Origin of the sequence: Shewanella sp. DC2-4 (genome assembly GCF_013248875.1) — a bacterium.
In the GTDB taxonomy this organism is placed as follows: domain Bacteria; phylum Pseudomonadota; class Gammaproteobacteria; order Enterobacterales; family Shewanellaceae; genus Shewanella; species Shewanella oncorhynchi.
In genome coordinates this window covers 2883381-2998723 of record NZ_JABRVR010000002.1, presented here as the reverse complement: position 1 = coordinate 2998723, position 115343 = coordinate 2883381, and the positions used below count along the sequence as shown (strand labels likewise).

At 45.5% G+C, this 115343-nt stretch carries 88 protein-coding genes, 1 other RNA gene and 1 other annotated feature (2 of these 90 cut by a window edge); of the genes, 54 read left to right on the top strand and 35 right to left on the bottom strand.

What is annotated here, in order from left to right; genetic code table 11:
- From hcp to HQQ92_RS13790, 4 genes are all read left to right on the top strand, one after another.
- Window positions 1-381, top strand: partial view of a hydroxylamine reductase gene (hcp, locus tag HQQ92_RS13805; protein WP_113940658.1) — the 3' portion only. It extends 1284 nt beyond the left edge of the window; 381 of the gene's 1665 nt are visible here — the last part of the coding sequence; the start codon falls outside the window, past its left edge; its stop codon occupies window positions 379-381.
- 74 nt (window positions 382-455) lie between these two features.
- On the top strand, window positions 456-1631 hold the full coding sequence (locus tag HQQ92_RS13800; RefSeq protein ID WP_173246109.1) for a hybrid-cluster NAD(P)-dependent oxidoreductase: 1176 nt from the start codon (window positions 456-458) through the stop codon (window positions 1629-1631).
- A gap of 156 nt (window positions 1632-1787) precedes the next feature.
- Window positions 1788-2123: a hypothetical protein gene (locus tag HQQ92_RS13795; protein WP_028760805.1), complete on the top strand. Its 336-nt coding sequence runs from the start codon at window positions 1788-1790 to the stop codon at window positions 2121-2123.
- A 43-nt stretch (window positions 2124-2166) separates the two neighbouring features.
- On the top strand, window positions 2167-3462 hold the full coding sequence (locus HQQ92_RS13790) for a sodium:proton antiporter (protein WP_173246106.1): 1296 nt from the start codon (window positions 2167-2169) through the stop codon (window positions 3460-3462).
- Window positions 3463-3636: 174 nt separating this feature from the next.
- Here the strand turns inward: HQQ92_RS13790 and HQQ92_RS13785 are convergent, their stop codons facing one another.
- The gene (locus HQQ92_RS13785; RefSeq protein WP_173246103.1) at window positions 3637-5631 is read right to left on the bottom strand and encodes a chorismate mutase; all 1995 of its coding nucleotides are present in this window, start codon (window positions 5629-5631) and stop codon (window positions 3637-3639) included.
- 41 nt (window positions 5632-5672) lie between these two features.
- Window positions 5673-5789: a sequence feature (Phe leader region), on the bottom strand.
- Between the two features lie 1637 nt (window positions 5790-7426).
- Window positions 7427-7783, bottom strand: coding sequence for a ribosome hibernation-promoting factor, HPF/YfiA family (gene hpf / locus HQQ92_RS13780; protein ID WP_173246100.1), 357 nt, complete (start codon window positions 7781-7783; stop codon window positions 7427-7429).
- A gap of 299 nt (window positions 7784-8082) precedes the next feature.
- On the opposite strand from hpf (HQQ92_RS13780), the gene HQQ92_RS13775 reads away from it, so the two are divergent.
- On the top strand, window positions 8083-8775 hold the full coding sequence (locus tag HQQ92_RS13775) for a cytochrome b/b6 domain-containing protein (protein ID WP_113940655.1): 693 nt from the start codon (window positions 8083-8085) through the stop codon (window positions 8773-8775).
- 73 nt (window positions 8776-8848) lie between these two features.
- On the opposite strand, the gene HQQ92_RS13770 is transcribed toward HQQ92_RS13775, so the two are convergent.
- Complete coding sequence (locus HQQ92_RS13770; protein ID WP_028760800.1) at window positions 8849-9298, bottom strand: cytochrome c; 450 nt, start codon at window positions 9296-9298, stop codon at window positions 8849-8851.
- A 190-nt stretch (window positions 9299-9488) separates the two neighbouring features.
- On the opposite strand from HQQ92_RS13770, the gene trpR reads away from it, so the two are divergent.
- Window positions 9489-9764 (top strand): trp operon repressor, encoded by a 276-nt coding sequence (trpR, locus tag HQQ92_RS13765; protein WP_028760799.1) that lies wholly within the window; start codon window positions 9489-9491, stop codon window positions 9762-9764.
- Between the two features lie 64 nt (window positions 9765-9828).
- Here trpR and HQQ92_RS13760 read toward each other — a convergent pair whose 3' ends face one another.
- Together HQQ92_RS13760 and slyD are read right to left on the bottom strand one after the other, a co-directional pair.
- A complete protein-coding gene (locus HQQ92_RS13760; protein WP_173246097.1) occupies window positions 9829-10200 on the bottom strand; it encodes a hypothetical protein in 372 nt (123 codons plus the stop codon).
- Between the two features lie 237 nt (window positions 10201-10437).
- Window positions 10438-11094, bottom strand: a complete 657-nt coding sequence (gene slyD / locus HQQ92_RS13755; protein WP_028760797.1) for a peptidylprolyl isomerase — start codon at window positions 11092-11094, stop codon at window positions 10438-10440.
- 641 nt (window positions 11095-11735) lie between these two features.
- On the opposite strand from slyD, the gene thrA reads away from it, so the two are divergent.
- The 6 genes from thrA (at window position 11736) to HQQ92_RS13725 (ending at window position 21861) form a co-directional block, all read left to right on the top strand.
- Window positions 11736-14204 (top strand): bifunctional aspartate kinase/homoserine dehydrogenase I, encoded by a 2469-nt coding sequence (gene thrA / locus HQQ92_RS13750; protein WP_173246093.1) that lies wholly within the window; start codon window positions 11736-11738, stop codon window positions 14202-14204.
- The gene (gene thrB, locus HQQ92_RS13745) at window positions 14201-15160 is read left to right on the top strand and encodes a homoserine kinase (RefSeq protein ID WP_173246090.1); all 960 of its coding nucleotides are present in this window, start codon (window positions 14201-14203) and stop codon (window positions 15158-15160) included. The genes thrA and thrB overlap by 4 nt, the downstream gene beginning before the upstream one ends.
- Window positions 15161-15230: 70 nt before the next feature.
- On the top strand, window positions 15231-16514 hold the full coding sequence (gene thrC, locus HQQ92_RS13740; RefSeq protein ID WP_173246087.1) for a threonine synthase: 1284 nt from the start codon (window positions 15231-15233) through the stop codon (window positions 16512-16514).
- Window positions 16515-16798: 284 nt separating this feature from the next.
- On the top strand, window positions 16799-17092 hold the full coding sequence (locus HQQ92_RS13735; protein ID WP_028760793.1) for a hypothetical protein: 294 nt from the start codon (window positions 16799-16801) through the stop codon (window positions 17090-17092).
- 280 nt (window positions 17093-17372) lie between these two features.
- Window positions 17373-18230 carry an ABC transporter substrate-binding protein gene (locus HQQ92_RS13730; RefSeq protein WP_173246084.1) on the top strand — a complete coding sequence of 286 codons (858 nt, stop codon included), beginning with the start codon at window positions 17373-17375 and terminating at the stop codon, window positions 18228-18230.
- Window positions 18231-18576: 346 nt separating this feature from the next.
- Window positions 18577-21861 (top strand): S41 family peptidase, encoded by a 3285-nt coding sequence (locus tag HQQ92_RS13725; protein WP_173246081.1) that lies wholly within the window; start codon window positions 18577-18579, stop codon window positions 21859-21861.
- 106 nt (window positions 21862-21967) lie between these two features.
- Here the strand turns inward: HQQ92_RS13725 and HQQ92_RS13720 are convergent, their stop codons facing one another.
- The 5 genes from HQQ92_RS13720 to HQQ92_RS13700 all read right to left on the bottom strand — a co-directional run bounded on the left by HQQ92_RS13720 (window position 21968) and on the right by HQQ92_RS13700 (window position 25551).
- The gene (locus HQQ92_RS13720; RefSeq protein ID WP_028760790.1) at window positions 21968-22408 is read right to left on the bottom strand and encodes a hypothetical protein; all 441 of its coding nucleotides are present in this window, start codon (window positions 22406-22408) and stop codon (window positions 21968-21970) included.
- 224 nt (window positions 22409-22632) lie between these two features.
- Window positions 22633-23070: an OsmC family protein gene (locus HQQ92_RS13715; RefSeq protein WP_028760789.1), complete on the bottom strand. Its 438-nt coding sequence runs from the start codon at window positions 23068-23070 to the stop codon at window positions 22633-22635.
- An 87-nt stretch (window positions 23071-23157) separates the two neighbouring features.
- Window positions 23158-23508: a DUF3325 domain-containing protein gene (locus tag HQQ92_RS13710; protein WP_113940646.1), complete on the bottom strand. Its 351-nt coding sequence runs from the start codon at window positions 23506-23508 to the stop codon at window positions 23158-23160.
- Entirely contained in the window at window positions 23505-25175 is a 1671-nt protein-coding gene (locus HQQ92_RS13705) for a PepSY domain-containing protein (RefSeq protein ID WP_173246078.1), read from the bottom strand. Before HQQ92_RS13705 ends, HQQ92_RS13710 begins: the two co-directional genes overlap by 4 nt.
- A gap of 1 nt (window position 25176) precedes the next feature.
- Complete coding sequence (locus tag HQQ92_RS13700) at window positions 25177-25551, bottom strand: DUF3649 domain-containing protein (protein ID WP_131523016.1); 375 nt, start codon at window positions 25549-25551, stop codon at window positions 25177-25179.
- 428 nt (window positions 25552-25979) lie between these two features.
- Here HQQ92_RS13700 and HQQ92_RS13695 point away from each other — a divergent pair, with 428 nt between their 5' ends.
- Together HQQ92_RS13695 and hpf (HQQ92_RS13690) are read left to right on the top strand one after the other, a co-directional pair.
- On the top strand, window positions 25980-27548 hold the full coding sequence (locus HQQ92_RS13695; RefSeq protein ID WP_173246075.1) for a PAS domain-containing methyl-accepting chemotaxis protein: 1569 nt from the start codon (window positions 25980-25982) through the stop codon (window positions 27546-27548).
- Between the two features lie 248 nt (window positions 27549-27796).
- Entirely contained in the window at window positions 27797-28153 is a 357-nt protein-coding gene (gene hpf, locus HQQ92_RS13690) for a ribosome hibernation-promoting factor, HPF/YfiA family (RefSeq protein WP_028760784.1), read from the top strand.
- Between the two features lie 93 nt (window positions 28154-28246).
- Here hpf (HQQ92_RS13690) and HQQ92_RS13685 read toward each other — a convergent pair whose 3' ends face one another.
- Together HQQ92_RS13685 and HQQ92_RS13680 are read right to left on the bottom strand one after the other, a co-directional pair.
- Window positions 28247-28897: a response regulator transcription factor gene (locus HQQ92_RS13685; protein WP_173246072.1), complete on the bottom strand. Its 651-nt coding sequence runs from the start codon at window positions 28895-28897 to the stop codon at window positions 28247-28249.
- A 30-nt stretch (window positions 28898-28927) separates the two neighbouring features.
- A complete protein-coding gene (locus HQQ92_RS13680; RefSeq protein WP_173246067.1) occupies window positions 28928-30091 on the bottom strand; it encodes a histidine kinase in 1164 nt (387 codons plus the stop codon).
- A 183-nt stretch (window positions 30092-30274) separates the two neighbouring features.
- Between HQQ92_RS13680 and HQQ92_RS13675 the strand changes: the two genes are divergently transcribed.
- Window positions 30275-30769, top strand: a complete 495-nt coding sequence (locus HQQ92_RS13675) for a DUF2141 domain-containing protein (protein WP_028760781.1) — start codon at window positions 30275-30277, stop codon at window positions 30767-30769.
- 15 nt (window positions 30770-30784) lie between these two features.
- Window positions 30785-32497 carry a carotenoid oxygenase family protein gene (locus HQQ92_RS13670; protein ID WP_173246064.1) on the top strand — a complete coding sequence of 571 codons (1713 nt, stop codon included), beginning with the start codon at window positions 30785-30787 and terminating at the stop codon, window positions 32495-32497.
- A gap of 65 nt (window positions 32498-32562) precedes the next feature.
- On the opposite strand, the gene HQQ92_RS13665 is transcribed toward HQQ92_RS13670, so the two are convergent.
- On the bottom strand, window positions 32563-33285 hold the full coding sequence (locus tag HQQ92_RS13665) for a YebC/PmpR family DNA-binding transcriptional regulator (RefSeq protein ID WP_105249827.1): 723 nt from the start codon (window positions 33283-33285) through the stop codon (window positions 32563-32565).
- 435 nt (window positions 33286-33720) lie between these two features.
- Between HQQ92_RS13665 and HQQ92_RS13660 the strand changes: the two genes are divergently transcribed.
- Window positions 33721-35289, top strand: coding sequence for a methyl-accepting chemotaxis protein (locus tag HQQ92_RS13660; RefSeq protein WP_173246061.1), 1569 nt, complete (start codon window positions 33721-33723; stop codon window positions 35287-35289).
- A gap of 332 nt (window positions 35290-35621) precedes the next feature.
- Window positions 35622-35846 carry a TIGR02922 family protein gene (locus HQQ92_RS13655; RefSeq protein ID WP_028760777.1) on the top strand — a complete coding sequence of 75 codons (225 nt, stop codon included), beginning with the start codon at window positions 35622-35624 and terminating at the stop codon, window positions 35844-35846.
- 176 nt (window positions 35847-36022) lie between these two features.
- Here the strand turns inward: HQQ92_RS13655 and HQQ92_RS13650 are convergent, their stop codons facing one another.
- Window positions 36023-36604, bottom strand: a complete 582-nt coding sequence (locus HQQ92_RS13650; RefSeq protein ID WP_173246058.1) for a TetR/AcrR family transcriptional regulator — start codon at window positions 36602-36604, stop codon at window positions 36023-36025.
- A 133-nt stretch (window positions 36605-36737) separates the two neighbouring features.
- Between HQQ92_RS13650 and HQQ92_RS13645 the strand changes: the two genes are divergently transcribed.
- Window positions 36738-37805 carry an alkene reductase gene (locus HQQ92_RS13645; protein WP_173246056.1) on the top strand — a complete coding sequence of 356 codons (1068 nt, stop codon included), beginning with the start codon at window positions 36738-36740 and terminating at the stop codon, window positions 37803-37805.
- A gap of 72 nt (window positions 37806-37877) precedes the next feature.
- Here the strand turns inward: HQQ92_RS13645 and HQQ92_RS13640 are convergent, their stop codons facing one another.
- Complete coding sequence (locus HQQ92_RS13640; RefSeq protein ID WP_173246053.1) at window positions 37878-40295, bottom strand: Lon protease family protein; 2418 nt, start codon at window positions 40293-40295, stop codon at window positions 37878-37880.
- Between the two features lie 519 nt (window positions 40296-40814).
- Here HQQ92_RS13640 and HQQ92_RS13635 point away from each other — a divergent pair.
- Together HQQ92_RS13635 and HQQ92_RS13630 are read left to right on the top strand one after the other, a co-directional pair.
- Window positions 40815-43535 (top strand): bifunctional diguanylate cyclase/phosphodiesterase, encoded by a 2721-nt coding sequence (locus HQQ92_RS13635; protein ID WP_254306330.1) that lies wholly within the window; start codon window positions 40815-40817, stop codon window positions 43533-43535.
- Between the two features lie 99 nt (window positions 43536-43634).
- Window positions 43635-44873: a DEAD/DEAH box helicase gene (locus tag HQQ92_RS13630; protein ID WP_173246050.1), complete on the top strand. Its 1239-nt coding sequence runs from the start codon at window positions 43635-43637 to the stop codon at window positions 44871-44873.
- A 182-nt stretch (window positions 44874-45055) separates the two neighbouring features.
- Here the strand turns inward: HQQ92_RS13630 and ssrA are convergent.
- Window positions 45056-45411, bottom strand: a transfer-messenger RNA (tmRNA) gene (ssrA, locus tag HQQ92_RS13625).
- A gap of 71 nt (window positions 45412-45482) precedes the next feature.
- Window positions 45483-45974: an SsrA-binding protein SmpB gene (smpB, locus tag HQQ92_RS13620; protein ID WP_006080832.1), complete on the bottom strand. Its 492-nt coding sequence runs from the start codon at window positions 45972-45974 to the stop codon at window positions 45483-45485.
- Window positions 45975-46252: 278 nt separating this feature from the next.
- Here smpB and HQQ92_RS13615 point away from each other — a divergent pair, with 278 nt between their 5' ends.
- Window positions 46253-46690, top strand: a complete 438-nt coding sequence (locus HQQ92_RS13615) for a type II toxin-antitoxin system RatA family toxin (RefSeq protein ID WP_028760728.1) — start codon at window positions 46253-46255, stop codon at window positions 46688-46690.
- Window positions 46680-47012 (top strand): RnfH family protein, encoded by a 333-nt coding sequence (locus tag HQQ92_RS13610; protein ID WP_106651167.1) that lies wholly within the window; start codon window positions 46680-46682, stop codon window positions 47010-47012. The genes HQQ92_RS13615 and HQQ92_RS13610 overlap by 11 nt, the downstream gene beginning before the upstream one ends.
- A gap of 89 nt (window positions 47013-47101) precedes the next feature.
- Here HQQ92_RS13610 and HQQ92_RS13605 read toward each other — a convergent pair whose 3' ends face one another.
- Window positions 47102-47593: an outer membrane protein assembly factor BamE gene (locus HQQ92_RS13605; RefSeq protein ID WP_028760727.1), complete on the bottom strand. Its 492-nt coding sequence runs from the start codon at window positions 47591-47593 to the stop codon at window positions 47102-47104.
- A gap of 429 nt (window positions 47594-48022) precedes the next feature.
- On the opposite strand from HQQ92_RS13605, the gene HQQ92_RS13600 reads away from it, so the two are divergent.
- The 4 genes from HQQ92_RS13600 to HQQ92_RS13585 all read left to right on the top strand — a co-directional run bounded on the left by HQQ92_RS13600 (window position 48023) and on the right by HQQ92_RS13585 (window position 52983).
- On the top strand, window positions 48023-48814 hold the full coding sequence (locus HQQ92_RS13600) for an SAM-dependent methyltransferase (protein ID WP_173246046.1): 792 nt from the start codon (window positions 48023-48025) through the stop codon (window positions 48812-48814).
- A 58-nt stretch (window positions 48815-48872) separates the two neighbouring features.
- Window positions 48873-49085, top strand: a complete 213-nt coding sequence (locus tag HQQ92_RS13595; RefSeq protein WP_173246043.1) for a hypothetical protein — start codon at window positions 48873-48875, stop codon at window positions 49083-49085.
- 63 nt (window positions 49086-49148) lie between these two features.
- Window positions 49149-50882 carry a GGDEF domain-containing protein gene (locus HQQ92_RS13590; protein ID WP_173248670.1) on the top strand — a complete coding sequence of 578 codons (1734 nt, stop codon included), beginning with the start codon at window positions 49149-49151 and terminating at the stop codon, window positions 50880-50882.
- A gap of 331 nt (window positions 50883-51213) precedes the next feature.
- Window positions 51214-52983 (top strand): monovalent cation:proton antiporter-2 (CPA2) family protein, encoded by a 1770-nt coding sequence (locus tag HQQ92_RS13585; protein ID WP_173246041.1) that lies wholly within the window; start codon window positions 51214-51216, stop codon window positions 52981-52983.
- Between the two features lie 92 nt (window positions 52984-53075).
- Here HQQ92_RS13585 and HQQ92_RS13580 read toward each other — a convergent pair whose 3' ends face one another.
- Window positions 53076-55520: a TonB-dependent siderophore receptor gene (locus tag HQQ92_RS13580; RefSeq protein ID WP_173246039.1), complete on the bottom strand. Its 2445-nt coding sequence runs from the start codon at window positions 55518-55520 to the stop codon at window positions 53076-53078.
- Between the two features lie 860 nt (window positions 55521-56380).
- Here HQQ92_RS13580 and aceB point away from each other — a divergent pair.
- The 3 genes from aceB (at window position 56381) to HQQ92_RS13565 (ending at window position 60401) form a co-directional block, all read left to right on the top strand.
- Window positions 56381-58030: a malate synthase A gene (aceB, locus tag HQQ92_RS13575; protein WP_173246037.1), complete on the top strand. Its 1650-nt coding sequence runs from the start codon at window positions 56381-56383 to the stop codon at window positions 58028-58030.
- A 140-nt stretch (window positions 58031-58170) separates the two neighbouring features.
- The gene (gene aceA / locus HQQ92_RS13570; protein ID WP_028760720.1) at window positions 58171-59496 is read left to right on the top strand and encodes an isocitrate lyase; all 1326 of its coding nucleotides are present in this window, start codon (window positions 58171-58173) and stop codon (window positions 59494-59496) included.
- 536 nt (window positions 59497-60032) lie between these two features.
- Entirely contained in the window at window positions 60033-60401 is a 369-nt protein-coding gene (locus tag HQQ92_RS13565) for an acyl-CoA thioesterase (protein WP_006080843.1), read from the top strand.
- An 80-nt stretch (window positions 60402-60481) separates the two neighbouring features.
- On the opposite strand, the gene HQQ92_RS13560 is transcribed toward HQQ92_RS13565, so the two are convergent.
- From HQQ92_RS13560 to yiaY, 3 genes are all read right to left on the bottom strand, one after another.
- Entirely contained in the window at window positions 60482-60688 is a 207-nt protein-coding gene (locus tag HQQ92_RS13560; protein ID WP_028760719.1) for a hypothetical protein, read from the bottom strand.
- Window positions 60689-60976: 288 nt separating this feature from the next.
- Entirely contained in the window at window positions 60977-61342 is a 366-nt protein-coding gene (locus HQQ92_RS13555; RefSeq protein WP_028760718.1) for a hypothetical protein, read from the bottom strand.
- An 850-nt stretch (window positions 61343-62192) separates the two neighbouring features.
- Window positions 62193-63341, bottom strand: a complete 1149-nt coding sequence (gene yiaY, locus HQQ92_RS13550; RefSeq protein ID WP_028760717.1) for an L-threonine dehydrogenase — start codon at window positions 63339-63341, stop codon at window positions 62193-62195.
- A 599-nt stretch (window positions 63342-63940) separates the two neighbouring features.
- Here yiaY and betI point away from each other — a divergent pair.
- The 6 genes from betI (at window position 63941) to HQQ92_RS13520 (ending at window position 70562) form a co-directional block, all read left to right on the top strand.
- Window positions 63941-64546 (top strand): transcriptional regulator BetI, encoded by a 606-nt coding sequence (gene betI / locus HQQ92_RS13545; protein WP_173246034.1) that lies wholly within the window; start codon window positions 63941-63943, stop codon window positions 64544-64546.
- Window positions 64537-66000: a betaine-aldehyde dehydrogenase gene (gene betB, locus HQQ92_RS13540; protein WP_173246031.1), complete on the top strand. Its 1464-nt coding sequence runs from the start codon at window positions 64537-64539 to the stop codon at window positions 65998-66000. The genes betI and betB overlap by 10 nt, the downstream gene beginning before the upstream one ends.
- Window positions 66001-66009: 9 nt before the next feature.
- The gene (betA, locus tag HQQ92_RS13535; protein ID WP_028760715.1) at window positions 66010-67695 is read left to right on the top strand and encodes a choline dehydrogenase; all 1686 of its coding nucleotides are present in this window, start codon (window positions 66010-66012) and stop codon (window positions 67693-67695) included.
- 351 nt (window positions 67696-68046) lie between these two features.
- Window positions 68047-69264, top strand: a complete 1218-nt coding sequence (locus HQQ92_RS13530; RefSeq protein WP_173246028.1) for a BCCT family transporter — start codon at window positions 68047-68049, stop codon at window positions 69262-69264.
- Between the two features lie 14 nt (window positions 69265-69278).
- Window positions 69279-69983 carry a TorF family putative porin gene (locus HQQ92_RS13525; protein ID WP_173246025.1) on the top strand — a complete coding sequence of 235 codons (705 nt, stop codon included), beginning with the start codon at window positions 69279-69281 and terminating at the stop codon, window positions 69981-69983.
- A gap of 102 nt (window positions 69984-70085) precedes the next feature.
- Window positions 70086-70562 (top strand): MarR family winged helix-turn-helix transcriptional regulator, encoded by a 477-nt coding sequence (locus tag HQQ92_RS13520; protein WP_006080852.1) that lies wholly within the window; start codon window positions 70086-70088, stop codon window positions 70560-70562.
- Window positions 70563-70649: 87 nt separating this feature from the next.
- Here the strand turns inward: HQQ92_RS13520 and HQQ92_RS13515 are convergent, their stop codons facing one another.
- Window positions 70650-71279 carry a peptidylprolyl isomerase gene (locus HQQ92_RS13515; RefSeq protein WP_173246022.1) on the bottom strand — a complete coding sequence of 210 codons (630 nt, stop codon included), beginning with the start codon at window positions 71277-71279 and terminating at the stop codon, window positions 70650-70652.
- A gap of 566 nt (window positions 71280-71845) precedes the next feature.
- On the opposite strand from HQQ92_RS13515, the gene malQ reads away from it, so the two are divergent.
- The 10 genes from malQ (at window position 71846) to HQQ92_RS13470 (ending at window position 90708) form a co-directional block, all read left to right on the top strand.
- Window positions 71846-74272 (top strand): 4-alpha-glucanotransferase, encoded by a 2427-nt coding sequence (gene malQ, locus HQQ92_RS13510; protein ID WP_173246019.1) that lies wholly within the window; start codon window positions 71846-71848, stop codon window positions 74270-74272.
- Between the two features lie 128 nt (window positions 74273-74400).
- Window positions 74401-76635, top strand: coding sequence for a 1,4-alpha-glucan branching protein GlgB (gene glgB / locus HQQ92_RS13505; protein ID WP_173246015.1), 2235 nt, complete (start codon window positions 74401-74403; stop codon window positions 76633-76635).
- Window position 76636: 1 nt separating this feature from the next.
- Entirely contained in the window at window positions 76637-78853 is a 2217-nt protein-coding gene (glgX, locus tag HQQ92_RS13500) for a glycogen debranching protein GlgX (protein WP_173246012.1), read from the top strand.
- Window positions 78846-81380 carry a glycogen/starch/alpha-glucan phosphorylase gene (locus tag HQQ92_RS13495; RefSeq protein ID WP_173246009.1) on the top strand — a complete coding sequence of 845 codons (2535 nt, stop codon included), beginning with the start codon at window positions 78846-78848 and terminating at the stop codon, window positions 81378-81380. The genes glgX and HQQ92_RS13495 overlap by 8 nt, the downstream gene beginning before the upstream one ends.
- A gap of 68 nt (window positions 81381-81448) precedes the next feature.
- Window positions 81449-81580 carry a hypothetical protein gene (locus HQQ92_RS23875; RefSeq protein ID WP_263145093.1) on the top strand — a complete coding sequence of 44 codons (132 nt, stop codon included), beginning with the start codon at window positions 81449-81451 and terminating at the stop codon, window positions 81578-81580.
- Entirely contained in the window at window positions 81573-82835 is a 1263-nt protein-coding gene (glgC, locus tag HQQ92_RS13490; RefSeq protein ID WP_006085131.1) for a glucose-1-phosphate adenylyltransferase, read from the top strand. The genes HQQ92_RS23875 and glgC overlap by 8 nt, the downstream gene beginning before the upstream one ends.
- 182 nt (window positions 82836-83017) lie before the next feature.
- Window positions 83018-84637 (top strand): glycogen synthase, encoded by a 1620-nt coding sequence (locus HQQ92_RS13485; RefSeq protein WP_173246007.1) that lies wholly within the window; start codon window positions 83018-83020, stop codon window positions 84635-84637.
- A gap of 128 nt (window positions 84638-84765) precedes the next feature.
- Window positions 84766-87813, top strand: coding sequence for an EAL domain-containing protein (locus HQQ92_RS13480; RefSeq protein ID WP_105249783.1), 3048 nt, complete (start codon window positions 84766-84768; stop codon window positions 87811-87813).
- 129 nt (window positions 87814-87942) lie between these two features.
- Window positions 87943-89361, top strand: coding sequence for a DEAD/DEAH box helicase (locus tag HQQ92_RS13475; RefSeq protein WP_131522993.1), 1419 nt, complete (start codon window positions 87943-87945; stop codon window positions 89359-89361).
- A 240-nt stretch (window positions 89362-89601) separates the two neighbouring features.
- Complete coding sequence (locus tag HQQ92_RS13470) at window positions 89602-90708, top strand: GTP-binding protein (protein WP_173246005.1); 1107 nt, start codon at window positions 89602-89604, stop codon at window positions 90706-90708.
- A 78-nt stretch (window positions 90709-90786) separates the two neighbouring features.
- On the opposite strand, the gene HQQ92_RS13465 is transcribed toward HQQ92_RS13470, so the two are convergent.
- Complete coding sequence (locus HQQ92_RS13465) at window positions 90787-91548, bottom strand: ABC transporter substrate-binding protein (RefSeq protein ID WP_168823321.1); 762 nt, start codon at window positions 91546-91548, stop codon at window positions 90787-90789.
- Window positions 91549-91933: 385 nt separating this feature from the next.
- On the opposite strand from HQQ92_RS13465, the gene HQQ92_RS13460 reads away from it, so the two are divergent.
- Window positions 91934-92458: a DUF3087 domain-containing protein gene (locus HQQ92_RS13460; RefSeq protein ID WP_173248668.1), complete on the top strand. Its 525-nt coding sequence runs from the start codon at window positions 91934-91936 to the stop codon at window positions 92456-92458.
- Window positions 92459-92558: 100 nt separating this feature from the next.
- Here HQQ92_RS13460 and HQQ92_RS13455 read toward each other — a convergent pair whose 3' ends face one another.
- The gene (locus HQQ92_RS13455) at window positions 92559-94100 is read right to left on the bottom strand and encodes an MFS transporter (protein WP_028760700.1); all 1542 of its coding nucleotides are present in this window, start codon (window positions 94098-94100) and stop codon (window positions 92559-92561) included.
- Window positions 94101-94501: 401 nt separating this feature from the next.
- On the opposite strand from HQQ92_RS13455, the gene HQQ92_RS13450 reads away from it, so the two are divergent.
- The 4 genes from HQQ92_RS13450 (at window position 94502) to HQQ92_RS13435 (ending at window position 98809) form a co-directional block, all read left to right on the top strand.
- Window positions 94502-95857, top strand: coding sequence for an MATE family efflux transporter (locus HQQ92_RS13450; protein WP_105249778.1), 1356 nt, complete (start codon window positions 94502-94504; stop codon window positions 95855-95857).
- A gap of 388 nt (window positions 95858-96245) precedes the next feature.
- On the top strand, window positions 96246-97757 hold the full coding sequence (locus tag HQQ92_RS13445; protein WP_113941018.1) for a hypothetical protein: 1512 nt from the start codon (window positions 96246-96248) through the stop codon (window positions 97755-97757).
- Between the two features lie 121 nt (window positions 97758-97878).
- Window positions 97879-98346 (top strand): DUF6386 family protein, encoded by a 468-nt coding sequence (locus HQQ92_RS13440; protein ID WP_242068337.1) that lies wholly within the window; start codon window positions 97879-97881, stop codon window positions 98344-98346.
- A 109-nt stretch (window positions 98347-98455) separates the two neighbouring features.
- Window positions 98456-98809 (top strand): hypothetical protein, encoded by a 354-nt coding sequence (locus HQQ92_RS13435; RefSeq protein ID WP_242068336.1) that lies wholly within the window; start codon window positions 98456-98458, stop codon window positions 98807-98809.
- An 11-nt stretch (window positions 98810-98820) separates the two neighbouring features.
- Here the strand turns inward: HQQ92_RS13435 and HQQ92_RS13430 are convergent, their stop codons facing one another.
- The 7 genes from HQQ92_RS13430 to nadK form a co-directional block, all read right to left on the bottom strand.
- Complete coding sequence (locus HQQ92_RS13430; RefSeq protein WP_173245999.1) at window positions 98821-99999, bottom strand: AAA family ATPase; 1179 nt, start codon at window positions 99997-99999, stop codon at window positions 98821-98823.
- A 634-nt stretch (window positions 100000-100633) separates the two neighbouring features.
- The gene (locus tag HQQ92_RS13425) at window positions 100634-101203 is read right to left on the bottom strand and encodes an LUD domain-containing protein (protein WP_028760696.1); all 570 of its coding nucleotides are present in this window, start codon (window positions 101201-101203) and stop codon (window positions 100634-100636) included.
- A gap of 1 nt (window position 101204) precedes the next feature.
- A complete protein-coding gene (locus HQQ92_RS13420; protein WP_173245996.1) occupies window positions 101205-102599 on the bottom strand; it encodes a lactate utilization protein B in 1395 nt (464 codons plus the stop codon).
- A 10-nt stretch (window positions 102600-102609) separates the two neighbouring features.
- Window positions 102610-103353, bottom strand: a complete 744-nt coding sequence (locus HQQ92_RS13415; RefSeq protein WP_173245993.1) for a (Fe-S)-binding protein — start codon at window positions 103351-103353, stop codon at window positions 102610-102612.
- Between the two features lie 310 nt (window positions 103354-103663).
- Window positions 103664-106468: an FAD-binding and (Fe-S)-binding domain-containing protein gene (locus HQQ92_RS13410; protein ID WP_113941023.1), complete on the bottom strand. Its 2805-nt coding sequence runs from the start codon at window positions 106466-106468 to the stop codon at window positions 103664-103666.
- A gap of 77 nt (window positions 106469-106545) precedes the next feature.
- On the bottom strand, window positions 106546-108189 hold the full coding sequence (locus HQQ92_RS13405) for an L-lactate permease (RefSeq protein ID WP_049821741.1): 1644 nt from the start codon (window positions 108187-108189) through the stop codon (window positions 106546-106548).
- Window positions 108190-109205: 1016 nt separating this feature from the next.
- On the bottom strand, window positions 109206-110084 hold the full coding sequence (gene nadK / locus HQQ92_RS13400) for an NAD(+) kinase (RefSeq protein ID WP_081729057.1): 879 nt from the start codon (window positions 110082-110084) through the stop codon (window positions 109206-109208).
- A gap of 100 nt (window positions 110085-110184) precedes the next feature.
- On the opposite strand from nadK, the gene grpE reads away from it, so the two are divergent.
- The gene (grpE, locus tag HQQ92_RS13395) at window positions 110185-110805 is read left to right on the top strand and encodes a nucleotide exchange factor GrpE (protein WP_113941025.1); all 621 of its coding nucleotides are present in this window, start codon (window positions 110185-110187) and stop codon (window positions 110803-110805) included.
- A gap of 128 nt (window positions 110806-110933) precedes the next feature.
- On the opposite strand, the gene dxs is transcribed toward grpE, so the two are convergent.
- From dxs to xseB, 3 genes are read right to left on the bottom strand one after another with little or no spacing between them, the layout of a single operon-like run.
- Entirely contained in the window at window positions 110934-112802 is a 1869-nt protein-coding gene (dxs, locus tag HQQ92_RS13390; RefSeq protein ID WP_173245991.1) for a 1-deoxy-D-xylulose-5-phosphate synthase, read from the bottom strand.
- A gap of 21 nt (window positions 112803-112823) precedes the next feature.
- The gene (gene ispA / locus HQQ92_RS13385; protein WP_028760690.1) at window positions 112824-113705 is read right to left on the bottom strand and encodes a (2E,6E)-farnesyl diphosphate synthase; all 882 of its coding nucleotides are present in this window, start codon (window positions 113703-113705) and stop codon (window positions 112824-112826) included.
- 2 nt (window positions 113706-113707) lie between these two features.
- Window positions 113708-113947 (bottom strand): exodeoxyribonuclease VII small subunit, encoded by a 240-nt coding sequence (gene xseB / locus HQQ92_RS13380; protein ID WP_006080884.1) that lies wholly within the window; start codon window positions 113945-113947, stop codon window positions 113708-113710.
- A gap of 313 nt (window positions 113948-114260) precedes the next feature.
- Here xseB and pomA point away from each other — a divergent pair, with 313 nt between their 5' ends.
- Both pomA and HQQ92_RS13370 read left to right on the top strand, forming a co-directional pair.
- Window positions 114261-115028 (top strand): flagellar motor protein PomA, encoded by a 768-nt coding sequence (pomA, locus tag HQQ92_RS13375; RefSeq protein ID WP_028760689.1) that lies wholly within the window; start codon window positions 114261-114263, stop codon window positions 115026-115028.
- Between the two features lie 3 nt (window positions 115029-115031).
- Window positions 115032-115343 carry the 5' end (the start) of a flagellar motor protein MotB gene (locus tag HQQ92_RS13370; protein ID WP_028760688.1) on the top strand. It continues 621 nt past the right edge of the window, so 312 of the gene's 933 nt are visible here — the first part of the coding sequence; the start codon lies at window positions 115032-115034; its stop codon lies off the right edge, out of view.

The window sequence follows — 115343 nt, the reverse complement described above, 5'->3', positions numbered from 1 at the left end:
TCAATAATCCTGACGCTAGGCTGTGGTAAGTACAAATTCAATAAGCTCGAATTTGGTGACATTAACGGTATTCCACGTTTGCTCGATGTGGGCCAATGTAACGATGCCTATTCAGCGATTCAGTTGGCGATTGCATTAGCTGAAGTGTTTGAATGTGATATCAATGAATTACCTCTGAGCTTAGTGCTTTCTTGGTTTGAGCAAAAAGCCATTGTAGTACTGCTGACGCTGTTGTCACTTGGCGTTAAAAATATTCGAACAGGCCCGACGCCACCTGCGTTCCTGACGGCCAATTTAGCCAAAATTTTAGAAGATAAGTTTGGCTTGCGTAATACCACGACAGTCGAAGCCGATTTAAAAAATATGTTAAACGTGGCTTAAATCAACCAAGAATTGTTGCTGAACTGCGGTTTTGGCTTGTTTACTGAGGCCGCAGTGTTTTGTGGGTAAATGCTATGAACATGAGTGTGATAGCGGGAGCGCGGGCATTATCGGTTTCGCCCCATAAACCCGGAAGTGTTAATCAATTAGTGTGCGTCGAACGCTGGAATGAAACCTCGGATGTCGTGAGTTTTCGTTTTCAAGCGGGCGAGCCGATGAAGTTTGACTATAAACCCGGTCAGTTTATGACCTTTGTGCTTGAGATTAATGGCGAGCAAGTGTGCCGCAGTTATACCTTGTCATCATCGCCATCTAGGCCCTATTCCTTGATGGTGACGATTAAGCGTGTTGCGGGTGGACTCGTATCTAATTATCTTATCGACAATCTATTACTCGGCCAGAGTGTGCGAGTGCTACCGCCCGCGGGGCAATTTAATCTGTTTGATATTGCTCGGCTAAGCCATAAACAGCCAGAGACTGAAAAGTTAGATGCTAATCTGTTAGCTATAACGGCGCAGAAATACCTTTTTTTGAGTGCTGGTTGCGGTATTACCCCCATGTACTCTATGTTGCGTTATCTGACTGATACGCAAATTGATGCCGATATTGCCTTTGTGCACAGTGCGCGATCAGAGAATGATATTATTTTTAAGTCATCATTGGCGACTATGGCCAACCGTTTTAATGCATTTAAGCTCAGATACGTACTTGAGACTGTCACTGAAACACTGGGGTGTTCACCAAAGATAGCATTCGATTTCGGGCGGTTAAGTGCACAGATGCTACAAACCTTAGTACCTGATTTTGCAGAGCGTACTATCTACCTTTGTGGGCCAGAACCTTATATGCAAGCGGTAAAAACCTTATTAGTCGAACTCAATTTTGATATGAGTCGGTTATACCATGAGAGTTTTGCCACGGCCGAGAAAGTTGCTCGCAGTCAGCTTATGCAAGCAAACTCGTCAGATGGAACGAGTGAAAACACACCAGAAGTGGCTTTCGCCTTGTCTATTGGCGATCGAAGCACGACGCTAAATCAAGGGCAAAGTCTGCTGGAGGGAATTGAGGCCGAAGGTTTGCCGATTATTGCGGCCTGTCGTTCGGGCGTTTGCGGCGCGTGTAAGTGTCAAGTCTTGGAGGGAGAAACGGTATCGACAAGCATGATGACACTGACTGCTGCAGAAATTGAGGCCGGTTTTGTACTCGCTTGCTCCACAACATTAGCATCCGACGTGATACTTAAACTTTAACGTGCTGCTAATTAGCGTCATTTACTTGTGACTTATTTTTAAATGGATGGAAATATTTCTAATCCTTAGTTGCGCTTATCTCAGTGAGAACGTAAGGTTAATGACAAGGGCGTATGATGTTTGCGCCCAGTCTATTAGTCTGGCTGGAGTCTCTCAATGACAATGACAACCACTTATGCCGCAAAAATTGAAGACCGTACTCTGGGACATTTGTTGTACGCCTTGATGTCGGGTTTTCCCTTATTATTACTTCCTGTGCTGCTAAGTTTGTTCATTAATCTTTCCCAACGCCAATTCCATGGTAATCCATTATTGGCGTCGCATTTGCGTTGGCAACGGCATTCTAATCTCGCCTTTCTTGGCTTGCTAGTGCTCGGCTATTGCGTTCCACTGACTTGGCTCAGTCTTTCGATTTATCTCTTTGGGATCATTTGGTTTTGCCACAGGATCATTAAAGGGTGGTTAAGTCTATTGGATGGTTTAGAAATCTAAACTTGTGCTAGAGTCTCTAAATTGATGATTTTTAGAGGCTCTTATGTCCAGCTACCAAATTCTGTGTGTCCTCTGCGCGTTGGCGCTAGTGACTTCGGTTATCTCCTCTCGCGTCCATAAACTGCAGGAAACTGTGGCAATTACTGCTATTGCCCTAGGAATGAGTTTGTTGTTGCTCCTTGGGGGGAAGGCTTTAGGTGGGGACGTTTATGTTTATTTTGTCTCTGGCTTAGAGAAACTCGATTTTCAAGCTTTACTGCTCAATGGCATGCTTGGTTTTTTACTCTTTGCCGGCGCATTACAAATCCGCTTAAAAATACTGAGGCATCAAAAGTGGGAGATCCTAATCCTTGCTTTTATAAGCACCTTATTGTCGACATTTATTATAGGTGGGCTGTTATTTTGGTTCGCGCCTATGCTGGGTCTCCCGCTACAATTCAGCCACTGCTTACTGTTCGGCGCCTTGATTTCGCCCACCGATCCTATCGCTGTTTTGGCTATTTTAAAGAAAATGGGTGCGCCGGAAGATATTGCGATTCAAGTAGAAGGTGAATCTTTATTTAACGATGGCATAGGGTTAGTGATTTTTGTGGCAATATCGCAATTGGCTTTCTCCACCGAGCCACTGACGTTTATCCATATCTCTGAGTTATTTATTCGTGAGGCGGTAGGTGGGGTTATTTACGGTAGCGTGCTTGGTTTTCTGCTGCATCATTTTTTCCGCTACTGCGAGGAAGAAACGCAATTAATGCTGGTTACCCTGCTGATCCCAACCGCGGGATATGTCATGGCGGATGTGCTTGGTGTTTCTGGTCCTTTAGCTATGGTGAGTGCGGGGATCATCATAGGAAATTTCAGTGTGCCTAAGTTTTTTGCTCGCAACGAGCGAGTGAAACTATTTACTTTTTGGTCGCTGATTGAATCCTTCTTTAATGCCTTACTCTTCCTATTGCTTGGTTTATTACTTTTGTTAGTCACTTTCAAAGCGCCATTATGGTGGTTTATGTTTGTGGCTATACCAATAGTCTTGTTGGCGCGTGCAATGAGTGTGTTATTACCTTATTTAGGCTTTCGATTGTTTAAGTCATACAACCCCTATGCAGAGACGATTTTGATTTGGGGTGGCTTAAGGGGAGGATTAGCCCTCGCTATGGCGATGAGTTTGCCAGAGGGTATCGTCATAGATGCTATTGGTGGTGTGGAGCTGCGGGAGTTGTTGTTAGTGATGACCTATGCCGTCGTCGTATTTTCGATTCTAGTGCAGGGCTCTACTATGACAGGGCTTATCCGTAGGAGTAATGCCGTTACTGAACCATCGAGTGCTGTTGGCTCTTCTTAAAATGCATAAAGGCTCACTGCGCTGCAATACTAAACAATATTAAGCCTGCTAGTCATCACACTGGCTAGCAAGCTTGTCTGAGTCAATTAGGGATAAAAGATGTCTTATTTATCCCTTAACACACTTCGAACTAACCACATTTCACTTTAAATTAAATCAATCAAGATCAAAGCTTTAGTTCGCCCGATATAATTCCCGTACCACAGCGCTTATTAAGTTAAGCGACTCATGGTCATCATGGCTAGCTAGTGGACAATTGAGTATCAATCCATCCACTTTAAGCTGTTTAATACCTTGTGTTTGAACCAATAGGGCATCATCTGATACGGCATAACTTGGGTTGATCAAAATCGGCAAATGGCTCGTGGCTTTAATCTGGATCAGACTCGCTAAATCGAGTGAAGGTAGATTGGCGTTATTTAAGGTTCTAATGCCTGAGTCACACAGAACCAGTTGCTGATTGCCTTGGCTTAAAATGACTTCTGTTGCCGTGAGTAATTCTTCAAAACTTGCCATATCGTTACGCTCAAGTATTAAAGGTACCGGTAGGGTTCCTACTTGAGTCAGTAAAGTTTGGTTAAACATCTGCTTGCCTGCGAGGAATAACATATCGGCGTGCTGGACTGCTAATGGCATATCAGCTTCTTGCGCTATGGCAATAATGCACACTAGGCCATATTGATGCAGGATTTGGCGTAGTTTAGCGAGAGTAACTTCTGCCATAGTCAGTTGATTAACAGAGCTGAGCAAAACGGCTTGGAATCCCGCTTCTTTAAGCTGCTTCACTTGTTGCTCGAAAGCCGATAATGCTAAATGTGAAATGTCATTATTCAGTGTGATTTGGGCTATGGCACAGACATGCCCTGCACCGATTGTCATTGCGCCGCAGTTGATTTCACTGGCTTGCTCTTTATAGGCTTTGCTATATCGAACTGGACTGGCATTAGCACCATTTTCGCTGATGACTTGATCCTTAGAGGTGCTGGGCTCAATCAGTAGCTGGCTGTTGCTCAGCTGTGTGGGCTTGACTGTTTCACAAGGATAACAGCCTAATACTTTGATAAAACGGGTGATCCGCTCTAGTTGCTTTAAACCTGCCAGCATAGATTCACTGGAGATATTTGCGTCGATATCTAAATAGAACATTTCTTCCCAAGGTGTTCCTGGAATCGGGCGTGACTCTAATTTGCTCATGTTTAACTGATGCGCTTTTAGAACCAGTAAGGCTTCCACTAAAGCACCGGCTTTTTGGCCTGTTGCCATGATCAATGTAGTCTTAGCGGGTAACTGCTCTGGTACGGCAACGGCTTTGCGAGCAACAACGATAAAGCGACTTTGGTTGATCTTCTGATTAGCTAAACCTGCTTCTATGGACTCAAGTTGATAGAGTGCACCACCTTCGGCGCTGCCAATCGCTGCTGCACTGTTATCTGGACTTTGGTTTACCTTTTCCATTGCTTCTGCGCTGCTTGAGCAGTATTCCAGTCTCAAGTCTTTGTGTTGAGTTAAATATCTGCTGCATTGGCTAATAGGCTGAGGGTGGGCATAGACAGTTTTGATCTCAGCTAATTTACTGCCAGCTTTTCCTAGTAGGCAATGGCTGACTTCAATCGTCGTTTCGCCAACAATCGACAGACTGGTGTGCTGTAGCACGTCGTAGACTTCGTTGATTGAACCTGAAGATGTGTTCTCAATCGGCAGGAAACCATAATCAGCATGTCCAGACTCAACGGCTTGCACTATTTCATCGAAACTTTGGCAACCTAAGTCCAGCATTTCAACTTGGCGACGTTGGCAATAGCGTGTAGCTGCGAGATAAGAGTATGAACCTCTAGCACCGAGGTAAGCGATACAATACTGTTGTTTTTGTGTCTCTGGATTGGCGCGGCCGTGAAGGTAAGCTTGTTGATTTAATACTGAATCTTCAATGATGCTCTGGTAAAGGGAGATAACATAGTGGGCATCTAATCCTTTCTCTCTGCCTTCTTTCACGAGTCGAGCGAGCAGTTCTTTTTCCCTTTGAGTATCTCTGATGGGTCTGACATCTACTTCTTTGCTACGGGCTACTTCTAAACTTAAGCGACGGCGCTCAGCGAGTAATGCCAGCAGTTCATTATCCAGATGGGTGATCTGCTCTCGGGTTTGATTTAAAGGCTGTGGTGTATGCATTCTGACCTCAATTGCCGCCATGTATTTTATCAATCGTTTAAGACAAAAAAGCCTCCCAGTTGGGAGGCTTTGGATTTTTACTTTCGTTTTTACACAGTAAATCCGCCTCCTAGAGTGGGGGTGTAAAAAAGAAAGTAAAAAAAGCTGCTGTTATCATTTTCATGGTCTTAAAACTAAAGGGCTAGGGCTTAGCTGTCAATCAAAACTTTCTTAAAGGTAATCTAAAAAAAGCGCACCCGAGGGTGCGCTGGTTTGGTTCAAGTATATATATGGTCAAGCGAGTTTATCCTCCCTATGGTCAGTGTGGGACAAGGTAACACATTCGTTTATCTTACATTTACGTGTAACAGTAAAACGTTGACAACTCACTCGATAACGACTTGCATTTACAATGAACATTAACAAGTACTTTATGCGGCATAGCGTATAACCTTGAAACTATGCAGTTTGCAGTACCAGCGAACTTACGTTGACATGTCTTGCACTTATATTTTAACAATTAACACTTGCATGGAGCTATAACATTAAAAACTAACACTAACAAAACGAACATTTAAAAATAAACGATTTACGGCTCATTGGTTGTACTAGGTACATTTTGCTGTAAGAACAGCTTAGCCTTGTCACGCGTTTAGGTCTTGCTACTTACATTATTACCATTATTACTTTTTACTTTAAAACCTAACATGTTAATACATGGAGAGTATAAAAAGCTTTCATTTACTGTTATTACAATTTTCGTCAAGTCTAGATTTCCTCCTTTTTAGTTGATAAGTAAACATTATTTAAGGTGTCTATAAATATCAAAACTCAACTAATGGTAAACGTTAACACATTACATAAATAAACATTTATACGATTTACAGTTTTTACTATAAAGATAACACTAAGTAAACTAATGACTTTTAATTAAACCAACGTATTGTACTTACATTAAACACTTACATTAAATCACACGCTAAAAACGCTAACTAACATATCAGTGTAAATATGACTCTCTTCATATAACTAATCTATATCTAACTAAACGTGACAGTTGTTACCTCATTTATCTCAGTGTTTAGCACGCATTGGTGCTGACCCGTTTTACAATAAACGCTTTTATTCATGTAGCTTTTGTAAATGTGATTTTTGTTTATGTTTACCTGAGCCTCCATTGTGGATATAAAAAGTTTGATAGTTAAAGGTTTTGCTAATGTACTCGTTGTACTGTACTCGGCTCCTTATGTTAACTCTGGTATTCAGCAATGCCGCCTGTTTCTGGTGGGCATCCTGATATTGGGTCAAAATTGAGTACTGCTTTTAGTGAATGCCAACATACTTGATTGTTTCTAAAATCAAATTGTTCGCTCTTGTGTTGCCTCCTTTCCAAACTTGCTATTGAAAGTGGAACCTAGTTGAAAATAAAAATTGAACTTTTAAACGTAGAAATTATAAGTAAAATTAATCATTAACAGTAAACCTTAGTACTTAAAACCTTAGTGCTTAAAACTATAAGGCTTAGATTGGTCGTGCTCCTTAGTTATATCCAGTAACGTTACTTAGAACTTAAGATCTGTTAATCAATATTTGTAAATCAAAATTTAAAGTAAATCAACATTTGAAACGATTTAAATCCGCACCACTTCGATTCTTGCTGTCACTTTGTAAAGTGTAGTAGGTATTTAGTCAAAAGAACTGTTTTTTTCATCATTAAAATGATTGCACTAAGCTTTTGTAAAAACTGTGATCTGATTAAATATTTCTACTTTATTGCTCTCAAAGTGATGCGTTTCTCGCACTCACTAGATTTAAATTATGCCGCATCTTCCTCCTCGTACTCGTCGTCAATTTCAGCAACATTATTAGTCGGTGTTAGTGATGTGGAGCGTTGAGCTTCAGGTTTGTGTGTTATGCGATTGAGCTGCTTCTCTAATTTTTGGCCCATAGCGTTAATCGCAGTATATAAATTTTCATGTTTTGCTTGAGCGAAGAGTTCTCCATTTGGGATGCCAACCGATGCTTCAATTTTGAAACCAGGTTTCTCCTCCGTAATGATTACATGGGGATTTATCATTTGCACATCATGCCTTGAAAGTTTTTCAAAACGGCTTTCAATGCGTTCGCGAATAGGAGATGTGACTTCAAGTTGCTTGCTAGTAATCTTTAGCATATTTCGAACCTTCTGTTGTTTCCTTGGATTTCAGATTACCAAGGTTCGCACTATAAAACGAGATGTAGATCACGTTTTTGTGCCCATTAGATACTGTTCGTTGGATATTTGATCACTTAGACAAATATCAATAATTCTTGGCCCAAAAGCCTTGTATTGCCAGCTAAATGGGGTCATATTCGATGGGATAACTCCGCAGTCTTTGCCCTTATTTACTTATATTTACTTTAAGTTTCATCCCGAATCCCGATAAAATACCTCTACTTATTCCATTCGGTCACTTTGAGTTTGCCCATTTTATGAATACTGAACACGTTAAAATTAAGGTCTGGGATTTACCCACGCGAATTTTCCATTGGGGCATGGTGTGTCTGTTGGCACTTTTATGGTGGAGTGCCGATGCGGGCGAAATGCAGTGGCATCAAATTTTTGCTTATAGTTTGCTGATCCTTATTGGATTTAGGATCCTCTGGGGGCTGATTGGTAGCGATACGGCAAGGTTTAGTCACTTTGTTCATCACCCCAAAGTTGTACTCGATTACTTGAGATCGATTCGAACTAAAGGGATGTCTGTGGTACTTGGACACAATCCTATCGGTGGCTATATGGTCATCGCGTTGATTGGGATCATTAGCCTTCAATTAGTTACAGGCCTTTTTGCGACCGATGATATTTTTACCGAAGGTCCGCTATATAGCTATGTCAGTTCAGATACCAGTGGGTTTTTGACTTGGTTACACAAAACGAACTTTAACCTTATTCTCTTGCTGAGTGCCATTCATGTACTGGCTGTGATTATTCATGCCATGAAAGGGGATAAGTTAGTTGGTGCTATGATCAGTGGCTACAAGAAAGTCTCGAAGGTTGCTTTTTCATCAAGTGCGAAGAGCGAGCTTCGATTCAAGTCTGAGTGGCTTGCTTTAGTGCTGTTCACAGTATGCGCTGCTGTGGTCTTTGGCTATTTAATGTGGCCAATAGTGCAAGTTCTGTAGATTTATACTTAGTTTTGGAACAACAAAAAGCCTGCTATTTAGCAGGCTTTTTGATGGGAAAAACAACGTCAAACTAATCTTTCTTATAAATGTCGTGACAACTTTTACAGCTTTTTCCAGTGTCCATAAAGGCTTGTTTGATTTCAGCTTGATTACCTTTTTGAGCTACAGTAGCCAGAATGGCAGCATTCTCTTGGAAGGTTTTCATTTTTGCATCAAAATCAGCTCTGTCTTGCCAAACTTTGGCTAGGGCTTCGGTATCACCTTTGTCTGAGCCATCAATAAAACCTTCGAAAGGAATTTTGGATAATGCAGCAACATTCGTTGCGCGCATTGCGAAGGTTTCTGCTTCGAAAGGTTTTTTGCCTTTCATCATGGCAGCCATATCGCCGAAGTTATAAGCAATAAGACCAAATGCAGATTGGCGGTATTCAATTGCATCTTTAGAGTCTTCGAAATTGTGTGCTTGAGCAGTTGAAGCCAATAAGGTACTGGCAACGAGAGTAAGTAGTAATTTTTTCATCGTATTCTCACAAATTAGCGTCGAAGTGTGACATTGCACTCCTATTGTACACAAATTAACTTGATGTACTAGAAGCAATTTTGTCAGTTTTTGTCTGGATAAGACGGCTAAACGTAACAATTTATTTGTAAGTAGGCTAAATCTGTTAGACTGCTAATGTAATGCTTGAACAGTACTTATGAGGGTGATTATGCGAGCTAACTGGGATCTAGTATTAGAAAAAATTTTGAGCCACAGCAATTATGAAGATCTTTCTGTGTTGTTTCATTTACTGTTAACCGAAGAAGAACGTAGTGCCGTTGCCGGACGTTTGAAGGTCTTTCAATTGCTGCTAGACGGGGAAATGAGTCAAAGGCATATCGCTGCGGAATATGAAGTCAGTATTGCAACGATTACACGTTGTTCTAATTATTTGAAGAATATGTCTTCTGAGCATAGGGCGAAAGTTCAAAAACTAATTGGTTAGTGTTCACGTGGATACAACTCTTATGAATATCATCTGCTCCTATTGTGGTGAATAGAACTAAGTCTTAAGGCGTGATGGGAAGCTTATGACGACGATAGAGGGAACGACGAACCAGAATGTATAAGCCGTAGCTGAGTAAACAGATAGCCAGAATTGGGTAAAGATCCTTGGGAAGGAATTTAAAGATAGCCAGCGCCGCTAAGAGATAGATAAAAGGTATAAAGTCATAAATTATCTCGGGAAGATAACCCGATTTACGTCGTTTGGCCGAGTCTGTTCGACGGTTTTGAGAACGCATAACGTAGATCCTCGCACCTAATACAAATACCACAGTTGCCGCTATCAAGGCATAGTTGATGTCGAGTGCAATAAAACTCGAACTACCGAGCGCCATGTAGCCAAAAGGCAAAATTTCGTAAAGTGGTTTGGTTAACATAAGCACTCCGTCGCTTAACTTAGGTTGATATCAATATCTAATTGAAAATATTCATATAAAATTTGAATACTTCAATTTACCAGTCAGTTATTTATCTATTACGAATATTATAAACGCTTGTGTATAAAAAATGCACGACCTTAAATTAAGGGCGTGCATCTTAAAAGGTTAAACAATGGCTGTTTAATCACTTACGGATAAACAACTTCTCGTTTAACTTCTGGTATCAGGCTTTGTTTAGCCGCGGCAACCACAGCCGCCATTACCATCACAACCTGTTTTAGGTGTATCACAGGCTTCGTGCTCTTCATGGTGGTGTCCATGATCGTGGTCTGAACCACCACAACATCCGCCCGCTTCTTGTTTACCTGAACCGCCACAGCATCCACCACCGTGGTCGTGATCATGTCCATGGCTTCCACAACCACCTTGGGCATGAATGTGGCCATGAGCGATTTCTTCGGCTGAGGCTTCACGAACGTCAACGATTTCGACGCTGAAATTGAGCGATTGGCCCGCTAAAGGATGGTTGCCATCGACGATAACCACATCGTCTTTCACTTCCATGACTTGAACTGGGCGCTGACCCATTTCAGTTTCAGCGATGAAGCGCATACCTGGGACGATATCTTCGATATCACCAAAGGCTTCTAATGGCACGGCTTGACGTAGGCCATCGTGATAAGGCCCATAGGCTTCTTCGGCACTAATAGTGACATCGAGTTTTTCGCCTTTGCTTTTACCGTCTAATGCGGCTTCTAAACCTGGGATCAGGTTTTCAGTGCCGTGTAGATATAGCATAGGTTCAGAGTCGAAAGAGTCTTCTAATAGTCTGCCTTCTTGATCTGATAAACGGTAATGAATGGTTACCGCGCTGTGTTGAGTGATCTTCATATCGCCTCCAATTCGTAATGTGCGCGCATAATAACGTGCTTTTTTAGTGCTGGCGATAATTTGAAGTGGCTTATGTTAGATATCGCACAGGTTTTTTTTAGGCAAATTTGTCGGTGCTTTACGGTAGAAAGGATGAGTAATGTGATTTTTGCTCGTTAGCCTGTCAATTTAGCCTGAGTGATGAGGTAGAACAAATAACGCATTATTTTAACGTGCACTATAAATAATTAGATTGAAAACAAGTGATTATCTAATGGTTTTCGTGCCGCATTACGTTGACGTCAACAGTTATCTATTGCGTAAATCGCATTTTTACCCCTAGAAAACTTCATATTAACGAATCTTGATGCAGTATTTTATCGAGCGTTAATATTTGCCTATAAATAATCCATTTTAGGGGTTGACAAGCGCGGGTAAAAAAAGCAATTCTGTTTATCAAGAAATTAACATGGATTAGCCCAAACACATGCATAGCCTAGGTTTCGTAGTAACTACCATTATTACAACCACCACTACAACAACAGTGGGGGCGGGCTGATACACCCTAAAGAATTTTAACGATGAGCCCGCTTCCCACAAAGAAGCGGGCTTTTTTGTTTCTAGCTCTTATTTCTAAGTCGGGCGCGGTACAGGAGAACAAGATGAAAGTAATGAAATTTGGTGGTACCTCGCTTGCAAATTGGCAGCGATTCTCGATGGCGGCGGATATCGTTGCTAAGTCATCTAAGCTTGAACCCATCGCCACTGTGCTATCGGCCCCGGCGACTGTGACAAATGCGTTACTAGAAATGGTTGATGTAGCAGTCAAAGGTGAAGATTATTCGCCTGTGCTGCAGCATGTTGAGCGGGTATTTACCTCGCTATACCAAGATGCTGTTACTTCAATGTTGTCGAGTGAGCAGAGTGAACAGCTCTTTTCTGGACTTAATGCACAGCTGGTGATTTGGCAGGATAGATTACGTGGCATTAGCTTACTGCAAGAGTGTCCTGATGGCATACGTGCTGAAATCGTGGTGGCAGGTGAGCGTTTATCTGCAGCCTTGATGGAACAAGTGATGCTATCTAAGGGGATCACATCTGCTCAACTCGATCCGCGCGCCTTGTTTCTAGGTCGTGGTCGGCCGTTAGAATCCGTGGTCGATATCGCTGTGAGTAAGCCAAGGTTTCGTGCGTTGGCATTAGGTGAAAAGCGCGTATGGGTAATGCCGGGATTCACCGCCGCCGATGAACAGGGCAAAGTGGTGACGTTAGGCCGTAATGGTTCTGACTATTCTGCTGCTGTGCTCGCTGCCTGTTTAGATGCGTCAAGTTGTGAAATCTGGACCGATGTTGACGGTGTTTATAATACCGATCCCCGTGTGGTTGCCGATGCTAAGCTGTTATCACAACTCAGCTATCAAGAGGCGATGGAACTCTCCTATTTTGGCGCTAAGGTGCTGCATCCTAAGACGATTGCGCCTATCGCCCAGTTCCATATTCCCTGTTATATCAAAAACAGTTTTAACCCCGATGCGCCCGGCACTCTGGTATCAAACCAAGCCGATGAAACCGGCTTGCAGGTTAAAGCTATCTCTAATTTAGATAACCAGACCATGTTCGATATTTCAGGCCCTGGCATGAAAGGCATGGTTGGCATGGCGAGCCGTACCCTCGCGGCGATTTCCCGCAGCGGCGTGTCTGTGTCTTTAATCACCCAAAGCTCCTCTGAATACAGTATTAGCTTCTGTGTGGCGACGTCTGACTCGGCCAAAGTGAAATGGGCCTTAGAGCAAGAGTTTGAATTAGAAATAAAAAGTGACTTGCTTGAACCTATTGCTATGCGTCATGAGCTCGCTATCGTTTCTTTGATTGGTGATGGCATGCGCACCCACAAAGGCGTGGCAGCGCGTTTCTTCCAAGCGTTAGCGCAGGCGAGCGTGAACATTATCGCCATCGCCCAAGGTTCGTCCGAGCGGTCGATTTCGACTGTGATCGAGCAGCGTAAGACTAAGCATGCGGTGGCGGCTTGTCATCAAGGCTTTTTCGATGTGCAGCAGTATTTAGATGTGTTTTTAGTGGGTTGCGGCAATGTAGGTGCAGGCCTGCTCGAGCAGATAAAACAACAGTCCGCCATGCTCAAAGAGCAGCACATCAGTATCCGTGTTTGCGGCATAGTAAATTCGAACAAGATGCTACTCGACAGTGCGGGCATCGATTTAAGCAACTGGTCTAGTTTGCTTGCCGATAGTCAGCAAGCCTGCGATATCCCTGCGTTACTTGCATGGGTGAAAGAGCAACAATTGCTTAATCCTGTGCTGGTGGATTGCACCTCGAGTGAGCAAGTATCGGATCTGTATTTGGATGTGATGAACTCAGGATTGCATGTGGTCACGCCGAACAAAAAGTCGAACACTCGCGATTATGCTTATTATCAAGCACTTCGCCAAACGGCATTAAAACAGCGTCGCCAATTCTTATATGAAACTACAGTCGGTGCAGGTTTGCCTGTGATCGATAACCTGAAAAAACTGTTATTTGCGGGTGACAAACTGCATAAATTTAACGGTATTTTATCGGGTTCTTTATCCTTTATCTTCGGCATGCTGGATGAAGGCATGACACTTTCTGAAGCAACCGGTCTTGCGCGGGAAAAATGTTTTACTGAGCCCGATCCCCGTGATGATTTGAGTGGTATGGATGTGGCGCGTAAAGTGCTCATTCTTGCCCGTGAAGTGGGACTAAAGTTAGAGCTCTGTGACGTGCAGGTTGAATCTGTATTGCCAGCCGAGTTTGATGATTCAGGTGATGTTGAAAGCTTTATGGCACGATTACCGCAAGTTGATGCTGCAATTGCCACAAAAGTGGCGCAGGCCAAAGCCCAAGGTAAAGTGCTGCGTTATGTTGGGCAAATTGAGGATGGTGTGTGCCGTGTGCGTATCGCCGAAGTGGATGCACAGGATCCGCTTTATAGCGTTAAAGGCGGTGAAAATGCCTTGGCGTTCTATAGCCGCTATTATCAGCCCATTCCCTTTGTGCTACGCGGCTATGGCGCAGGGACTGAAGTGACCGCTGCTGGTGCCTTTGCCGATGTATTAAGAACCTTGAATTGGACTCGTGAGGTGAGTGTATGAGTTTGACCGTTTACGCTCCAGCCTCTATGGGTAACGTGGGAGTCGGATTTGATTTACTGGGGGCAGCATTAGCGCCGATTGATGGTAGTTTACTGGGCGATAGAGTGACTATCGCCGCGGCAGCGTCGGGTGTGAGTCTTATGCAGACTGGCGCTTGGGCCCATAAACTGCCTGATAATCCGCAAGACAATATTGTGTACCAATGTGCCGAATTCTTCTTAACAGCCATGAGTAAGGAGTTCTTAGAAGCATTTGGCAAAGATGAAGGCGTGGCACTCACACTGGAAAAGAACCTGCCCGTCGGTAGTGGGTTAGGGTCGAGTGCCAGCTCTGTCGTGGCGGCGTTATATGCCTTGAATGAATATTTTGATAGACCCTATAACGAGCAAGCACTGCTAGAACTGATGGGCGAGTTTGAAGGGAAGATCAGCGGTAGTGTGCACTATGACAACGTTGCCCCCTGTTATTTGGGCGGCATGCAATTGATGCTCAATGTGCCGGGCACAGTTTGCGAAGCGATACCCAGCTTTAAAGAATGGTATTGGGTTGTGGCCTATCCAGGGATTTCACTTTCAACGGCAATGATGCGCAAACTCATGCCAGATCAATATGATAAAAGTGTCACTATCGATTTTGGCCGTTATTTAAGCGCCTTTGTGCATGCGTCTTACCAGCAGAATGCCAAGCTTGCGATCAGCGTATTAAAGGATGTGTTAGCCGAGCCCTATCGCGCCGCCGCGATCCCGGGTTACGACAAGGCCAGAGCCGCTTTAGCCGATTTAGGCATGTTGACTACGGGGATTTCGGGCAGCGGCCCAACGCTGTTTTCAATAACCGATGATTTAGCCACGGCAAATACCGCTAAAGCTTGGTTAGAGGCGCATTATCTCACCGAGGAGGGTGGCTTTGCCCACGTGTGTCGCCTCGATGAGCAAGGCACGCGTAGAGTCGATTAATAGTTAATTTAGCTACGACTAAGTACCCCAAATTAGCATTTAAGCTTTAGCATCAAAAGGTTGAGTGAGCATGGAACTATATAATTTAAAACACCCTTCGCAGAAAGTGAACTTTAAAGAAGCGGTACAACTGGGGTTAGGTAAAGACAGAGGTTTGTTTTTTCCTAGTCAAATACCCGTACTAGACGATATTGAAGGATTGCTGGCGTTGCCATTCGTTGAGCGCAGTAAAAAAGTACTCGGTGCATGGCTTGCCTCTGAACTAGGGCAAGATGCGGTTGATGAACTGGTTGAGCGTGCCTTTAACTTCGATTTACCTTTGGTTGCCGTCGATGAGCAGCGTGCCTGCCTCGAATTATTCCACGGTCCAACACTGGCGTTTAAAGATTTTGGGGCGCGCTTTATGGCGCAATGTGTCAATGCCTTTGTCGGCGACACACGCTTAACCATTCTGACTGCGACCTCGGGTGACACTGGCGCCGCGGTTGCCGATGCTTTTTATGGGCTTGAGAAAGTCAATGTGGTGGTGCTCTATCCTAAGGGTAAGATCAGTGAACTACAGGAAAAGATGTTCACTACGTTGGGCAAGAATATCCATACAGTCGCCGTCTCGTCCGATTTCGATGCCTGCCAAGATCTGGTTAAGCGCGCCTTTGATGATCCCGAAGTCCGCGATGGGCTGAGCTTAAACTCGGCAAACTCTATCAATATCAGCCGCTTACTCGCGCAAATTTGCTATTACTTTGAAGCGGTTGCCCAGTCTAAACAACGCCATGAAGCCGATCCTGTGATTTCAGTGCCAAGTGGTAACTTTGGCAACCTCACCGCAGGTTTATTCGCTAAAGCCATGGGATTACCGGTTAAACGCTTTATTGCCGCGACCAATGCCAACGATACTGTGCCGCGTTATTTAGACAATGGCCAATGGCAGCCCAATCCGACTCAAGCGACTATGTCCAATGCCATGGATGTGAGTGAACCCAGTAACTGGCCGCGTGTGGAAGCCATTTGTGAGAAATTAGGTTGGCCACTGAGTAGCTTAGTGGGTATTCGCTTATCGGAGGAACAAACGTCACAGGCATTAGCTGAGTTGCATGCACAGGGTTATGTGTCTGAGCCCCATGCGGCGATTGCAGCTAAGGCCTTATCTTTAACCTTAGTGCCCGATGAAGTGGGCATATTCTTGGGGACGGCGCATCCCGCTAAATTTAAGGATGTTGTGGATAGAAAATTAACGCTTAACTTACCCTTGCCGCCTGAGCTTGAAGCTGTTGCGAGTAAGCCCATCTTATCCGCGGAATTAGCGGCAGATTTTACTGCATTAAAAGTGCATTTATTCAAAATATTAGCTTAAGGGCTTTAGCCCTACTGATGTCTGCCTAGCAGTGGAATAACATGGCGTAAAAGCAGGAAGGGAGCTTGGCTCCCTTTTTTTACAAGTGTGAGTTTTATGGTGGGGAATTGATGAGCTTGTGTTACCAGCGAACATAAAACAACCCTTAGTTAACTACATGATATTTAATTAATATTTGTAACTTTCTGTATTATCCTTGGTTTCTTATATGTGACATTGTTCACAATTTTATCGGTTGCAATTAGTTATGTTCACCCGCGTGTTTAATCTGTGGGTTAATTGATTTGTCTAAATTTTTTCTGTTAAGTACATGTTTTTGCGTTTTAATATCTGGATGTGCGACCAAGCAGCATGAACTATATCGTCGCATAAACGTGGCGTACGATTTTGAAGTCACCCACTGCGATAGTTTTGCTTTAGTCACTGGGGTGAGCCGCCATGAAAACCGGCTTGATGAAGCTAAAGAGTCCGCCACGGCTCAGGGTGAGGAATTGGGGGGGACACACATAGTTTGGTTACAAGTCGATATGGGGGATCCCACTAAAGTTGTAGCTATTATTTATAAGTGTCTGATTTAAATTTATAAAACTTTATTTTATCTCCTGCGTTCAGGCTTAGCCTTTATCGCAGCATAGTGAGTCGTTTAGATCTCACTCTTGGCTGTTGTGCTTTTTTGTTATTATCCCCCGTCCTTTTTTAGGCTAATTACTGTGATCTCGCCGGTGTTTATGGCGCGCTATCTAAGTGACAACTACGCTTACTGAGGTAGAACCCCCTCGCGGAAGTCTGACACTGAATCGTTATACTTCATCTTAATCAAGAGAGGATCGTCAACTTAAGAGGCAAGTAACTTAGCCTATGCCATGGTTTAAATACGTTCCTGTCTTATTTATGCTTTTTTTAGTCTTGCCCGCTGTAAGTGCGCCGCAGGTCAATAGTTCTTTACCTTGTAAGAACACGATTAAAGTCGGTTACAACGATTGGCCTCCCTATGCTTGGCAAGATCCTCAAGGAGAAGCCCAAGGCTTAGATGTGGATCTGATGCGGGCATTTGCAGTGTATCTTGGTTGTGAAGTTCATTTTATTAATGTGCCCGCTAAGCGCTCGCATCAGATGTTGCGAGCAGGACAGTTAGATGTGTTGATGGGAGCGACTATGACGGATGAACGTCAAAACTATGCTCTTTTCTCAACCTATTACCGGGATGAAGAGCTGCGCTTATTTGTACTCGATGAGCAAAAAGATCAGATTAATATCGATAAATGGGAGGACATTTTTACCAAAAAATTGCGTCTACTTGTCCCTTCTAGCGGTTGGTATGGTGCAGATTATCAAGAATCTCAATATCGATTAGAGCAGGAGCACTTGTTAGTATTAAGTCCCGACTCAGATAAGTCTGTGCAAATGCTTATCTACGGTAGGGGAGATATGATCGTCGGAGATACCTTAGCCATGCCCTATATCGCCAGCCAGCATCAACGCATCAAGCTAGTGCCACTTAAGTTAGTGTTAGATCAAAACCATATTCATTTAATGTTCAGTAAAGCGAGTATCAAGACAAGCCAGTTAGAGCAGTTTAATCATGCGATTAAGGCATTGATGGATAACGGTGAAATTGCACGAGTGATCAATAAATGGCAACAAATGACACTAGCGAAACAGTCTAATATGAGCCGCCTAAACAGTCCGCTAAAGACGCTGTATGTCAGCCCTTAACATTAGCCCTTCACGTTAGCCACTCATGTCCGACTCTGGTATATTTTTATCCTAGTGCAATATGGTAACGCTATGATCTTTGATGTTTTCCTCTAAAGAATCTTGTCTTTTATTCAGTTGTTCCTCCGCGATTTAAGATGTGACACATTTGCTAAAACTTCTCTGACTTGAAGTTACTGAACTCTCTATCAAATTCTGCTAGCTTGTTGGGCTCAATTGTCATGCTTTGGACTTGATTGTGGTTTTTTACAAAAGCCCATGGCAAGAATTTCTTCGCTAAATCTGCTAGCAAAATCTCGTAGTAAAGAGTCTATTGCTAAAAATAACAATAGGATAGAGGTCATACATGAAACTTCGCCATTCTGTCGCCTGCTGTATGCTTGCCCTAGGCACATTAACAGCGTTCCAAACCATCGCTGCCGATGCGGTGAGCAATCAAGGGTATTACCGTGCGCCAGCGTTGCACGATCAAACCTTAGTCTTTACTGCAGAAGGGGATTTATGGACTCAGACCTTAGATCAAAAAGCGGCGACTCGCTTAACGAGTTTACCTGCGGAAGAGCTAGGGGCGACTATTTCGGCCGACGGTAAGTGGGTTGCTTATGTTGCCAACTATGAAGGCGCGAGCGAAGTGTATGTGATCCCCATTACGGGCGGTGTGGCTAAACGGGTGAGTTTTGAGAATAGCCGTGTACGAGTTCAGGGCTGGACTGCCAAAGGCGAGATTTTATATTCCACCGACACGGGCTTTGGTCCTGCTAATAATTGGATACTGCGCAGCGTCGATCCTCAAACCCTCACCACCACAGATTTACCCTTAGCCGATGCAGTTGAAGGTGTGATTGATGATCGCAACGAATACGTGTACTTCACCCGCTTTGGTCTGCAAGTGACTGGCGATAATGCCAAAGTGTACCGTGGCGGCGCAAAAGGTGAATTATGGCGCTTTAAACTTGGCAGCAAAACCGAAGCACAGTTGCTTAGCGGCCAACACGACGGCTCAGTGCGCCAACCTATGCTATGGCAGGACAGACTCTATTTTATCAGCGACAGCGATGGCAACGACAACCTCTGGTCGATGGCGCTCGATGGTTCAGATGCAAAACAGTTGACTCAATTTAAAGATTGGCAAGTCCGCGGTGCGCGGATGGACCAAGGCAAAGTGGTATTCCAGTTAGGTGCGGATATCCATGTGTTTGATATTGCGGCCGCTAAAGACTCGTTACTCAATATTGAACTCATTTCCGATTTTGCCGAGCGCCGTGAGCATTGGGTGACAGAGCCTATGGATTACGCTTCTTCGACTAATTTGGCCCCCGCTGGCGATAAAGTGGTGATCACCGCCCGCAGCCACGTGGCGATCGCGGGTATTGATGGCTCGCGTTTAGTTCAAGTTGCACTGCCGGGAACTTATCGCGTAAGGGAAGCTGTGTTGAGCCAAGATGGCAAGTCGGTTTATGCGATTAGCGACATGACAGGTCAGCAGGAAATTTGGCAATTCCCTGCTGATGGCAGCAGTGGCGCTAAACAGTTAACCAAAGACGGTCATACTTTAAGAATGAGTCTTAATTTGTCCAGTGACGGTCGATTTATCGCCCATGACGATAACGATGGTAACGTTTGGCTGCTCGACTTAAAGAAAAATACCAATCAAAAAATCATCACTAACGGCGAGGGACTTGGGCCTTACGCCGATATCCGCTGGTCCGGTGACAGCCGTTTTATTGCATTAACTAAGTCGGAAATCGGTAAACAACGTCCGCAAATCGTTCTGTATGCTGTGGATGAAAATAAGGCCGAGACGCTCACCAGCGACAAATACGAGTCCTATTCGCCAACCTTTAGCAGTGACGGCCAGTGGCTATATTTCCTGTCAAACCGCCAATTCAGCGCAACACCAAGTTCACCTTGGGGCGATAGAAACATGGGTCCTGTGTTTGATAAACGCAGCCAAATTTTTGCCATCGCACTGGTCAAAAATGCCAAATTCCCCTTTAGTAAACCCAATGAACTCGAATCGAATCAAGTTGAAAAAACCGATGCTAAGGATAAACCGAGTCCAGTGAAAATCGATTGGGCAGGGATCTCCCAGCGTTTATGGCAAGTGCCTGTCGATTCAGGAAATTACAGTAAGCTGCGCGTCGTCGATGATAGACTTTATTTGTTAGATCAAGCTATTGGCGACGATGTCGCTCCTAATTTAATGACCATCAAATTTGACCGATTAAGCCCCAAAGCCGAGGTTTTTGCCGAGGACATTGGCCAATATGAGGTTTCTGCCGATGGTAAAAAGCTGATGCTACGTAAGCACAGTAATGAAAAATCACTCCTGATTGTTGATGGCGGTGATAAATTAGGCGATACGGATAATGCCAAAGTGCAAACGGAACAATGGCAGCTAGCGATTTCTCCGCAGCTTGAATGGCAGCAAATGTTTGAAGATGCGTGGTTGATGCACCGAGAATCTTTCTTCGACAAGAAGATGCGCGGCCTCGATTGGCAAGCCACTAAGGCTAAGTATCAGCCTTTGCTCGACCGCCTGACCGATCGTAACGAACTGAATGACATCTTCATGCAAATGATGGGCGAGTTAGATTCTTTGCACTCACAGGTGCGCGGTGGTGATTTACCTCAAGATCCCGATGCGGCTAAAGCGGCAAGCCTTGGCGCGCGCCTACAACAAACTGCAGATGGCGTTAAAATCGCGCACATTTACAGTAACGATCCTGAGTTACCGGCTAATGCTTCACCGTTAAATCGTATCGAAGTCGATGCTAAAGAAGGCGATATGCTGTTGGCTATTAATGGCACGCCAGTGGTGAATGTGGCCGACGTCACGCGTCTTCTGCGCAATCAACAGGATAAGCAAGTATTACTACAGCTTAAGCGTGGTAGCCAAACCCATAAAACCATCGTCATGCCCGTTAGCGCTGTGGTGGACAGTCAATTACGTTACTTAGATTGGGTGAGCCATAACGCGGCTGTGGTCGAGGATGCAAGTCAGGGCAAGATGGGTTATTTGCACTTATATGCCATGGGCGGTGGTGATATTGAAAGTTTCGCCCGTGAGTTTTATGCCAACTACGATAAAGAGGGTTTGATTATCGATGTTCGCCGTAACCGCGGTGGCAATATTGACAGTTGGATTATCGAGAAGTTACTACGCCGCGCTTGGGCGTTTTGGCAACCGACCCACGGCACGCCAAACACCAATATGCAACAAACCTTCCGCGGTCATTTAGTGGTGTTAACCGATGAACTGACCTATTCCGACGGCGAAACCTTCTCCGCAGGGATTAAAGCACTCGGTATTGCGCCCTTAATTGGTAAGCAAACGGCAGGGGCGGGCGTGTGGTTATCTGGGCGAAATGCGTTGACCGATAAAGGGATGGCGCGGGTGGCCGAGTATCCACAGTATGCAATGGATGGCCGCTGGGTGCTTGAAGGCCATGGCGTAACGCCGGATATTGAAGTCGATAACTTACCTTTCGCTACCTTTAATGGCAAAGATGCGCAGCTTGAAACTGCAATAAGTTATTTGAAGGATGAGTTGGTTAAACAGCCAATCCCAGCCTTAAAAGTGCAACCTTTGCCTGTAAAAGGTATGGCACAGGATATTAAAGCTAAGTAATTGATATTTAAATTCAGTATTTAACCGAAATTTAAGGTATCTCGGCTAGCATGTCCGCGTACAAAGTTAGGGTGTTGTCTCTTGGTTCCCGAGACAACACCCATTTTTATGCCCATTCATTAATACTTCTATTCCCATTTTTACTTGTTTCTGCATAGATCTGCATAGTGTTCACTTGCTGTTGTTGGGCAAGGTGATTAACTGTCATTGCTCTCGCGTCTTCGTTATGGCTTAGATAATAGGCCGTTGGCGCTGAAATCCCTTGGCTCGTTCCTGTCGCTAAATTGGTCATGTCGGCGATCACTTGATACTTCATCTTCGCGTGTTTCAATTCGACTAAGGTTTCTATGTTATCCCTCAGTGCTGGCATTTCTGCTGGTTTTTGCGTATTCGCCGCCAATTGTTTTGCATCGCTAGAAAGCGTTACTGTATCAGTTGATGCTGGTGCGCTGGTTTGAACTGGATTTTTAACCTGTGTAAATTCAGCAGTGGAGACATTTTTTTGTGGGCTGACAGACGGGGAATTTCGCAGTGGTTGAATGTGCATCTTTTAATTCCAACAGATGATACCAAGCTAAGATTGGCTTCTATCGTACTGTTTAAAAGCTGGACCTGAGCTGAATAATGGTGAAAAGTTAGACTCTGTGGATGGTTAGGTGGCGCGGATAATTCGGTGATAGCAATGATTCAGACAGGTATTGAGTTACGGTGCGGCAATAAAAAAGCCCGCTTAGGAAAAGCATCTGCGGGCCATAAAGATCTGCTCAAATCCTAAAACTTGATTTGAATATCTGTTGCTAAACTATTAGCGATAAAGCAATTTGCATGTGCTTTCTCGTGAATTTTCTCAAGGGTTTCTTGGCTGACTTCGACCCCTTCAGCGAAAATGACCTTAGGATTGAGCACCATCTTTGTCACGGCCAACTTGCCCGCCTCGTTTTTACCCAGCTCTGCAGTGGCATTATCCACATAGGAGGTTACAGGTAAGCGCTTAAGATGCGCAATTGCTAGAAAGGTCAACATATGGCATGAGGATAATGCAGCCAACAGGCTTTCCTCTGGATTGACATTTTGCCCATTGCCTTTGTATTCCGGTGCCGACGAGGCTTGAATCGTCTGGCCGCTGCCAAAGGTAATACTGTGGTCTCGACAAAATTCGCCTTCTTCGGCGGGCGAGGTTTGCCAGTTAACCGTTAAGTTAAAGCCCATTATTTTCTCCTATCTGAAGGACATCAGGGCACTATAGCCTAGCGGTGCTCACTTAGCCATGATCGCCATGCCAGTGTTAGCTGGACATTAGATCCCAGCACTCAGTAATAGAGTGCCAGTGAGCACGCTGCCAGTGACGATTCCTATCGGTAAATGGCGCGGGCTGTAGCTTAACGTTAGGATGACCAGCATTGCCGCGAGGGAAATTATTCCCATAAACAAAATGCTCCCGTAGGCCCAGCCCTGATCGCTCGCGCAGGCACTTAAGCTAAATGCTAGTAGTAACCAAGCAAACAAGGTTAGCAAACGACTTTGCCATTGTGCTGGTGGACGATTGAACACATCTTTGAAGTGACCAAATTTAGCTAAGGCAAACAGGGCGAGGGAAAGATAACTCAAACCTAAGATCCCAAGTAGGGGAATAAATTCTGGCATCATGATTTGGCTTCCTCCAATGAAGATGACGAACTAAGGTCGCTGGCAAGGGATGTTTGGGATTCGCTTCTACGTGCATTTTTTGCTTTTGCTGGGCGTTTAGCGGGGGCCTTAGCAATCAAAGTCACTCTTTTACTGGCAAATAGCATAGCGCCACCAAGTAGCACTGCGAGCACGTCAAATCCGACTAAAGCCCATTGGTGGGATTGGATATTGTCGATGATATTGCTTGGTGATGTGAAGGCATTGAGCACGGGCAGCGCACAGCACAAGGTCCCTGTGAGTCGTAATGCGGTTTGCCACTGGCGACGTGAACGACCCAAGAAAGCCCAAACTCCCATTGCCGCTAACGCGAGAAAGAAACTGTGAACTTCCCATTCAGAGCGGCTTGCAAAACTTGTCGATAAGAGACGATTGGCGTAAAAGAAGGCTACAGTGCCTAAGGGTAGTCCTAAGATAAACATGAAGTTTAACCCTTCAACTAAACGTAATCCAAAGCTTGGTTTCTCGCCTTTATCGATCAATTTTTGCTGTTTTTGACGTAGACGAATGGCCCACATCAAAGTGCCTGTCGCGATCATAGCGCAGCCTAATAAACCGCAGAAAAAGAATAAAAATCTTAGCAGCGGGGCGGCAAAACGTGCCGTGTGCAGCGACATCATAGTATCGTAAGTCGCGGAGGCTCCTGAGGCTTCGTGCGGGCTGGTATATTTAAGCTCACCATTTACCCCGTTGAATATCAAAATATTGGCTTCATCGGTCACATCTTTACCTGTGTTTTGGTAAAAGGTCACTTGGCTATTTTGATCTTTAGGGTATGACACTATCACTTGCTTAATTGGCGCATCGCCCCATGCGGCTTTCACTTGAGGTAATAATTGGCTTAGTTGCACCTGTGGCGCACTAATCCCTGCAGCTTTCTCGGTTTGTCTGGCGGGATTAAGTTCTTTTAAAAAAGCTTGGTTATCACCCGAATAGGCGGTATTAACCGTCCATGGGATATAGATAAGCATTAGGGTAATAAGCCCTGTATAAGTGATCATCAAATGATAGGGCAGGGCGATGACAGAGCTCACATTGTGCGCGTCTAGCCAAGAGCGAGCGCCTTTATCCCGTCTAAAACTGAACAAATCTTTGAAGATCCGTTTGTGGATCACTATGCCACTGATAAGGGCGATCAGCATAAACATAGTGCAAACGCCGACGATATAACGCGCTGTAATAGCGGACATATAGTGCAAGTCAAAGTGCAGACGATAGAAGAAATCACCGCCGCGACTCTCACGCACTTCAGAGATCATGCCGCTGCCATCTGCTAAGGCTACATGTTCTTCAGTCTTGCCACGACGCTGACCTTTTTCTGGTGGCAGTTGCCAGCTAACGCTTTGAAAGGGGGTTCGTTCAGTTGGAAAACCTATCATCCAGCGCTGCGCTGTTGCCGGCGAATGCGCTTCTATGTAACTTTGACCTTTATCTAATTGGTTTTCGAGTGTATCGGCTCGGTAGTCTTGATAAACCCCTTTGTGTAATTCGGGTTCATTCCAAAGGCTGATCTCATGGCGAAAATAACTCAAGCTACCCGCAAAAAAGATCAACAATAATACCCAACATACCAGCAAGCCTGCCCAGGTATGTAGCCAAGATAAAGTTCTAAAAAATGTCTCTTTCATCTTATTGCCCACATACCTTGATCAATCCAAAACATAACAAACTCACTAAGCCTAAATCTCGCCACGCATGCCAGGTTTTACGCACACAAAAGGCATAAATAATAGCAATGGCATAAAACAGGAAAGCTAACATATTGGCTGTTATCGTGCTTTCAAAGCGCGGCATAGGTAGCACTAATGTCAGCAGGCAAGCCAAGGTTGCTGCCGCAACATAACCCGCCAGTAGAGCGGCACTCGCACGCGCAAAGACTTTGAAGGCAAACTGCGATTGCTCTTGCTTAAACCATTGCACAATTCCCCGCGAAATCAGCGAGAACGAGCGCATTTGAGTTGTAGAAGATTGCGTTGAGGTTTCAAACGCGGGTGTATTAGACATAAGTGCCACTTCTCATTTCGAGCCAATATGGGTCTGTTATGGCTATCCGTTACTGTTGATTCTGCAAAGTGTGCTTGAGCTTTTTGGCTTAACGACGAATGCATTTCTATAGCAGTAGATAGCTAACCGCGAGAAGTATAACTTAGTTAATTCAAATGATAAACGATATCATTTAGATTCGAATGTGAATTTGTGATCTTAAGCTGATCTGCTTTAGCGAGTGTAGGGTGGCGAGTTTAACGTATGTAGCGTAACGAGCGCTCTGTCACAATTGTTTGTTTTTATTTGTTGATATGTGTTTAGTGGTTACTGCTTGTTTAGCATTAGGTTAATTTTTATGCTGCCAATGTGAGCTTTATCAATTTTGATAGACGACGGTTTTGGCAGAATGCGTTATCTTTTTTACCGAGACCTAGCCTGATAACCCTATGCATAAAAATTCTACAAATGGTGAAACACACCTGTCAGATAATGCGATTTTACTATCAACGACGGATCTGAAGGGAAATATTAAATATGTGAATCAGACCTTTTCGCAGATCAGTGGGTTTAGTGTTGCTGAGTTGCAAGGGAATCCACATAACATAGTGCGCCATCAAGATATGCCTGCGGCTGCATTTAAGATCCTCTGGGAGCGAATTAAGCAGGGCAAGCCTTGGATGGGGATAGTTAAAAATCGCACCAAAACGGGCGGCTATTATTGGGTGAATGCCTACGTCGCGCCAGTGTATGAAGATGGTAAAGTTCATGAGTATCAATCTGTTCGTCGCCAAGCTACCCCTGAGCAGATTAAAGCCGCTGAGAGTATTTACCGTGATATTAATCAGGGCAAGCAACCTAAAGTGTTGCGTAAAGATAGGTTAGGTTTCAGTGGCAAAATACTGCTGGCCATGTTGGTTTCGATTACGACTACGGCGATAATTGCCAGTTATTCCCCCATAGTTGCCGCGATGGTGGGAATGAGTCTCGCGTGCCTAGCATGGTATTACCTGATGCAGCCGCTGCAAAAGCTTGTGTCTATGGCAACTAACATTATTGACGATCCCGTCGCTACGGGCGTGTACACCGGCCGCCAAGATGAGATCGGTAAATTAGACCTCGCCCTACGTTTTTTGATCACTGAAATTGGTGGCGTTGTTGGCCGTATGGCTGATTCTGCCAGTGAGATCCAAGCACAAAGTGTCAGCCTTAAACAAACCATTACAAACACTTGGGAGCACGCCGATAGTCAGAGTGAACAAACCACGCAAGCTGCGACTGCGATGGAGCAGATGAGTGCCAGTTTTGCTGAAGTAACGGGAAACATTCATCGCACTGCCTCGGAAATGGTGTCGAGCCATGAGGCGGCTCAACGCGGTCATTCACGTTTAGAAACAGTTATTGATGCGATACATCAGTTAAGTGTACAAGTGAGCCACTTTTCCGATGTTGTACAAGCTATTGAACAAGATAGCCGTGCGATTCACCAAGTGCTCGAAGTCATACGTGCTATTGCCGACCAAACAAACTTATTAGCCTTAAATGCGGCAATTGAAGCGGCGCGGGCAGGGGAGAGTGGTCGTGGTTTTGCCGTGGTGGCCGATGAGGTCAGGCAGTTATCGAGCCGTACTAGCCAATCCACCTCGCAAATCGAGTTAATTGTTAGCCGTTTTAGGGAAAGCACTCAAAGGGCGACCTCGACCATGATGGCAGGGCAGGAACAGGTAAAACGTTCGGTAAGCTTAGCGCAAGATGCGAGTGTGGCTTTTGGCGAGTTGCTTTCATCTATTTCGCGAATTAATTCTTTGAGTGATGATAATGCGGCGGCGATGACGCAGCAGACTTCGGTGGCCGCAGAAATTAGCCGAGCTATCCATGTGATCAGCGACTTGGCTCAGCAGAGTTTAGAGCAGACGCTCGATGCGGCGGCGCGGGGTGATCAAGTGTCGCGTTTATCGACCAAGACGCATCATTTGTCCCAACAGTTTTGGCAGCAGAGTGTGCAACGTAAATATTAAGCGTATTTACCTTATGTCGTATTGCATTTTGTGATTGATTTATTATTAATGCCTGTTTATAAATCAATCACTTAATCATGTTTTTCTCGCTGTTTTATTTTTGACTTCTTGATGGAGGTCACATTTAGGAGATGCTAATACCTGAGTTGACCGAAATATTTGCCAATAACCCTTGTGTTTTATCCTGCATGCCCCAAGCTCTATTAGTGAAGCAAAAATAAAAGTAATGACACTAAAAGGGACAACCTATGAAAATAAATATTTCTGGTCACCACGTCGATGTTACTGATTCTATTAGAGAAGATGTTAACGAAAAATTTGCAAAAATCGCCACCCATTTCCCCTCTCTGATCGCACTGGACATTATTATTGCGAAAGAGCATGGCGAGTATCAGGTTGAGCTTCGTACGAATTATGAAGGAAGCCGTATTTCTGCTTCAGGTACCGATGAGGTTATGTACCCAGCAATCAAAGCAGCATCGAAAAAATTAGATGCAGCACTTAAGCACCGTAAAGGTCAGTTAAAAGCGGATTTGCATGAAACCCCGAGCTGTACAACGCCAGCTATTGCCCATGAAATTATCCAAGAGATGGATCTTCGTTAGGTTTTAGCTATAACTCATCGCTTTAGATGAGCACAAAAAGGGCCTTAAATGGCCCTTTTTGTTGGCAATCGGGTTTGGTTTAATGCTAATGGGTTAAATCAATGCCAGTTGTAATCCCTTGAGCACAGCTTGGGTACGGTCTCGGCAATCGAGTTTAGTGAGTATGTTAGAGACATGATTCTTCACTGTGCCCTCGGCTAAAAATACCGCATTGGCGATTTCCTTGTTGGAGAAGCCGCCCGCCATAAAACTGAGAATTTCCCGCTCCCGTTCCGACAATAATTCATTTCTAGTTACCCCAACGCTAGGTGCAGGTTTAGGCTCACTCATCTGTTTGAGTACCGAAGGCTCTATCAAGTAGCCGCCTTTGGCGACGGTTTCGATGGCGTGCAGTAACTTGTCGAGTGACACGTCCTTGAGCAAAAAGCCGTTGGCTCCCGCCTGTAAACTATTGAGGAATAACTCACTGTCGTCGAAGGTGGTTAACATGATGACAGGTAAGCGATTGGCACTTTGCCGTATCTGTTTGAGCATGGCGATACCATCAAGATTTGGCATACGGATATCACTGAGCAGCACATCGACGGGATTGCTGGCAAGCTTTTTGAGTGCATCTTGACCGTCTTCGGCTTGCCATAACACGCGAATGTTGTCGGAAATAGCGAGCAGGCTAGCGATCCCTTGGCGAACCAATTGCTGATCTTCCACTAAACCGACACTGATGATGTTGTTTTGCATATCCATAGCTATTCCAAAGATTTTTTTAATAAAAAGTTAAGCGAGTGCTGGGAGTGTGAGGGTGAGTTGGCAACCGGACGCCGAGTCATTTGCCCTTAACTCCAAGGTGCCATTAAAGGGTTGTAGCCTTTCCTGCATGCCGCCGAGCCCAGTACCGAACTGTCCAGTGCCGCTTTTAGCTGATGCGTTTCGCGCAGCTCCCCGTGTTAGCCCAACGCCGTTGTCGCTCAGTTGTAATACCAGTGCGCTTTGGGAGTCTTCCATGCTCAGTTGCAGTTGATTCGCCTTGCCGTGACGTACGGCGTTGCTGATGCCTTCTTGCAGCACTAACAGTAGTGCCTGAGTCAGTTCGGCTGATTGCAGTGGCTTCATCCCTTTGCAGTGAAGAGTCACGCTGGGTAAGCGGGTCATCAGTGCCTCTAAAGGTGGGACTAAATCCAATCCCACTTGCACTCTTTGAGCCCTGACGACGGCGCGAATACTTTCAAGTAGCTGTTTAGCTAAGGATTTACTTTGATTGACTTGAGGTTTGAGCTCCTCGGGCGCTGTATGGCTTAGTACTTCCAATTGCAGGGAAAGCGCTGTGAGTTGGTGGCCGAGAATGTCGTGCAAATCGCGTGATATCCTTAATCTTTCTTGCTGTTCGCTGGCTTGGCTCAGCAGCGCGCGAGTGGCAATAAGCTGTTGGTTTAGCTGTTCTTGTATCAAACGTGATTTACGTTCAGAAAGCCTTGCTTGGCTACTGCTGTAGGCAAAGAATTGAAAACCAAGATAAATCAAAATATTGAACACATTGCTTTGTTCATGCAATTGCCATTGCTGCAGTAGGTAATAAACAACATTGACCAACACTAGCTGTGAAATGGCTTGGCGACGACTAAAAAACTCAGGCAACAGTGACGCCCAAATGACGAAGAGGATAGGCAGTAATGCGTTGTTTGCTGTGAGCATTAAGCTCATCACGGTCAACGGCATCACTAGCGTGGTTATGCGGCGAAGTTGAATATTATTATGCGCAACTTTATCGGTAGCTATCAGTATAAATTGCACTAAATACAGCCCATAAAGTGTTACATTGAGCATGCCTTGCCATGTATGTAATGCGGCTTGGTTTATCCCAACCCAAGCGACTAATGCCCAAGTGAGCACTCCAGCGGCAATCAACATGTTTTCTTCTTTCGTTAATCGATTTTCTAGCACGAATGTCTATTCCTTAATCCAATTCTGCCGACCATTCTAGGGTATCACCGCCAGATGTCACTATGCCAAAAGTCATGTTGTTATCATTTTGTTTCATGACTTTTGGCACCTGTTTTTCGTCTTGTGATTTTTTAAGCTAACTCCATCGCAGTTACTTATGAGCGCAAATAACAGGAGTAAGACATGAAACACGTGAACTCGGCTATGACAAAAACACAGTTTTCCCAAGCTAATAAGACGAAAAGGGCGTTATCAGCGATTTGGGGCGCAGGCTTAGCTTGCTTGCTCTTGTCTGCAGCGAGCATTTCCACAGGGATTCAGGCACATACCTTGACTGTCGATATCGATAATATTCAAGTACAAACCGGCGCCTTGATGGTTGAGCTTTATGCCAATGCCGAGGATTACGCTGCAGGCCATAATCCTAGCGCTTCTATGATAAAACCCGTCACTAAGACAGAGCATAGGCTGGTATTTAGCGATCTCGCCGATGGCCAATACGCGGTAAAGGTCTTTCATGATGAAAACAACAATCACAGTTTAGATACCAATATGTTAGGTGTGCCGAGTGAAGGCTATGGCTTTAGCAATAACGCCGGCAGTTTTGGACCTGCGAGCTTTAAAGACGCCAGCTTTAGTTTGCAGGCCGATGCTCAAATCACTATACACATTCGCTAAGAGGGGGGCTGCACCATGGATAGACGTCAATTTCTAGCAGGCTCAGCCGTCCTAATGACGACCGCTGTTTGGGCCAGTTCAGTGGATAAGTTATTGGCGCTGGATAGCGCACAAAAGGTCGCACGTGAGCCTTGGGCGATTGGATTTAGTGGTGCTGAAGGCGACTATCCGCCACTCACTATGCAGGTTTCGGGTGAGTGGCCAGCGCAGTTGAGTGGGAATCTATATCGTAATGGGCCAGCGAAAATGTCTCGGGCAGGTAAGGCATATCAGCATTGGTTCGATGGCGATGGCATGGTGCAACAGTTTAGTGTGAGCAATGGGCAAATTCAGCATCAGGCTAAGTTTATCCAAACAAAGAAGTTTAAAGTGGAAGAGGCCGCTGGCGCGTTTAAGTACACGACCGCAGGCACAGTGATCCCCAATGCTTTACCTATTCGAAATAACGATGACTTGAATGTGGCCAATACCAGTTTATTGCCGCGCTACGGCGAGTTGCTCGCTTTATGGGAGGCGGGTTCACCCTATCGACTTGATGCCCAGACCTTAACCACGCTTGGCGTGAAAAGCTTTGGTGACAAGTTTAAGGGCTTGCCCTTTTCTGCTCACCCGCTCGATGACGGACAAGGTGGACTATGGAATTTTGGCGTCTGGTATGTCGGTGGTGAGAAGCAATTACTTGTGTATCAAGTGGCGCCCGATGACAGCATAGCCAGAATGGAAGTGATTGAATTACCACAGGCGAGTTACTTACATGCCTTCGCGCAGAGTGAGAATAAGCTGGTGTTTTACATTTCATCCTGCGTGTATGAAGAGGGCGAAACTTATATTGATGCTTTTAAATGGTGCCCCGAATTGCCATCGCAATTACTGGTTATTGACAAAGCCGATTTTAGCGTGCGCCAGTTACACCGGCTACCTGCAGGATTTGTGTTTCACTTTGGTCAAGCCATTGAGAGGAATGACGAACTTTCTGTGCAGCTTTGCCTCTATCCCAATTCAGCTATTTTAACCCAAGGGATGAAGGGGTTACTGACGGGGGAGCGTAAAACTAAGACACCTCATGCAGAGTTAGTGACTATCACTGTACCGCTCACAGTATCGCTCACAGTACCGCTCACAGTACCGCTCACAGTACCGCTCACAGTAGCACTTACAGCAACTAGCAAAGCGCAGTTTGCGGAGACCTTGTCTTCCTCTGCACGTATTAACCGCAGCGGCGTGATGATGGAGTTCCCCCAGTTTTCGCAGCACATTATGGGTAAAAAACAAACTAGCGGTGAAAAAGCGTTTGCAGAGAAAACAGGCGGGGCTTCGGCGTTTGTCCCGTTATTTGGCGTTGGAGCAAGATCAGATTCAGCTGTTAACTCTAGCTCCAGCTCTAACTTTAAATATCAAGCAGAAGCCGAATCTGAATCAGGGCTAAGTAACACTCTGTATTGTATTCATAATGCAAAAGACAGCAGCAAGCACAGTGTGGATACACTTGGCTACGCGAGCTATAGCGCGTTTTATCTTGGCAAAGGCAAAATTGCCGAAGAGCCGCTCTATATCCCCGCCACTGAGCAGCACGAAGCCTATTTACTGATGACTTGGCTCGATTACCATAATGCACAGTCTGGTTTGTCTTTGTTTCGTGCCAGTGATATCAGTGCGGGCCCCATCGCTTCGGCTCAAATGAACAGAGTATTGCCACTAGGATTTCATGGTTGCTTTATTGAAGCTTAATATTTTGATCTATAAATAAAAAACGCAGCTCTTGGCTGCGTTTTTGTTTCAGGCGAAAGAAACGTCTAGTCATCAATTTCCGCATTGTGATAGACGTTTTGTACGTCGTCACAATCTTCAAGTGCGGCAATAAACTTTTCAAACATAACGACATCTTCACCTTCAACTTTAGTCATGTCCTGCGGTACGAAGGTGATATTGTCAAATTCAAAGTTAACATCTGGCATCGCTTCGGTCAGCGCAGTTTTGACTTTAAAGTACTCAGTGTGCGGCGCGTAAACTGTGATTAAGCCATCTTCCAGCTCAACATCGCTTACATCAACGTCAGCCATCATCAGCAGTTCTAAAATCGCATCTTCGTCATCACCCGCAAACACGAACACGGCTTGATGATCAAACATGTGGCCAACTGTACCAGGGCCGCCGAGTTTGGCATCGTTTTTCACGAAGGCTTGACGCACTTCGGTGAAGGTACGTTTTACGTTATCGGTTAAGCAGTCAACAATGACCATGCAGTTGCCAGGACCAAAACCTTCGTAACGGGCGGTATCGTAATCTTCACCACCGCCGCCTTTGGCTTTTTCAATTGCGCGTTCAATAACATGCGCGGGCACTTGGTCTTTCTTAGCGCGTTCAATTAAGCGACGCAGTGATAAGTTTCCATCGGGCTCAACGCCGCCTTGCTTAGCGACAACGTAAATCTCTTTACCGTAGCGTGAATAAATGCGGGTTTTTTGACCGGCTGTTTTCGCCATGGATTCTTTCTTGTTTTGATATGCTCTGCCCATCTTGATCTCGTTAGCTCAAAAAAATTGCGCCGATATTAGCAGTTTTCTTGGCATAAGTGCAGTCGTCCCTATGTGATTTATTACCTAGAAGGCGACGGTGCACGCATTTCAGGGCAAAGTTGGTTTTATCAAGGAAGATCCGCTTTTAGATAGGCTAGGACTATATCGCGATAGATTAATACTAATGTCTAATGCCATACGCTCGTGAGACTGTTGATGATAGCTAACTTCTACTTTGTTTATTTAGCGAGATAAATTATCTAGCTTATTCAGAGAAATAGACTAAAACTATAAATCTTGAGCGCTATCATAGTTAGCCCTCCCTCGTCAGTTGTAAGCAATAGCCGCTGTAATTGATAGCAGCTGAACGAAGGCTAATGATTCGACTCTTAGCATTTCCCTTTCATTTTTACCTTGCGCAGTTACGGGAAGTATATGGAAATACAGCACAAAATTTTAATTTTCATCAGTTTCACGCTGGTCACTCTGGGGAGTTTATTACTTGAGGGACTGCATCTTCCGAGTATTGTGCAGGCGTTGATCTTGGGCGTTCTTGCCTGTGGCTTAGTGGTGTGGGTGTGTTTGCGCGCATCTAAGGCTAAGCTCGACACCGATGAGGCAAACATTAAGGCATTACAAGAGCAAAGCATTCCCGCCCACGACATTAGTGTGCAAACCAGTAAAATGGCTATCGGTTCGGCTGAGGTGTCGCATTTTATTGATTTATTGAATAAATCAATTGAATCAAATGGCGAGCATGCCAGTGCCATTGCGGTTGCTGCAGGGCAATTGAGTCACACTACGGCCCAACTTGGCGATAATGCCGCCGATATTTTAGGCCAAGCTCAAGAGGCTGAGCGCGTTAGCGTGCAGGGACGAAGTCAAGCTCAGAAAGGTGTTGCGGCTATTCGTTCACTGAGTACGGATATTGATACTGCCGCTGAGCAAGTGCAGGCGCTTAAATCAAGAGCCGAAGAAATCCAAAAAATTACCGAAGTGATTAACTCCGTTGCCGAACAAACGAATCTTTTGGCGTTAAATGCGGCCATCGAAGCGGCTCGTGCGGGAGAGCAGGGTCGAGGTTTTGCGGTAGTGGCTGACGAAGTACGCAGCCTTGCGGGTAAAACCGCAGGTGCGACCCAAGATATCGGCAAGATGTTATTAGAAATCCGCAGCGAAACGGATAAAACTTCTGGGCTGATGGAGCGAGTCGTGACGCAAACCGCCGATGTGGTCGCCGCCATGGGCGAGTTAGACGCGCACTTCACTGAGATTTCGGCTTCTGTGACCCAATCGGCCCATGCCTTAGGTGATATGGAAGATTCACTCAAACAATATAACAACACTACTAACGACATTAGCCGCTCGGTGACTCAAATTCGTGACTCGTTAAATTCGACGGGTAAACAGAGTCATAGCGTATCCGAGCAGGCCTTTACTTTATCCTTGACCACTGAGGGTATTTTTAAAGCGCTGTCTAAATGGGATACACAAACCTTCGATCAGCAGGTTCTGCAATTGGCGAATGTTGCCGCTAAAGCGTGCGGTGACAAGTTAGCACAAGGTTTAGCCAGTGGCAGTTTTAGCGAGGCGGATTTGTTTAATCCTAAATACCAACTTATTACCAATACTCAGCCGCAGAAATACAGCACGGCTTTCGATCGTTATACCGATCAGCATTTTCCAACGATTCAAGAGCCCATTCTGGCAAAACACAGCGAAATTATTTATGCGGGAGCCGTTGATAGGAAAGGTTATTTTCCGACCCATAATAAACGCTTTAGCCAAGCACTGACAGGCAAAGTTGAGGTTGATATGGTGCACAATCGAACCAAACGCTTGTTTAATGATCCTACAGGGATCCGTTGCGGCGCCCATACTGAACCTGTGCTATTGCAAACTTATAAACGCGATACGGGCGAAGTGATGCACGACTTGTCTGTGCCCATTTTTGTAAACGGTAAACATTGGGGCGGATTTCGAGTGGGATTTAAAGCTAAGTAGATTACTGATAACTCAAATTTAGGTTGTTTACTCTAAAAAATGCATAAAAACGCATCTTTATTTGTGTCTTATATGTGATCGATAGTGGGTAATTGATTAACATAATAGAAATAGATTGGCATCTTTTTGCCGAAGTGCTTAAATAGCCCAAGGTGTACAGTAGAAGACAGTATTGTATCCAATAAAAAATCATAAAATTTGAATAAGACCTTAAGTAATTGATTTAAAATGTTTAAAATATCTTTCTGGATATTTTAAAATGTTGAGGACAGGGAGCTCTCTTGCGACGTAAATATAACGCAGTAGATGCTGCTTAATGTGAGTTAAATGTGATGCAAGCAAATCAAGCGACTGTAACTGTTTTATATTATGATGCGCCCGTAGGGTTAATTATGCACAACGCCGTATTAGGTAATTTGCCAGTGAGTGAAGCTGGGCGTGTGATGATACCTGCAAGTTTCCGCAAGGGAAAATCTATCATTGCTGTACTTGAAGGTGAGTGTAAGATATTGAATTCATTAGGCGAGCGAGTGTTTGCTCAAGCTAATATAGGTTAACATTTTAAACTAATCGTCATTCTTGGGACGAATAATTCGCTTTGCTAAATTATCGTCCCGACATTTTCTGCAAAAACTCTATTCAATCCATCTATTTCTATTAATGTTAGCGCTTGTTCGCTTAATCATATTCGGTTAGTCATTCAGATATTTACTGTCCCACAAATTAACGCACTTTAATGGCAGACTTCTACCAGCAATTGGTCTGCAAGATACTGTAAGGTTTCGGCATTAGGATGGGTGTGGGCGAAGGTTCTTAAACCATAAATTCCCATCATTAAATATTGGGCTCTTTGCTCGCTGCTGCGATCGCCTTGGAGGAGTCCTTGTAACGTTGCGGTGGCAAATTGTAGTGTGAGTGCTTGCTGCCAAGATTGTAGATACTGATTGATGATGTCTCGGATCTCAACATCTTGCTCTGCAATTTCATTTAACGCTTTTGTCAGTAAGCAAGCTTGGGCGCTATCGCAACTCAGACATTCAATAACGAGATGATCTAAGTAGGTTTTCAAATTAGTCAGCACATTCTCGCCATTGCCGAATAGATTGTTGAATTGCTCGTTTCTGTCGAGTTGATATTGCTCAATGGCCGCGATTAATAACCCGCGTTTATTGGTGAAGGCACAGTAAATCGACCCCGGATGTAATCCCGTGGCTTGAGTAAGATCTTGCATGCTCGTTTTGGTGTAACCCTTGTGCATGAAGGCGGCCATAGCGCCGCGAAGTACCTGTTCTCGGTCGAACTCTGCATTACGCATCGAATTTAATTCACTTGTATAGAAACGCTCAGGCCAGATTCTACCTAAATTTGAACAAACATTCAAAAATGAACTTGAATGATCGTTCAAATAATAATATCTTGAATGCATATTCAAGAATGGAACTGAGAAAATGACCACACAAACCACGCCAAATTCATTGGTAAATCTGTTCGATACCTACTTACTTAATGACACTATTACCTTAAATAATCGTATCTTAATGGCACCTTTAACCCGTTGTATGGCGGATGCCGATTTAGTGCCGACCGATGATATGGTTGCCTATTATGCACGCCGCGCTGAAGCGGGTTTGATCATCACAGAGGCGACGATTATTCGTCCCGATGCTCAAGGTTACCCAAATACCCCTGGTATTTTTACTCAAGCGCAAATTGCTGGCTGGCGTAAAGTGACCGATGCGGTACATGCCAATGGCGGTAAGATTTTTGTGCAGTTATGGCATACGGGCCGCGTCGCTCATCCACACTTTTTCGGTGGTGGCGATGTGCTTGCGGCATCAGCGCAGAAAATTGAAGGCAGCGTGCCAAGAATGCGCGAACTGACTTATGTCACACCAAAACCTGCCACACTTGAGGATATTCAAGGCCTAGTGCGTGATTACGCCAAAGCGGCGGAAAATGCCATTGAAGCTGGGTTCGATGGCGTCGAAATCCACGGTGCAAATGGTTATTTAATTGATACTTTCTTACACCATGACAGCAATCGCCGCACCGATGAATACGGTGGAACACCTGCCAATATGTCCCGTTTTGCGCTTGAGGTTGTCGATGCTGTTGTGGCTCGTATCGGCAAAGACAGAACCGGTTTACGGATTTCTCCAGGGGCTTATTTCAATATGGCGGCAGATAGTCGTGACCGCGAAGTGTTCGATTACTTCTTGCCTGAGCTGGAATCCCGCGATATCGCTTTTGTGCATATTGGGATTTTCGATGACAGCATGGAATTCGATTATCTTGGTGGCAGAGCTTCAAGCTATGTGCGCGCACACTATGGCAAAACCTTAGTGGGAGTTGGAAGCTACAGCGCTGAAACCGCCAGTGAAGCGATTGCGGCGAATAAGTTTGATTTGATTGCTATCGGTCGTCCATTCATTGCTAACCCTGACTATGTTGCTCGCGTGCGTGATGGCGTTGAACTTGTTCCTTACAGCGACGAAATGCTAGCAAGCTTAGTGTAATTTCGCTTAATAGCTTTATAAAGAAAGGGTTAGCATGTGCTAACCCTTTTCGTTTGTCTCTCTCGTTTTTATTTAATCCGCTTTAACTAAGGATCTGAGTGCGGTGAGTTTTTGCTGAGCGATCCCGAAAATGCTCTCGGGAGAATATTGCCCTTGGCTAGGTGTGGCCGTTTGCGGCAAACTGCCCGCGGTTTTACCGAGCAGTAATTCCATTGCTTGAGTCACATGGGTAATAGCCCAAATATGGAATTCCCCCTGTGCCACTGCATCGACAATGTCTTTGCGCAGCATAAGGTTGGCCATGTTCGAGGCTGGAATAATCACCCCTTGCTCCGGCGTACGGCCTTTTATTTTGCAGACATCGAAGAAGCCTTCAATTTTTTCATTCACGCCGCCAATGGGCTGAGCCTCACCAAATTGGTTCATCGAACCTGTGATGGCAATATCTTGCCTAATTGCTTGCTCGCTAATAGCCGAGATAATGGCGCAGCATTCGGCCATCGATGCGCTGTCACCGTCCACTCCGCTGTATGATTGCTCAAAGGTGAGGTAAGTGGTGAGCGGGATTTGCGCCGTCTTACCTAAAACTGAGGCTAAATAAGCGGTTAAGATCAACACGCCCTTAGAATGGATCCGGCCTCCAAGTTTGACTCTGTGCTCGATATCCATCACTTCACCCTTACCAAACGCAGTGGTTGCTGTGATGCGATTGGGCATACCAAACTGATGATCTGAGGTCGAGATGACGGATAAGGCATTGATTTGCCCAACCACTTTGCCCTGAGTGCTAATCAAGGTCGTGCCGTTGGTAAAGCTTTGCATTATGTTGTCGTGCAGACGCGAGACTCTTTGCTCCTGATTTCGCAGTGCTTGCTCAACGTGCGATACTAAAATTTGCTGACTGCCCGAAGATTTAGCGCAGTAGTTTGATTCCCGCAGCAGGTTGGCAATATTCGCCGAGTGTAGCGACAGTTTTTGTTGATCTTCGGCCTCCCGCGAGCTGTATTCGATGATGCGTGCTATAGCCGCACGGTCGCAATGTAGCATGTTGTTGTCGTGAACTATGCTCGAAATAAAGCGGGCATAGTGCGCCTCAGAAGTTGAGGTTCTGTCCATCACATCTTCAAAATCGGCGGTAACGCGGAATAACTCACTGAAGTCAGGATCATAGTGCTGTAACAGCTGATAAGTTTCGTGATCGCCAAACAGAATAATTTTCACATCTAAGGGGATAGGCTCAGGCGCCAATGAAATCGTGCCCGACAGTGACACTTCCCGCTCCAGCGAACTTAAATCGAGTTTGCGTGAACGCAGGGCGCGTTTTAACCCGTCCCACACGTAAGGGCGTTCTAACACTTTTACCGCATCCATCAATAACACGCCGCCGTTAGCTTTGTGCAGACTGCCAGAGCGGATAAGTGAGAAGTCGGTGAACACTGTCCCCCTGAAGGTGGCATTTTCCACATAGCCAAATAGGCTGTGATAACTTGGGCTTTCTTCTACGACAATAGGGAATTTTTGAGTCCCTTGAGCGACCAAAACGTTAACTTGGTAGCGGCGGGGCATTTTCTTTTCAAGGGAAGCGTAGGCTAGGCCCAGTTGTTCTTCACTTTCTTCTAAAAAGATATCTAAATTGTCTAAGATATCCGCCTGCATACCGGTTAAGAAAGTCCGCGCTTCGGGCTGGTGCTTGAACTTATCTTTGAGTGGCTTAATAAAATGGATTAATACTTCTTTGGCGACTTGTTCGTCGTGCTCTTGCTGCTTGTCGCTGAATTCTTCTTCCCATTCAGTGATTTGGCGAATAATACCGCGCAGTTTAACTTCTAGGCCATTGATATTACTTTCAAATTGACTACGTTCAGTCTCAGTCAATGCTTCGAATGAAGCTTCGTCATGGGGTTCTTCACCATTGAGCGCTACCATTTGATAGTCGCCCTGCATGGTTAAACTGAGGCTGATGCCTTTTTGTTTCGCTTCTTCGGTTAATTCAGTGAGTGCGACTTCTTGCTTCTGTGATAATTGGCTTTTGAGCTTTTCGGTGCGGGCATAATACATTTCATTATCAAAGGCTAAAGGCATAGCTTTGACAAGTTTAAGCATCAACTTTTCGACGGCTTTTTTAAATTCAAGTCCAGTCCCTGCGCTCAGTTTCAGCACTTTAGGGCAACGGGTATCATCGAAATTAACCACATAGCACCAATCGTACAGGGTATGGTCGTTTGGCTCGTGACGGCTTAGGTAACGCAGCATCATGGTCCGTTTGCCGAGGCCGTTCTGACCTATGGCGTAGATGTTGTAACCCTTTTCTTTAATTCCCATTGCAAACTCTACCGCTTGCTGGGCGCGTTCTTGGCCGACAATGTCATTGAGAGGTGTGAGTTCTGCTGTCGATTGGCAATCTGTGCTTAATTGGTCGAGTTCGCAAATGCGATATAATTGTTTACTGTTGAGCAGGGTAGCTTGGCTTGATACGACGTCAGTGGGCATAAATATCCTTGGTTTTTCAGCCTTATTATTTCCATTGTAGACAATAAGATAGCATTTTTGTCAATCAAAATTCTGTTATTGCTGATATATGTCTTTAGGGATGGTTTTCTCTCGCTAAGAAAGTGCTGAATTATCGGGGGAAGACTTAATTGATTAAGTCTAACTAATTGTTACTCAATAAACTTATCGCGATACTGACACTAAAATTTTGTGCTAAAGTAGCAAATGCAATGTTAGTTGGATTTACCCGTGCAAGCAGTCTGCTGAGTGTGAGTAAGTTAGTGTGAATTTTGATGGTTTGACCTCTACCACCCTAAAAGGTGGATATGATGGAGTAAGTTTTAGATCCAACCTTAGTGCCAATTGAGATGTATTGATTTGATGTTAAACGTAAAATTTTATGAGATTTTACTGCTTGGTTAACGTTTTCCCTCTGTAGCAATATTGGGCATGTGTTTAAGGTCTTACGGTATTCTCGCCATAGGCCGATTGAGCAGTAACGAGATCTGAGTTGGCAAGATGATGATAGATGTACCTATTACGCAGCAACAGCTGGATAACTGGTTGAGTGACTTAAATTTAGTCGCTGAGATATCAAGCAGTAAAGCAATGTTATTAGCATGGAATGCTGCGGGTGAACTTAGCAGCATGTTAAGTTCAGACTCTGCGGCTGAAAGTGAAATACAGGCAATACTCAGCCACTTAAGTGGCAATCATTTGGCTAACCCCCAGCCTGCTATAAGCCAGTCCGTTGTGATGCCCTCAATGCTCACACCATCAGAAATCGTTTCAAATCCCTTTGATGTTATTGATAAACCTACTATTTCCCCTCTAAGCAATGCTAAGTTGTCCAGCTTGAGTGAGCCAATTTCAGCATTGCCCCGATTAGGCAGTCATCAAATCACGGCTGCATTATCTGTATCACAGCTAACTGAACAGGTACGTGAGCCTCTGTTAATTATGGATACTCGGCAGCACTCAGATTGGCACACTTGTAGCGCAATCGGCAGCGTGATTTGTTTGTCTCTCGCTTGGCCATCTGGGGCTAATTTTGGCTTTTTATGCTTCTATCATAACAAGGCTCACGGCGTAGATTCAAAAACGCTACAACTCGCTAAGCTTATCAGCGATAGCATTCAACACCAGTTAGGCGAGATATTGAGCCAACATAATGCGGCTGAAGCATTAAGCCGAGGTTCACCGAGTCGTGTCGATACGGTCGATTTACAAACTTTTATCGATAGTTTTGACGAACATATTTGGATGAAAAATGCCGCAGGCATTTACACTCTTTGCAATCGTAGTGTTGAGAATGCGTGGGAAATGCCCCGTAGTGAGATTGTTGGTAAATCCGATGTTGAACTCTTTGGTGCTGATATTGCAGAGATTTTTCTAGAGGGTGATAGGCTCGCTATCGAGTCTGGTACGCCTATCATTGTCGCTGAGTGTTTAGATGGCAGTGAAGCTAAAAATCATCTTTGGCTAGAAACGCTAAAACTCCCAACGCTCAATGCCCAGGGTGAGCTCGTGGGCGTTATCGGTATGACTCGCAACATTTCCAAGCATAAAGCAGTTGAAGAACAGCTGACACTGGCGACAAATGTGTTTAAAAACTCGGTTGAAGGTGTGGTTGTGACCGACCGGCATGGCAATATTACCGACGTTAACGGTGCATTTTTTGAGATCACAGGTTATGTGAGGGAAGAGTTACTTGGCCAGAATCCTCGGATTTTTAGTTCGGGTCGGCATGATAAAGATTTTTTCGATAAACTCTGGAATACCTTGTTTACTCAAGGTAAATGGAACGGTGAAATTTGGAATCGGCGTAAAAATGGCACGATTTTTCCGCAAAATATCACCATAAGCACTATTTATGATGACGTTGGAGATGTACGTTATTTTGTCGCTGTGTTTGCCGATATTTCAGCCCAGAAAGAGAATGAAGCGCAACTCACGCACTTAGCGTATTTTGACCCGCTAACGCATTTGCCCAATCGCATGAAGTTCATGATGCAGCTTAAGCAAGAAGTGCGACAAGCTAAGCGGCTGAATTTGCAATTAGCGACTGTGATGATTGATGTCGATCTGTTCAAGCATATCAACGACAGTTTTGGCCACAGTATAGGCGATGAAATGTTAGTTGAGCTTGCCAAGCGTTTACGCAGCCAAGTAGGCGATCAGGATGTGTTATCACGGATTGGTGGCGATGAGTTTGTGGCATTGATTTCAGGGATTGACAATAGTGCCGATGCCGCAGTTGCCATAAATCAATTGCGCCAAGTGTTTGAGCAACCTTTTATTGTGAGCACGGGCGACCACTTACGTTTAACGGCGAGTATGGGCGTTTCTTTGTATCCAAATGATGGAACCGATGCGGACACTTTACTGCGTAACGCCGATGCGGCCATGTATCGTGCCAAAAATGATGGCCGCAATAATTATGCTTTTTATACTGAGTCCTTAACTCAACAATCTTTTGAGCATCTTAAGCTGCAAAGTGCCCTCTATGGCGCGATTGAGCAAAATGCTTTGTACTTAATGTACCAGCCAAAACTCGATTTAGTGACTCGACAAACCGTTGGATTTGAAGCATTACTGCGTTGGCACGATCCTCAACTGGGGTTGATTTCGCCTGCGGTATTTATACCCGTGGCGGAAAAAATTGGTCTTATCCATGAAATTGGCTTATGGGTGTTAGAAACCGCCTGTCGTCAAGGCATGCGTTGGCTTGGTGAAGGCAAACATTTTGGCCGCATTGCGGTGAACGTGGCAGGACAACAGTTACAGCGCAGTTCCTTTGTGGATGATGTGAAACGTGTCTTAGCTGAAACGGGTTTGCCCGCAAAGCATTTAGAGCTTGAAGTGACCGAAAGTGTGATGATGCAGAATCCTGATCTTGCTATCCGTGACTTAAAGCGACTTGGCGATCTGGGTATCGAATTATCGGTTGATGATTTTGGTACTGGCTATTCATCGCTCAACTATTTGAAAAAACTGCCTATTCATAAATTGAAAATTGATCAATCTTTTGTGCGGGACATTCCCTTCGATACCAACAATACCGCTATCGCTAAGGCTGTGATTGCGCTTGGACATGCGTTGAAGCTGGAAATTATCGCCGAAGGGGTTGAAACTAAAGAGCAAGCTGATTTTCTGCAACAAAACCAGTGCGATCAAGCCCAAGGTTATCTTTTTAGTCGTCCGCAACTAGCTGCAGATCTCGACGCATTTTTATCGTAAAACAAGTTTGCATATAACAATAGGACTAACGCTATGTCGCTAGTCGCTTAGGGTTGTGTCTGCTAAAATTCTGGCCATTATTTTCAGTGGTTAACCGCAATGTCTTTTAGTGCCTTACCCTTAAACTCCACGTTAGTGAATACCTTAGCGGCTCTTGGCTATGAATCGCCAACGCCTATCCAGTTAGAAGCGATCCCTGCCATCTTAGCTAAACGTGATGTTATGGCTGGCGCCCAAACGGGTACAGGCAAAACCGCTGCGTTCGCCTTGCCTATCTTGCATCATTTGATGACACTCAGCCCTACGCAAGAGTTAACGGCTGTGAGACCCATACGCGCATTAGTCTTAGTGCCGACACGTGAGCTGGCTGTGCAGGTGCAGCAGAGTTTTGTTAAGTACGCTAAAGGGACTGATATTCGTATCGGCATCGCCTACGGCGGCGTGAGTATCGATGCGCAGGTTGCCGTGTTTAATGCAGGGATTGATGTGTTAATCGCAACACCGGGCCGCTTACTTGACCACCTTAGGCAAGGTGCATTAAATCTTAAGCAATTGAGTGTGCTTGTTTTCGATGAAGCTGACCGTATGCTCGACATGGGGTTTATGGATGAAATTCAAGCCGTGCTCAAGCAAGTACCGAGTGACAGACAAACCCTGTTATTTTCTGCCACTTTAGATGCCGCTATCTTCAGCTTAAGTAAAGCTTTACTGCGCGATCCCAAGTTGATTGAAGTTGCCAAGCGCAACACGACCGCTGCCGAAATTGAACAAGTGGTTTATGCCGTCGACGCCGACCGTAAAACCGAACTCGTCAGCCATCTGGTACGCAGTAAAAACTGGCATCAAGTGCTGATTTTTAACCGCACCAAGCAAGGTGTCGATAAACTGGTTCAGCAGCTCAATAAAGCCGATATTATTACTCAGGCGTTTCACGGTGACTTGTCCCAAGGCGCGCGCGAGAAAGTTTTGCAGGAATTTAAACAAGGTAAGATTCAAGTGCTAGTGGCAACGGATGTCGCCGCCAGAGGCTTAGATATCGTCGAGCTAAAATATGTGATCAACTTTGAGCTACCCTTTATTGCCGAAGATTATATTCATCGTATTGGTCGCACAGGTCGAGCGGGTAGTGCAGGGCTTGCCATCACCCTCTTTAGTCAAGAGGACGCCCTATTATTGGAAGAAGTTGAAGTTGTGCTCGACAAGCGTCTACCACAACAATGGTTACTAGGCTTCGAACCCGACTTTAATAAGATGGATACTGAACCTAGACGTAACGGCAAAGCGGCTCAGAAGCAAAGAGCGAAGAAACGGGCTTTGGGTGGAAAGGGGAAAAGGTAGGTTTTTAGGTGCGGCGTCTGAATGGCTGAATCTAATAGAGATTAGATCAAGTGACATGATTCATTTATTGATGCCAGTTCAGTTCCCGCCGCCGCATTTGAATCGATAGCTCGAAATAAGTAATCGCATGAAAGTTCAAACAAAAAGGGCTTAACCTTACGGTTAAGCCCTTCTGGTAAAATTGGTGGAGGCGGCGGGACTTGAACCCGCGTCCAGAACACCTACATCCAAGGCACTACATGCTTAGTCTCTCTTTTAATTAACCCGAATAAACTCCGAAAGACAGGATTTCATCGGGCGAGTCCGGTACTATTTCGCGGTTCACCCCCGGACGGAGTTCCCTCGCTATCAAATGTAAGATGACCATCTGTATACACCGCCCATTTGAGAGACCTGTGTCAGATGGCTAGCTAGCCTAAGCTGCTAGAGCGTAGTTATCGTCGTTTGCAACTATAACTGTGCGGCTTTTTACGAGGCCAACCGCCCCTCGGCATGCTCCCAGGGTTTCGTGAATCCTGTCGAATCCAGAATCGCCCCCAAGAATTTGATTGTAACCCGTAGCACTATGATTACCTAGCATCATTTGCTTCAAGTTCAATCGTTTGTTCATTATCCGTGCGTTTTTTCTTTTTTCATCACGCGGGCTTTTTCAACTTCCCATTCACGCGCTTTAGTATCTTCGCGCTTATCGTGATCTTTCTTACCTTTACCTAGGCCAATTTCCACTTTTACCCATGCACCTTTACGCCAGTACATTGAGATAGGAATAATAGAGTAGCCTTGGCGCTCAACTAAGCCCGCTAGTTTATCTAGCTCTTTACGGCTGAGTAGCAGTTTTTTCAAACGTAGGGGATCGCAGACAACGTGTGTCGATGCCGTATTCAAGGGAATAATGGTGCAGCCATGCATAAAGGCTTCGCCATTTTTCAGGAATACGTAACAGTCGGACAAGTTGACCTTACCCATACGGATAGATTTCACTTCCCATCCCATAAGGGATAGGCCGGCTTCCATTTTCTCTTCGAAACGGTATTCGAAGGTTGCGCGCTTATTACGTGCGATAGTCGCAGGCGCGGCTTTGCTTGAATTTTTCTTTACCATAGTGGCGCCATTATACGCACGGTGAATCAATTTGGTATTGATATAAGGGTTTATTTAGTTAATTTCAAGCCTCTATCGTGTTGTTGCTGGTTTTTTGAACGTGATTAGGGTGTTAAGTATCAGCCTAAGTGCACAAGGGGTGCGTTTTTTACGTATCGTGATAAAATCCGTGCAAATTTTGATTGCTGGCCTAAGTTGTTTATTGCACGTGCGTTATTTTCGTGCGTTTGAGTTTGCTTAGGTCGCTGTGAATACGTTAGTGAAGAGTACTAAGTCCTATGCCGCAAATTTCTCGAAGTGTGTTAGTCCGTTTTAGTGCGATGCAAATGTATGACTTAGTGAATGATGTCGAGTCGTATAAGGAATTTTTACCCGGTTGTGTGGGTGGCAAAGTCTTAGAATTTGATGGTAAGACTATGCTGGCATCTGTTGATGTGAGTAAAGCGGGGATCCGTAAGACATTTACGACTCGCAACCAAGTGGTTCCTGGTAAGAGTATTGATTTAACATTAGAAAATGGGCCCTTTAAGCATTTATTGGGGCAGTGGCGTTTTACTGAGCTGACTGAAGAGGCCTGCAAGGTAGAATTCGAGCTGAGTTTTGAGTTTTCAAGTTCGTTAGCCGATATGGCCTTTGGTAAAGTGTTTAATGATCTTATGGTATCAATGGTGACGGCATTTACGAGTCGCGCTAAGGTGATTTACAGTGACAAATGAGACAGATAAGTTTGTAGTTGATGTGGTTTACGCCTTGCCTACACAGCAAAAAGTGATTTCGGTGAATGTGAATCCCGGCACGTCGGCGATTGAGGTGGTGCGTTTAAGTAACATAGTGAGTTTTTTTCCTGAGATCGATTTAGAGACGGTTAAGCTCGGTGTGTTTAGTAATGTGGTTAAGCATGACCAAGTGATTTTACCGGGGCAAAGGGTTGAGATTTATCGTCCTTTGATTGCTGATCCTAAGGATGTGCGTCGTCGCCGAGCAGATAAAGCTAAAGATGAAGGCCGCGCGAATAAAGTGACGGGCGGACGGGCTTAAATATTGACATCATTGCTCAATAAAAAAGCGCCCTTGGGCGCTTTTTTGTATTTGATTGACTGAGAAGAGCATAAGCAAAGTTTAGGATATTACTTAATTGGTTTTTGAACTTGTGCTTCAGCTTGATTTTCTTTAACTAATGGCTTTTCATCGGCGCGCTGTGCTGGAATTTGTGGCACTAGCTCAGTTTTATTACCTGTTGGTAAGCTGCTTTGCTCTAGCGGCGTACTAAATTCTTTGCTCAGTTCATAATCGCCTTTCACTGAGGTAAGTTTATCGCCCGTAAAGTGCAGTATGAGTTCTTTATGCGTAATGCTGGCATCACGCCCACTCTTGTAGTGATACACGTAGTACCAAGTATCGTCAGCAAAACTATCTCGTAATACCGGACGGCCGAGAATGTATTCGGCTTGTTCTTTGGTCATGTCAATGCGCAACTTTTCAACTTGTTGCGGTTCCATGTAGTTGCCCTGTGGAATGTCAGGCTTATAAATCAACCAATCGAATACGCTACAGGCACTGAGTGAAACAGAGAGCGCCACAGCGCCCAGTAGGGTAAGACTTTGCTTTTTATTGATCATTGTATGCGCTACTTCTGAAAATCTGGCGGCCATAATACCCAAGCATTCCCCCTCATGACAAGGGCAATCGGGCTTTGCAACCGTCATAGATCGAATTGTGTGACTTTTCGACCCAGTATGTTGGCTTTAGTTCTCAATCTTTAAGGATATTTATTCGCTAAAGTCATATGGGGCTAAGAGTATGATTTTCGGCTTCTAGAGCCGTACAGGTTTACTGTTGGCTGGATTGGGAAAGAGTAAATGTGAGCGATTTCTTCTTTAAAGCCAAGCAATTAGTTAGTAAGTCGATAGACAGTATGTGTGGCGATAAACATAGTAATCTCATTAAAATCAGATTAAAGTTACCGATATGTTTTTATTGTGTTCTTGTACTGTGGCTTTTTTGCCGTAAGTTTGCAGTGTTCGAAATAAAATAGTGGGATAGATGCATTGGGCTCTTTAGTTTGCGTAGGTACAGGTTTACAACTGGCCGGACAGATCAGTGTGATGAGTCGTAGTTATATTGAGCACGCTGATGTCGTGTTTTCACTCTTGCCCGATGGTTTTTCGCAGCGTTGGATCCAGAACATTAATCCCAATGTCATTAATTTACAGCCGTTTTATGCACAAAATGGTGAAGTTAAAAATCGCCGAGAAACCTATGAACAAATGGTTAATTCTATATTGGAGGCGGTGAGGGCTGGCAAAAAAACCGTTTGTGCACTCTATGGTCATCCTGGAGTCTTTGCCTGTGTTTCCCATATGGCGATTACGCGGGCGAGGGCAGAAGGGTTTTCAGCGAAGATGGAGCCGGGGATTTCTGCCGAGGCGTGTTTATGGGCTGATCTGGGTATTGACCCCGGTAGCTCTGGGCATCAAAGCTTTGAAGCTAGCCAGTTTATGTTTTTTAATCATGTGCCCGATCCGACAACCCATTTATTGTTATGGCAAATTGCGATTGCTGGTGAACACACCTTAACTCAGTTCCATACTACGAGTGACAGGCTGCAGATTTTGGTTGAACAACTGAATCAATGGTATCCGCGAGATCATCAAGTGGTGATCTACGAAGCTGCTAATCTGCCAGTTCAAGCCCCTAGAATTGAGTATTTGCCGTTGAGTAAGCTACCCGAGGCAAACTTGTCTCCGAACAGTACTTTACTGATCCCGCCAGCAAAAAAACTCGAATACAACTATGCTATTTTAACTAAATTAAGCATTAGACTTGAAGATTTAGGCTAATTGTGAGTGCTGTACTTCTGAGCTGAATTCGGGAGTCATCATATAAATAAGGAAAGGTATGTCTGCATTATCGGATTTTTTTACCCAGTTAGGCCAAGATGCACAACTGATGGAAGCGTATCAACAGGACCCTGAGTCCGTTATGCGTGCCCATGGGTTAACTGATGAAGAAATTAGCGCTGTAATGACAGGGGATATGACAAAACTAAAAGTTTTGAGTGGCGACCAAAATTATCAAACATTTATTTTAGTCAATCATGGTAATAATTAACTAATCTTGAAACGGTTACGTTGTGCCCTATTAGCCATCTTCGCCTTGTGTTCGACAGCTTTGATGGCTAACTCTCTCGATTTTGATCAGGCACTCAATGAGCTTGATGTATTACTGCAATCTGATCTTAGTGCTGCGCAGAAAAAGCTTGCCGAATATGAGAAAGAATTCAGTCGTTTAACTACAATACAACAAGGACGACTGAGGATAGATAGAGCGATAGGTTATTTTTTCATCGGTGAATATACTAAAGCGTTAGATGATCTTCACCAAGCCGAAACCTTAGTGACAAATACTGATTTATTGGCGTCAGTTTATAGTTACAAAGCCACGGTATATATAGGTATGCGTGACTATGACAAAGCCTTGGCTGCAGTCGCTCAAGCATTAGCCCTAGTGGTGAATATTGATGATGTCACGATTAAACGGCACTCATATCTAAGAATTGCCAATATTTATTCCGAAATGGACGCTTATAGCGATATGGGCCTTTATGCCAATAAGGTGCTACAACTCGCAAAGGAAACCGATGTCCGCGATATTTGTCATGCCAAATTGTTGCGCGCTATTTATTTACTCGGCGTGAAAAATCCCGACGCCTTCGATGCCTTCGAAGATAGCCGTCAATACTGTGATGCGAAGCAATTCCCCCTTCTGGCGACTATGTCGATGAAAGGCAAAGCTATGGTTTTGCAGGAGCGGGGCGACTTTTTAGGCGCGAGAGCGATTCTGCTATTAGCTTTAAAAGGGTATGAAGCTTTTCAATTTCAGTTAGAAATTAGCCATGTACATGCACTACTTGCCGAGAATTACTTTGCCATGGATGAGCAGGTTCAAGCGAAAAGTCACGCCGTTAAAGTGCTTTCATTCCCCGATGATAATAGCTACATCGAACATAAGCATATTGCATATAAGGTATTTGCCGAACTGATGGCGGCGGATAAACAATTTGAGCAAGCCTATGAATACACAAGAAAAGAACAATATTATAATCAATTGATTTTTGATCAATCTAGAATGAAAACCCTCGCTTATCAGGCGGCTAAGTTTAATGCTGATGAACAGTCGCGTGAAATCAATTTACTCAATAAAGAGCGTGAACTTTACATCTCTCAGCAAATGGTAAAAGAGCGGGAATACACCAATATGCTGATGTTTATCACTATTCTAGTGGGTGGGCTGTTCTTCCTTGGAATTTTGTTAGCCGTAGGTCAGATGCAGAAACGTAAGTTTATGCGTATGGCGAGAATGGATGCCTTAACAGGCATATTGAATCGTGGTGCAGGGCAAGAGTTGGGAGAAAACCTTTTTGTGCAAGCCATGGCTCGTAGCGGGGATTTCTGTGTCATTTTATTCGATTTAGATTTCTTCAAACGTATCAACGATTCTTTTGGTCATGGAACTGGCGATTGGGCGCTTAAAAAGGTGGTTGACTCCCTTAAATCCCATATCCGAAATGGTGATGTTTTTGCTCGTATCGGCGGTGAGGAGTTTGCAATTTTATTACCCTATGCCGATGAAGATAAAGGCATGGAAGTGGCGGAGCAATGTCGAGCTCGTATCGAGGCCATTGATACCCAACATTCAGGGCATAAGTTCGTCATAACGGCGAGTTTTGGTGTGAGCGGTTTAATGGCTGATGATCTGAGTTTAGATCCATTATTCCACCGAGCCGACATGGCGCTCTATGCCGCTAAGGCCAATGGTCGCAACACCGTAGTACGCTATTCTGACATATTAAAATGTGACAAGCAGGCAACTGATTTACGGCGTCATATCGCATCGCCCTCTGTGTAATGCAAGTCGAGTGAGCATTTAGTCTCATCCAGAGTTGGCAAGCCCTTACTGGTTTTATCCTTCCTTAGTTTATTGCTCGTTTTTTATTTTGCAGCCACTCACTAAAATGCAATAACAGTCTAAGGTGTCTCTAAGCGCTCTTTTACTCTGCTTTGTTACTCCAGTTGATTTCCTCCACGCTTAAGTATTTTTCGTATCAAAAATTTCTCATTTTTAATGAATTGCCTTGACCTTGTTAATAAATAAATGGGATATCATAGCTGATAATTGCCTAGCTATTGCTGGGTCCTTACATAGAACAATGCGCATTCCTTTTTCCGTTGGAGCCTTCATGGAACAGTCGAGTTTACTCACGTCGGTGCTGCTATTTTTATTGGCGGCGGTTATTTTTGTTCCCTTGGGTAAACGTTTTGGCGCGGGCCCTATTCTTTCCTATTTGGCCGCAGGGATTATTTTAGGCCCAGGTGGTATGGCGTTGGTTTCTGATCCTGCAGCCGTGTTGCATTTTGCCGAGTTAGGTGTGGTACTTATGCTGTTTGTACTTGGACTCGAATTGAATCCAAGTAAATTATGGGAACTTCGCAGTGCTATCTTTGGTTTAGGCAGTGGTCAGCTGTTGTTGTCATGGGCTGCGATTGGAGGTTTGGCTTGGGGCTTTGGCTTGTCTATTGAGGCGGCTTTAGTGGTTGGCGCCGCGCTATCTTTATCATCGACAGCCTTTGCCGTGCAGTTAATGAGTGAGCATAGGTTGCTTACAACCCCACTTGGACGTGATGCTTTTGGGGTCTTGTTAATGCAAGATCTTGCGGTTATACCTATGTTGCTGCTGACAGCATATTTGGCGCCCAATTCTGCTCAGATTGAACATCATGCGGTGCCTTGGTACTGGACGTGTCTTGCGCTCGTTGGTTTTGTGTTAGTGGGGAAATATTTACTGCCTAAATTCCTTAAACTAGTGGCAAGCAGTGGGGTGCGTGAAGTGCTCACCGCTTTTGCATTATTGCTGGTCATGGGTAGCGCTGAGTTAATGGAGTGGTTGGGACTTTCTGCGGGCATGGGGGCATTTTTGGCGGGTATTATGCTCGCTAACTCAAGTTATCGGCACCAGCTCGAAACTGACATAGAACCTTTTAAAGGCTTATTGCTTGGGCTGTTTTTCATGGCTGTCGGTATGAGTATGGATTTGAAATTATTGATATCTGATCCGTTACTTATTCTGGGTATTTTAATGGCTATGTTGCTGATTAAAACCTTTGTGCTTATGGTGTTGGGTCGTATTCGGCACCACAAATGGCGGCCTAGTATTGCACTAGGTTTGATCCTTGCTGAGGGGGGCGAATTTGCCTTTGTGCTGTTATCTCAGGCGCAGCTATCTGGTATTGTCGGCGATAAAATTGCGCAAGTCCTTGTGCTTGCTATTGGTTTGTCTATGGCAGTAACACCTCTATTGTTTACTTTGTTCCGAGCAACTAAAGCCAAAGTGGTGGATACTCGTCTGCCAGATACGATTAATGTCACCGAATCCGAAGTGGTGATTGCTGGATTTGGTCGAGTAGGCCAGATCACGGGGCGTATTTTGGCCTCATCAGGTATCCCTTTTGTCGCCTTGGATAAGGATGCGAGTCATGTGGATGTGATTCGTAAATACGGTGGTGAAGTGTATTTTGGTGATGCCAGACGCTTAGACATGTTGATGTCTGCGGGGATTGCTCGGTCTAGATTACTATTGCTTGCCGTGGACAGTGTTGAGGATTCCATTGAAATTGCTCTGCAAGTGAAAACGCATTTTCCCCATATCAACATTGTCGCGCGGGCGAGGGACCGTAACCATGCTTATCGTTTGATGAGCCTTGGGGTGACGGATGTGTTTCGTGAGACCTTTGGTTCGGCGCTATCGGCCAGTGAGAAGATTCTCCAAGGTCTAGGTTTATCGCAGGTACAAGCCAACGAGCGGGTAAAAATTTTTGCTGAACATGATAAGAAACTGGTGATTGCGAGTGCGGCTCATCAAAATGATTTAGCGACGTTAATCAATCTATCGAATAAGGGTAAGGCAGAGTTGGAATCCCTCATGCGTGGCGATAGGGAGAATGTGAGCTAATGTTGTCACTCTGATTTGGATATAAAAAGAGAGCATAAATGCTCTCTTTTTTATTGGTTTACAACATCAAATTTAACGCTGATGTTTAGGTATTAAAAGCTATAGCTGTATTGCAGTTTGACGTTGCGTTCTTCACCCGGCATACCACCGAGGAACATGGCTTTACTGTAATAGTCTTTATTGAAAAGGTTATTGATGTTTAACTGGATTTTCCAAGAATCCGCGTTGTAGCTCACCGCCGAGTCAACGACTGTATAACTAGGCACGTAACCGTCTGGAATACCAAATGAGCTTGAGTGCGTACTGCGATCATCGACAAATTTTGCACCAAGGCTCAGCTCGATTGGGCTTGATAATCTAAACCAATCCGCGCCATAGGTAACCCAAGCACTGGCAGTGACATAAGGCACACCTTTTTGACGGCTGTCGTAATTTGCGACGTCATTCGGGTTTTGCTTATCCCTTGCATCTTGGTACATGCCATTAAGGTTAACGCGCCATTGATCATTCAGGTGGGCATTGAGATCGAGTTCGACCCCCTGAGTATCTTCGCTGCCATCGTAAAAATACACGGGAATATTAGGGGTTAATATGCCATTGGTATAATCAGGGTTGTTATAGGCGACATTAGTACGCGAGCTTTTAAAGAATACCAGTGAGCCAAGCAATTGATCCTCAAATGCTTTAAAGCGCATACCTAGATCATTGCTAATTGATTCTGAATCATCTCGGTCGGTAGCATTATCTTTTACTGCATCAAGTACACTGTAAGCGGTTCGCCCTTTAGAATGGTTGATGAAAAATGATAAATCCTCAATCGGCATGTAGGTTAACCCTAGGTTATAGGTCATACCGTTATCTGTGGTATCAGCTTCTGGTGTCGCTTGGGATTGGCTAGTGCTATAGCGTGGATCAACACCAAAGTGCTCATAGGCTTGTTTAATTTCATTAAAGGCAACACCAATACGTGTGGTAAAGCCGTATGGCAGATAACTGACATGTTGTAAGCCTACGCCCCAAGCGCTGACTTTTTTGTCATAGTTAGCGGTTTTGAGTGGGTCATAGTCCTCGAATTTACCTGTGCCCCAATTAGGATTGCGGATGTCGTATATATAAGGCAGAGATCCTTGGTAAATGATTTTGCCATCTTTGTTTTTAAAGATTTGATCCGCATCGTAGATAGAATATTGCTGGAAGCGAATATTACGGTCTTCATAGTTGGCATTGACCAATAATTCATTGTCTATATTGCCAATTTGGAAGTCATAACGTAAATCGGCAAAGTACTGCCACGAAGTCTCGTCGGCATCCACTTTACGGTATTCCTGACGTCTTGCAGCAAAAGGATAAAGTTCGCCGTTTTCAACTAAAGGCGCGCGGGGATCAGCGTTGATCGGGTTTTTGCCTTGTTTCCAGTAGACGTAGTTATAAGCACCTGTTTGGCGGGCGAAGCCTGAAGTGTAGTCGCGATACTGTAATTGCTGATTAAGAAACAGACTATCGTTGAAGTAAATATTATGGGTTAGTTTAAATCTTAACTCTTCGCCTTCATTGTCCTTCGCCATGGGTGAAATCAGCCCTGCATCACCAAACGAATAGGGCCTTAAGCCATCAGCGCCCGACAACGAGGCCGCTAACTGCTGACGCTGTGCATCGGTCAGTTGTAGACCCTTACCACTTGGATCGTTGATTAAATCCTGCCAAGTGACCTCTCCCGCGCTCTTACCGCCGACTGAATCGGCATTGTAAATTCGAATCGGGTGGCCAATAGAGTCAACGGCAATAGCATCTTTGATGTAAGCACCTGAAAGCATTAAATCTTGGCTATCACTTAATACCCATTTCAAGGCGCCATAGATTTCGTCTCTGTCTGTACCTATATCGCGATAGCCATCACTGCGGCCGGATTTGGCCACTAAACGGTAGGCGACATCATCATTCAGGGCGCCCGTGCTATCCAGAGCAAGGGAGTAGGTATCCCATTGCCCAACTTCGGCGGTAAATTTGTTTTTTGACTCGAATTGCGGTTTTTTCTCAATTAAATTGATGACGCCGCCAGCACTCCCCATGCCGTAGAGTCCAGTCGCTGGGCCTTTTAATACTTCTACGGATTCAACGTTGGTTAAAGAGCGCGTGGGGTTGAAAGTATTACCAAGGCCAGCACCGCCATACATACCGTCATAGGTGTAATTTGCGCCTAAACCACGGATGACTATGTTGTCACCGATGCCATAGTTATTACCCGCTTGAGTCACACCACTGATGTTACGGATCAAGTCTTGCAGATTATCAGTACCTTGGGTTTCGATCAGTTCTTGGTCAACAATTACAACTGCAGCGGGTGTTTCCATGAGAGACATGTCGGATTTAGTCGCTAGCCCTGAATTTTTCACCACTGAGTTTTGTCTGCCATAAACCGTGATGCGCTCAACGTTGGCTTCAGTATTTGCTGATACCGAGTTAGCTTCGGCGGATGCAGTTTGCGATAAAACGGAAAGGCAGGCGAGTGCAGTTAGTGACAAACGAAATGATTTCATTAATGGTTCCCCCAAATAAATAGGTCGCGAATAGTAATGATTTGCATTTAAGTTGGCAACATATGTTTCAGATGTCGTGGTTGAAATGTGCAGTGCTGCGAATAAGTGTTACGAAAAGGCATGTATTTGAGGAAGTAAGGTATGGGTTCTCGCAGGAGAAAAGCTTCATAAAAAGTCGCGTCTAAGCTCCATCCCGCTGTAATGTCAAATTTGTTTCATTTTTTTTATAAAAAAGTGATTTATTTTTTGAGTTAACCATCACATCCCACCTTGTTGATCGGGAAACGCAACCTGGTACTTAGTTTTAATCGCACATGACACTTGTTTCGTTTACGTAAACGTAAAAATGAAACGGTCGTTTTAATTTGTGGCAATAGCAACAGTCTTTATCATTATGATTTATATGAATTTATCTGACTTACCTCTAGGTTAGTTCAAAACATTGAGCATTTTCTACTTAGGTCTAATAGAGTAAAAATGATGTAATAATTAATTTACTATTAGTTATTTAATTACGTAATTAATTACTTTGCGTATTAATTGGTAAAGTTGTCTGACAAGTTTCATTTAACTGCAATTGCTATATGTGATTAAAATGTTTAATTGCATATTTATCAGTTATTTGTTGTTTGTTTTTTTGTTTGGTCAGACCAATTTTAGCATGGTTTTTACTTAGGTTAATGCATGTTTTTGTCAATCTTGGACTGTTGCAAATACAAACGTTTGTCGGTAAGTTTTAGTTCGAAACAAACATTTGATGGTTTTTTGGTGAGTTTATAAGCAGCGGTGATTGGGGATGCTACTGCTTTATATGTCAGCGCTAAGCCTGTGATAGTGGAGCCTCTTGGGAGGGCATCAAGATGACGGAACACACTTTGAGTGAACAGCAATTGAATTCGACACTGGGTAAAGCTACAGCAAACGCCACGCTTAATATTGTGGGTCGTGACATTCCAGGCCAAGAAGTCATATTTACCGAAGGGGCTGTCGCCTTACTCGAATCCCTTTGTCGTGAATTTGCCGACGAAGTACCCGCCTTACTCGCTAAACGTAAAGATAAGCAAGCGCGTATCGATAAAGGATCATTACCAGACTTTCTGCCTGAAACCCGCGCTATTCGTGATGGTGCATGGCAGATTCGTGGTATTCCCGATGACTTGCTTGACCGCCGCGTAGAAATCACAGGTCCCGTTGAACGTAAGATGGTGATTAACGCACTCAACGCCAATGCCAAAGTGTTTATGGCCGACTTTGAAGATTCCTTAGCACCGAGCTGGGAAAAAGTCGTCGAAGGTCAAATCAATCTACGTGATGCCGTGCGTGGTGAGATTGAGTACACAGCACCGGACACGGGTAAGCACTATAAATTAGGACCAAATCCTGCAGTGCTTATCTGCCGCGTTCGTGGTCTGCACCTTAAAGAAAAACACGTGCAGTTTAATGGCAAAGCGATTCCTGGCTCACTGTTTGATTTCGCACTGTATTTCTACCACAACTATCGCCAACTTTTGGCCAAAGGCAGTGGTCCATATTTTTATATTCCTAAGTTAGAAAGTCATATTGAAGCGCGCTGGTGGGCAAAAGTGTTTGCTTTTGTTGAGGACAGATTCTGTCTGCAAGCGGGCACGATTAAATGTACTTGCTTGATTGAGACTTTGCCTGCCGTGTTCGAAATGGACGAAATTCTCTATGAACTACGTTCCAATATCGTCGCACTGAACTGTGGTCGTTGGGATTACATCTTCAGCTATATCAAAACATTAAAACGTCATAGCGACCGAGTCTTACCGGATCGCCAAGCCGTCACTATGGATACGCCTTTCTTAAGCGCTTATTCAAGACTCTTGATTAAGACTTGCCACAAACGCGGAGCTTTAGCGATGGGCGGCATGGCAGCCTTTATTCCTGCTAAAGATCCTGCTCAGAACGAAGCCGTATTGCAGCGAGTTCGTCGAGATAAAGAGCTTGAGGCGCGTAACGGCCACGATGGCACTTGGGTAGCGCACCCTGGCCTTGCCGACACCGCTATGGGGATTTTCAACGAATACATAGGCCAAGATCACTGTAATCAATTACATATTACCCGTGATGTAGACGCGCCAATTCTGGCTAGTGAGTTACTTAAAACCTGCGATGGTGAGCGCACTGAACAAGGGATGCGTCTGAACATTCGTATCGCCCTGCAGTATTTAGAGGCGTGGATCAGCGGTAACGGTTGTGTGCCCATTTACGGCTTAATGGAAGATGCGGCGACGGCTGAGATCTCTAGGGCCTCAATTTGGCAATGGATCCAACACGGTAAGTCGCTGTCCAACGGCAAACTCGTTACCAAACAACTCTTTAAAGACATGTTGGTTGAAGAGCTGTCGAACGTGAAAAAAGAAGTGGGTAGCGACAGATTCACCCATGGCAAATTCACCCAAGCAGCGGTGTTGCTTGAAGACATTACCACCTCCGACGAGCTGGTCGATTTCTTAACCTTACCCGGTTACGAAATGCTGACAGCTTAGAATGAACTCATTTGCTTGAACCGTTTTAGGTAAACCAGATTTAGCTGTGGCGGGGCTACCGTCAACCAAACAATTTAGCAGAGTGAAACTGGGGGGCAGTTTCATGATAGCTACAACATCAAAGATAAAGGAGCGACACTATGACTAAGGCAACGACTCAGACTTCACGTCAAGAACAGATTGATGCAATCAAGCGAGATTGGGCTGAAAACCCACGTTGGAAACACGTGCGTCGTCCTTATACCGCAGAAGAAGTGGTTGCACTTCGCGGTTCAATCGTGCCAGAGAATACTATCGCTAAGCGCGGTGCAGCTAAGTTATGGGAATTGGTTAACGGTGGCGCTAAAAAAGGCTATGTGAATTCACTGGGTGCGTTAACGGGTGGTCAAGCGGTACAACAGGCGAAAGCGGGTATTGAAGCGATTTACCTTTCAGGTTGGCAAGTGGCAGCCGATGCTAACTTAGCCGGCACTATGTACCCAGATCAATCTTTATACCCAGCCAACTCAGTGCCAGCTGTGGTGTCACGCATCAATAACTCATTCCGTCGCGCCGACCAAATTCAGTGGGGCAATGGCGTTAATCCAGAAGATGAAAAGTTTGTTGATTACTTTCTGCCAATTATTGCTGACGCAGAAGCGGGCTTTGGCGGCGTATTAAATGCCTTCGAACTGATGAAGTCGATGATCGACGCGGGCGCTGCCGGTGTTCATTTTGAAGATCAGTTAGCTTCAGTGAAGAAATGTGGTCACATGGGCGGCAAAGTATTAGTGCCAACCCAAGAAGCGGTACAAAAGCTGGTTGCTGCACGTTTAGCGGCGGATGTGAGCGGTGTCGATACACTAGTTATCGCCCGTACCGATGCTAACGCGGCCGATTTGTTAACTTCAGATTGCGACCCATACGATCGTGATTTCGTGACTGGCGAGCGCACCAATGAAGGTTTCTACCGTGTGAAAGCGGGTCTTGACCAAGCGATCTCTCGTGGTCTGGCTTATGCCCCTTATGCAGATTTGATTTGGTGTGAAACCGCTAAACCGGATCTTGAAGAAGCGCGTGTTTTTGCTGAAGCGATTCATGCTCAGTACCCAGATCAGCTGCTTGCTTACAACTGTTCGCCTTCGTTCAACTGGAAGAAAAATCTGGACGACGCCACTATCGCGCGCTTCCAACAAGCATTGTCAGACATGGGCTACAAGTACCAGTTCATCACTTTAGCCGGCATCCACAACATGTGGTACAACATGTTCGACCTCGCTTACGACTATGCGCGCGGCGAAGGTATGAAGCATTATGTCGAGAAAGTTCAAGAAGTTGAGTTTGCTGCAGCGAAGAAAGGTTACACCTTTGTGGCGCATCAACAGGAAGTGGGCACAGGTTATTTCGACCAAGTGACTACGGTTATTCAAGGTGGCCATTCTTCAGTGACTGCACTGACAGGTTCCACCGAAGAAGAGCAGTTTTAAGCAGTAAGCAGCGCTTAGGATGATCCATTGTGATTGTGGATCACTCCTCAGCACGCCTTACATTGATATATGTGGTGAGGCGTGGTTAAAAACTCGAAATAGAGGGCAAGGGCGGACTGTGATGAGTTACCGACCTTGCAGCCTAAATCTCGAGTCGAGTATGAAAGAGTGTTACCCGTAAGCCTGTGTTTAGCTGCTCTGCAGCTGTTGTCCCCCGTGCAGTTCGCCTACATGTGCTGTGCGGGTTTTTAAGTCAAATTTTGTGGCTTAACTTCCTACCCAGTAAGTTTTTGCTTGCCTTAGCTTGGCGACTCTATGAGTCGCTATTTTTTTGCTTATTGGTTCACTATTACGCTGATTAATATGGTGCAACTCTGATACGACTTGGTGCAATAATCGGATTATTTTACAGCAGCTTATTGCTATCTCATTGTTATTTAATGGCGATCAATAGTGGCCTGAAAAATGCTCTGAATAATGTGGAAAGTTATAGCGTATTAAAGCTGATTATTGGCATTCACATTGAGGTCATCGCCATGAAATATTACAGTCGCCGTTTAGTTAAACCTGAACATTTAAATCCAGCAAATACACTGTTTGGCGGTCAGTTGCTCAGTTGGATAGACGAGGAGGCCGCCATCTTTGCTGCCTGTCAGATGAAGAGCACGAGCCATGTGACTAAGCTGATTTCTGAAATCAACTTTATGACGCCAGCGCATCAAGGGGATGTGATTGAGTTTGGTCTGGAGCTCGTGAGTCTCGGCCACAGTTCTATTACCGTAAGCTGCCAAGTACGTAATAAGATGACGCAGGCGCCAGTGGTGAGTATAGATAAGATGGTGTTTGTGCATGTGAATGCCCAAGGATTGCCTGTGCCCCATGGTATTCGGGCGAATGCGGCTTAAGGGGCGTGGCGCTTAAAATGCGTGATGCTTAAATGTATAAGATGCTTAAAATGAGCAGTGACGCCTAGGCGTCACTGTCATTAGTCTTTGGTTAAATCCTCTTTTACCGATTTGACCGCATCCCGTGAAGCATGACCTATGGCTTTTGTCGTGTCTCGAGTCGCGTGGCCTATCTCAGTGGTGACTTCTTTAGTCGTTGTGCCGATGGCACGGCCTGCGTCCTTTAAATCCGCACAGGCGGATGTAGCGAGTAATAAAGGAATAATAATGAGCGTCGCTTTATTCATTGTGATGCCAATCCTCAATTTAAGTTCGTAACTCAATTTACTGGGCCTTGCCATTTTTACTGTGCTAAATGACATTCGGGACAATATAACAGATCTTGAGCTGAATCACGCTATGGTGACATTATCTGCTGAGCCGCTGTTGCAATGCTTCTGGGCGAGTATCAACCGAGTGAGTGAAACTAAGAGCATTAAATGACGTCGCGGGTTGAGTTATCGAACTCGACAAATAAAAACGCCAGTGGCGTTTTGCGCACTGGCGTCTAAGGTCGCTAAATAATACTGCAAAGATTATTCGAGTTTGGCTAAGCGTTGTTGATAGTCTTCAATCAGGTGCTGCATAATTTCTTCTGGCGCCGCATCGTCACAGCAATCGTCTAAAAAGATTTTAAAGGTGACTAAGGCATGACCGTCATTTTTGAGTCTGTCACTCTGCATTGAGAAGTAAGCATCTTCATTTTCGGCTTTACGAACCACAAACTTATTCGTTTCGAAGGTTTTTTCCCCAGAAAGCTCGTGCCATTTAGTGATGCGATTTAACGCGATCTCACAGGACTGGTTCATTTCAATATGATTTAACCAAGTAACGGGATGTTCAGGATCTTTGTAATGTGGACATCTAACTGTGTAGTTATATACATGGGTGATTGCAGTCATAGCGTACCTACCTGTTCGAGGATATTGTTGCCATCATAGGCATCGTTTTTGAATTCGGTCAATCATTAATTAAGTCTATATAGCCTTGATGTTTTTTGACGGAGAAGGATAGTTACTGCATGAAAATTAACCATTTACTTAATCTGTCATGTCTCTATTTAGCATGAGTTTTATGCCAATAACTTTGTGCTAGATCTCAGTTTTGGGTGAAGTTTCGCTTTTGCTGAATTACTGATTAATAAAGCAACAACTTGGTCGTCAGTAAGTCTTATTGATAAAAAGAGCGAACAGCGGAGTAAATAGGTTAATTAAACTTTGATGGGAGCTATATGAGTAAGTGGCAGCATAAGTTGTCGCAGAGGAAACGCAGAAGGTAGAATGGACAGAGGCCCATTCGTTAGAACGGGCCTCTCAGCTGGCTTCATCTTTTGCAGGGAAAAAGCGAACTGGGGCCATCTTATCGGATCTGTAACAGTCTGTAACCCACAGAGATCACGTTTTTTATATCATTTTGCTATGAATATTTGAGGTTCAGATCCTTTCTTCTTGAATATGCAGATTTGTGAGTGTTTTGTCAGTGCAAAGGTGCATAGACACTGAGTTTTATGTTGGTTTTTGTTACTCAATTTTTAAGATAGTAACTTACCTCACCATCTTGTTGATACAGGTGTAAAAAAGGCCCCAATAGTGCAGCAATAATCTGTGCACTATTGGAGCCTAAAACGAATTCATTGGAGGATGAAGTCGTGTTTACGCACTAGCAGGACAATAAGTCGTTATCCAGCAAGTTAGCGCACGATTGTTGTGTGCTAACTTGCGATTGGTAAGGTATGGCGATTACAGCGCACAATTACAGCGCATTAGTGAAGATCTGACAGATCTCCGCATGGGTCGCTTGTTTTGGATTGGTGAATCCACAGGCATCTTTTAACGCGTTATCCGCAAGTGTTGGAATATCTTCCGCTTTCACGCCTAACAAGGTCAGGTTTTCTGGGATCTTAACCGCAACAGACAGTTTTTTGATTGCCGCTATCGCCGCACTAGCACCTTGCTCATCTGTCATCGCAGACACATCGACACCCATAGCCTTGGCAATGTCTTTTAAGCGAGCAGGGACGACCTGGGCGTTGTATTCCTGCACATGTGGCAGCAGCAGAGCGTTACACACGCCGTGGGGCAGATCGTAGAAACCGCCTAATTGGTGCGCCATCGCATGCACATAACCTAAGCTGGCATTGTTAAACGCCATACCTGCTAAGAACTGGGCGTAGGCCATTTGTTCACGGGCGTTGATGTCTTGACCGTTTTCAACTGCGTTGACTAAGTTAGCTTGAATCAATTCCATAGCCTTGATCGCACAGGCGTCGGTGATCGGGTTCGCTGCAATAGACACATAGGCTTCAACCGCGTGAGTCAGTGCATCCATACCTGTTGCGGCAGTTAGGCTCGCAGGCTTTTTCAGCATTAACTCAGGGTCGTTGACCGACAGCAAAGGCGTGGTGTGTTTATCGACAATCGCCATTTTAATGTGGCGGGCTTCGTCGGTAATGATACAGAAGCGCGTCATTTCACTGGCAGTACCTGCCGTCGTATTAATGGCCACTAACGGCAACTGTGGTTTCGCGGATTGATCTAACCCTTCATAATCTTTGATGCTGCCACCGTTGGTTGCAACAAGGGCGATACCCTTGGCACAATCATGGGGTGAGCCGCCGCCGAGTGAAATTACAAAGTCACACTTGTTGGCTTTTAACAGGGCTAAACCCGCTTCGACGTTCGTCACGGTTGGGTTAGGTTGTACACCATCATAGATGGTGGAGGTAATACCATTTTGACCGAGTTTTTCGGCCACTTCACCCACTAAGCCAATCTTGACTAAGGGTTTATCTGTCACTATGAGTGCGTGTTTAAAGCCTAAGGTTTTGATGTCACCGATAGCATCATCCACTGCGCCTTGGCCTAATACGTTGACAGAAGGAATAAAAAATTTAGCAGCCATAAAATCCACCTATTTGCTTGTAAAGATTAAGTTGTGTTCTTTTCTGGTGATCAAGCTACCAATTTGGAGGTAGTGAAAGTGTGAGCTTGATCGAGTTCGGCGCTTATCTGAGGGTAATTTCCCACTAAAGTTGGAACTGGGTAACTAAATTTCGGACTTTTATGACGGGTATTAGTGTTGGCGTACGATATGGTTTTTTAGCGTTGTTAGCGCCCCTGGTGATGCATCATTTCTGTGCATTTTTCGTTTACTTTTTATCCCACTTTTTATCCAGCATTTGACGGCTCAATTGTTAAATCTAACAGAGGTTAAACCTCATGAATACTCTCATTTGTAGCATTAACTCCAATTAATTAGTTTGATATCTAATATTGATTTATGCGTACTGCTGTGGTTGTGGTAGGGCCGTAAGTCAAAGGAATCTATAGTTTTATCTTGTTTTTACAGGTTAATTCTTTTTTACATAACTAACTTGTGAGCTTTGTCACTGTGGTATTTTAGGTTGATAGTTACATCACTAATCATTATCATGATTGTTAATTGAACGTTCAATTAACGTCGTTCAGAGTATTGAGAGAGTGGTTATTCCTTGAGTATTTATGCCTAAAGCCGCAATGAAATTGATACGCAGACAGCAGCTTATCGATGCGACATTAGCATCGGTTGCCTTGCATGGATTGCAGCACACGACCATCAACAGCATTAGTCAGTTGGCGGGGATGTCGTCGGGGATCATCAGTCATTATTTCAGTGGTAAGCAGGGCTTGATCCAAGCGACGCTGCGCCACTTGCTCGAGCAGTTAAAGCAAGCGTTGCTCAATCGAATCCAAGGACAAGTGTTGGCGCCAACAGAGCGCTTAATGATGATAGTTGAAGCGAATTTTACCGAGTTACAGCGCTCACGAAATGTCACTCACACTTGGCTGAGTTTTTGGGCACAGGCCGTCCACGATCCCCAGTTAGCCCGTTTGCAGAATATCAATAGTCGCCGCTTATACAGCAACTTACATTTTTCCTTTCGGCACGTGTTGCCCAAAGAGTTTGCCCTGATGGCTGCTAAGCAAACGGCGGCGATGATCGATGGATTTTGGTTACGCAGCGCCTTAAGTGAAACCCCTGAGCAGGATTTTGTTCAGGCCGAAAAATTATGCAAAACCTTTATCCACAATGTGATAAAGCAGCATGGAGTCAATACATGTCAGTAGAAGTACAGTACAACTTTATTGCGGGTCAGTTGCTCGCTAACGACAGCGGCGAAACCTTCGACGTCGTCAATCCTGCCACTGGGCAATTGGCGTACCGAGTGCAAGTGGCCGATGAAAAAATTCAGCAAGCGGCCATCGAAAGCGCCAAAAAAGGCTTTGCTATTTGGTCTGCCATGAGTGCCACTGAACGCAGCCGTATTCTGTTAAACGCGGTCGCATTATTGCGGGCTCGTAATGATGAACTCGCGGCAATCGAAGTGTTCGATACAGGTAAACCTTGGCAAGAAGCCTCAGTGGTTGATGTGGTCACAGGCGCAGATGCTATCGAGTTTTTCGCCCATATTGCCCCTGGGCTTGAAGGCGCGCAGCAGCAAGTCGGTGGGGATTTTTATTACACCCGCCGTGAGCCCTTAGGCATTTGTGCTGGCATTGGCGCGTGGAATTATCCATTGCAAATCGCCTGTTGGAAGGCGGCTCCTGCCTTAGCTAGCGGCAATGTGATGATTTTTAAACCTTCGGAAGAAACGCCGCTTGGCGCACTGAAATTAGCGCAACTCTTAAGTGAGGCGGGTTTACCTGATGGCGTATTTAACGTCGTAATGGGCGATGGCAAGGTTGGTGCTTGGTTAACGGGGCATCCGGATATTGCCAAAGTGTCCTTCACGGGCGAAGTCGGTACTGGCAAGAAAGTCATGGCCGCGGCGGCAAGTTCATTAAAAGACGTCACTATGGAACTCGGTGGTAAATCACCGCTTATCGTATTTGACGATGCCGATATCGATAATGCCGTTTCAGGTGCCATGCTCGGTAACTTCTATACCCAAGGTGAAGTCTGTACTAATGGGACGCGGGTGTTTGTCCATGAGTCAGTTTATCCACGCTTTATCGAAAAACTGCTTATGCGTACTCAAACTAATATTGTGGTGGGCGATCCTATGGCGCCAGAGACTAACTTTGGCGCCTTGATCTCCAAAGATCACCAGCAAAAAGTGCTCGATTATATTCAGCAAGGTATCGATGACGGCGCAACTCTGCTCACCGGTGGCACAGCATTAACGCCGGAAAATGCTCCCAATGGTTACTTTGTTGCCCCAACCATTTTCACCCATTGCACCGACGAGATGCGTATCTGTAAAGAGGAAATCTTTGGCCCTGTAATGTCCGTGCTCACCTTTAAAGAGGAAGCGGAAGTGATTGCTCGGGCAAACAATACCGCTATGGGCTTGGCCGCTGGGGTGTTTACCCAAGATATCAGCCGTGCCCATAGGGTCATTCATCAGTTACAGGCGGGTATTTGCTGGATCAATGCCTATGGCGCCTCGCCAGCCGAAATGCCCGTGGGAGGTTATAAGTTGTCGGGCATTGGCCGTGAAAACGGTAGCGAGACACTCAAGCATTACACCCAAGTTAAAGCCGTTTATGTGGGTCTACAGCCCTTAGAAAGCCCATTTTAAGGAGGCATTTTGACTCAGTCATTAGAGCAAAAATATTATAACTACATCATAGTTGGCGCAGGCTCAGCGGGTTGTGTGCTCGCCAATCGCTTGTCAAAGGATCCTAAAAACGAAGTGCTGTTATTAGAAACCGGAGGCAGTGATAAGAGTATCTTTATTCAAATGCCGACGGCGTTATCAATTCCGATGAACAGCCCTAAATATGCTTGGCAGTTTGAGACGCAGCCTGAGCCGTATTTAGATAATCGCAAGATGCATTGTCCTCGGGGCAAGGTGCTTGGCGGTTCATCGTCGATCAATGGCATGGTATACGTTCGTGGTCATGCTAGGGACTTTGATGAGTGGCAGGCGCAAGGGGCGACCAATTGGGATTATAGCCACTGCTTACCGTACTTTAAGAAGGCGGAAACCTGGGCCTTTGGTGGTGATGAGTATCGCGGTGAGTCTGGGCCGTTAGGCGTGAATAACGGCAATCAAATGCAAAACCCCTTGTACCAAGCCTTTGTGGATGCGGGCATTGCGGCGGGGTATTTATCGACCGTCGATTATAATGCCGCGCAGCAAGAAGGTTTTGGCCCTATGCATATGACGGTCAAAAAAGGCGTACGCTGGTCAACCGCCAATGCCTATTTACGCCCAGCGATGGCCAGACGTAACCTTACGGTTGTGACCCACGCTTTAGTGCATAAAGTGTTATTGGAAGGACAAACAGCCGTTGGCGTTCGCATTGAACACAAAGGTAAAGTTGAAGATATTCGTTGCAACAAAGATGTGATTTTAGCTGCGGGCTCAATAGGTTCGCCGCATTTGCTGCAATTATCTGGCATTGGCGATCCCCAAGTATTGGCCGATGCAGGGGTCGAGTTACAACATGAGTTGCCCGGTGTCGGTCAGAATTTACAGGATCATTTAGAGTTTTATTTCCAATTCAAATGCCTTAAACCTATTTCACTCAATGGCAAGTTAGATCCTTTTAGCAAGTTCTTAATCGGTGCTCGGTGGATTTTAGATAGATCCGGTTTAGGGGCCACAAATCACTTTGAATCCTGTGGTTTTATTCGCTCAAAAGCGGGTCTGGAATGGCCGGATTTACAGTACCATTTTTTACCTGCGGCCATGCGTTACGATGGCAAAGAAGCCTTTGCGGGCCATGGGTTTCAGGTGCATGTGGGCCATAACAAGCCTAAAAGCCGCGGTGCCGTGACTTTAGTGTCGGCAGATCCTAAAGTGCCGCCCAGAATTCAGTTCAATTACCTACAGCATCCCGATGATATTGAAGGCTTTCGGGCCTGCGTGCGCTTAACTCGTGAGATCATCAATCAAGCGCCATTCGATGAGTATCGCGGTGAGGAAATTCAACCCGGCATACAAGTGCAAACCGATGCGCAAATCGATGCCTTTGTGCGTCAATCGGTTGAGAGTGCTTACCATCCTTCTTGTTCGTGCAAGATGGGCATGGATGCGATGGCGGTGGTGGATCCCGAAACCCGCGTGCATGGATTGCAGAATTTACGGGTGGTGGATTCTTCTATTTTCCCGACTATCCCGAACGGCAATTTGAACGCGCCGACCATAATGTTGGCTGAGCGCGCCGCGGATCTGATCTTAGACGCTGAGATGTTAGCGCCAGCAGATTCCGCCGTTGTGGTTGCCGACGCTTGGCAAACCACACAAAGAAGTACTGCGACAAGTTAACGCCATAAGTTAACAACACGCCTGCTCAGTCCGTCTTATCGACGGACTGGCGGCTTCTCTCTTCAGAGTGACTCATTAATTGATTACTCAAAAGGGTCATGATTCATTTTATCTAAAGGGTCGGTCAGCCCGCAGTGAGTGTGCAAATGACCGCTTTCACGACTGATCATCTATCAGGGTTTAACTATCGCGGAGTGTTTTTAAGTAGCGATATTTAAGGCTTGAGGGCAGAACGTTGCCTTTAAAAATGGTTCAGTTTTTATTATTAAATAAAAACATGGAGTTACATTTTATGGGTTTATATCTAGATGCCGACTTATACCCAGTATCGACTGGGACTGAGTGCTCATTATGACTTGGTTATTATCCGCAGGGATACTGTTCACTTTTGCCGCGATTGCGTTTGTGATTTACCGTTGGGGCAATATTCGTTGTATCGGCGTGACGCCTGTGCGTACTTTTACCTTTATCGCGATTCTGTTTACCTCAGGACTTGATGTTGGCTTGATCATGTTTCCGCTCACCGAGTTTGCGGGTTACGCCAATGTGGCGTCGAGTCCTGAATATGGCTTTAGTAATCCGCTGGCGATTGAGTTTGGCTTCTGGGCCTTCTTGATTTGGAGCTTCTACTTTTTAACCTGTTTCTATTTTTGTGTCATCGAGCCTAGGGTGAAGTTTTTCGATATTCCTTGGGTTAAGTTCATCAATAATTTGGTGATTATTGGCACCTGCGCCTTTACCGCCTATTTACTATTGAGCAATTTACCTTGGTATTTACCCGAATTAGGCGATGGCGAAACCATAGTCGGTAGCTTCTATTTAATCGTATTTATGGTGATCGCCGCGGCAGTGTATTCCAGCACTAGCATACGTTATGTGCGTATTTTAAGTCTGGCGAGCACTTGGTTATTTTTAGGCTTGATTGCCATGATGTGGGCCAGTGCATTTTTATCGGCTGACTCGAGTGTGGGCGAGTTCTTTACGACTTTTGCCATGTTGGGTGACTACTTCGGCAATATTCAACATTTTGTGTTACCCATCAACGACTACCATGAGTTTTATCTGTTCTGGTGGTTTGCATGGAGCATTATGATAGGCCAATTTACCTCGCGCTTTGTCGGTGGCATGAAAACCTATCAAGTGCTGTTGGCCATGATGGTGTTTCCGTCTATCCCCATCGCGATTTGGTTCACTGTACTTTATTACTACAGCGCCAATGGCTTAGATACCTCGGGCTTCTATAATCTGGCGATGGTGATCGTGGGAATTACCTTTGTAATCAATTCACTCGACTCACTGGTGCGCCTGTATACCGATAATCTTAATTTGACCATTGAGCGGTTAGGCAAGCTTAAATATGTCAGTTTTAACTTAGTCTTGCTCTGCAGTCTGACATTACTGTTTCAATTAGACTTTATTCAAATTCAATGGGTTGGTGCAATCGCACTGGGCCTGATCTTTAGCTGTTTTGGTTACATCATGATGACGCAATTGCAAACTGTTCGTGCCATTGAGCGCTCGCCAAAAGAGAACAAAATCGACTTTACTAAAATTGAGCTAGCCAACTAATGGAAAAATTAATAATGAAATCAAAATGTTTTTATCTTGTCGCCGGCGGATTGTTATTGATGTCGACTGCGGCGAATGCCGGATTATCGGCCACTGTGACGGCGACGTCGGATTACACTTTTAACGGTGTTAGCCAAACTGACAGCGGCCCAGCACTGCAAGGCAGTCTAGATTACGGTTTTGATTCGGGATGGTATGTGGGTGGGTTTACGTCGAACGTCGACTTTGGGGGGAACGACAGCACTTGGTTGGAACTCGATGCCTATGCGGGTAAGTTTTATCAGCTCAATGAGCAACTGAGTTTCGATGTCGGACTGGCTTATTACACTTACCACGGCGAGTCGTTTTCCGATGAGTACAACTATCCTGAGCTATATAGCAAGTTAGGATATGATAGTTCACTGGGTCACTCTGAAGCTAAGTTAACCTACACATGGGATTACTTTGGTTTGGGTGGTGAGCATTACACTATGTTGCTTGGCCATACTGTCAGTGTCGCTGAAGGACATGATATTCGCTTTAGTGTCGATCGCTCGACATCACTCGATGAAGATAAATGGTCATGGGATGGTGGCAAATCCTTTAATCATTTCCGTATCGCCTATCTGACCAGCTGGAGTGGCTTTGATTTCAGTCTTGCCGCCGAAGATACCAGCATGAACTTAGATACCAGTGACGAGCGTTTAGTGTTGTCGGTATCGCGTCAATTCATGTTGTAATCTAAGGGACTTTTACCATAAAAGTGCCTCCCGTGGGTGAGTTCAGTCGCGCTTTCTGGTAAGGTGCACTCGTTGCTTAGAATGGGGAGAATGAAAAGAACGATGGAAAAGTACGAACAACTGCTTATTTCGCTGCGCCGAGTGATACGCGCTATCGACATTCATTCTCGCCAGCTGAACAAACACTCAGGTTTAACTGGGCCGCAATTGATGGTGATGCAGAAAATCGCCCAATTGGATGCGCCATTGGCTAAAACCGTGGCGGAAGAAATTACGCTGAGCCCTGCAACTGTGACGACCATTATCGATCGACTCGAGGGCCGTGGTTTAGTGATCCGTCTGCGCAGTGAGACTGACAAACGTAAGGTGCATTTATACCTTAGCGATGCGGGCCGAGCGCTGTTACAGGACTCACCTAAACCGCTACAGGATCATTTTATTAAGCGTTATCAGAATCTTGAAGAATGGGAGCAGAGTCAATTGCTCTCAGCCGTTGAGCGTATTGCGACTATGATGGACGCCGATAAAATTGATGCGGCGCCTATGCTCTTGGTGGGGAAGATCCAAGGGGATGAGTAAGTTTCGTTTTTTCAACGACTAAAGTTATAAGATAAAAAAGCACTGAATTCTCAGTGCTTTTTTGCTTTTAGCCGATTAAGCGTTAGATCAGACAGCAGGGCAGCTTGTTTCTGTTACTGAATTGATGAGGATCTCTTGTACTGGTGTGTCTTGGAAGCCTTCGATATTTTTTGTTGGGACTATGCTGATTTGATCTGCCACCTCTATGCCGTCAACCACTTTGCCAAACACGGCATAACCATAACTACTCGCTGACGCGTCTAGATGTGGATTATCTAATACATTGATAAAGAACTGAGAGGCAGCGGTATCAGGTGCATTTGCTCTTGCCATCGCAATAGTGCCACGTTTGTTGCTAATACCGACTGCGGCTTCATTCTTGATTGAGGCACTGGTCGGTTTGCTTTTGAGACCAGTGGTAAAACCGCCGCCTTGGATCATAAAGTTATTGATGGTTCTATGGAATAAGGTGCCGTTATAGAAAGACTTATCAACATACTGCTTAAAGTTTTTACCTGTGATTGGCATGTTAGTTAAGTCAATGGCAAGTGTGATATCGCCTTTCGTCGTTTTCATTAAATAACACACATCCGCAGCTAAGGTTGGCGGAGTGGGATCGGGCGTCGGTGGCGTCGGCGTTAAATCACCATCTGTACTTCCTTCACAGCCCGTCAAGGCTATGCAGCCGACAAATAGTAATCCTGATAACTTCTTCATTTCATATCCTTATTCTCAATCATCATTGGGGTGTTTTTGCTTTAGCATTCCATGGGAGCGAGCCACTGGCGTATATGCGAGGGCATATCAGGTTCCATGAATTTAATGTTGTTATTATGTTTCTATGCTGTAGCGAAACGAGATGTTGACAGAGGAGAGATAGGCTGTTCAAGTTATAAAACGCAATTGATACAAAGTGTTGCACTGATGTCTGTGGTTAATATGTCACCTGACGTATTTGTTAGTATTAGTCTGAACGCAATGACATAAAAATGACTTACGCTTGTCATGTTATTTCTATCCCTTTGCTCTTTACTTATTGCATGCTTGAGGAGCCATGCTTGCCCTCTTGCTGAACGCATGCCCCAATTTAGTGCATTCCACTCTTTATATCCTGATAGCTACTGAGCGCTAACTTAACTGAGTGCTTCTAGTAAGTTACTGATTTTTTGAAAAAGTTTTTTGTTATTTCTCTGAAATATTTATGTCATCTTCTTGTTACTTTTCGTTGGCATGGTTACTGTATATCTAAAGCTATGGATGAGCGGTCGCGGGGGCGACAAAATATGGGGCTGGAAAAGTTGCTGTATTTGCGGGGAGTTGGAGCAGAATTTACTGATTGTTTTGGCCAAAATATCCATATTTCCGAGGTAGACAGGCAAGGTATCTTGGCCTGTATGTTACAGGAAAAAAACAGCGTGGCAGGGACTGCCATTGATGCTTCTGCTACAGAAGCGTTATCGAGTGATGCTGGGCAGACCTGTGTCGATGCGGTATTGACCGAAGCATTGATCGCGTCGCAAATTGACTTGCTGGATGCCCGTCCTTGGACTCAGGTTCTACCTGAATTCCATTGGTGTTTTGTGGATGAACCTTGGATAAGCCTTTGTTTACCGGAAACCTATACCTCAGATCTGAGTGTGGCGATTGAATGCGAACAGGGTGAGTCCATCGTATTTGATGTGCCTTTCTCGGCGCTTAAGTCCATTGGCGATTACCGCATTGAACAAACGCTTTATCTACACTATCGCCTTGATCTTACGCAACTGGGATTCGCACGCCTTGATTTAGCTGAGGCCAAGACCCAAGCTTTCCCTGACAACTTAATGCCCGCCGAGACTGAAGCGGTGAATTTAGCGTCCTATTTCCTGAGCAGCCAAGAGTTCACTAACAACCCTGCATTTACAAAAAACCAAGACTCATTTGCGCAAGTAGCAGACAAAAATGCGAGTGATTTCTCTGTGTTAGGTTTGGGCTTTCATCGCATAGCCTTAAGCTTAAAACATGCCCTATCGACAAGTGCACAAGCGGCAAGCTCTGCGCTAGAGGACTGTGTGACGGCAGAGGCTGATACTCGTACTTTGTTCTCTGGCACCTTAATGGTGGCGCCGCGGGCCGCTTATCAAGGCGTACTCACGGCTGTCGCCCAAGGTAAACGCCATAAACCTTGGGGGATCAGCGTTCAACTCTACAGTTTGCGCAGCGAGAGCCAATGGGGCATTGGCGATTTTGGTGATTTAGAACAACTGATCGGGCTGGTGGCGGCGCAAGGCGCGGATTTTATTCAACTCAATCCCTTGCATGCCCTCGATATCGCAGCGCCAGAGCATCCGAGTCCTTATAGTCCGTGCGATCGCCGCAGACTTAATCCTCTTTATATTCAATTACAAAGCGTTCCTGAATACCAAGTTCTTGCCACTGAATTTTCAAGCGCTTCTTGGGTAGAGGCTATCGCCTTACTGAATCGTGATAATTGGCTCGATTATCCTAAAGTGAGCGAGCTGAAATACCGTGCCTTTGAGCAGTTATATCGCGTTTTTTGTGATACGCATCTGGCGAACGACACGCCCAGAGCGCAAAGATTCCATGAGTTTGTGCGTGAGCAGGGCAGTGCGCTACAAGAGTTTGCTCAAGCGGAATATTTGCGTAGTCCTAAAGCGTTTGTGCAAGAGGAAGGTTTCTATCTTTACCTGCAATTTGTGGCTGAAAAGCAGTTACACCTCTGTCAGCTAAAAGCTAAAGAGGTGGGGATGGGGCTGGGATTGATCCGTGATTTGGCCGTCGGTGCAGCGCTGCAGGGCAGTGAAGTACAGGCTAATGCCGAGCAGTTTTGTTTGAATGCCAGCATAGGTGCACCGCCCGATCCCTTTGCACCCCAAGGACAAAATTGGGGCTTAACGCCACTCGATCCTGTGAAGTTAAAACAACATAATTTCAGCCATTTTATCGCCTTGATCCGCGCCAATATGGAAAGCTGTGGCGCCTTGCGTATCGATCATGTGATGGGCTTACTGCGACTCTGGTGGTGGCCGCTGGATAAGCAACTCGGTCATGGTGCCTATGTGTATTATCCCGTCGAAACCTTGCTTGCCATCGTTTGCCTTGAGAGCCAACGTGCTCGCTGTGTGGTGATTGGCGAAGATTTAGGACTGGTGCCACCTGACATTATTCATCGTCTCTACACTTCTGGCATTTATTCCAACGAGTTGTTCTATTTCTGCAAAGACCATCAAGGCTTTAAATCACCGGATCAATATAAGTCCCAAAGCTTAATGATGCTGGCGAACCACGATGTGCCGACTTTAGTGGCTTGGTGGTGTGGCAGCGATTTACACCTGCGTCGACAGTTATCCCTGTTTGAAACTGACGAGCAGCTAGGCGAGGCGCTCGCGGGGCGTGAACATGAAAAGCAGCAACTCATTTCACTGTTAGTCGCTCAAGGTCTGTTAGCCGATGTGACGATAGCCGAACTCGATATTCAAACCTTACTCACGGCTTGGATGACCTTAGGAGCTCGCGGCAATAGTGCGCTATACAGCGTGCAACTGTGCGATTTATTAGCCGATCGCCATGCGGTGAACATTCCCGGTACTTGGCTCGAATATCCAAATTGGCAGCGTCGCCTGCCGCTGAATTTAACGCAAGTGTCGACTTCGCCAGAGATACTGCAGCGATTACAAAATATCGCTGTGGCGAGACAGCTACCGAGCTAAATCTAGCACCAGCGAAAGGCTGCCTAAGTCGCACCACATTATGCCATCCCTAAAGATGAGATTATTAGGGGGGATGTGGGTAAAGAGTGCCAATTTGCAAGTTTAATTGACTGATAAACGGAAGAAAAATGATGACTCAAGCCAATGCCTATTTCTACGATGGTGCCGACGTCGCCCTACTTAATGGTCAATACACTGATGTTTTTTCGCTCTTGGGTATGCACAGTGCCAACGAGGGTAAGGCATTAATTGTTCGTTGTTTTTTACGCAATGCCCTCAGTGTAGATGTGATCAGCATTAAAGATGGCCGCAAAGTAGCGAGTCTGGACAAAGTCAACGAGCAGGGACTGTTCGCCGGCACTCTGGGACGACGCGTCAAGCCGTTTCTCTACTTGCTACGGGTGGAATATCCCCTGTGTCAGTTAGATATAGTCGACCCTTATCAGTTTGATTCCCTGCTCAATAGTGACGATATTTACCTGTTTGGTGAAGGCAGCGCCGAGCGCGCCTATGAATTTTTGGGGGCCAACTGGCGTCAAACCCAAGGCGTCGAAGGTGTGCATTTTTGTGTGTGGGCACCCAATGCTAAGCGGGTTTCAGTGGTGGGAGATTTTAACCATTGGGACGATACTCGCCATGTGATGCGCCAACATATTGCCAATGGTTTATGGGAGCTATTTTTACCCAATGTGGCTGAAGGTGCACACTATAAGTTTGATTTGGTTTATCAAAATGGTGAGCGCCATACTAAATCCGATCCTATGGCAACCCAAATGGAATGCGCGCCCCACAATGCTTCTATCGTGCCCCAAAAAGCTCACCATAGCTGGAATGATACCGCTTGGATGAGTAAGCGAGCGGCGACTGCTTGGCATAAAGCGCCCATGTCGGCCTACGAAGTGCACTTAGGTTCGTGGCGTCGTAAGGGAGAGCAAGGCGAGCAATATCTTGATTATCAAGACTTGATTGAACAGCTTATTCCCTATGTGAAGGAGCAAGGCTTTACCCACATCGAACTGATGCCGATCAGCGAGTTTCCCTTTGATGGTTCGTGGGGATATCAGCCTGTGGGTCTCTATGCGCCGACCCACAGATTTGGCGATGCCAATGGGTTAAAGGCCTTTGTGGATGCCTGCCATCAGGCGGGGCTTGGTATTATCCTCGATTGGGTGTCGGCGCATTTCCCTAAGGATCCCCACGGCTTAGTGCGTTTCGATGGCACATGTCTGTATGAGCATGAAGATCCTCGCAAGGGCACACATCCCGATTGGGATACCTTAATTTATAACTATGATCGCGGTGAAGTGCGCAGTTTCTTGTTGAGTAATGCCTGTTACTGGCTGCGGGAATTTCACTTTGATGGCCTGCGTCTCGATGCCGTGTCTTCTATGTTGTATCTCGATTACAGCCGCGAGCCGGGCCAATGGCTGCCTAATGCCTATGGTGGACGGGAGAATCTCGAGGCCATCAGTTTCTTACAAATTTTGAATCAACGCTTGTACCAAGCTTTCCCCGGCATTTGCATGATTGCCGAAGAGTCCACCGCTTTTGCGGGGGTGACTAAGCCGACGGATCAGCAAGGTCTCGGCTTTGGCTTTAAATGGAATATGGGCTGGATGAACGACAGCTTAAGCTACTTAGGCCGTGATCCGCTTTACCGCCAATTCCACCATCATCAATTGACCTTCAGTTTAATGTACGCCTATACCGAGCAATTTATGTTGTCCGTGAGTCACGATGAAGTGGTCCACGGCAAGGGCTCGTTGCTGCATAAAATTCCCGGTGATGATTGGCAGAAATTTGCAACTCTGCGTGCTTATTATGGTTTTATGTGGGGGCATCCAGGTAAGAAATTACTCTTTATGGGCTGCGAGTTTGGTCAGCGAAATGAGTGGAACCATAACCAGAGTTTAGATTGGCACTTATTGGCTTACGAGCCGCACCAAGGCGTCCAGCGTTGGCTTAAAGATCTCAATCACTTATATCAAAAAATGCCAGCCTTATCGGTTCAGGATTACGAGGGCGCAGGATTTAGTTGGCTAGATTGTGAGAATAGCCGCGACAGCATCTTTACCTTTGTGCGTTACGGTTTAGCAGGTGATGCGCCGTTAGTGTTTGTCATCAACATGACGCCTCAATTGCACACTGGGTTCCGTATTGGTTTGCCTTTGGCGGGGGATTACCGCGAATATCTTAATAGCGATAGCCAGATTTATGGTGGCAGTAATCAAGGTAATGCGGGCACTGTGGTTGCTGAGCCGCTGTCGTGGCAAGGAATGGCGCAGAGCGCGCTGATCACTGTGCCACCCTTGGGTTGCCTAGTGATAGGGCCTGCGTTAACCGGATTGGCTGAGGCGAACTAGCATGCAAAAGCCCACGGCTGATGATATTAAGCTCAACCCTGACGCTAAAAAACACCCATTTCAAAGCGAAAAATGGGCGTTAGGGGTAGGTGAGCCTTTTCCGCTCGGTGCTAATGTTGAGGGCGATGGCGTCAATTTTGCGTTATTTTCAGCTAACGCCACAGCGGTTGAGTTATGTTTATTTGATGACAATGGCGAGCAAGAAGTCGCGCGTATTGCGTTAACTGAACAAACCCAGCAAATCTGGCATGTGTTTGTGCAAGGGCTTAAGGCGGGGCAACTCTACGGTTATCGCGTTTATGGCTCCTATGAGCCTCAGCTTGGTCACAGATTTAACCCCAATAAATTATTGCTCGACCCCTATGCGCGCCAGCTCGTCGGTGAATATTGCGACCATGAGTCTAACTATGGTTACGAGCTGAACCACATGGATGAAGACTTATCTTTCAGCAAGTTAGATAACGCTGCCTATGTGCCAAAATGCAAGGTCGTGGACATTCGTCCATTAATCGAGATAGCTGCCAAGCAGTCGATTCAGCCCCTTGCGACGAGGTTTCAGCCCAAACCTCTAGAGCGCAGTATCATTTATGAGATGCATGTTAAAGGCTTTACGGCGGTGCATCCTGAGATTGAACCCCATAAACGTGCCACCTTTGCGGGCTTAGCGACTCAGCCGGCTATCGATTATTTGGCCGAACTTGGGGTGACGTGTGTCGAGTTACTTCCTGTACAGGCCTTTTTCACTGAGCCATTTTTGCTCGAGAAAAAGCTCACTAACTATTGGGGTTACAACAGTATCGGTTTTTTTGCCCCTGAGCCGAGTTATCTATCATCCGACAACATTGGTGAGTTTCGGGCCATGGTGGATGCACTTCACGGCGCAGGTATCGAAGTGATCCTCGATGTGGTCTATAACCACAGCGCCGAGGGGAGTCGACTTGGGCCGACCTTTAGTTTTCGTGGCATAGATAATCTCAGTTATTACCGTCTGCATCCGAATGATAAGCGTTTTTATATTAATGATACGGGTTGCGGAAACACCTTAAATATCAATCATCCACGTATGTTACAGCTCGTACTAGATTCGCTGCGTTATTGGGTAGAAATCATGGGCGTCGATGGGTTTCGCTTCGACTTGGCGGCTTGCTTAGGTCGCGAAGCCTATGGTTTTGATCCCGGCTCAGGTTTCTTCGATGCGCTGTTGCAAGACCCTGTTTTGTGCCGAGTGAAATTAATTGCTGAGCCTTGGGATATTGGCCCTGGCGGTTATCAATTGGGCAATTTCCCCGTGGCTTTTAGTGAATGGAACGACAGATATAGAGACACTATGCGCCGCTTTTGGCGCGGCGATCACAGCATGTTGCCCGAATTTGCTCGGCGTTTTCACGGCTCGGGGGATTTTTTTGAGCACAGTGGCCGTCCACCTGCGACCAGTCTTAATTTTTTAACCAGTCACGACGGTTTTACCCTTAAAGACTTAGTGAGTTATACCCAGCGCCATAACTTGGCAAATGGGGAGGATAACCGCGATGGTCACCAAGAAAACTTCAGCCATCATTATGGGATTGAAGGGGAAACCGAAGATAGCTCAATTCTAGAACTTCGCAGTCGTCAACAACGTAACTTATTGACTACGCTATTTTTATCTCAAGGTGTGCCTATGTTGTTGAGCGGTGATGAGACAGGCCGCACTCAGCAAGGCAACAATAATGCCTATTGCCAAGACAATGAACTGAACTGGTTTGATTGGTCGGCAAAGGGCATGGACACTGAGCTGTTGGCCTTTACTCAACAGCTTATTGCCCTGCGGAAACGTTTCCCGCTGTTATGTGCTAAGCGCTTCATTCACGAACAGTTATTGGCTGAATCCTTAGCCGATATTGGTACTCGATTAGATTGGTTTAGTCGCCAAGGTGAACAAATGACCAAGAGCTTGTGGACCGAATCTATGTGCCGCAGTTTGTCTGTGGTGCTTTCCGGTGATTTAGAAGATCAAGGCAAGCAGCAAGCTTTGCTGTTGATGGTTAATGCCGACGACAATCCTCTCGCTTTTACCCTGCCGACTTTCGAGCACTTGAGTCCGTGGCAATGCCTTATTCATACCCAAACTGAGCCGCTGGATGTTCAGATCTCTGCGACGCGATACTTACTGCAAGATCGTAGTCTCATGCTTTTTCATGCTGATTTTATAGGAAATGAAGGAATTAACTATGAGTGACAAAAGCGAGCTGAGCCCCAATACCAGCGAAAAACCAGTAACACTAGCTCAGTCAAAAGCAGCGAGCAAGAAGGCGCCCGCTAAGCGTCAGACTAAGTCTAAAGCCGCTGAGCCTTGTGAACCCTGCGATGCTTTGCCCGCTTCCTTTGAGCGCCATTTACGTTATGGACTCAGCCGTGGCGAAGGCGTGAGCTGCGAATTATTTCAAGCGTTAGCTTACAGCGTGAAAGAACAGATGCTAGATAATTGGCGTCAGACTCGAGTGGATGACAGCCATTTTAAGCGCAAGCAAGTGGCGTATTTATCCCTTGAATTTTTGATGGGCCGTGCACTAGGTAATGCACTACTGAGTTTAGATTTGCAACAAGATAGCCGTGATGCCTTGAGCAACTATGCGGTATCGTTAGAAGAGTTAGAAGAGGCCGAACATGATGCCGGTTTAGGCAACGGCGGCCTAGGTCGATTAGCCGCGTGTTTCCTCGATAGCTGCGCCAGCATGGACTTATCAGTGACAGGCTATGGCATACGTTACGAATATGGCATGTTCGCCCAGAAGATAGTCGACGGTTACCAAGTTGAACGCCCTGACCGTTGGTTGCGCGAAGGTAATCCGTGGGAAGTGCGTGTCCCTACCCACAACGTAATAGTGCCATTTTTTGGTCATACCGAATCCTATGTCGATAAACAAGGCCGTAGGCACATTATTTGGGTTGAAACCCAAGATGTGCTCGCCGTCGCCTATGACATGCCAGTTCCTGGTTATCGCAATGGACGGGTGAATACCCTGAGATTGTGGAAGGCTGAAGCGACCGATGATTTTGATTTAGCTGAGTTTAACCAAGGCGACTACACGGAAGCCGTGGCCCGTAAAAACTTGGCCGAGCAGATCACTATGGTGCTCTACCCAAATGATGCGAGCGAGAACGGCAAAGAGCTGCGATTACGTCAGCAATACTTTTTATCCTCCTCTAGCTTGCAGGATTTACTCAAACGTTGGGTGAGTCGTCATGGTCATGATTTTACGCAGTTTGCCGCTAAAAATGTCATGCAGTTGAATGACACTCACCCTAGCATTGCCGTGCCTGAGTTGATGCGATTATTGATCGACGAATACGGTTTGGAATGGGACAGTGCGTGGGCGATTACCAGCCAGACCATGGCTTACACTAACCATACCCTGTTGCCTGAAGCACTAGAGCGTTGGCCCGTGCGTATGATGGCGCAAATGTTGCCACGCATCTTAGAAATCATTTATGAAATCAACGCCCGTTACTTAGATATTGTCGCCCACCATTGGCCAGGAAATAGTGAGAAATTGGCGAGTATGTCAATTATTCAAGATGGCCCACATCCCTATGTACGTATGGCGTATTTGGCGATTGTGGCGAGTTTCTCGGTCAACGGTGTCGCGGGTTTACATACGCAACTACTCAAATCTGGGTTGTTTAAGGATTTCTATGAGTTGTGGCCGCATAAGTTTAATAACCGCACTAATGGTGTGACGCCAAGACGTTGGCTTGCCCATTGTAACCCTGCCTTAGCTAAGTTACTGACCGCCCATTTAGGTCAAGAATGGGTGACAGACTTAAGCCAGTTAACGGCGCTCAATGCTCTCACACAGGACAATGCGTTTATCCAAAAATGGCGTGATGTGAAGCAAGCCAACAAGGCTTTGCTGGCTAAGATGATTGTTAAGGAATGTGGGGTTGAGTTCGATCCGGCTATGCTGTTTGACGTGCAAGTGAAGCGTATTCACGAATATAAACGTCAGTTACTCAATATCTTGCATGTGATCCATCTCTATCACCAGATCCAGCAAGGCCACACCGAAAACATGGTGCCACGTTGTGTATTGATCGGCGGTAAAGCGGCGCCCGGTTACTTTATGGCTAAGTTGATCATCAAGCTCGCCAGCAATGTTGCTCATATGGTCAATTCCGATCCTATGGTGACGCCTTACCTACGCTTTGCTTTCTTACCAAACTACAACGTCAGCGCCATGGAAAAAATCTGTCCGGGGACTGATTTGTCCGAGCAAATTTCAACCGCGGGCAAAGAGGCATCGGGCACGGGCAATATGAAGTTCATGATGAACGGCGCCCTGACAATCGGCACTATGGATGGCGCCAATATCGAGATGTTAGAGGAAGTGGGCTCTGAGAACTTCTTCCTGTTTGGACTCAATGCGGAGCAGGTCTCGCAGGTACGTAACCATTATCATCCGCGCAGCATTATTGACGATTCACCGGCGTTATCTGAGGTGATGAAGTTACTCAAAAGTGGTCACTTCAATCTGCTTGAGCCGGGGATTTTCGATCCCATTATTGCCGCCATCGAAAGCAGCGACGATCAATGGATGACGGCCGCCGACTTTGACAGTTACCGAGTCGTGCAAGAAGCCGTGGCGCGGGCCTATAAAGATCCGCAGGTGTGGACGCAGATGAGTATTCGCAATACCGCCGCCAGTGGACGTTTTTCGAGTGATGTGACGATCGCGGGTTATCGCGATGAAATTTGGAAACTGTAAGGGCTGGGCTCTGGGTTATAAGTCTCTTGTTATAGCGGATGAGTATAAGCGTTAAGTGTTTGAAAGGAATGCAGCAATCAATGGAAGGAATGGGGAATGCAAGTGAGAAATACTCAGGGGAGTACGGCAGTGTCTGCCGTATCGATAAGCCATTTATGGGCAATCAGTTTGCCGATTTCGGAGTAAGAGCCTATGTCTAATGTTCGTTATATCAGTAATTTAACTCGTGAAACCTATGCGTTGATTTTAGCTGGTGGGCGCGGGTCTCGCTTGCATGAACTCACGGATTGGCGTGCTAAACCTGCACTGTATTTCGGTGGTAAGTTTCGTATTATCGATTTCCCGCTGTCTAACTGCATCAACTCAGGTATTCGCCGCGTGGGTGTGGTCACACAGTACAAGTCGCATTCCTTGATCCGCCATGTGATGCGCGGTTGGGGCCATTTTAAGAAGGAGCTCGGCGAGTCGGTGGAGATTTTACCCGCTTCACAACGCTATTCGGAAAACTGGTACCAAGGCACGGCCGATGCGGTATTTCAAAATATCGATATCATTCGCCACGAGCTGCCTAAATACGTGATGGTGTTGTCTGGCGATCACGTGTATCGCATGGATTATGCTGGGTTATTAGCCGCCCATGCCGAGTCGGGTGCAGATATGACAGTCTCTTGCCTTGAAGTGCCTATCGCCGAAGCGGCGGGTTCGTTTGGGGTGATGGAAGTCGATGAAGAGATGCGCATTTTAGGCTTTGAAGAAAAGCCGCTGCAACCTAAGCATTCTCCGGGTAATCCTGAAATGTGTTTAGCATCTATGGGCAACTATGTGTTTAACACAGAGTTTTTGTTTGACCAGCTCAAGAAAGATGCCTTAAATGAAAGCTCAGATCGCGATTTTGGTAAGGATATTATTCCTGCAATCATCGAAAAACATAATGTGTTCGCCTATCCCTTTAAGAGCGCTTTCCCGAACGAGCAAGCCTATTGGCGCGATGTGGGTACGCTAGACTCTTTCTGGCAAGCGAATATGGAACTGTTATCGCCTACGCCAGCACTGAATTTGTACGATGCGAAATGGCCAATTTGGACTTTCCAAGAACAATTACCACCCGCTAAATTTGTGTTTGATGACGATGACAGACGCGGTATGGCGCTGGACTCGATTGTTTCGGGCGGTTGTATTATTTCGGGGGCGACAGTGCGCCGTAGCGTATTGTTTAACGAGGTACGCGTTTGTTCTTATTCGTTGGTTGAAGATTCGGTAGTGCTACCCGATGTAGTCGTGCTGCGCCATTGCAAAATCAAGAATGCGATACTTGACCGTGGCTGCATTATTCCCGAAGGCATGGTGATAGGTTATAACCATGATCACGACAGAGCTAAAGGCTTTAGGGTGTCGGAAAAAGGCGTCACCTTAGTGACCCGTGACATGCTAGGTTTACCTGTGGGTTATGAATAGCGGTTGCAATTCATCCTTTGAGTCGAGAAGCATAACGAGTACAAACGGCTTAGAAACGGGCTTAAGCACAAGCTTTAAGTACGGGCATTAAGCTAAGTGCAAGATTAAGCTCTTAGATTTAGCGCTTAGGTTTAGGCAGCTCAACAAGTCGCTGAAATGAAGTAGCGGGAGTATCCAATTAATTGAAACAACGCATTTTAATGGTCGCGGCTGAAAACGGTGTCCTTGCGGGCGCCAAGGTTGGCGGTATGGCGGATGTGATCCGTGATTTACCCGCCGCTCTGGCGGGTGTTGATTTGTGCGCCGATGTGATCATGCCAAGCTATGGCTTTTTGACTGCGGTAGCGAATCAACCCCAAGATCTGGGTGAGTTAACTGTGGCCTTTGGTGGTCGATTGGAGCGGGTGCATTTGTTTTCCATGCCCCATCCCCATGTGCCAGAGGCGATGATTTATTTGCTCGAACATGCATTATGGCAATCCGTACCTGGGCAGATTTATAGCCAAGGCAGTGCCGAGCGTCCTTTCGCCGACGATGCGACTAAGTTTGCTTTCCTTTGCGCGAGCGTCGCGACAGCATTAGTTACTGGCCGAGTGCCTATGCCGACTGTGCTGCATTTACATGACTGGCATGCGGGCTGCTTAGCCATGTTAAGAGCATTCGTGCCTGAGTTCAGTGTTCTCAAAAAAATTGAGTGTGTGTTCTCTATCCACAATCTTGCGCTGCAGGGGATACGTCCCTTAAGCCAAGACTCATCCTCCTTTGCGGCTTGGTTTCCCGAGCTGTTTGCCACTTTGACGCAGGGGCAAAAACAGTTAATTACTGATCCCCGTTATCCTTACTGTGTTAACCCTATGCGCATGGGCATAGTGCTGAGCGACAAAGTGCATTTAGTCTCACCCAGTTATGCCAAGGAAGTGTTGCAGCCCTCCAGACCCGAAGCGGGATTTTTTGGTGGTGAAGGGTTAGAGCAAGACTTACAGGCCAAGGCCAATGACGGCAAAGTGGTGGGGATTTTAAATGGCTGTGTGTACTCAGCCGCAACCGATGTAAACCCTAAGCCAAAGGCGCGTATTCAAGTACCCGAGTTCAAGCAACTGCTGAGTGCGGTTGAAACTGCGTTAGTGCAATGGCAGGGGCATCAAACGCAAGTGAGTGGCGTGGACATGATTGCTTTTGCCCGCACCCAAGCCCATTGGCGTCAAGCGATGGCGGAGCAAGTACCGAGTCTGTTATTGACTTCGGTGGGCCGTTTGACCGATCAAAAAGTCTTACTGCTGCGCCATCAATTGCCCTCGGGTTTATCTGTGCTTGAGACCTTACTTAAAGCATTGAAGCAAACAAAACCGACGGCGCTGCTGATTTTACTCGGCAGTGGCGATGCATCGATTGCTAAGTCTTTCCAAGCGTTAGGGGCTAAATACGATAACCTATTATTTTTGCAGGGATACAACGAGGCGTTATCCGAAGCGCTGTATCAGTATGGCGATCTGTTTTTGATGCCAAGTTCCTTTGAGCCCTGTGGCATCAGTCAAATGTTGGCCATGCGCGCGGGACAGCCATGTTTAGTGCATAGTGTAGGCGGTTTAAAGGATACCGTTGAGGATGGCGTTAATGGTTTTGCTTTTAACGGCAATAGCTTAAATGAGCAGGCCGAAGCGTTTCTGCAAAGGTTGACGCAAGCCATTGCTTGTTTCGAGGGGAAAACATGGCCACAAGTGCGTGCTGCGGCCATGGCACAGCGTTTTGACTGGCATTCTATTGCAGAGCAATATCGTCAACAACTCTATTGCAAAATGTAATGTGGTAAGTCCAAAGTGTGATGCGGCAAAGGGAATTAACGCATGATTTCTAAGTGATTCTGCTACACTTGTGGGGGAATGTTAAAATGGTATCAAGCCCCCTCATTTTTGGAGTCGCTCTCTGAGTTATGGATAAAGGTATTCTCTTTCCGTTAGTACAAAATGCGGCTTTATTGCTGGCGTTGGTCTTTTTGTACGACGTGATTCCTAAAAAGCATCAGCGGCAGTATTTTTTACTGTGGCGCATCATTATTGGGATGCTCATCGGTGGTATTGGTATCACTATTATGAGTACGCCTTGGGTATATTTGCCTGGCGTTTTCTTTGATACCCGTTCAGTTATTCTCTGTATTTCTGGTCTATTTTTCGGTGGTTTACCGACCTTAGTGGCTGTCGTGATGACGGCGCTGTATCGCATCAGTATCGGTGGCGCTGGTATATGGATTGGCGTCGGCGTGATAGTGTCATCCGGTTTAATCGGGGTGATCTGGCGTCAATATCGTAAGTCTCTGTTAGCCAATATTTCAGGTGGAGAAATTTTTCTCTTTGCCTATACCGTTCATATCGTGATGTTGTTGTGGTTCTTATTTCTACCCGATGGCATAGCAATGCCATTACTCGCCAAAGTGACCCTCCCAGTATTGACCATTTTCCCGATTGCGACTTGGCTATTGAGCCGCTTGTTATCGCGACGTTTTGAATTAGAGCGTGATGAACAAATTCGTCTGCAGGATGATTTTCTTTTTAGGAGCCAATTCAACGCGGGCAATATTGGTATTGCAATAACGGGGATAGATCAAAAGTGGATAAAGGTGAATCCACGGTTATGTCAAATGCTCAAGTATTCAGAAGCTGAATTGCTACGGATGACGTGGGCACAAATTACCCATCCCGATGATTTAGAAGCGGATGCCCTGAAATTTGAGCTTATGCTGCGGGGGGATATCGATAATTACGAGATGGATAAACGTTTTATCGTTAAAGACGGCAGCGTGGTTTACACCCATATGACAGTCGCCTGTAAGCGCGGTGGTAATAATGCCGTGTTGCTTGTTATTGCTGGATATTTAGATATCACCTCACAGGCCATTGCTGACCAAGAGGTGCTCGCTAGCCGTGAACAACTCGAACTGGTGTTGAGTAGTAGCGATCTTGGGGTGTGGGATTGGGATATTCGTAATGATCGTATCGAACGTAACGCCCGCAGCGCCGATATTCTTGGCTGCGATGTTGATATGCTCAACGCTAATAGTCGCCAATGGATGGATGCGATAGTCGCCGAAGACAGGCCTAAAGTGCTGCATTCGATTGAGGCCCATATTCGTGGCGAAACGGCGCAACATAAGATGGAGTACCGCTTAAATACCGTAAACCGTAAGGTGCGGTGGATCCTTGATACAGGTAAAGTCGTGAGCAGAGATGCAAACAACAATGCTCTGCGTATGTGTGGAACCTATACCGATATTACCGACGCAAAACTTATCGAAGAATCCTTAAAGTTGTCGGCACTGGTTTACGATAACAGCTCTGAAGCCATGAGTGTCCTCGATGAAAAGGGCGTGATTATTACCGTCAATGCCGCCTTTAGTGTGATGACGGGTTATCGCGAATTTGAAGTGCGGGACCAACATATTCGGCTGCTTTATTGTGACCTCAATGGCCGCGATTTTTACACCAAAATGAATAATGATATCCGCGAGAAAGGCCAATGGCAGGGGGAAATGTGGCAGCGGCGCAAAAATGGCGAAGAATATGTCATCTGGTTAACCATCAATACCATTAATGACAAAGAAGGCCATCCCTATCGACGTGTTGCCCTGTTCTCAGACATTACCGATAAGAAGCAAAATGAGCATCTGATTTGGAAACAAGCCAACTACGATACGCTGACGGGGTTGCCCAATCGGCGCATGTTGTTGGAGTATTTAAGCAGCGAAGTGAAAAATGCCGACCGCAATCGCAACCACTTTGCTTTATTGTTCTTGGACTTAGATTTCTTTAAAGAAGTGAATGACACCTTAGGCCATGCCATGGGCGATTTACTGCTGATAGAAACCGCGAGTCGTTTGAAATCCTGTGTGCGTGATGCCGACGTCGTGGCGCGTCTTGGCGGCGATGAATTTACTGTGGTGTTAAGTTCGATGGAAGACCATAAGGGGATTGAGCGCGTCGCCGAGAATATTTTGCGACGAATTGCCGAACCCTATGTGTTAGGGGAAGAAACCGCTTATATCAGCGTCAGTATTGGGATTACTTTATATCCCGATGATTCGACCAGTATTGAAGGGCTTCTCAAGCATGCGGATCAGGCTATGTATGCGGCGAAAGATCAAGGGCGTAATCGCTTCAACTATTTCACTCCATCGATGCAGGAATACGCCAAATACCGCATGCGCTTGATCCAAGACTTACGTCAAGCGGTCGTGAATAAAGAATTTGAACTGCATTATCAGCCGATTGTTGCCTTAGCAACGGGTGAAGTGACCAAGGCTGAAGCCTTGATCCGCTGGCATCATGCAGAGCGTGGTGCTGTGTCGCCTGCTGAGTTTATTCCTGTGGCGGAGGATACTGGCTTGATTGTTGAAATCGGCAATTGGGTGTTCGAGCAAGCCGCTCGCCAGAGTGCGGCGTGGCGTCATGAATTAGGGGTTGAAATCCAAATCAGCGTCAATAAATCCCCAATCCAATTTCGTGATGAAGGCACGCTGCTCAATGATTGGTTGAAGTTATTGCAAGATCTTAATATTACAGGCGCGGGCGTGTGCGTTGAAATTACCGAAGGCCTGTTATTGGATGCCAGTATGGGCGTGACCGAAAAACTACTGGCCTACCGCGATGCGGGTGTGCAAGTGTCGCTGGACGATTTTGGTACTGGCTATTCGTCACTTGCCTATTTGAAAAAGTTTGATATCGATTATCTTAAAATTGATCAATCTTTTACCCGCCATATTGATACCGATTCAAACGATCAAATTCTCTGTGAGGCGATTATCGTGATGGCCCACAAGTTGGGAATGAAGGTGATTGCCGAAGGTGTCGAAACCGATGCGCAGTGCCAAGTGTTGTTGGCTGCAGGCTGTGACTACGGCCAAGGTTACTTGTTCTCAAGACCTGTGCCTGCGGGTGAATTTAGCCGAAAATACTTACAGGATCCGCTTTTAGTCTCCCATGTCTGAGGAGATATTAACTTAGTGGCGATAATTGCCTATAAAAACGCCGCGGATTTTGCTAGACTCCGCGGCCCCGCGTTGGGGCATTGAGTATCACCTCGCATCAAAGTTTTACTACTTAGCTAAAGAGTCCCTATGAAATTTGAAACACTCGGTTTATCTTCTCCTATTTTGAATGCGATAACTGAGTGTGGCTATCAGCAACTCACTCAAGTGCAAGAGAAAGTGATCCCGCTTGCCTTTGAAGGCAAAGACATTATGGCCTGCGCCCAAACGGGTACAGGTAAGACGGCTTCCTTTGCTCTGCCTGTACTTGAAAAGTTGGCGGCCGAGTCTTTAACAAGCGACAGCAATGATAAACCGATTTTACGCGCGTTGGTGATGACGCCAACTCGCGAACTTGCGATTCAAGTCTGCGAAAATATCCAAAAATACAGCCAGTTCCTACCACTGAAAACCTTGGCTGTTTACGGCGGTGCTAACATGAATCCCCAGCGTAAAGGGGTAGAGCAGGGCGTTGATATTTTGGTGGCAACTCCTGGTCGTTTATTCGACATTATTGGCCAATTCCAGTTAGATTTGTCGAGCGTGACCACATTAGTGATCGACGAAGCCGACCGCATGTTAGACATGGGTTTTGTGCGCGACATTGAAAAAGTGAAACGCTTAATTGCGCCGCAGCATCAAACCATGTTGTTTTCAGCCACATATAGCGATGCTGTCAAACAACTCGCCGAGAAAATGCTGAATGAACCTCAGTGGGTGAATGTTGCTGACACGACTACCGCATCCACAGTTGTGCAGGAAGTCTATCGCGTTGATAAACGTCGTAAAGCCGAGCTGTTGTCAGAGCTCGTTGGCCGTAATAATTGGCGCCAAGTGCTGGTGTTTGCCAGCACGAAAGAAAGCGCCGAGCATTTATTACAAGAATTAAAGCTGGATGGCATAGCCGCTGGTGTATTCCACGGCGATAAAACACAAGGCGCCCGTAATCGGGTGTTGGAAGAGTTTAAAGCCGGTAAATTGCGGGTGCTGGTGGCGACCGATGTGGCCGCTCGTGGTTTAGACATTCATGCCTTGCCTATGGTGATCAACCTTGAATTACCTTTCCTCGCCGAAGACTATATCCATCGTATTGGTCGTACTGGCCGAGCAGGATTAACGGGTCGCGCGATTTCGTTTGTTTCACCTTCTGACGATGAAATGCTCGCTGAAATTGAAGCCTTGATTGAGCAGAAACTGCCCGTGTCGGTACAACCGGGTTATGAAGAAGGCACGCCTTTGCCTGCCCGTTACCGTGATGCGCCCGCGGCACCGATTAAGCCGATTGGAAAGTGGAGCCATAAGGCGCCGCAGGATCGTACTATTGGTCAGTCTCGTCAGGGTAAGTACGCTAAAGGTAAAGCGCAGGATAGCAAAACCAGTGCCGATAAATCCTCTAGCCGTGCTAAGCCAGCTTCTGGCTCAGGTAAGCCGTTTAATGCAACTAAACCTAAGTCGAATTTGGTGAGCAATAAGTCAGGTTTTGGCTCTCGCACCAATAAGTCAAAATAGGCTAAGTCAAAATAAGTTAAGCCCAACAATCAAGGCTAATAAGTGCAAAGTGCCTATTAGCTTAGCCGTCTAAAGGTTACCTAGTTTGTTGATTTGACTGTTGAATAGTCAGTTGCATATTTTGCTACATAGCCTGTCGCTATTCTAAAAGCGCATCCTCACCGATGCGCTTTTTGTTGAGCTTCAAAGCCAATACTTCTACACTCGAGCGCCAAGCTTTTTATTCGAGCGAGTTTCCTTATGATTATCAAAGCGATTCCCACCAATATCATTACAGGTTTTTTAGGTGTAGGTAAAACCTCTCTGATTAAGCAATTGTTGGCGACTAAACCCGCGGATGAAATTTGGGCAGTGCTGGTCAATGAATTTGGTGAGGTCGGCATTGATGCTGGGTTACTTAATTCCTCCGATAACGGCATACAAATTCGTGAGGTTGCGGGTGGCTGTATGTGCTGCGCAGCAGGCGTACCGACACAAGTGGCCATCAATCAGTTGATTGCGAAAGCGAAACCTGACCGCTTATTGATTGAACCGACTGGGCTTGGGCATCCTAATGAAATCATTAAAGTATTGAGTGCGCCCCATTATCAGAATGTGATTTCACTGCGTAGCACCCTATGTTTGGTGGACGCGCGTAAGATCCACGATCCTCGCTATCGCGAACATGCAAATTTTATCCAACAGTTGCAAGTGGCCGATGTGATCATCGCAACTAAGTCTGACTTGTATGATGCTGAAAATACTAAGTTACTCTATGAATTGCAGACTTATTTAAGCCATATTGAACGTACTGATATTCCTGTAGTGAGCCACTCTAATCAACAGCCTTTACCTAGCGCTTTACTGGACTATCTTAACCAACCAAGGCGCGTGTCACTCAATATAAATGGGCATGCTAGCGCGGGCCTAAAGCTGGGTAGTCTACCGACGACTGCCCCAAGCTTGTTTCGTGCTGGTGGTTCTCGCTTGAGTGAGTTGAGCCTCTTTGCCGAAGGTGCAATCGAAGCCGCACTTGATTTTGATGATCGCGGTATAGTGCGAAAGCAGAATCAAGGTGAAGGTTGTTTTAGCTGCGGCTGGGTATTTGAACCGAGCCAAGAGTTTGATTTTGATAAATTAATGGATTTTATTCAGCGGCAAGCTCTGTCATCCAACGTTGGGCAAGTGTTGCTTAGATTAAAGGCTGTGATGATCACTACTGATGGAATTGCGGGATTTAACTGGATTGACCATGAGTTTACTGTAGTTGAACTCGATGACACCTTAGATTCCAGGCTAGAAATGATTACGATGGACGACGTCAATTGGGACGAGATTGAGCAGCAGTTGATTGCTTGTCTTAGCTAACAGAATTCCCCATCACTCTTTATTACAGGTGTGAGTATCGCCAAGAGGGTCAGATTTAACGGGAATAATAAGGTTGGATCAGTAAGGCAAGGTCACGCGGTATTTTTGGCCGAGTGTTGTGAGTGTGCCATTTTGGATCATCTCCTCGAAGAAGCTGTCAAAACGAGTTCTTAGCGGATCAAATTTAGCTTGTTTCGGAAAAGCCATAAAGCCGTCTCGCACATCGATTATCGGCATGATTGGCGTAATTGCTTTAGGGATTTTGATTTGGGCGAGCACAGCATTTGTATTGCGACTATTGGTGGCGAGTAAATCTAAATCACCCCGCGAAAGCCGTTCTATGCCACTTTTAATATCGACAAATTCATTGATATTTAATGATTTAGTTTGTTCAGTAAACCTTGTGCCATAACTCCAGCCCTGCATTTTTCCAATCCGTTGCGTTTTGATACTGGCATAGTCGCCATTCCACACTATTTCATTGTCTGCCCGAGCATAAAACACCATATCATCGCGGTAAAATGCCTTCGCCGCAAAAACCAAGTTGGCATTACGCTCTGGGGTATCGTAGGGACCAATAAGAATATCCGCTTGGCCACGTTCAACCATAGAGATAGCGCGGCGCCATGGGGTAATTTGATAGTGAATGTTCACACTTTGCTGCTGGGCGAAGCGATTCAAAATATCGACACCTAAGCCTGTATATTCTCCATTGGCTTGTAGTTCAAAAATTTGGCTGAAACTCGAACCCACTGCGAGCAGGTCTTTGGCCTGTGCAGTCAAGCAAAGGCTGCTGAGCGCCAAAAGGACGACTTGTGCAAAGCCTTTGCTGAGTATCATGGCATTCCTTGTGTGGTTTGAATGCGGGAGGTTAGAACACTGTCTCTCGTAAAAGCGGCGATATCGTTATGCAATTCACTAGGGTTAAGGTTAGCAAATTTTACCCAGATTTGATTGCACGTTAACATTTTAATGTTTTGAAATAAATGGAAGATTAATCGTAAGGGCATTAAGCCGTTGATCTTCAATCGATACGTCATCCTATCCCTCAGTCAGCTTAGTTACGCTTATAAGGTTTCAGTTTGTATCATTCACTGATGGGGTGGAGAAATGTATTTTCCTTATGCGTTTAAATCAGTTAAGGCCGAATAAAGGGGATTGCGGTATGCTCTGCCATTCATTGATTTATACGCCAATGCTGGGCGGTTTATTTGAGCGGGATGTTATGAAGCAGCAGGAAATAGATAAAACCTTGTATCGTAAAAATATGAATTTATTCATTGTGATTCTAGTTGTTAGCTTAGTCGTGTTATCACTGATTTTTGGTACTGGACTCATTGCGCTGTTTGGGGTGACGCCAGTGCCAGGTGAGCCAACAGGTAATTTTCACTTGAATCTCTTAGGCGTGATTTTCAGTTTGAGTCTGTGTAGCGCCGTGATTTACAACTTAAAAGACCGACCTTTTTTCAGTGAAATTTATTATGTGTGGCAATTGAAGCAGCTCCATAATCGTATCTATCGCAAGTTGATAAAGATTAAAGCCGCTGCGGCGCAAAATGATGTGAATGCTTTGATTATATTGCTTTTTTATTACACCAGTTTAAGACAAGTGTATGTACTCGATGATAATACGCTGACCTTACCGGCACTGACTCAAGATCTTAATCGTCTAAATGCGCAAATCGAGAGCTTAGGCCTATTGCTTTCGCCCGAACAATTTACGCTCGAGTTGCTGACAAGATCTTTCTGATGCTGACAAGATAAGATGAGGATTGCTCCTCACCTTGCCATCATCTAGCCCTTATCTTGTCTTTGTCGTCCTTGCCCAGAATGAGGTCAGCGAGTTTCACTTATGCGGCTTGCTGGGCTCTTTGTAGTGTGAGTAACCACTTACCATAGATGTAAATTCCTACCGCTGAGATAGTCCCTATGGCGGCTATGATGTACCACGCCATGCCAATGTTATGGCTGTGGTACAGCAATTGAGTGAGATCGTGTGCGTTTTCACCTGTGTAACTCACCAAAGTAGTAAAGGCTTCACCTTGGGGAATGGCGCTGACCTCAGTGCTGTTCATGCCGCGCTCTAGCAATAAATCCCGCGAAAACAATTCCTTTGATGCATAAATCTCATAGAGTTTAGGGCCAAAGTAGCCTTCTAATCCCCAGCCGATCCCTTGGGGCAACATCACAAATCCTAAGTACATGGCTTTTTTGCCTTCGGGAGCAATATTACCCATAAACTCGTTTTTCTTCGGGCTAATCATCATTTCGCCAATGGAGAACATGGCAATCGCGAATACGATAAACCATGCCGCATGGAAAGCACCGATAAACACAAAAGCTAAAATACTCAGCAAACAACCAATAAACATAGCGGTAGTAATACGGTATTTAGCCGTCAGCGCCGCGACGATAAAACAGCAGGTCATGATCAGGCCCGCATTGAGGTTTAACATGCCTTCGGGCATCACCTTAGTGCCTTCGTTATTGAGGCCAAGCCAAAATTGTAGAATGCCGTTACTGGTGCCTTCGCTGCCAAAGAGAGAGGTGACGATTACGCTGGTATCGACCCATTCGGAAATATGGATAGGCAGCACATCGAATAGGGCATTGAACAAGAACCAAAATCCTGAAAAAACGAGCATATAGTAGATTACAATCGGCTTTTTCAACTCGCGCCAAGCATCACGCCACAGGGATTCTTGTTCGACTTCACCCGATTTTATTTGCTTATTGCGTTCCAGTCGCTCGGCTTTACCTGGCTCGGTATAGGTGAGTAAGAATAAGAAGTTGAGTGAGATAATCGCGGCGCAGGCGAAAAATACATTGTCCCACGACAATTGGCGCATATGCACGGCAACCAAAGGCCCGAGGAAACCGCCAATGTTTACGACTTGGTAAAAAATGCCCCAAGCCATTGAAGTGTTATTGCGATTAGTGGACAGCACTAAGGTGCCTTGAATGCCCGGTTTAAATATCCCTGTGCCTATGGCAAGGAGTAATGCACCGACAAGGAAGCCCCAAAAGCTGGGGAAGAATGCCATGACGAGATAGCCAAAGATTTTAATGATGGTGGAGCCGAAGATGGTTTCTTTGTAGCCCACTCGGTCAGACATGCCACCGGTGAACACGGGCACAAAGGTTTGCATGATCGCCCAGAGGGAAATAATAATGCCGTAGTCACTCAGGCTGATCCCAAGGCCGCCCGCAGACTCTGGCGCTTTAGCGTACAGTCCTGCACTGGCTTTAACACCGTAGTAGGCGATACGCTCGACTAACTCCATACCGCCAACTAACCAAAACACATAACCTAAGCTAGTAATGGAGGCCCACATGCCGAGCTGTTTGACTTCTCGCAGATCGTTGCCTGCATTTGGACTATTCTGACTCATGTCCTTCCCTTATTATTGTTATTGAATTTATTTCTATTTAACCCATTAATTATCAAAAGCTTAAATTTATGAAGTTAATGATTTCATCTTGCTTAAATACGTTAATGGGCTTGCTTGAACGGATACTTTACCTAATTCGGCCTTAAACACCAAAAAAGTAGCAGAAAATGATGAATTAACCCACATCTGTTATTGAACTGTACTGAGTTTGTCATTTGGCTGAAATTGGACTGTTTCTGCTTAAGTCATTGTGATGATTAATCTTTATTGTTAATTATTCATAATGAACATGCTTTGAGTTCTCGCTATTTTTAGGTACAATCCATTGTCGCATTTTTGTTCACCCGATCATTTTTCTAAATAGATACGACTCTAGCCCCCCCTTTTTGTGAGAAACGCTAATGACAGCAACAACATCTAATCATGCTCCTGCGGATATGAGCTTGCTCGAGGAGCCGATTGCGAAGCTTTTTTGGCGCTATACCATACCCACCATAGCCTCTATGTTGGTCACGGGCGTATATGTGACAATTGATGGCATCTTTGTTGGCCACTATTTAGGTGAAACAGGGCTGGCGGGGATGATGCTAGCTTACCCTGTAGGCGCGATTTTATACGCTATTGGCGCCATGATAGGTATGGGTAGCGCGGCATTAGTGTCAATCAATCTTGGCCAAGGTAATGTAGTCAAGGCCCGTAAACTACTGGGTAATGCCTTTACGTTATGTTTATTAACGGGATGCTTTTTTGCCCTTGTTGGTGGGATATTCTCGCGAGATATTTTGGTTGCTCTCGGGGCGCAAGGGGAGATGCTCGAAAACGCTAATGAATACTTATTCTGGTATTTTGCACTGTGTCATTTTCCCATAATTTCAATGACCTTCACCACACTGCTGCGTAATGATGGCAGGCCATCCATGGTGACTTGGGTGCTGATTTTGGGTGGTGTATTAAACACTTTCTTAGACTGGCTGTTTATTGTGGTTTTCCCCTTTGGTTTAGCAGGTGCAGCGATTGCGACTATGTTGTCGCAGGCGGTAACGGGGCTTTTGTGTTTGCAGCATTTTTTCAGTCCGCACACTCAGCTTAAAATCACTTTTGAGCAGATGAAGCTCAAGCTCGATAATTGCCTTAATATAGCCCGCGTTGGTTTCCCCAGCTTTTTGATGAATCTCTATTTGTCGATAGTGTTAACCCTGCATAATACGGCTTTTTTGTGGGTTGGCGGCCCATTACATGTGGCCGCCTATGGTGTGGTGAGTTACACCGAAGCGTTTTTCTATCTGATTTTTGAGGGCATTGCGCTTGGAACTCAACCTATTTATAGCTTCAACGCGGGAGCTGGGCGTTTCGATAGGGTTAAACAAGCGCGCAATATTGCCTTTGGTATGACGTTACTCACCGCAGCTTTAGGTTTAGCGCTGATTTATTCTCGCCCTGAATGGTTAGTGTATTTGTTTGCCGGTGATAATCCGAATTTAACACCAGTGGCGATTGAAGGTATGCGCTGGTATTTTTGGGGCTTGCCTATGGAAGGCTTAATCTTAGTCGGTGCGAGTTTCTTCCAAGCTATTAACTGTTCGAAACAAGCTTCTATGCTGACGGGCGCTAAGCTTATTCTTATCGCTGCGATCATCTACTGCTTTGCATGGGCGTTCGGCGTGATTGGTGTGTGGGTGTCGCTCGCGACCTGTAGCACTATCTTGACGATATGGATGTTTTACGCCATGAAGCGAGTCGAGGCACGTCTGCATTAATCCTTGCTTTGGGTTGTATTGGTTTCGCCTGATATATTGAGAAGACAAGGGGCGAGGCAAGTAACCTGTAGCTGTGGCATAAGTGTTTAGTTTTACGTAAATTTTACAATTGGGGCGATTAATGGCCCCGATTGTAATTGCCTGCATATCTTTCGTCGTTAAACATGACTTAGGGCTAGCGTGGGATGATGGCCTCTGGTACATTTCGCTGGTTTAATCTGCAATCAAAAATGACTTATCCAAGTGTGCTGTTGAGCCGAGGCTATAGCCCTCAATTAACAGACTGAGTTCGCTTAGGCTTTTGGGTCGATTGATTGTTGATATGACTGGGTATTGAGCCGAATGACTCGCTCGTTGATTTTAGTAATTTATGTTTTATGAGGCCCTTATGCGCACCACTGCAGTCATTTCTATGCTGTTGCTTGGCGTGTTAACGACAGTTAATGCCAGTGCCAAAGAGAATGAGTTAGTGTTTGCCAGCGACTTCGAAGGCAATCGTTTATCTCAACCTTGGTCGTGGATCATGGGTTGTCAATTTGAAGGCGCTGAACCTCACACAGGTGAAAGTGCGCTGCTTTGCGTCGAAGGCAATAGCAGTATCGTCAGTAAGTATCCTATTTCTGAAGCGGGTCTATTAGAGTTTTGGGTCAAAACCCAGAATACTCAAACCCAATATCGAATCAATGTATTGACCTCTCCGGTATTAAAGCTCGATGCCCAGTGGCAGCATGTTGCTTTAATCGATATCACCCCTGGGGCTAACGAATATTTAGCACACCGAGTGTCTATTGATGATCCGAGTCGCCAATATATCCGTCTTGATATTGAGGCCATTAATGGCCCTATCAGTTTGGACGATTTGAGCTTAGGTAAAATTCGCCTTGATATGGCCCTGCAAAAAAATGAGCAGAAAATTATCGGCGGGATTTTAGATAAGCTGAAAGCTGACAAGAATTACGAAGTGCAGTCTGAGTCATTTCGTACTTTAGGTAAAAATTATGCCGCCCAGCTAGAGAGCCAAAGACAATACCTCGAGTACTCGAATGCTATTTATTCAAGTATCACCTTTGTGTTGGCGACGTCTGAACGCAATAAAATGTCTAACCCTATGGGATATAACACCTTTAGGTCGGTTTTAACTGACGCTAAACGTGTGGCATCACCTCTCCAACAGGCGCGTTTAGGCTCTATGGTTAAACCCTTTGGTGACTTGGCTACTGCCACCTTAAACGTGGTTAGTGCCGGTGCGTATTCCGCCTTTGCCGAACCCTTTAAGTCATTCTTAGCTGCGACTTTTGATCGCTCTAATTATGACAACAGTGACTTAAGCCGTAGTGATAAAAAGTTTGCTGAAGAAAATGGCCTGAAAATTTATCAGCAGGCCGAACGGTTTATGTCTGAAATCGAAAAAGAACTGCAACAAGTCACTGCACTTGACAATGATTTAGTCAGTATGCAGAAGAACTTAGATAATTTCCGTAAGGATCTCGACAAACATCTGCGCAGTTACTTACAGCATGCCAGTATTGCCCGCACACCTGAAAATTACAGCCGAGTGATGAGTAAAGACGAGCAGGCACGCGCGCTGGTGATTGCCGAGGCGAGTGCCAATATCAGTGCTAAAGCTGAGGCGCTATTGGCTTCGAACAGCAATGCAGAGTTAGTGCAGTACATGATTAAAACCACTGAGAAGATTGATGAATTTCAAGAGTTCAAGGAACGTTTTAATCAGATCACTTCGGCCATGCTGACCTTCTACGACAAATTTGAGCGCTCAATTGCCGCCGAGCAAAACCCCTTTACTGATCCTAGCGATCGCGCCGTGTGGGAGCAGCACGCCAAAAGCGCCCGTAACTACATTCGCCAGTCGAAGGAAGCGTTCACTAAAGCCTTTATGTAAAGGATTGTTGTAAGTAAGTGGTAGTAACGGCCTAAAATTATGGCGATTTTTCTATTTTAGGTTTGGAGTTATCAAGGATAAAACAGGTAGTCAGAATCATTTCTGTTAGTGGGCAAGGATGATGAGTAAACCCTATACAACAACTCGGTTTGACACAGATACCGCCACAATGGCGATATTTGATCCCGCGGCATTAACTCATCGCTGTGAAGATACGGCTGATTGGTGGTCTGTGCCGAGTGACGAAATTTTGGAAATCAATCAAGGTCATGTGCTATTCGTAGGACTTGGCGCCGATGGCTGTTATGAGGTTGAAATTTTCCGTAAGCTAGGTGAGGCTGGGCTCAATTCGAATTATCTCTCTGCAAACTTAACAATATTGTCAGGGTGCCTGTATATTGGCGCCGCCGAGCAAGTTCCAGCAGGAGATCTTGGGCCTGAAACAACCTATGGCGGCGCTTTAATTTATGCTGTGCGAGGGAATATTGAGGTGAGGGTGTATCGGCTTACACCCCATAAACTGGTGGTTGAATATGAGTCAACCTCAGAAGATGTACTAAACGAGTTTACGTCTAGCCCATTACTTTAAGCGGCTTACTTTATTCGCTACCATTTTTAATCCCTATATGGGCTGTTAAACACCAAAGGTAACTTGTTAATCATCAGGGGTAAAAAAGCAATTTAACATTATGAGTTCTATGATGAATAATACTAAATGGCGCGAATGTATGACGCTGTTAGCTTCTCGTCCTGTGTATTTGCAACTACAGTTGGTCGGTGAAGAGGACTTTCCTCTCGATTATGAAGCTTCAAATCAAGTGTTATCCGAGATCATGGCTACTGATTGTCTTTTTGTGCAAAGGTGTATTCGCTATAAATCCATTAACGCGATTAGAATTGCGAAAACCGTTTTTCCCGCCGGTTTGGCGGATGACAATGTATTTCTGCTTGCTGAATTAAAAATCAGATTACAGCAACTCGGCCAGTTACCACTAATTGAAGACGATCAGTTTATTGTTATTCATGGCTATCATGACCTCATGGTTTGTTGAATCCAGAGCATCTACACTGGCTTACAACACACACCATATCTTAAGTTCGCTCTGCGATGGAGTTCATAGACTTCACAACCTAACAATGGCTCAGTTCTATTAAGAACTGCGCCAAAACGTTCAAAGTAGTCCTCATTAACGTGTTTTGCACTGATAAGTGGTACTTCAATACTGACATCTACACGACCTTTACGTATCAACGCTGGGTCAAGATTATCAGGATGATTTGTGGTCATTATTACAAGGCAGTCATCAAGAGGAATGATTCCGTCTAACGCGTTTAGAACGCCACCTAAAGTGAGTGGTGGGTTATCTGCATTACTTTCAGCAGTACGTGATACCGTAGCCTTTACACAGTCACAGTCCTCTATTAACAACATAGCTCCGGGCGGTACCTTTCTAATCGCCTTATGAATAGTGGCATCATTTACAGTCGATAGATTCAATATGTATAGATCGCGATGATACTCAACAGCTAAGGCTCTCGCTATACCCGTCTTACCTGTACCCGTTTTGCCATGTAACAGTATGGTTAGCTTACTTACAACCGATTTTCCCCTACTTGCGAAGTTATCAACTTCCCTCATCAACTCCTGCTTAAACCCTTCATCTAGCACTAATTCACTAAAACCCGATGATTTCAATGTGCCGTAGCGACACCATTCGGTTTCTTCGAAAATATTCACTTTCGGCTCGGTAGAGATGTCTCCACGAGTATGTTCTAAAAAACTATATAGTTTAGCTTTTGCCCACCATGGTGCACTTACAGTAATAGTATCGTATGCCATCGTACTATCGACCTTAGATCGGGTAGCCAACATGAAACAACCACCGTATTTAAACAGGTGCATACCGTAGCCGATAGACTTAACACTGACACGCCCGTCGTAACTCACACTATAGTCATAGTACACAGCCTCAGAGATAGAGCGTGAAAAAAACGGAATAGTAGTATTACTGATCAAAAAGGACAGTTTATTGAATACCTCTGTGCGCGCCTGATGACTATCGTCTATAGTGAGCCGCACAAACAGCAGACTACTGAGCCAACTTAACAGTTTCGCGGGGACATCTTTTAGCATATAGCCTACGAGTCCAATTAACGTAAATGTTAATACTCCAACAATGACAGCCGTCAACAAAGGATCACCATTGGTGAGCGCCTTTATTTGTAGTAATACCTCGTTCATTTACTCACCTTTACTATAAATGCCTCATGGACATAGTCGAGAATACTATCAACCGAGTCGAGGATACTATCAAGGTATCCTCAGTATGTGCGCTATCGCACGCGGTTAAAGCGACTTGATAAAGATCCCCAGCTTATTACTAACGATTACCTTAGGTCGTAGCAATATCACACTGTAAATCAATGTCTTAATATTTAATTGATATTTAAGCTTTCACTAACGTACGCAGATAAATATCAGAGATGGCGCCGTTCATCAAAGAGCTGGATGGGGCGGCCCTGCATCCACGGATTGACTTGAACAACATCCGCGTTTAACTGCCAGTTCGCCATCTGATAGGCAGGACGCCTGAATGTCGTGCAATGCAGGGATGCATGAGAACGACCATGGCTCTCGTTCATAAGCTTAAAGCCCTCGGTTTCTATTCACAGAGTCGGCGAGTGAATGCCATGGCAAGCCTGTAAACTGCTTGTCAATAAACGTTAATTGGTAAGCAGTGTTAGTGGTTTATCAGCCTACAAATCAAATATCATTCAGCGAAGTCTCAATAAGAAAGCCGCTAATGAAGGCGGCTTTTGTGTTTCGATTATTCCATAACCTTTGAATTTTCTTGGTTACATTAAATCTCGAGGCATTATAGCAAATACACGTTCAAGCTGCAGGCGCCGTGGGCGCCGACGACGAGGGCTTGTTCGATATCGGCGGTTTTTGATGGACCTGCGATAAACACCCCGAACTCACCTGAGGCTAACGTGATTTCTTTAGCTGCCTGATGTAGGGTCGGCACAATCTTATTCGTTGGCAGGGCTAAGATCAGGTTTTCACAGATAAAAGGTGTCACTCTGTGGCCTAGATTCTTATTGTTAACCCAAATGGCACCGTTTTCGGCAACGCCAATGTCACCTGGGATCACTGCATAATCTATGTTTTTGAGCTCGTGGGCTGTGGGTGGCATTTCACGGTTTGCCGTGACACCCTCTACAAGGGAGATGACCTGTAACCCTTGGGCGATAAGTTCATCGACTTTGGCTTGCAGGGCTTTGATGCCACCTTCTTTATGCAGCGTACCCGCGACAGTATTGAGGTTGGTCTCGAACTGGCCGACGAGATTTTCGACTCTTGGCGTCACATCTATGCTTGGCATAGGATGATTTGTTAAGGCCGACAGTTTGAGCGCATTGAGAATTTCAAGTTTACTAGACATCTTATAGGCTCCTGTGTTTCTTAAACCAAGCTTCGAAGCTGGAGTTCGGGGCAACGGGCAGTTCACGGTATTTACCCCATGCACCGCTAAAGGGTTTTAACAGACTACCCGGTAGAATGCGCAGCGCAGTTCTCGCCATACTCATAGAGCAGTTCAGCATGGTTTCGCTTGCCATAAATTTACCCACTAATGGCATGTAACTGTTTTTGCCATAGGGGAGTTTTCCGGCTTCAGCCTTAAGGCGTCTGTGGTGGAAAATAATCTTATCGAGCGGCACCTTAGTTGGGCAGATATAGGTACAGCTGCCACACAAGGTACAGGCCCAGGCAATCGAGTTAGTGTCATCAATCTTAGCGCCCACTGCGATACCAATTGGGCCAGGGATGGTGTAGTTGTAGCTGTAACCGCCGGAGCGACGATACACAGGACAGGTATTGAGGCAACCACCACAACGAATACACTTCAATGATTCTGCGAGGATTTTATCCTTGAGCATCTCAGTGCGGCCATTGTCGACGATAATAATGTGCATCTCACCTTCGGGCTGTGGGCCACGGTAAAAGGCGCTATAAGTCGTGACAGGTTGGCCTGTGGCGTTGCGTGCCAGTGTGCGTAGCAAGACGGCTGCGCTATCGATATCGGGCACCACTTTGTCGATGCCCATTGAATGCAACTGCAACTTAGGCAGGTTAGCACCCATGTCGGCGTTGCCTTCGTTCGTGCAGACCACCACGGCGCCTTTATCGGCAATCGCCATGTTCACGCCTGTCATCGCGGCATCGGCGCTAAGGAACTGTTCACGCAGGTGGGCACGGGCGGCGCGGGTTAAATACAAGGGATCGGCTGCCCCTGCTTTAGTGCCGAGTTTCTCATGGAAGAGTTCGCCGACTTCTTCCTTTTTCATATGGATAGCAGGCACGACTATGTGTGATGGTGGCATTTTGGCGAGCTGAATAATCCGCTCACCTAAATCGGTGTCTATGACCTCAATGCCACGTTGTTCTAAGTACGGATTGAGGTGACATTCCTCGGTCAGCATAGACTTAGACTTCACCAACTTTTTGACTTTATGGCGGGATAAAATGTCATGCACGATACGATTATGCTCTGCGCCATCTTTCGCCCAATGGACTTGTATGCCGTTGGCGATACAGTTTTGTTCAAAGGTTTCAAGATATTGAGCAAGATGGGTTAGCGTGTGGAGCTTAATTTCTGAGCCAAGCTGACGCAGTTGTTCCCATTCTGGGATGCTACCCGCGGCGCGGTCGCGTTTTTCTCTGAGCATCCATAGCGCTTTTGAATGCCAGTCGACACGGGTTTCGTCGCGGCAAAAAATATCGGCTTTATGGGCATGGACTTGGGATCCATTAGCTCCGTGATTATGATTGTAAGCCATGGTGAGTCTCCTAGATCGCGGCGTTTAGCACTTGCGCTATGTGGCGAATTTCAATCGGCAATTGCTGTCTGCGGATCATGCCATCGAGGTGCAACAGGCATGAGGGATCAAAACCCACCACATACTCAGCACCCGTTGCGGCGTGGGCTTGGGCCTTGTCTTTGCCCATTTTGGCTGACACTGCGCCTTCATCGACGGCGAAGGTGCCACCAAAGCCGCAGCATTCGTCACGGCGGTCTGGATACACTATGTCTATGCCTGCAATATTGGCCAATACAGCTTCGACTTTGTTGAATCTTGGCCCCATTTGCTCACTTGGGGTGGCAAGGCTTAACATGCGAATGCCATGGCAACTTAGTTGCAGGCTTACCTTGTGCGCGAAGGGCTTGGTAAAGGCGGGGATCGGCGCGATATCGTGTAAAAACTCTGTGAGTTCATAGAGTTTGTTGATCACAGCTTGTGCTTCTGGGCTGCTATCAAACTCGTGGAAGTTTTCTTTGGCGGCCACTAAACAAGAGGCGGCAGGGCAAACAATAGCGTCGCATTCCACTCCTTTAAAGGCGTTGAGCAATTTAAGGGTGGTACTGCGTGCTGCATCGAAGCAACCCGAGTTTGTCATCGGCTGGCCACAGCATGTTTGACCCGCGGGTAGAATCACTTGGTGCCCGAGTTTCTCTAATAATTCCAAGGTGGCAATCGCGACCTCTGGCATCATTTGATTGACTAGACACGGGATGAAAAGGGCGATTTTCATTGTGTTTTCTCTTTCTTGTTAGTGAACGACATTGCCTTGCAGTGTGACCCAATATCCACACTAATGCTAAGGTAGTTGATCAAATATAGGCCTATCTTAGCGGAATAAGTAGCCCTAATTTAGTAAATGAGCTTGTAGATTTTTTCAAAAATGAGAATATTTTAACTTTATGATTACATTGATTTTAAAATGTATTTATTCAGGTTTGAAATTCTCAAAAAATACTTAATGACAAATAAATGAGAATAGTTCGCTTATATAAACAAACGGGGCTAAAAATAGCCCCGTTGTTTACTACTGACATACCAGATTAGCGGCTGCACTCTTCGAGCAGATAAGCTAAGTGGCGGTAGGAAATGCCGCTGTGTTGGGTCAAACCGACTTCGCACATACGGTTGGCGTAATAGCCTTCCTTAATCTCGACAGGAATGAGCTTTTTGATATTACGCAGTGCGCTGGCGTTGATTTCAGGCTTATACAAGCCTTTTTCACCCGCGTAACCGCAGCAGTCAATTCCTGCAGGTTTGAGCACTTGTGCAGAGCAGGCATCAGCGATTGCTTGCATCTTAGGTTCAAGTTTCATCTTGCGTGCGCTACAACCTAAGTGCAGTGCCACATTGACTTTTTTGCTGATGTTGAGCTTAGTCAGTAGCTTGTCATGCATAAACTCAACTAAGTCGATAATTTGTACTTTTGGATTACCTGACAAAGTGCGGTAAGTGCAAGACAGGGCATCGACGATCACTGGCAGCTTGCCACCATTGGTCATCTTGCTCACTGCATCGATAAGTTCTTGGCGTTTGGCATCGGCGTTTTTAAAGTCGCCCTTAGATTCCCACATCTGGCCGCAACATAAATCGCGGGTTTTTTCTGGCGTGATGACGTTATAGCCAGCACGTTCCAGCAGCGTGACAACCACCTCTGGCAAAGTGCGGTTATCGGGATCTTTTGGCGTCGGACCAAAGGTTCTACCGCCACAGGCTGGGAAGTAAACCACTGTTTCTTGGCCAACTTTAGCGGGGGATGGTTTTGGCAATTTGCCGCCTTTCGGGAAATCGGGGTTCCAATAAGGCACTTCTTTTGAAATCAAACGGCCGGTTTTCATTAGGGCACTGGTAATGTTGTCGCCAGTGATCTTGTGGATCACGCCAAGCATGTCAAAACCTGAACTGATAACCTGGTTAACTGCGCCAAAGTGTTTGGCTTGGAAATCTAAGACTTTTTGTTCAGTAGTGCTGATGTACGGCGTGCGCAGTTTACGCACCAGTTGGCCCATGCTGTTATCCACTGGACAAGCAATAGTGCAAAGCTGGCAGGCGGCACAGGTATCAACTACATCGTATTTAGCGGCGGCGCGCATTTCTGCGGCGGCGGCTTTATCACCGGATTGTTCTAAACGTTCGATTTCACGCAGAGTCGCAATACGCTGACGAGGTGAGAAGTTGAGTGCTGATGTTGGACAGGTTTTTTCACAGAAACCACATTCGATACATTTATCAACAAAATCATCGACCACAGGGCAGGGCTTGATGTTTTTAACGTGGACATTGCTATCGTCGTTAAGAATAACGCCTGGGTTTAGAATACCCTGTGGATCAAATACTTGTTTGATGCTCTTCATCAAAGTGTAAGCATCTTGTCCCCATTCTTTTTCGACGAACGGCGCGACAGCACGGCCAGTACCATGCTCGGCTTTCATTGAACCGTCGTACTTATTAATCACCATGTCGGCAATATCATCCATAAAGGCATGGAAACGATCGATATCAGCTTGAGTCGAGAAGGTGGGGGTAATGATAAAGTGGAAGTTCCCCGCAAGAGCATGGCCATAAATACAGCCTTCAGGGTAACCATGTTTATGGAAAAGCTCAGTGATATCGTGCGCCGCAGCAGCAAGGTGCTCTAGTTCAAAGGCCACGTCTTCGATGATAACTGAGGTTCCCTTTGGACGCTCACCACCTACAATCGGGAACAAGCCTTTGCGCATTGCCCAGTATTTGTCATAAACCGCTGGATTAGTACTAAATTCCATTGGGCGGATAAAGTCAAAGCCGGCGAGTTTCGCGGTGACATCTTGAGTATAATTTTCTAAGGTTTTGTCGTCATCAGCACGGGATTCTATCAGTAGAATAGCGGATAGGGCCGGTAATTCTGATAACCAATCTGGCATGCCAGGCTTGCCCGTTACTGCTTTGATTGATGGCCAATCAAGGAGTTCAGCAGCAGAAACGCTTTCACCGTTTATCAGTGGTATGGCTCGTGCGGCATCTTCCATATTATGGAATACGGCCATAGCTGAGGCTTTAAATTTAGCTTCATTCACTGTGTGATAGGTGACTTCATTAATAAAGGCTAAGGTGCCTTCCATCCCCACCATTAAGTGGTTGATGATGTCAAATGGGTCGGTAAAATCGAGTAACGAATTGATGCCGTAGCCGGTGGTATTTTTAATGGAATACTTTTTACGAATTCTGTCCGCTAACACTGTGTTATGGCGAGTCATGTGCGACAGTTCTGTCAGCGCATCCAGTATTTTTCCATGGGATTTAACAAAGGCAGCTTTCGATTTTTCACAGCCAGTATCGAGTTCAGTACCATCTGCAAAAAGAAGTTTCGCGGAAGCGATAGTTTGGTAACTGTTTTGCGCAGTACCACAGCACATTCCCGAAGCATTGTTTGCCACAATACCACCAATTTTGGCGGAGCCTATGGTGGCGGGATCGGGACCAATTTTGCGGTTAAGCGGCGCGAGTACGGCGTTAGCGTCGGAACCAATGACAGCCGCACCTAAGGTGATCTGTTTGGCATCGCTACTGACTTCAATCTTTCTAAAACCATCATGGCCAAGGATCAACAAAATACCTTCACCGATAGCTTGGCCAGATAAACTGGTTCCAGCGGCCCTAAACGTGACGGGTGCATCATGCTTACGGGCAACGGCTAATGTGAGCTTTACCTGTTCTAGGGTTTCTGCATGGACAACCACTTCTGGGACTATCCTGAAGTAGCTTGCATCGGTGGACCAGGCAAAACGGCGAACGGGATCATCCGTCACGGGATGATCACCTAATTGCGTTCTTAGATCATCGATGACCAGTTTATAGTTAATCGACATAGCATCACTCTCTTTATTAATAGATTAAAGCCGAAGTCACTGGGAGTGACTTCGGGCATTCAATAAAATAAAACGGCTTAGAATCCACCCCACAGGGTAGCTATTGTGCCCGCCAGTAAGGCATAACCAATGGCAACAGGCATTGTTTTACGGATAATTTCTGACTCTCTACCTGCCATACCCACTACCGTTGCAGCGGCAACCACGTTCATTACGCACATCATGTTACCGGCGTTTGCACCGATACCTTGTAGTGCCAATACCAGTGTGTGGTTCATGCCAATATTGTCGGCAACGCTGTATTGTAGGCTGGAGAACATCATGTTTGAGAAGGTGGCTGAACCGGATAAGAAGGCACCAAAAATCCCCACGATAGGCGCCATCCAAGCCCACACTGCGCCCATGGAACCTGCCAACATATCCGCTAAAGCGACAGGCATTGAGGCAAGACCTGCACCATTCGCGCCTGAGTTTAAGAAGATTTTCACCATAGGCACTGATGCGCCTAATGAAATAATGGTTGGCAACATGGACTTACATGAAACACCGACCGTTTGCTGAATCGCAGGGCTTTTCATTTTGAACAGGAAGAAACCTAAAATACACACGGCAACAAAGAAGGCACCTGGTGCATATAAGGTTGCGAAGCTGGCTTTAAGCTCAGTGCCCATTAGGCCTGTCCAGCTGATGTTAAAGCTTGATAACCATGCTTTTAACGGTGCCACTGTACGCGACAGTACCAAAAGCGCAGCCATGATGATGTAAGGTGTCCAAGCGGCAATTTGGGAAAACTTAGCCGTTGTTTCGACTTTTCCGCTTTCTTGACTGTCATTCTCTGCGAAATCATTCCATGGTGTTTTAGGCAGTAAGTAGCCTTTACGCGCAACCGGGATCACTAAGGCCATACCGATCAATGAACCGATAACCGAAGGGAATTCTGGGCCTGCAAGGTAGTTGATGATCCATGCGGGGACGGTAAAGGCAAGACCTGAGAAAATCGCAAATTTCCAAATTGCTAAGCCTTCCTTAAAGGATTTATTGCGACCAAAGAATCCAGTTAGCATGGTCACCATTACGAGAGGAATTAATGAACCTGTGATTAAGTCGATAGTGATCATATGCATGACGATATATCGAGCATAACCAGCATAGTTACCCCCATGGGCAGCAAATTGCTCCGCCGCCATGCTCACGCCACCTTGGATCAGACCCTGTTCCATCCCAAAAAGTACGGGTAGACCAATCGCACCGAAGGATACACAGGCCGAGTCAGCAATCAAAGCCACGACAGCTGCGGCAACGGGTGGTACACCAAGCAATACCAGTAGTGGTGCGCCAATGGCTGCGGGAGTACCAAAACCAGCACTACCTTCAATAAAGGCACCGAATAACCAACAGATGATAATGACTTGTACACGGGCATCGGCACTGATGTTAGTAAACCCTGCACGGATAGTGTCCATGGCACCTGAGTATTTCAGGGTATTGAGTAGGAATACGGCACCAAAAATGATGGTTAATGGTGTGATGGCTGAGAGCAGTCCTTCGAGGACCGATGCCGCCAGTAATGTGGTATCCATTTGCCAAATAAACACGGCGGCGAGCGCTGTGATTATCATGGAGATAGGCATAGCCTTAGATGCAGGCATTCTGAGTAACACTAGAAATAGCATTACACTGAGCACTGGCGTCAAGCTAGCGAGGAGTTGAAGTATTGTCATGCTTGCCTCTTCATAAAGTGGTCTGTCTTATTATTGATATTAGGATTTTTCATCTGCCTTCATGTCGACTTCCCAGACCAATAAATCAGCAGTTAATACTGCAAGTACTTACGGTCTCGACATTCTGTGTTGTGTACTAGACGCTATTGTGAGCTTGACTAATATGATCTAGATCATCTTGGCTGTTATATGAAATGCTAATTTACAGTGCTGCGGGGTGCTTCTCTCGGGGGATTTTCTTATATGTGACAATGATCACTTAGACTGTTGGGTGTATATCTACTTTGGTTATATTAAATTAAATTTGTTGTTTTTCTGGTTATTAAAAGTAGAGCTATCACTCATATTCATCGTCATTATTGCAATTAACTGATCCATTTATTTCATTAATAGTCTGTTATTGGTTTTTTCAGTCATTTTTAAGGTGTGATTAAGGTCGCATAGATTGTTGTGGCTGGATTAACTCATTTACTTCTATTTTCATCAAGCTATTGTAATGCTTGCCTAATATGTCAATTTTGGAATGGTTTTTTATAGTGATCTAGAGCACGTTTTAAAATGGTGGGATTTTATTGTGATGGATATCACTTAATGAATTTTACTTTAATATGAAATTTAATAACCATTATTTAATTTAATTTCAGTTTATTTGAGCGAACAGCCAGCCAAAATATTCAAGTATATTGAGAGAACAACAGAAAAGTTGAAATAAATAGTGACCGCTTCTAATGGGTTAAGAGGGGAAATTGAGAGAACAGGGTGAAATTGAAGCAGAAATTTTAAGTAACAAAACTAAAAAATACTGTTTGAACTTTTATCAGACTGGTTAGTGTCATTAATGCTTAAACGCCATTAATGCGAATATTAGTCGTTTGTGAGAAGTGCTAAAAAGTTCACCAAAGACTGTGCAGGGGAAAAGATAAGGCTTTAATCGCAACCTTCTAGGTTAAATTTACAAAATAAAAAAGAGACGTGATATGTCTCTTTTATTGGTGATTTAGCCCAAAGATACAGACTTAAAACAATTTGCTGCCCCAGCCTAATTTGGTCCGCAGAACGTGGAAATAGTTGTGTCCTTTAGGATGAATAAGCCGTAAACGTTCAGAGCTGCGGCGCACTATGATTTCATCGCCGGGTAACACGGCTAAATGCACGTGGCCATCACAGCTGACTTCGAGGTTTTCGCCATTTTCAGGTGATACAACCATTTTTATGGTGCTGCACGCATCGACAACAATCGGGCGGCACGACAAAGTGTGCGGGAACATAGGTACTAAGATTAGGGCCTGTAAATTAGGCGTCAGAATAGCGCCGCCAGCGGAGAGGGCGTAGGCCGTTGAACCGGTAGGCGTTGACACTATCATGCCGTCGGCACGTTGGCTGTACATGAACTGATCGTCAATATAGACCTCAAACTCAATCATGTGGGCAATTTTACCCGGATGGAGTACGGCTTCGTTGACGGCGGTGTTGCTCGCCTTGAGCATACCGTGGCGATAGACTTCGGCTTCGAGTAAGAATCTATGCTCGGTATCGAACTCTCCATCGAGTACCTTGGCGAGCGCCTCTTCGAAGGCATCGGGCGGCAGATCGGTTAAAAAGCCTAAATTGCCGCGGTTAACCCCAATCACGCCTAAATCAAAGCGGGCTAATACCCTTGCCGCGCCGAGCATGTTACCGTCACCACCGACGACTATGGCTAAGTCACAACGCGCGCCAATTTCTAGTAAATCGACCGCTATGATATTGGGTCCTAATTCGGTAGCAACACGCTCTTCCACTAAGACTTCAAAGCCCTGCATTGTCAGCCAATAATGCAGACGCTTTAAGGTTTGGTTGGTCCCTTGGTGGTGAGGTTTGCCGATAAGGCCGATAGTATGAAACTTTGTGGTCATATTTATGCTAGATCTGGCCTTAGGCCTTGAAACGTCAAAATTGATCCCCATAATATGCCCAGAGTATTTCAGAAACAAAGCATTTTTAGCTGGAGTGAAAATGAGCAACGAATCGATTAAAGCAGAACAGGATCTGATCCAAGAGGGTGTAGAGTCTGAAGTATCTACCGCAGAAGCAAGTCTGATCGATGAGCTTACCCAGGCCAATTTCCGTATTGAAGAGCTGGAACAGTTACTCGCTGAAGCTTTGGCGAAAGTTGAAGAGCAGAAGGATTCAGTCATCCGCGCCGCAGCCGAGGTCGATAACATTCGTCGTCGTGCCGCAATGGATGTGGAAAAGGCGAATAAGTTTGCCTTGGAAAAGTTCGCCAATGAGCTTTTGCCTGTGCTTGATAACATGGAGCGCGCGCTAATGGGTACAAACCCAGAAGATGAAGCGACTAAAGCGATTTATCAAGGTGTTGAGTTAACTCAAAAAAGCTTACTCACTGCGGTGGCTAAATTTGGTGTTAAGCAAATTGATCCACAAGGTCAGTCATTTAACCCTGATCAACATCAAGCGATTGGCATGCAGCCAAGCGCCGAGTTCCCTGCGAACACTGTGATGTTGGTGATGCAAAAGGGTTATGAGCTGAACAGTCGCTTGCTGCGCCCTGCTATGGTGATGGTGTCACAGGGTGGCCCAAACCAAGAAACTGCGACGATAGATATCGAAGCTTAAGCTTTATTGGATCAGCCGCTGTTATAAAAGACAGCAACAAAAAAGGACTGCAATTGCAGTCCTTTTTTTTATGGGCGGAATTTTTTATTGATAAGATTTAGCGTCTTAACGAGATAAGCAAGTTCAGCCTATTGCGCTAGATAAGCATTGATTTGCGCCAGTATGCCTTCGGCATCCAGTTGCAAATCGTGGATGACTTCCTCTGGCGAGCCATGTTTAATGAACTCGTCTGGCAAACCAATTTGGAGTGCGGCTTTAGGCATTTTTAGCTTTTGAAGCTGTTCAAGCACTCCGGCACCCGCACCGCCTATAATGGCATTTTCCTCCACAGTGACTAACACTTCATGGGTTAGTGCCATTTCTTTTACCAGATCAACATCAAGTGGTTTCACAAAGCGCATATCGACAACCGTCGCATCTAAGCTTTCGGCAGCGGTTAATGCCGATGCGAGCAAGGTACCAAAGTTAAGTATGGCAATACGCTTACCTATGCGCTTAATGACACCTTTACCAATTGGCAACGCAGTCATGGACTCGACTTGCATCGCTCCCGTGGCACTACCTCTTGGGTAACGCACCGCACTTGGGCCCGCATCATAGCAATAGCCAGTGTAGAGCATTTGACGACATTCGTTTTCATCGGACGGCGCCATGATCACCATATTAGGGATACAACGCATAAAACTTAAATCGAATGCACCTTGGTGGGTTGGACCATCGGCACCGACGATACCGCCACGGTCAATGGCAAATAACACGGGCAATTGTTGTAGTGCGACATCGTGAATAAGCTGATCATAGGCGCGTTGCAGGAAAGTCGAGTAAATCGCGACTACAGGCTTGAAACCTTCGCAGGCAAAACCCGCCGCTAAGGTGACTGCATGCTGCTCAGCAATCGCTGCATCAAAATATTGTTTCGGGAAGCGCTGGGAAAACTCCACCATGCCCGAACCCTCACGCATCGCAGGAGTGATCGCTAACACTTTCTTATCTTGTTCGGCAATGTCGCATAACCATTTACCGAAGACTTGAGAAAAGGTCGGTAAACCGGGTTTGGTGGCCGGTTTTTTAAATAGCGATGGGTCAAACTTAGGCACAGCATGCCAACCGATAGGATCTTTTTCAGCAGGTTCATAACCACGACCTTTTTTGGTCATGATGTGCAGCACCTGTGGACCTTTCAGATTACGCATATTGCGCATGGTCTCGACCAGAGCGTCTACGTCGTGGCCATCGATAGGACCTATGTAGTTGAAACCTAACTCTTCAAATAGAGTGCCAGGAACGACCATACCTTTGAGGTGTTCCTCAGTGCGCTTGGCCATTTCTTTGATGACAGGCATACCTTTCAACACTTTTTTGCCGCCTTCGCGCAGTGTGGTGTAGAAACGGCCTGACATCAGTTGTGCTAAGTGATTGTTGAGGGCGCCGACATTTTCTGAAATCGACATTTCGTTGTCGTTCAGTACCACGAGCATGTCATTGTGCAAGTCGCCCGCGTGGTTCATGGCTTCAAACACCATGCCGCCGGTCATAGCGCCATCGCCGATGACAGCGACCACTTTACGACCTGCTTGTTCTTTTTCTGCAGCTATCGCCATCGCCAGCGCGGCGCTAATCGACGTGCCTGAATGGCCAACACTGAAAGTGTCGTATTCACTTTCTTCACGCCATGGGAAAGGATGTAAGCCATCTTTTTGCCGAATGGTGTGCATCTTGTCACGTCGACCCGTGAGAATTTTATGGGGATAGGCTTGATGGCCTACGTCCCAGATCAGTCGATCAAAAGGGGTATTGTAGACATAGTGCAGTGCCACAGTGAGTTCTACTGTGCCGAGCCCAGAGGCAAAATGTCCGCTGGACATGCCAACAGACTTAAGAAGGAACTCGCGCAGTTCATCGGCTACTTGTGGTAAAAGTGCCTGAGGAAGCTGGCGGAGCTCATTGGGGGTGTTGGCCTGCGCCAACACGGGAAACTGAGAAATGTCCAAACTCATAGCGAGATACTTCGACTCTTATTATATTCTTCGCTCAATGATATAGCGGGCGAAGTCTGCAATTAACTGGCTATTGTATGGCAATTTAGCCAGCGCTGATAGTGCCTCTTGGATCAGTTGTTTGGCGGTGTCTTGTGCACCTTGTAGTCCAAGTAGTTGTGGAAACGTACTCTTATTCGATTCAGTATCAGAGCCTTGCGGTTTACCTAGCTCTTCGGTGGTGGCTACTATGTCAAGGATATCGTCTTGTACTTGGAAGGCGAGTCCGACCGCACGAGCAAAATCCATCATAGCAGCATACTGATCTTTTGGCGCGTTTGCGGCGATCAAAGCTAACTCAACGGCGCAGCTGATAAGGGCGCCGGTTTTCATATTATGAAGCTGAGTTAACGCTTTAAGATCAATATGTTTATCGGTCGATGCTAAGTCTATCGCTTGGCCTCCACACATACCACGATAACCTGAGGCTTTGGCTAATACTCTTACCATAGCAATATGTTGTTCGCTGCTGATCCCTGGTACAGCTTCGGTGACAATTTCAAAGGCTAAGGTTTGCAGAGCATCCCCCGCTAAAATGGCCGTCGCTTCATCAAAGGCGATATGCACTGTCGGCTGGCCACGGCGGAGCTCGTCATCGTCCATGGCGGGTAAATCGTCGTGGATTAATGAATAAGCATGGATACATTCAATGGCTGCGGCGCAAGCATCTAACTTTTCAAGTTCGACCCCAAACATGCGCCCTACACTGTATACGAGGAACGGTCGAATGCGTTTCCCTCCCAATAAGGCACCGTAAGTCATAGCGGCTTTTAATTGGGGAGCGGTATCTTCAAGCGTACTAAAACGCTGTTTTAATTGATCATCAACTCGTTGTTGATATTCTTGAATTGTACTGACTAACACGCTTATTCGCCCTCAACGGCATAGGGGGATAGGGGCGCATTTTCGTCTTGTTTCAGTAAAATGGCCACTTTTTGTTGGGCTTGTTCGAGTTTTGCTTGGCTATTTCGAACGAGATTGATGCCACGTTCAAATTGTTTTAACGCGTCATCGAGGGATATATCGCCTTGTTCTAGATCGGCAACGATGCGTTCAAGTTCGCCAAGGGATTCTTCAAAACTAAGATTTTCGGGTTTCTTCGCCACGTTCAGGTTTCCTTTGATTTAGCGGACACAAGGTATATCAGGGCGGCGTAAGGGTCAAATTCAGACTAAAGATATTTGCTCAATAGCACGCTTTGTTACTGAAATTTTCCAGAAAATATAAATTGTCGCTAAACTTGCTTAGTGTGTGTCCGATAACTGACAATAGTATCATCATTTGTATGGTAATTTTTATCTGGATAAACAAGGCTCGTATGTGTGTCGGTAGGATTATCTTATTCGGTAGAATAACTGAGTGTTCTTGCTTACCCAGAGTAAGTATTATGTCGTTTATTACGAAAATTGAGGAGCCGTTGTGGATTTAGCAACAATAATCGGATTAGTCGGGAGCTTTGGTTTTATCATTTGGTCGATGGTGATCAGTGGTGGCGTAATGATGTTCTACGACTTAGCCTCGGTTGTGATTGTATTCGGCGGGTCTTTCTTCGTCGTAATGATGAAATTCAATCTAAAACAGTTTTTAAATGCGGCTAAAATAGCTGCAAAAGCTTTTGTGTTCAAAATTGATAAACCTGAAGACTTGATTGAACAGTCAGTGACTATGGCGGATGCTGCCCGTAAAGGGGGTTTTTTGGCATTAGAAGAAGCGCAAATTAGCAATACTTTTATGCAAAAAGCTGTTGATATGTTGGTCGATGGTCATGATGGCGAAGTGGTCCGTAACGCCTTAGAGAAGGATATTACGCTGACAGAGGAACGTCATCGCACCGGGATAGCAATTTTTAGAGCTTTTGCTGACGTGGGACCAGCTATGGGGATGATAGGTACACTCGTTGGTCTCGTGGCCATGTTAGCGAATATGTCGGATCCTAAATCTATTGGTCCCTCGATGGCCGTTGCACTTTTAACAACCCTTTATGGGGCGGTGCTGGCTAACATGGTTTGTATTCCTATCGCGGATAAGTTAACGATTAGGATGGGAGAGGAAATGCTTAACCGTAACCTTATTATGGATGCGGTATTGGCGATTCAAGACGGACAAAACCCACGGGTGATTGAAGGCTTTTTGAAAAATTATCTGGCTGAGAAAAATCGTAAAATCGATACAACGGACGGAGAGTAGCCGATGGCTAAGGCTAAGTGCAATTGTCCGCCGCCCGGAGCACCGATGTGGTTGGCAACATTTGCCGACTTGATGTCGCTGTTGATGTGTTTTTTTGTATTATTATTGTCATTTTCTGAAATGGATGTGATGAAGTATAAACAGATTGCGGGCTCAATGAAGTATGCCTTTGGTGTGCAAAATAAGGTGGAAGTTAAAGATATCCCGAAGGGGACTTCTGTCATTGCCTTAGAGTTTAGACCTGGTCGCCCTGAGCCGACTCCGATTGAAATCATTAACCAGCAAACGAATGAAATGACTGAACCTGTATTGGAT

What these genes read in the sequence shown, in the direction of transcription:
- slyD (WP_028760797.1), bottom strand. Translation starts at nt 11,094, where the DNA reads ATGAAGATCACTCAACACAGCGCGGTAACCATTCATTACCGTTTATCA.
- HQQ92_RS13650 (WP_173246058.1), bottom strand. Translation starts at nt 36,604, where the DNA reads ATGCGTAATGCAGAGTTCGACCGAGAACAGGTACTTCGCGGCGCTATG.
- HQQ92_RS13790 (WP_173246106.1), top strand. Translation starts at nt 2,167, where the DNA reads ATGTCCAGCTACCAAATTCTGTGTGTCCTCTGCGCGTTGGCGCTAGTG.
- HQQ92_RS13800 (WP_173246109.1), top strand. Translation starts at nt 456, where the DNA reads ATGAACATGAGTGTGATAGCGGGAGCGCGGGCATTATCGGTTTCGCCC.
- HQQ92_RS13435 (WP_242068336.1), top strand. Translation starts at nt 98,456, where the DNA reads ATGATGAATAATACTAAATGGCGCGAATGTATGACGCTGTTAGCTTCT.
- HQQ92_RS13615 (WP_028760728.1), top strand. Translation starts at nt 46,253, where the DNA reads ATGCCGCAAATTTCTCGAAGTGTGTTAGTCCGTTTTAGTGCGATGCAA.
- glgC (WP_006085131.1), top strand. Translation starts at nt 81,573, where the DNA reads ATGTCTAATGTTCGTTATATCAGTAATTTAACTCGTGAAACCTATGCG.
- HQQ92_RS13475 (WP_131522993.1), top strand. Translation starts at nt 87,943, where the DNA reads ATGAAATTTGAAACACTCGGTTTATCTTCTCCTATTTTGAATGCGATA.
- HQQ92_RS13440 (WP_242068337.1), top strand. Translation starts at nt 97,879, where the DNA reads ATGAGTAAACCCTATACAACAACTCGGTTTGACACAGATACCGCCACA.
- HQQ92_RS13630 (WP_173246050.1), top strand. Translation starts at nt 43,635, where the DNA reads ATGTCTTTTAGTGCCTTACCCTTAAACTCCACGTTAGTGAATACCTTA.
- HQQ92_RS13635 (WP_254306330.1), top strand. Translation starts at nt 40,815, where the DNA reads ATGATGATAGATGTACCTATTACGCAGCAACAGCTGGATAACTGGTTG.
- HQQ92_RS13655 (WP_028760777.1), top strand. Translation starts at nt 35,622, where the DNA reads ATGCAAGCAAATCAAGCGACTGTAACTGTTTTATATTATGATGCGCCC.
- malQ (WP_173246019.1), top strand. Translation starts at nt 71,846, where the DNA reads ATGGGGCTGGAAAAGTTGCTGTATTTGCGGGGAGTTGGAGCAGAATTT.
- smpB (WP_006080832.1), bottom strand. Translation starts at nt 45,974, where the DNA reads ATGGTAAAGAAAAATTCAAGCAAAGCCGCGCCTGCGACTATCGCACGT.
- HQQ92_RS13675 (WP_028760781.1), top strand. Translation starts at nt 30,275, where the DNA reads ATGAAACACGTGAACTCGGCTATGACAAAAACACAGTTTTCCCAAGCT.
- HQQ92_RS13560 (WP_028760719.1), bottom strand. Translation starts at nt 60,688, where the DNA reads ATGAATAAAGCGACGCTCATTATTATTCCTTTATTACTCGCTACATCC.
- nadK (WP_081729057.1), bottom strand. Translation starts at nt 110,084, where the DNA reads ATGACCACAAAGTTTCATACTATCGGCCTTATCGGCAAACCTCACCAC.
- HQQ92_RS13455 (WP_028760700.1), bottom strand. Translation starts at nt 94,100, where the DNA reads ATGAGTCAGAATAGTCCAAATGCAGGCAACGATCTGCGAGAAGTCAAA.
- HQQ92_RS13685 (WP_173246072.1), bottom strand. Translation starts at nt 28,897, where the DNA reads ATGGATATGCAAAACAACATCATCAGTGTCGGTTTAGTGGAAGATCAG.
- HQQ92_RS13580 (WP_173246039.1), bottom strand. Translation starts at nt 55,520, where the DNA reads ATGAAATCATTTCGTTTGTCACTAACTGCACTCGCCTGCCTTTCCGTT.
- HQQ92_RS13565 (WP_006080843.1), top strand. Translation starts at nt 60,033, where the DNA reads ATGAAATATTACAGTCGCCGTTTAGTTAAACCTGAACATTTAAATCCA.
- HQQ92_RS13555 (WP_028760718.1), bottom strand. Translation starts at nt 61,342, where the DNA reads ATGACTGCAATCACCCATGTATATAACTACACAGTTAGATGTCCACAT.
- HQQ92_RS13585 (WP_173246041.1), top strand. Translation starts at nt 51,214, where the DNA reads ATGGAACAGTCGAGTTTACTCACGTCGGTGCTGCTATTTTTATTGGCG.
- HQQ92_RS13730 (WP_173246084.1), top strand. Translation starts at nt 17,373, where the DNA reads ATGCCATGGTTTAAATACGTTCCTGTCTTATTTATGCTTTTTTTAGTC.
- HQQ92_RS13640 (WP_173246053.1), bottom strand. Translation starts at nt 40,295, where the DNA reads ATGCCCACTGACGTCGTATCAAGCCAAGCTACCCTGCTCAACAGTAAA.
- HQQ92_RS13695 (WP_173246075.1), top strand. Translation starts at nt 25,980, where the DNA reads ATGCATAAAAATTCTACAAATGGTGAAACACACCTGTCAGATAATGCG.
- HQQ92_RS13420 (WP_173245996.1), bottom strand. Translation starts at nt 102,599, where the DNA reads ATGGCTTACAATCATAATCACGGAGCTAATGGATCCCAAGTCCATGCC.
- HQQ92_RS13645 (WP_173246056.1), top strand. Translation starts at nt 36,738, where the DNA reads ATGACCACACAAACCACGCCAAATTCATTGGTAAATCTGTTCGATACC.
- HQQ92_RS13460 (WP_173248668.1), top strand. Translation starts at nt 91,934, where the DNA reads ATGAAGCAGCAGGAAATAGATAAAACCTTGTATCGTAAAAATATGAAT.
- HQQ92_RS13525 (WP_173246025.1), top strand. Translation starts at nt 69,279, where the DNA reads ATGAAATCAAAATGTTTTTATCTTGTCGCCGGCGGATTGTTATTGATG.
- HQQ92_RS13605 (WP_028760727.1), bottom strand. Translation starts at nt 47,593, where the DNA reads ATGATCAATAAAAAGCAAAGTCTTACCCTACTGGGCGCTGTGGCGCTC.
- hpf (WP_028760784.1), top strand. Translation starts at nt 27,797, where the DNA reads ATGAAAATAAATATTTCTGGTCACCACGTCGATGTTACTGATTCTATT.
- thrA (WP_173246093.1), top strand. Translation starts at nt 11,736, where the DNA reads ATGAAAGTAATGAAATTTGGTGGTACCTCGCTTGCAAATTGGCAGCGA.
- HQQ92_RS13720 (WP_028760790.1), bottom strand. Translation starts at nt 22,408, where the DNA reads ATGCACATTCAACCACTGCGAAATTCCCCGTCTGTCAGCCCACAAAAA.
- HQQ92_RS13725 (WP_173246081.1), top strand. Translation starts at nt 18,577, where the DNA reads ATGAAACTTCGCCATTCTGTCGCCTGCTGTATGCTTGCCCTAGGCACA.
- HQQ92_RS13785 (WP_173246103.1), bottom strand. Translation starts at nt 5,631, where the DNA reads ATGCATACACCACAGCCTTTAAATCAAACCCGAGAGCAGATCACCCAT.
- HQQ92_RS13770 (WP_028760800.1), bottom strand. Translation starts at nt 9,298, where the DNA reads ATGAAAAAATTACTACTTACTCTCGTTGCCAGTACCTTATTGGCTTCA.
- HQQ92_RS13665 (WP_105249827.1), bottom strand. Translation starts at nt 33,285, where the DNA reads ATGGGCAGAGCATATCAAAACAAGAAAGAATCCATGGCGAAAACAGCC.
- HQQ92_RS13425 (WP_028760696.1), bottom strand. Translation starts at nt 101,203, where the DNA reads ATGTCTAGTAAACTTGAAATTCTCAATGCGCTCAAACTGTCGGCCTTA.
- HQQ92_RS13495 (WP_173246009.1), top strand. Translation starts at nt 78,846, where the DNA reads ATGAGTGACAAAAGCGAGCTGAGCCCCAATACCAGCGAAAAACCAGTA.
- HQQ92_RS13700 (WP_131523016.1), bottom strand. Translation starts at nt 25,551, where the DNA reads ATGTCTAATACACCCGCGTTTGAAACCTCAACGCAATCTTCTACAACT.
- HQQ92_RS13410 (WP_113941023.1), bottom strand. Translation starts at nt 106,468, where the DNA reads ATGTCGATTAACTATAAACTGGTCATCGATGATCTAAGAACGCAATTA.
- trpR (WP_028760799.1), top strand. Translation starts at nt 9,489, where the DNA reads ATGCGAGCTAACTGGGATCTAGTATTAGAAAAAATTTTGAGCCACAGC.
- HQQ92_RS13660 (WP_173246061.1), top strand. Translation starts at nt 33,721, where the DNA reads ATGGAAATACAGCACAAAATTTTAATTTTCATCAGTTTCACGCTGGTC.
- HQQ92_RS13795 (WP_028760805.1), top strand. Translation starts at nt 1,788, where the DNA reads ATGACAATGACAACCACTTATGCCGCAAAAATTGAAGACCGTACTCTG.
- HQQ92_RS13760 (WP_173246097.1), bottom strand. Translation starts at nt 10,200, where the DNA reads ATGTTAACCAAACCACTTTACGAAATTTTGCCTTTTGGCTACATGGCG.
- HQQ92_RS13430 (WP_173245999.1), bottom strand. Translation starts at nt 99,999, where the DNA reads ATGAACGAGGTATTACTACAAATAAAGGCGCTCACCAATGGTGATCCT.
- HQQ92_RS13520 (WP_006080852.1), top strand. Translation starts at nt 70,086, where the DNA reads ATGGAAAAGTACGAACAACTGCTTATTTCGCTGCGCCGAGTGATACGC.
- dxs (WP_173245991.1), bottom strand. Translation starts at nt 112,802, where the DNA reads ATGAGTTTGGACATTTCTCAGTTTCCCGTGTTGGCGCAGGCCAACACC.
- HQQ92_RS13705 (WP_173246078.1), bottom strand. Translation starts at nt 25,175, where the DNA reads ATGAAAGAGACATTTTTTAGAACTTTATCTTGGCTACATACCTGGGCA.
- HQQ92_RS23875 (WP_263145093.1), top strand. Translation starts at nt 81,449, where the DNA reads ATGCAGCAATCAATGGAAGGAATGGGGAATGCAAGTGAGAAATACTCA.
- grpE (WP_113941025.1), top strand. Translation starts at nt 110,185, where the DNA reads ATGAGCAACGAATCGATTAAAGCAGAACAGGATCTGATCCAAGAGGGT.
- thrC (WP_173246087.1), top strand. Translation starts at nt 15,231, where the DNA reads ATGGAACTATATAATTTAAAACACCCTTCGCAGAAAGTGAACTTTAAA.
- betI (WP_173246034.1), top strand. Translation starts at nt 63,941, where the DNA reads ATGCCTAAAGCCGCAATGAAATTGATACGCAGACAGCAGCTTATCGAT.
- thrB (WP_173246090.1), top strand. Translation starts at nt 14,201, where the DNA reads ATGAGTTTGACCGTTTACGCTCCAGCCTCTATGGGTAACGTGGGAGTC.
- HQQ92_RS13715 (WP_028760789.1), bottom strand. Translation starts at nt 23,070, where the DNA reads ATGGGCTTTAACTTAACGGTTAACTGGCAAACCTCGCCCGCCGAAGAA.
- HQQ92_RS13595 (WP_173246043.1), top strand. Translation starts at nt 48,873, where the DNA reads ATGTCTGCATTATCGGATTTTTTTACCCAGTTAGGCCAAGATGCACAA.
- aceA (WP_028760720.1), top strand. Translation starts at nt 58,171, where the DNA reads ATGACTAAGGCAACGACTCAGACTTCACGTCAAGAACAGATTGATGCA.
- yiaY (WP_028760717.1), bottom strand. Translation starts at nt 63,341, where the DNA reads ATGGCTGCTAAATTTTTTATTCCTTCTGTCAACGTATTAGGCCAAGGC.
- HQQ92_RS13670 (WP_173246064.1), top strand. Translation starts at nt 30,785, where the DNA reads ATGGATAGACGTCAATTTCTAGCAGGCTCAGCCGTCCTAATGACGACC.
- HQQ92_RS13590 (WP_173248670.1), top strand. Translation starts at nt 49,149, where the DNA reads ATGGCTAACTCTCTCGATTTTGATCAGGCACTCAATGAGCTTGATGTA.
- glgB (WP_173246015.1), top strand. Translation starts at nt 74,401, where the DNA reads ATGATGACTCAAGCCAATGCCTATTTCTACGATGGTGCCGACGTCGCC.
- HQQ92_RS13405 (WP_049821741.1), bottom strand. Translation starts at nt 108,189, where the DNA reads ATGACAATACTTCAACTCCTCGCTAGCTTGACGCCAGTGCTCAGTGTA.
- hpf (WP_173246100.1), bottom strand. Translation starts at nt 7,783, where the DNA reads ATGCTAAAGATTACTAGCAAGCAACTTGAAGTCACATCTCCTATTCGC.
- HQQ92_RS13465 (WP_168823321.1), bottom strand. Translation starts at nt 91,548, where the DNA reads ATGATACTCAGCAAAGGCTTTGCACAAGTCGTCCTTTTGGCGCTCAGC.
- HQQ92_RS13445 (WP_113941018.1), top strand. Translation starts at nt 96,246, where the DNA reads ATGCGCACCACTGCAGTCATTTCTATGCTGTTGCTTGGCGTGTTAACG.
- HQQ92_RS13480 (WP_105249783.1), top strand. Translation starts at nt 84,766, where the DNA reads ATGGATAAAGGTATTCTCTTTCCGTTAGTACAAAATGCGGCTTTATTG.
- betB (WP_173246031.1), top strand. Translation starts at nt 64,537, where the DNA reads ATGTCAGTAGAAGTACAGTACAACTTTATTGCGGGTCAGTTGCTCGCT.
- glgX (WP_173246012.1), top strand. Translation starts at nt 76,637, where the DNA reads ATGCAAAAGCCCACGGCTGATGATATTAAGCTCAACCCTGACGCTAAA.
- HQQ92_RS13450 (WP_105249778.1), top strand. Translation starts at nt 94,502, where the DNA reads ATGACAGCAACAACATCTAATCATGCTCCTGCGGATATGAGCTTGCTC.
- HQQ92_RS13710 (WP_113940646.1), bottom strand. Translation starts at nt 23,508, where the DNA reads ATGATGCCAGAATTTATTCCCCTACTTGGGATCTTAGGTTTGAGTTAT.
- HQQ92_RS13515 (WP_173246022.1), bottom strand. Translation starts at nt 71,279, where the DNA reads ATGAAGAAGTTATCAGGATTACTATTTGTCGGCTGCATAGCCTTGACG.
- HQQ92_RS13470 (WP_173246005.1), top strand. Translation starts at nt 89,602, where the DNA reads ATGATTATCAAAGCGATTCCCACCAATATCATTACAGGTTTTTTAGGT.
- HQQ92_RS13775 (WP_113940655.1), top strand. Translation starts at nt 8,083, where the DNA reads ATGAATACTGAACACGTTAAAATTAAGGTCTGGGATTTACCCACGCGA.
- HQQ92_RS13415 (WP_173245993.1), bottom strand. Translation starts at nt 103,353, where the DNA reads ATGAAAATCGCCCTTTTCATCCCGTGTCTAGTCAATCAAATGATGCCA.
- HQQ92_RS13530 (WP_173246028.1), top strand. Translation starts at nt 68,047, where the DNA reads ATGACTTGGTTATTATCCGCAGGGATACTGTTCACTTTTGCCGCGATT.
- aceB (WP_173246037.1), top strand. Translation starts at nt 56,381, where the DNA reads ATGACGGAACACACTTTGAGTGAACAGCAATTGAATTCGACACTGGGT.